Origin of the sequence: Bradyrhizobium sp. SZCCHNR2028, assembly GCF_032380995.1 — a bacterium.
Lineage (GTDB): Bacteria > Pseudomonadota > Alphaproteobacteria > Rhizobiales > Xanthobacteraceae > Bradyrhizobium.
In genome coordinates this window covers 56,395-168,310 of sequence record NZ_JAUHJF010000017.1, presented here as the reverse complement: position 1 = coordinate 168,310, position 111,916 = coordinate 56,395, and the positions used below count along the sequence as shown (strand labels likewise).

The window sequence follows — 111,916 nt, the reverse complement described above, 5'->3', positions numbered from 1 at the left end:
ATCTCGCGCCTTGCAGCGCCTGCGCGACGTTGCCGAGGCCGATTGCTCCTCGCCCTTGCGCCACGAGCGCCCAGACATAGATGGCAGCTACGTCTTCGTCCGGCCGCGCCAGAAATCTGCGCGGCGGATCATTCAAATTGAACTCATCCAGGAGCAACGCATCGAGGCCTGAGCAGTTGAGATAGAGGAAGGCTATGCCGCCGAGCAAGTTCCTGCCGCGGTAGAGCGCGAAGATCGAGTCCGGATCGTGCCGCAAGAACTCCGCAAGTTCGTGTTCCGAGGCACGAACGCCCGGTATTTCCCGGCGTGCGAGCGCCGCGAGCTCGCCGAGCCGATCGAGCGTGACCGCCTGAGCCGTGACCCGATCCGTCCGCGGCAGCGCGTCGAGCTGATGTCGCAGCGTGAATTCTGTGCTTCCGCGGTGCAGGTTCTGCATCTATGTTTCCAGCTTGGCTTTGATAACGTCATCATACTTGTCGGGGCTGGAGTGTATGCGGCAACATTTGCATCGGGGTGCTGCATCCACGCAGCACAGGAAGTCTGACGAAACGCTTAACCCTTCATGGGAGGATTTGAGAGCATTTCTGCTTTGTACACGTCACCGCAGCTTCCGAAACGCGGCGGATGTTCTCGGACTGACCGGCACAACCCTGATGCGCAAGATCGACCGGCTCGAGGACGAGCTCGGATTCAAGCTCTTCATCCGTGATCAATCCGGCCTGTCGCTCAGCGACGAGGGACGATCGTTGCTGTTCGACGTCGAGCAGATGGAGCGGCTGAGCTTCAACATCTTCCGGCGCGCCTCGCTGTCGACCGACACTCAGGGGTCGGTGCGCGTCGCCGTGACCGAAGGCCCCGGCAATTTCTGGATCCTGCCGCGACTGATCGATTTCCAGAAGACCTATCGCAGGATCACGGTCGATCTGAGCTGCGCGATGCAGCAGGCCGACGTGTCGCGGCTGGAGGCTGACATCTCGATTCAGTTCGAACGGCCGACCAACCCCGACGTGATCGTTGTGAAGCTCGGCCGTCTGCACATCTACGGCTTCGTGTCGGAAGCCTATCGCGACGCGCATGGATTGCCGACATCGCTGGCGGATCTCAAGAACCACCGCATCATCAAGCAGCACGGCGTGCAGCTCGACGAGACGGGCTATGCGCGCATCCTCGGCTTGGAGTCGCTCGAGGGCATCGTCGGCATCTCCACCAATTCCAGCGTTGCCGTGCTCTACGCGGTCGAGCGCGGCGCCGGCATCGGCTTCCTGCCGACATCGGCGGTCGCGCTCGGGGCGCCGCTCGTTCCGGTCGATCTCGGCATCAACTACCACATGGATCTGTGGCTGACCTATCACAAGGAGTTTCGCAACTCCGACCGGCACAAGGTCGTCATCGACTGGCTGAAGCGCATCTTCGATCCGAAGGTCCATGCCTGCTTCCGGGACGAGTTCATCCATCCGCTGGAGCTCGTGCCTCTGATGGCGTCCGCGCGGGATGTCGTCGGCTTCGGCGGCTACGTCGCGCCGAAACCGGTCTGACGACCTACCACTTCAACTCGACGCCGAGCGTCCCCTGATGCGACTGCAGCGCCGAACGCAGCTTCGCATCGTAGTTCAGATAGAGGCGTGACGTTCGGTTCAAGGATAGCGACAGTGCCGCGCCGGCGTCGGCGCCGTAACGGCCCTCGCCAAGGCCCTGCAGCGTGATGCTCTGCGGACCGAGGCTCACGGTCACCGCGCCGAGATTCTGGCTGAAATTGTCGACGAGCTTGCCATAGGCCGAGACGTCGAGGACCCTGCCGTCTACGATGAAGTAGCGGCCGAATTCGGCGCCGACGAGAACGCGGGCGCGCTCCAGCGAGGTGCCGCTGACCGACAGCGGATCGAGCCCGCCCGATTCCTGGAATGCCGCGGTCGTGGCGCGCGTGTATTCGAAGGCGAGCTTCGGAACGATCCGGCTCTCACCGATGCTCCAGTAGTAGTCGAGCTCGCTCAGCACGCCCGTGATGTGGGCGCCGTAGACCGACGTCGCCGCACCGAGGCTGGTGTCGCGCCGCGCACTGATCCCGCCGAAGCCATGGACGATCGCGATCGCCCAGGTCCAGGGTCCCTGGTCGACCGAGGCGTTGAACCCGAACTGTGTGAGATCGAGCGTCGCCGATTGCAGCGCCAGCGGCACATCGACCCTGGTCCGGCTCTGGTCAACGGATAGTCCGACGTTCACGCCCAGCACGAGGCGCATGCAGATACCGGCGACCCCGCCCCAAGTCGTCCTCTTGTCGCCGACGAAGTCGCCTTGCGCATTGCTGCGGACCGTCACGCCATACGTCTCGCCCCAAGTCCGGAACCGAGCCTGTTCCGAAGCCTCCGGCGCACCCCCGCCCCCCGGATTGCTCCGCTGCAGCCGGGTGACGCCCTGCGTGGCCTGGGTGCCGAGCCGTTCGAGGAAGCTCGAGCCGAGATCGAGCACGGTTTGGCCGGACGAGCGTTCGGAACTGATCGCGCCGGGTGCAGGACTGGGCAATGGGCTCGGCGTTGGTGTCGGGCTAGCGGCTATGCTCGGCAGGCTGGCCTGCGCGGCGCACGGCGAAGACGCGACGGCCATACCAAAGGCGACGATGGGCAGCAGCGCCGCCCCGGGTACACGGGTGCACTGTCGCCTGCCCCGCTTGGCCGGAGATGCCCCGCGCATCGATGCTCCGTTCGCCGCCCGCTCAAATTCGCTTCAATATTGCCGCGTCGATTTGTCCGCAGTTCCCGATCGCGGTCAATGAAATTGACCATGCCGCGGCTGCACCGCAAGGATTTGTGGTTCCAGCGCCACAAGCCACGCAGTGCAGCAGCAGCCGGTGACGTGACGTCGCGACGCGTTCTCATCGATCCGCCAAACTTGATATCGGCGGAAAATCGTGTTGCAATCTCCAGCACAATCGGATTGGCCGTTCGACTGTGCGTTTCGCGACTTCGGAAATTGAGCAGATCCCCGGAAGCCCGTTTGTGGCGTGGCACGCGTGAGCGTGGCCGCGTCTTTTTTTCGTCTAGACGAGGAGACAGCGATGCCGACCTACAAGGGCAGCGTGAAGTGGTTCAACCCGACCAAGGGATATGGCTTCATCAAACCGGCTGGCGGAGACAAGGACGTGTTCGTCCACATCTCGGCCGTGGAGCGTGCTGGACTGACCACGCTCAACGAGAACCAGACGATCGAATATGATCTGGTGGAGAGCCGCGGCAAGACGTCGGCAGAGAACCTGAAGCTCTCGTGAGCATCGTCCCGGCGGAGGGCGCCACAGCGCGCGTTCGCAAGCCAACTCACGGGTTCCGCGTCACGCTCGCTTGCCGCGGATGATCAGACTTCGTCAGCCTTGATGTGCCCCGGCCCCGCCGGGGATTTTTTTCGTCCGGCGCAAGCTAACGGACGACGGGCCAGATCAGCGCGTGATCGGCCTGCACCACGGACGACGTCCGGCAGAGATCGCCTTCGAGCCGCACCAGGCCCTTGGCCAGCAGCTTCAGCGCCTCGGGATAGATGCGATGCTCGACGCCAAGAATGCGCGTCGACAGCGTGTCCGGCGTATCGTCGTCCCTGACCACGACCGCGCCCTGCATCACGATCGGACCTGCATCCGTCTCCGGAATGACGAAATGCACGGTGGCGCCTGACAGCTTGACGCCGGCACGCAGCGCCTGGCCGTGCGGATCGAGGCCGGGGAATGATGGCAGCAGCGACGGATGAATGTTGAGCATCCTTCCGTACCAGCGCTGCACGAACTCCGCCGTGAACAGGCGCATGAAACCGGCCAGGCAGATGATCTCGATGCCGCGTGCATCGAGCGCCTGCTGCAGTCTGGCTTCGAACCCTGCGCGGTCCTTGCCGAACGGCTTGCTCTCGATGATTTCGATCGCGACGCCGCTCTCCTGCGCTTTCTGCAGTCCGGCCGCATCGGCTCGGTTGGAGATCACAATGGCGACCTCGGCCGGAAAATCCGGCTGCGCCGCCGCGTGGATCAGCGCGGCCATGTTCGACCCACGGCCCGAGATCAGGATGGCGACGCGGCGCTTCATCGGCTCACTCGTCTCACAGGGCCAGATCGAGGGCGCCGGTGTAAATCACGCGCTCATCGCCCGCGGCGGCAACGACCTCGCCGAGCCGGGCGACGTGCTCACCATTGGCGGTGAACACCTCGATGACGGCATCGACGGCCTCGGCCTTGACGATCGCGATCATGCCGATCCCGCAATTGAAGGTGCGCAAGAGCTCGCGCTCGGCAATGCCGCCCTGCTCCGCCAGCCATTTGAAGACCGGCAGCACCGGCAGGCCCGTCAGATCAATCGAGACGCCGAGATGCTTCGGCAGCACGCGCGGAATGTTGTCGGTGAAGCCGCCGCCCGTGATGTGCGCGAGCCCCTTGACCGCACCGGTCTCGCGGATGGCGCGAAGGCACGACTTCACATAGAGCCGGGTCGGCGTCAGCAGCGCCGCGCCGAGAGTCAGGACCGGCGCGAACGGTGCCGGCGCATCGAAGCCGAGGCCGGACTGGGCGACGATCTTGCGCACCAGGGAGTAGCCGTTGGAATGCACGCCGGATGAGGCGAGGCCGAGAACCACGTCGCCGGCCGCGATGTCCGGCGACGGCAGCAGCGTGCCGCGCTCGGCGGCGCCGACCGCGAAACCGGCAAGATCGTAGTCGCCGTCCTTGTAGAGGCCCGGCATTTCCGCGGTCTCACCGCCGATCAGCGCGCAGCCGGATTCCCGGCAACCTTCGGCGACGCCGGCGACGATCGAGGCCGTCGCCTCCGGGTCGAGCTTGCCGCAGGCAAAGTAGTCGAGGAAGAACAGCGGCTCGGCGCCCTGCACGACGAGATCGTTGACCGACATAGCGACCAGGTCGATGCCGATACCGCCATGCAGCCGGGTCTCGATCGCGATCTTCACCTTGGTGCCGACGCCGTCGGTCGCGGCGACCAGCACCGGATCCTTGAATCCGGCGGCCTTGAGGTCGAACAGGCCGCCAAAGCCACCGATCTCGGCATCCGCGCCGGCGCGGGCGGTTGCGCGCACCATGGGCTTGATCAGATCGACCAGACGGTTTCCGGCATCGATATCGACGCCCGAATCTGCATAAGTGAGCCCGTTCTTGCGCTCGGTCATGGTAAAAACCCCTAATCTGGCCGCTGGTTACGTCGGAATCCGGCCGCGCGCAATGGCTCGCAAGGGGCTCGTCCCCATACTATCTAGGAACCGTACCGGTTCGCCCTGTTTCGGAATCGGGTTGTCTTTTGATCGTTGTCGTCGGGACCCGCTGCGTGACCATTCCCCACAGTATCCCCAATCTGATCACGCTCGGTCGAATCCTGCTGGTTCCGATCGTCGTCTGGGCCATTGCGGCCGGCGAGATGGAGATCGCGTTTCTGGTCTTCGTGGTCGCGGGGGTGAGCGACGCCGTGGACGGCTTCCTGGCCAAGCGCTTCAACCTGCGGTCTGAACTGGGAGCACTGCTCGATCCCCTCGCCGACAAGGCGCTGCTGGTCTCGATCTTCGTCACGCTTGGCATCTGGGGCGCGATCCCGCGCTGGATCGTCATCCTGGTGGTCTCGCGCGACATCATGATCGTCTCGGCGGTGATCGTGTCCTGGCTGTTCGACCGGCCGGTCGCGATGAAGCCATTGATGGTGTCCAAGCTGAACACGGTCGCCCAGGTGGGATTCGCAGCGCTCGTGCTGGCCTCGCTCAGCTTCGGCTTCGAGCCCAAGCCCTACGATGTGGTGCTGATGGCGCTGGTCACGGTCTTTACCCTCGTGTCGGTCGGGCTGTATCTCGTCGACTGGGTGCGCCACATGAGCACCATCGAGGTCCGGTGATCCTCCGCTGAGGGCCCGTCCTGACCTCACGCACCCCACGATACGGAGCAATTCGACCTTGGCCGGCCATATCCCCCCTCGTCAGCTGGCCTTCGCACTGCCGCATGCGGAGAGCCTGACGCGGGACAATTTCTTCGAAGGTCCAGGCAACGCGGCCGGGCTCGCTCTGGTCGACGCCTGGCCGGAATGGCCGGCGCGGACCATGTTCCTGGTCGGCCCCGACGGCTCCGGCAAGAGCCACCTCGCCGCGATCTGGGCCGAGCAGGCTGGAGCCCGATCCCTGTCCGCGCATGCCCTCGAGGCGAGCGCGGTCCCTGGGGCGCTCGCCACCGGCGCGCTGGTGCTGGAGGATCTGACGGCAACCGATCTCGACGAGCGGGCGCTGTTTCACCTGCTGAACCTGGCCCGCCAGGACGAGGCTTTCGTGCTGATCACGGCGCGCGAGGCCCCGGCGGCCCTGCCCATCGCCCTGGCCGATCTGAGGTCGCGGCTGCGCGCCGTCCCGGTCGTCACGCTGCTGCCGCCCGACGACCAGCTGTTCCGCGCCTTGATCGTCAAGCTGGCCGCGGACCGGCAACTGGCGATCGACGAGACCGTGGTCAGCTATCTCGCAAGCCACATCGAGCGCTCCTATGCGGCGGCACGCCAGACCATCGCGCTGCTGGACAACGAGTCCCTACGGCTCGGACGGCCGGTCACCCGGGCGCTGGCGGCGGAGCTGCTCCGCCCGCTGTGACCGGCGGCCATCTTGACGGCGGTTGGTGACGGAACCTCAATGGTGCCGGCAACGTCATCCCCTGGTTACCCAGATTGGGCTACGGTCGACCATTCGCGACTGGATGGATATGGATCGAATTCCGATGGATACCGAGCAAGTTACTGAAATTTCAGAGAAAGAATCGGTCGCGGCGCCGTCCTTCGAGATTGCCTCGAGCCCCGAGCGATTCATCAACCGGGAACTGTCCTGGCTTCACTTCAACCGCCGCGTTCTGGAGGAATCGGTCAATCCGCGCCATCCCGCCCTGGAGCGGGTGCGCTTCCTGTCGATTTCCGCCAACAACCTTGATGAATTCTTCATGGTCCGCGTCGCCGGCATCCGCGCCCAGGTCCGCGAGGGCATCGCCGAGCGCAGCCCGGATGGGCTGACACCCACCGAGCAGTTGAAGCTGATCAACGAGACCGTCTCACAGCTCGCGATCGACCAGCAGGCGATCTGGCGCGACCTGCGCAAGTTTCTCGGCGAGCTCGGCATCGTGCTGGTCGACGGCCAGGACGTCACCAAGAGCGAGCGCGCCTGGATCGAGGACCACTTCCTCGCCAACATCTTCCCGCTGCTGACGCCACTGGCGATCGATCCGGCGCATCCGTTCCCGTTCATCCCGAGCCTCGGCTTCACGGTGGCGCTGCAGCTGATCCGCTCCGCCGACGGGCGTCCGATGAACGCCCTCATCCGAATGCCCGGCAAGATCGACCGCTTCATCCGCTTCCCCGGCTCCAAGGATGGCGTGATCCGCCTGATCACCCTCGAGCAGGCGACCGGCCTGTTCATCGGCCGGCTGTTTCCGGGCTACACCGTGAAGGGCCAGGGCGCCTTCCGGATCATCCGCGACAGCGAGATCGAGATCGAGGAAGAGGCCGAAGACCTGGTGCGGCTGTTCGAAACCGCGCTGAAGCGGCGCCGTCGCGGCTCGGTGATCCGGCTCGAGATCGAGGCCAACATGCCGGAGGAGCTGCGCCGCTTCGTGCAGAATGCGCTCTCGACCACCGATGACGAGGTGTTCCTGGTCGACGGCGTGCTGGCGATGAACGAGCTGTCGCAACTGACGCGGGTCGACCGGCCCGACCTCGAATTCGTGCCCTATGTGCCGCGCCATCCTGAGCGTGTCCGCGACCATGGCGGCGACATCTTCGCCGCCATCCGGCAGAAGGACCTGATCGTCCATCACCCTTATGAGTCGTTCGACGTCGTCGTGCAGTTCCTGCAGCAGGCGGCGCGCGACCCGGACGTCGTCGCAATCAAGCAGACGCTGTACCGCACCTCCAACAACTCTCCGATCGTGCGCACTTTGGTGGAAGCTGCCGAAGCCGGCAAGTCGGTGACGGCGCTGGTCGAGCTCAAGGCGCGTTTCGACGAGGAGGCCAACATCCGCTGGGCCCGCGATCTGGAGCGCGCCGGCGTGCAGGTGGTCTACGGCTTCCTGGAGCTGAAGACGCATGCCAAGCTGTCGATGGTCGTACGCCGCGAGGGCGGCAGCCTCACGACCTATGTCCACACCGGCACCGGCAACTATCACCCGGTGACGGCGCGCATCTACACCGACCTGTCCTACTTCACCTCCGACCCGGTGATCGGCCGCGACGTGACGCGGGTATTCAACTACATCACCGGCTATGCCGAGCCGATCGACATCGAGAAGATGGCGGTGTCGCCGCTCACGCTTCGCAAGCGCATGATCGAGCACATCCACGGCGAGACCAGCTTCGCCCGCCAGGGCAAGCCCGCCGTGATCTGGATGAAGATGAACTCGCTGGTCGATCCCGACATCATCGACGCGCTGTATGAGGCCTCGCAGGCCGGCGTGTCGATCGAGCTGATCGTGCGCGGCATCTGCTGCCTGCGTCCCGGCCTCCCCGGACTGTCGGAGAACATTCGCGTCAAATCGGTGATCGGCCGCTTCCTCGAGCATGGCCGCATCTACTGCTTTGGTATGGGTCAGGGCCTGCCGAGCGCCAAGGCCGCCGTCTACATCTCCTCGGCCGACATGATGCCGCGCAATCTCGACCGCCGCGTCGAGGTGCTGTGCCCGCTTCAGAACCCTACCGTACATCAGCAGGTTCTGGAACAGATCATGGTCGCGAACCTCAAGGACACCGAGCAGAGCTGGCAATTGTTGCCGGATGGGTCGTCAACGCGTATGAAGGCCGCGAAGGGCGAGGAGCCGTTCAACCTGCACAATTACTTCATGACGAATCCGAGTCTGTCCGGCCGTGGAAAGTCGCTCAAGGAATCATCACCGCGCCGGCTCACGCGCCGGAATGAACGCTCTCCTTCATAGGGGCTGTCTGCACCGGGGCCTTCTGCGCCGGGACATGCCGTGGTGAAGCGGCCCGGCACGAGGGCCGCGAGCGTCGGTGTCATCGACATCGGCTCGAACTCGGTCCGTCTCGTCGTCTACCAGGCGATGGAACGCAGTCTCGTCACCGTGTTCAACGAGAAGGCGCTGTGCGGGCTCGGTCGCGAGGTCCAAACCACCGGCCTGCTCGCGGCCGATGCCGTCGACAAGGCGCTGACCGCGCTGAAGCGCTTCCGCGCGTTGTGCAAGGTGCAGCGGGTGGGGCAAGTTCATGCCATCGCGACCGCCGCCTGCCGCGATGCTTCGAACGGCGCTGATTTCATCGCCAAGGCCGAGAAGATCTGCGGCGCCCCGATCCAGATCCTCACCGGCCCCGAAGAGGCGCGCTATTCGGCGCTCGGCGTCATCTCCGGCATCCACAAGCCCGACGGCATCGTCGGCGACCTCGGCGGCGGCTCACTTGAGCTGATCGACGTGCGCGGGCACCAGGTCCGCAGCGGCGTCACCCTGCCGCTCGGCAGCCTGGCGCTGCAGGATCTCGCCGAGAAATCGCTGAAGAAGGCGGAGCGGATCGCGCGCGAGGCGCTGACCGACCTGCCGCAACTGCTGGCCGGCCAGAACCGCACCTTCTATGCGGTCGGCGGCACCTGGCGCGCGCTGGCGCGCATCCACATCATCCAGAGCGGCTATCCGCTCGGGGTGATGCACGGCTATGCGATTCCGGCGGCCGATGCGCTGGCCTTCGTGCGCCGGCTGCGCCGTCTCGTCGCCGCCGACATGCTGGCCGACATCGAAGCGATCGCCGAGGCGCGGCGCCCGCTGCTCGCCTATGCCGCGCTGGTGCTCGAGCACATCATCCGCGTCGCCAGGCCGACGACGGTCGTGTTCTCGACCTTCGGCGTGCGCGAGGGCCTGCTCTACTCCAAGCTTCCCGACGCCGAGCGCGCCAAGGACGGGCTGCTCTGCGCGGCGCAGGGCCTCAACGAGCTGTTGTCGCGCTCGGCCCAGCATGCCCGCGAGCTGATCGACTGGACCGACCGCCTGTTCCGCGTGATGCACATGCGCGAGACCGAGGACGAGCGCCGGCTGCGGCACGCCGCCTGCCTGCTGTCCGACATCGGCTGGCGCATGCATCCGGACCATCGCGGCGAGCAGACCTACGGCATCGTTCTGAACGGCAATTTCGGCTCGATCAACCACGAGGGCCGCATCTTCGTCGCGCTGTCGGTGTTCTTCCGCTACGAGGGCCTGCGCGACGAGGCGGCGGCGCCTGCCCTCACCGAGCAGCTGAGCCCGGCCCAGATCGATCGTGCGCGCCTGCTCGGCACCGCGTTTCGGGTCGCGCATTTGATCTCCGCGGCGCGACCCGGCGTGCTGCCCGCAACGCACTTCCGCACCCAGGATCGCAAGCTGATGCTGGTGTTCGAGCACCAGATGGTCGACCTCGTCGCCGACCGTGTCGGCGGACGCTTCAAGCAGCTCGCGCGTCTCGTCGGCCGCTCGGGCTCGATCGTGCGCAGCTAGATCCGGATCAGGGCCGCCGAGCGCCGACCGAAATTGCGATCATCCGCTGGGCGATGATGCCGTAGACCTTGCGCCAGGCCTGCTCCACCTCATCATTCCAATGCGGACCAAGCCCCTTGGCGAGGCTCCACAGCAGCGCCTCCCCGACCACCGGATAGTACTCCGGCTTGACGCCGTAGCGCGCATGGTTGCGGCCGAGGATGTCGGTGCTCGACAGAAGTCCGGTCATCTGATCGAGGCTGCCGACGAGCACCGCGAGCGTCGCGATGAAATCGCGCTTCAACACGTCCATGTCGGCTGGAAACATCGCGCGGCATTCCGGCAAGAGCTCGAACCCCAGCGAGATCGTCTCGCCGTCGTCTACCGATTGAACAGCCGGAGCATGCGGGCGGCCGCTGATGCGGCCGTCCGCGTCAACCGACGCTTGGCTCACACCGCGAGGTTCATCCAGACGGACTTCGGCTCCGTGAAGTTGTCCAGCGCGGCCGTGCCGTGCTCGCGGCCCAGTCCGGAGTCGCGATCGCCACCCCAAGGCAGCCGCACATCGGTGTAGCCATAGGTGTTGATCCACACGGTGCCGGCGCGCAGGCGATTAGCGAAGCGATGGACGCGCCCCATGTCGCGGCTCCAAACGCCCGCGGCCAGGCTGTAAGCCGTGCCGTTCGCCATCCGCAGCGCCTCGGCCTCGTCCCTGAACTTGATCACGCTGACCACGGGTCCGAAGATCTCCTCCTGCGAGATCCGCATGTCGTGCGTGACGCCAGCGAAGACGGCGGGGCTGACGAAATAGCCGCGGGCGGCCGCGCGCTGGCCGCCGGTGACGAGCGTGGCGCCTTCGTTGCGTCCGATGTCGACATAGTCGAGGATCGTCTTCATCTGCCGTTCGGAGATGACCGGTCCGAGCGAGGTGGCGCGATCGAGCGGATCGCCGATCCGCAGCGCCCGTGCGCGCTCGGTCAGGCGCTCGACCACCTCGTCATACACGCGCTCGTGCACGAGCACCCGCGATCCGGCCGAGCACACCTGCCCGGTGTTGAAGAAGATGCCGCTGGCCGCAGCCTTCGCGGCGGCCTCGATGTTCGCATCGTCGAAGATGATGTTGGCCGACTTGCCGCCGAGCTCGAGCGAGACGCGTTTGAAGTTGCCGGCCGCCGCCTTCATGATACCGCGGCCGACGCCGGGCGAGCCGGTGAACGTGACCTTGTCGACATCGCGGTGGTTGACCAGCGCCTCGCCGACGGTGCGCCCAGGGCCGGTCACGATGTTGAGAACACCGGGCGGCAGTCCGGCTTCGAGCGCGAGCTCCCCGATCCGCAACGCCGACAGCGACGTCAGCTCGGCGGGCTTCATCACGACGGTGCAACCGCAGGCCAGCGCCGGCGCGAGCTTCCACATCCCGATCATCAGCGGGAAATTCCACGGCACGATCGCCGCGACCACGCCGACCGGCTCGCGCACCGTATAGGTCAGCGCATCATCGCGCGTAGAGACGACTTCACCGCTGATCTTGTCGGCCCATCCGGCGTAGTAGGTGAGCGTATCGATGGCGGCGGGAAGATCCTGGCGCAGGATCGCCGACACGGGCTTGCCGGCATCGAGGCTTTCGAGCTCGATGATCTCGTCGGCATGGTCGCGCAACAGCTGCGCCCATTTCAGCAGGATCGCGCCGCGCTCGGCCGCACGCATCGTTCGCCACGGCCCCTCGAAGGCCTTGCGGGCCGCGGCGACCGCGAGATCGACATCCTCGGCATTGCCCTCGGCGACCGTCGCAATCGCCTGCTCGGTCGCAGGATTGAGCGACGTGAAGGTGCGTCCCGAAACCGAGGGAACATGCCGGCCGCCGATCAGGAGCTGGAACGGCTTCGTCAGATAAGACGTCGTCCTCGAGCCGCGCTCGTAATCATATGCAATCGACATCATATTTCCTCCGTTTGTTGTATACCAATGAAGGTAAGAACAAATATCTGTTCGTAAATATGATATCTGTTGCCTATGGCCGGCGGTCATATGAAGCCGACTTCACAAGCGGGCCCTGATGTTGCGGATCGCGATCGAACCTGTCTGGCGTTTCTACAAGGACGACGGCCCGCAGAGCATCGTCGTGATGCTCCGCGTGCTCAGTGAAATCAGGAGGACGGGTAAGATCACCAGCGCGGCCAGTGACGCGCAGCTGTCCTATCGTCACGTCTGGAATCTGATCGAGCAGTGGTCTGAATTCTTCGGCGTGCCGCTGGTCGAGACCCAGCGCGGCAAGGGATCGAAGCTTACTACGTTCGGAGATAAGCTGGTGTGGGCCGGCGAGCGCATGCACGCCCGCCTCGGCCCGCAGCTCGACAATCTGGCGCAGGAGCTGGTGACCGAGATCAAGCCGTTCCTGCAGCCGCATCCCGGCGTGATCCGCGTTCACGCCAGCCACGGCTTTGCCGTCGCCAAGCTGCGCGAGCTGTTGGATCGCGAGCCAGGCGTCGGGGTCGATGTCCGCTATGTCAGCAGCCAGCATTCGCTGGCGTCGCTGGCGCAAGGCGAATGCGACCTGTCGGGACTGCATCTGCCGCGCGGCGAGCTGCGTGCCCAGAACATCCGGGCCTGCAGGGATTGGCTTGATCCCAAGCAGGACTGCGTCATCAGCTTCGTGACCCGTGAAATGGGGCTGATGGTCAAGCGCGGCAATCCGCTGTCCATCCGTTCATTGGCCGATCTTGCCGACGGCAGGGCGCGCTTCGTCAATCGCGATCATGATTCCGGCACCCGCCTGTTGTTCGATCAGTTGCTCGCGTCACAAGGCATCGACGAAGCGCGCATTAATGGCGCGCAGCAGATCGAGTTCACCCATGCAGCCGTCGCCGCCTATGTCGCGAGCGGCATGGCCGACGTCTGCTTCGGCGTCGAGGCCGCCGCGCGGCAGTTCGGACTCGACTTCATCCGTATCCTCACCGAGGACTATTTCTTCGCCTGCCATAAATCGTTTCTGGAGACCGACCCGATGCGGCGGGTGCTCGAGGTGATGAAGGGGGCGACGAATTCCATCGCGCCGTCGCCGCCCTGCCCGGCTACCAGCCAGCCGCCACGGGATCGGTCCACACCGTTCGCGAATTCCTCGATCGGCTGGATGCGGAGTCCTGACGCCGCCCGGTCGGACGCGACGCCTCCTGACGATCAGCTACGGCAGATCGACGCCGCGCGCCGGCACCAGCTCGCTCTCGGCCTGACGCTGCAGCGCGCGGCCGCGCCAGATCGAGCCGGCGATCAGCACCACACCGGCGCCGATCAGCGACATCAGCGTCTCCATGACATCGACGTGGCTCGCGAGATTGGTCTTGCCGGCGAACAGCGCCGAGGTCGCCTCGATGTTGATGACCACGGTGCCGTCGAGGAGATGGTGCAGCATCGGCTCGATCGCGGGATCGGTCGCGATCACCTCGCCGGCCACCCAGCCGAGCAACATCGCGCCGAGCCAGACCAGCAGCGGGACCCGATCGAGCACGAGCATGATCAGCGCGGCGCCCGCGATGATCAGCGGGATGCTCATGGCGAGGCCGATGATCAGCAGGGACGCCTGGCCGTTCGCGGCCGCAGCCACCGCGATCACGTTGTCGAGGCTCATCACGAGGTCGGCAAGCGCGACGATGCGGACCGCATGCCACAGCGTCGTGCCGGCTGCGATCTCGTCGTTCTCGTCCTCGGGCACCAGCAGCTTGGCGGCGATCACGATCAGCGCCAGCCCGCCGATCAGCTTCAGGTACGGCAGCGCCATCAGGGTGGCGACGATGCCGGTAAAGGCGATGCGCAGTGCGACGGCAATGCCGGAGCCGGCCACCATGCCCCAGACGCGATGCTTGCCGTGCAGGCCGCGGCAGGCGAGCGCGATGACCAGCGCATTGTCGCCCGACAACAGCACGTTGATCCAGACGATCTTGCCGAGCGCGAGCCAGAAGCCCGGGCTCTGCAGGTCGGCCTCGAATTGAGCGAGCAAATGGCCGAAAGTGGCGGGATCAGCGAGTTGCGACAGCCAGTTCACGGCCAAGCCTTTCAGATCGGTTCAACGAAGATTGAGCACGTCGGCATGCGGCGGAGCGAGGCTCCGCCGCAGCGATCATGGCTCAGCCGACGATCTCGTTGCCGGCGAAGAACTGCGCGATCTCGACCGCAGCCGTCTCGGCGGCATCCGAGCCATGCACCGAGTTCTCGCCGATCGACTTCGCATGCGATTTGCGGATGGTGCCGTCGGCGGCCTTCGACGGATCGGTCGCGCCCATCACGTCGCGGTACTTCAGGATAGCTCCTTCGCCTTCGAGGACCTGGACGACGACCGGGCCGGAGATCATGAAATCGACCAGCTCGCCGAAGAACGGCCGCGCCTTGTGCACGGCATAGAATGTCTCGGCCTGGTCGCGGGTCATGCGGATCCGCTTCTGAGCCACGATGCGCAGGCCGGCCTTCTCGATCAGCGCATTGATCGCGCCGGTGAGGTTACGCTCGGTCGCGTCGGGCTTGATAATCGAAAAGGTGCGCTCAATCGCCATGATGTCGTCCTTGGAGGTGCGGGATTTGGGTGGGTTGCGGGCTTATATCGACGCGATTGGTCGACGGCAAGCGACCGGGACCCAGCCCGGAGGCGCAACGCCTTACGACAATTTCACGTTTCTGAACATAGCCTGAAGGGTTCGTGCGACCATCATTCAGCTGTCATGTCTTAACGTGTTCGGTATCGGGCGAGGACGAGCCAGCAGCGTTCCGGTGGCCGCCCTCTCCCAGCCTCATCCGTCGGACAATTTCGGCGCCACCAACGCTGTCATCCAGGAGACGATCATGTTGCGCAAACTCTCCCTCATCGCGGCGGCCGCCGTTGCCCTCGGCGCAGCCGCCCTCGCCCCGACCGCCGCCTCGGCTCACTGGCACGGTGGCTGGCATGGCGGTGGTTGGCATGGAGGCGGCTGGCATGGCGGTTGGCACCGTCCGTTCTACGGTCCCCGCTTCTTCGTCGGCGGCCCGGCCTACAGCTACGGCTATGGCGGCTGCTATGTGCGCCGCGTGGTTCCGACCCCGTGGGGACCGCGCTGGCGCCTGATCAACCGCTGCTATTGATACGAGCCTCGGCGCGGCACCCGCCCCCCGCCGCACCGAACTCGCATCGCCCCGGCGTCTCCCCCACGCCGGGGCTTTTTTTGTGCAGTTTCAACCTCATTTCGGGGTATTCCGGTCAGGAGCCGGAAACAAATCGAGCGGCCACGACTTGTTACGGCATCGTCCTGCAACTGCTCGTGGAATTCCGTCATGTCTGGCCTCACCGCCAATTTCAGCGAGGCTCTCGATCGCAAGACCAGCCGATCGATCTGCGAGGCCGTCGGCGAGCGCCTGCAACGCAGCCTGCCGCCGGACGGCTCTCACCTGCCGGCCTCCCTTGCCGACCTGATGAACGAGTTGCGCAAGCGCGACGAGGCCGGGACGAGCCTATCCGGCCGCTGAGACCGCGACAAAGCGGTTGCCTTTGGCCGCGCGCGCGGTGACAAGGCGCGCATGCTTTCCATCACCGACATCTCCATCCGCCTCGCCGGACGGCTTCTCATCGACCAGAGCTCGGTGCAGATTCCGCCGGGCGCGCGCGTCGGGCTGGTCGGCCGCAACGGCACCGGCAAGTCCACCCTGTTCAAAGCGATCCGCGGCGAACTGTCGCTGGAGACCGGCAGCATCAGCGTGCCGCCGCGGTGGCGCATCGGCAGCCTGGCCCAGGAAGCCCCGAGCGGGCCCGAAAGCCTGATCGAGGTGGTTCTCCGGGCCGACCTCGAGCGGCACGCGCTGCTGCACGAGGCCGAGACCGCCCATGACGCAGACCGTATCGCCGAGATCCAGACCCGCCTCGTCGACATCGACGCGCATTCCGCCCCGGCGCGCGCGGCCGCGATTCTCAGCGGCCTCGGATTTTCCGCCGCGGATCAGGCGCGAGCCTGCGCCGAATTCTCCGGCGGCTGGCGCATGCGGGTCGCCCTCGCGGCCACGCTGTTCGCCGCACCCGACCTGCTCCTGCTGGACGAGCCGACCAACTATCTCGACCTCGAGGGCACGCTGTGGCTCGAGGATCACCTGGCGCACTATCCGCGCACGGTGATCGTGATCAGCCATGACCGCGATCTGCTGGAAACCTCCGTCGACCAGATCCTGCATCTCGACCGTTGCAAGCTCACGCTGTACCGGGGCAGCTACTCCTCCTACGAGGAGCAGCGCGCCACCCGCGAGATGCTCGATGCCAAGGCGGTCAAGCGCCAGGAAGCGGAACGCGCGCGGCTGCAGGCCTTCGTCGAGCGCTTCAAGGCCAAGGCCTCGAAGGCGCGCCAGGCGCAGTCCCGCGTCAAGATGCTGGAGCGGATGAAGCCGATCACCGCGCTCGTCACCCAGGACGTGCACGAGATCACGTTCCCCGCACCGGAGCGACTGTTGTCGCCGCCGATCATCGCGGTCGACAACGCCTCGGTCGGCTACGACCCCGCGCAACCGGTGCTCAACCGCGTCACCTTACGCATCGACAATGACGACCGCGTCGCATTGCTCGGCGCCAACGGCAATGGCAAGTCCACGCTGGTGAAGCTGCTGGCCGGCCGGCTCGCGCCGTTCTCCGGCAAGGTCACGCGCGCCGACAAGCTGTCGATCGCCTATTTCGCCCAGCACCAGCTCGATGAGCTGGACGAGACCGGATCGCCGTATAGTCACGTGCGCAAGCTGATGGGTGACGCGCCGGAGTCGAAAGTACGCGCGCGCGCCGGCGCGATCGGGTTTTCCGGCAAGGCCGCCGACACGCTGGTGAAGAGCCTGTCGGGCGGCGAGAAGGCGCGGCTGCTGCTCGGGCTCGCGACCTTCTTCGGCCCCAACATGATCATCCTGGACGAGCCGACCAACCATCTCGACATCGACAGCCGCGCCGCGCTCGCCGAAGCGATCAACGAATTTCCCGGCGCCGTGATCATGGTCTCGCACGACCGCTATCTGATCGAGGCCTGCGCCGACCGCCTCTGGGTCGTCGCCGACCGCACGGTGAAGACCTACGATGGCGATCTCGATGACTACCGGCGCATGGTCCTGTCGTCACGCAGCGGCGCCGGCACACGAGAGACCGAACGTCCGCAGGTGACCGAGAAAGCGGAGCGGCCGCGCGTCGACAACAGACGGAGCGGGCTGAAGCAGAAGATCACGGCGGTCGAAGCCGAGATCGCCCGCATCACCGGGATCATCGCCAAGATCGACGGCGCGCTGTCGCTGCCCGACATCTTCACACGCGACCCGAAACAGGCGGCGCAATTGTCGAAGGCACGGGCCAATGCCGCCGACGCGCTGGCGCGCGCCGAGGAGCAATGGCTGGAAGCGAGCACGTTGTATGACGAGGCAACCGGCTGATCGAGCAATCCGCGACGAACCAATGTTCGTCCGACGAACTACTCTCTCGGCAACTTCAGCGCACACTCAGGTCGCGCGCTTCTTCGCCTTCGGCTTGACCGTCTTCGGCGCGGGTCCCGGATCGGGCGCTCGCTCGACCGAGGTCAGGCGGCCGGAGCTGAACGTGTAGACGCCGGAGCGCGCGCCGCGCAGCCAGGTCACCGTGGCCACGCGCTCACCGCCATTGCTCGAGATGTTGACGTTGTCGGGTGCACCGATGCCGCGCACCACGTCGCATTCGGTATGGCCGAGTGCGACGGTGCCGCCGACGGCCGGCGTTGCGGCGGCGGGATCATTCGCCAGCGCGTTCGCGCCCGCAGCACCGGCCGCAGGCGCCATGCCCGGGCATGCGCCTTCGGCGCTCACAAGGTCCTCAGCCGTGACCGGCTTATCCGGCGTCAGCGGCGGCGCGTCGATCGAGATGTTCCTGATGAACAGGCGCTGCGGCCGGTTGAACCACTCGGCGTCCTTGGACAGGAAATCGGGCGTGCTCGAGCATCCGGCGACGACCGGGGCAAGCACAAGGAACGCCAGAGCGCGCGTCAGCTGTTTGTTGTGGTCTCGCACGATGAACCTTGCTGAATTGCAACCTGTGGACACTCTAACGTGTTGTCCCAACATCACTTTGCGGCACGTTCGTGACTTTGCCAACGCTCTGCCGGTAAATGAGCAGTTTATCATGAATCGCGCCGCGCTGCCATCATTGGCGCTTCACGGACTTCCGCATCATTGCCGGCGCTGCCAACGCCCCCGCTCATCCGCCTGCCAGTAGGTGACCTCGAATCCCCGCGATTTGCAATCGGTCCACGCCGATCTCGCAGCAGCGAGCGCGTCCGCATCATCGCCGTTGAACACGAGCACCATGCGCTCGTAGCTGTGCGAGTCCGATGGCAGCGGCGCGTTGTCCACCAGGAAACGGACGTTTGCGCCGTTGGGATTGCTCTCTTCCACCGCGAGCACGATCGGCTGGTCGGCCACATCGGCCACCCGCCAGGTGGCATGCGGCAGAAACGAATCGTCGCGATAGGTCCACAGATGCGCATCGAGCGCATCCGCGCGCTCCTCCGATGTCGACTGCACCACGACGCGCCAACCGCGCTCGAGCGACTTCTCGAGCAGCGGCGGCAGCACGCCTTCAATGGTCATGTTCTGCAGATGGTAGAACAGGACTTCTGTCATCGTCCCGCGTCACGCCTTGGCGCCGGACTTGGCTTCAGCTTTGGCGTCGGATTTGGATTCGTAGGAATCCCACACCAACCGGTCGAGCAGCCGGACGCCATAGCCCGATCCCCAGCTCTGGTTGATCTCCGATTTCGGCGCGCCCATCGCGGTGCCGGCGATGTCGAGATGCGCCCACGGCGTGTCGTTGACGAAGCGCTGCAGGAATTGCGCAGCAGTGATCGAGCCGCCATGGCGTCCGCCGGTATTCTTCATGTCCGCGAACTGCGAATCGATCAGCTTGTCGTATTCGTGGCCGAGCGGCATGCGCCAGACCTTCTCACCCGTCTCCTGCCCCGCCTTGAACAGCTTGTCGGCGAGATCATCATTGTTGGTGAAGAGGCCGGCATGATCGGTGCCGAGCGCGACCATGATCGCGCCGGTCAAGGTTGCCAGGTCGATCATGAACTTCGGCTTGAACTTGGTCGCGACGTACCAGAGCACGTCGGCGAGCACGAGCCGGCCCTCGGCATCGGTATTGATGATCTCGATGGTCTGGCCCGACATCGAGGTGACGATGTCGCCTGGACGCTGCGCATTGCCGTCCGGCATGTTCTCGACCAGGCCGATGGCACCGATCACGTTGGCCTTGGCCTTGCGCGCGGCGAGCGCATGCATCAGGCCGACCACGCAGGCCGCGCCGCCCATGTCGCCCTTCATGTCCTCCATCGAGCCGGCCGGCTTGATCGAGATGCCGCCGGTGTCGAAGCACACGCCCTTGCCGATGAAGGCGACCGGCTGCTCGCCGCGCTTGCCGCCATTATAGTGCATCACGACGGTGCGGCTCGGCCGTGCCGAGCCCTGGCCGACGCCGAGCAGCGCGCCCATGCCGAGCTTCTTCATCGCAGGCACGTCGAGGATCTCGACGGTGACGCCGAGCTTGCGCAAGGCGGCGGCGCGCTTGGCGAACTCCTCCGGGTAGAGCACGTTCGGCGGCTCGTTGACGAGATCGCGCGCCAGTATCACCCCGTCAGTGACGTGGGACCGCGGCGCGAACGCCTTCTTGGCCGCCGCGGCATCCGCCACGGCGATCGAGACATTGGCGCTGACGGCGCCCTCTTCGTCCTTCTTCTTGGTCTTGTAGCGATCGAACCGATAGGCCCGCAGCCGGATCCCGGCGGCCAGCGAGCTGACCTGATCCGGCAACAGCGGTCCCGAAGGCAACTCGGCCAGCACCGCGACCGCTTCAGTTCCGGAGTTCAACTTTCCGGCTAAAGTACCGCCGTATTTAAGAAAATCCTTGTCCTTGAGATCTGAGCCCTTGCCGGTGCCAATGACGATCAAGCGCTGAATCTTGATTCCCTCAGGAGCCAGCAGGTCCAGCACCGCGCCGTCCTTGCCCTTGAACCGGGCTGTGGCGGCCGCGCGCTTGATCAGGTCCGAGGCTCCCCCAAGGGCCTTCTCGGTCGCGACTCCGAGTCGCAGGGTGTCATCGCAGAACGCCACCACGATGCCGCGCGGGGCGGTCGACAGCGGGACGAAGCCGACCTTGACGGCGTCGGACATCAAGCAATCCTCCAAATTTCGACGTGATGAGCCGCCACGCCCGGCCGAAAACCTCAAGGACCAGACGCGGATGGCGGCAGTTCGGAACCCAACTTGGGAGCAGTATGACCTGCCCGGGCCGCGGCTGCCAAGCGCCGCGTGGCGGGCCAGTCACAATCATGAAATTTTGACCGTATTTTCGGGGCGCCACGCCACAGCCATTTTGTCGACGGATCAACGAGATGGTAATGATATTCACTGCTCTTGGAACGTCACGGCGACAGCGGCCTTGGGGGACCCGTTTCAAGGGGGGCTGCAGCGCTCGTTCCGGGACTGCTGATTGGGGATCGAGCGCAGACGATGGGGTCCATCGACAGGTACATCTTTCGCACGACGCTGGCGTCGTTCGCGTTGGTCCTGATCAGCCTCACCGGCGTGATCTGGATTACGCAGGCGCTGCGCGGCATCGACCTGATGACCAGCCAGGGCCAGACGATCCTGACCTTCCTCGGCATCACCGGGCTCGTGATTCCTTCCCTGCTCGGCGTCATCGCGCCAATTGCGCTGATGATCGCGGTCTCGCACACGCTGAACAAGCTCGCGACCGATTCGGAGATCATCGTCATGAACGCGGCCGGCATGTCGCCGATCCGGCTGTTCGTGCCGTTCGCCTATGCCACCTGCGCGGTGGCCGTGCTGGTGACGGTGATCGCCGCCTTCTTCGCCCCCGACGGCCTGCGCCGGATCAAGCAGTGGGATGCCGAGATCACCGCCGACGTGCTCGCCAACATCCTGCAGCCCGGACGGTTCGCGCAGCTCGACCAGAACCTGACCATCCGGATCCGCGAGCGCCAACCCGGCGGCGAGCTGTCCGGCATCCTGATCGACGACCGCCGCGACCCCAAGGAGCGAATCACGATCATCGCCGAGAAGGGCACCGTCGTGAAGAATGCCGACGGCTCGTTCCTGGTGCTCGAGGACGGCAATCTGGAACGCTTCGAGCTCGGCAAGCGCGAGCCGGCGATGGTCGCGTTCGCCCGCTACGCCTTCGACATGTCGAAGTTTTCGAATCAGGGCCGCGACGTCACGCTCGGCATCCGCGAGCGCTATCTCTGGGAGCTAATGGCCCCCGCCGAGAACGATCCGATCTACAAGCAGATCCCGGGACAATTCCGGCAGGAATTGCACGACCGCTTCCTGGCGCCGATCTATCCGTTCGCCTTCGCAGCCCTCACCTTCGCATTCCTGGGCGCGCCGCGGACGACACGCCAGAGCCGCAACTTCTCGTTCGGCAGCGCCATCCTCGCCGTGTTCGGCGTCCGCATGGCGGGCTTCGCCTGCTCGGTCATGACCGTGAAGACGCCGATGGCAGCACTGGTGCAGTACCTCATGCTGTTCGGCGTGCTCGGCCTCAGCATCTGGATCATCATCGGCGGCGTGGTGGTCGAGCCGCCGGCGCGGCTGATGGAAGCCATCAACCGCTCGAACGCGCGGATCGCACGCCTGTTCGGAAGGCCGGCCACCGCATGAGCATGGTCACCAACACGCTCGGGCGCTATTTCGCCGGCCGCTTCCTGGTCTCGGCGGTCGGCGTGTTCGCGAGCATCTTCATCCTGCTCGTGCTCGTCGACTACATCGAGATGGTGCGCAAGACCTCCGGGCTCGCCTCGGCCTCGGCGCTGATGGTGGCGGAGACGTCGCTGTTCCGGGTGCCGCAATTGCTCGAGAAGATGATGCCGTTCTGCGTCCTGATCGGCGCCATGACCTGCTATCTCGCACTGTCGCGCCGGCTCGAACTCGTGGTGGCGCGCGCAGCAGGGGTCTCCGCCTGGCAGTTCATCGCGCCGGCGCTGGCAAGCGCCATCGTGCTCGGGCTGATGGCCACGACCCTCTACAACCCGATGTCGGCCAATCTGCGCGAGCTCTCCAAGCGCATGGAGGCCGAGCTGTTCGGCGCGGCCCCCGGCGGCGGCGTGCAGGATGCGGCCGGCTTCTGGCTCAACCAGATCAACCCGGACGGCTCCGTGATCATCAATGCCGCCCGCAGCGAGCAGCAGGGCGTCCGCCTGACCGGACTGACCCTGTTCCGTTTTGATACGGACAAGCACTTCAAGGAGCGAATCGAAGCCCGCGAGGCGACCCTCGAAGAAGGCCGGTGGGTCTTCCGCTCGGTGCGCCGATTCTCCCTCGATGCGCCCCCTGTCGACGAACCGACGTTCATTCTTCCGACCAGCCTGACGCCGGCGCAGGTCCGAAACAGCTTCTCCACCCCCGAAACTGTGTCGTTTTGGCAACTGCCGACATACATCCGTTCGTCGGAGAGCTCAGGCTTCGCGACCGCGGGGTACCGACTGCAGTATCATAGGCTGATCGCGCAGCCGTTTTTGCTGGCTGCGATGGTCATGCTCGCTGCGTCCGTGTCGCTCAGGTTCTTCCGAATGGGTGGCGTACAGAAAATGGTTTTGAGTGGCGTGGGCGCCGGGTTTCTGCTCTACGTTCTGTCGAAAGTAACTGAAGATTTGAGCAAGGCTGAGTTGATGAATCCGATCGCTGCGGCGTGGCTGCCGGTGTTCGTCGGCGGCCTCACCGGTTTCATGGCTTTGCTCTACCAGGAGGACGGCTAGTGTCGTTCGTTGCCGTCCGTCAGACAGCGCTCGCCGCGCTTCGGCAGCATGCCGTTGCGCGCCGCGGTTGCGTGCGCGTGCGTCGCGCCGGGTCTGGCGTGCTTGGATTCGTTTTGGCCTGCGGGCTCGGCCTGATGGTTGCGGCTGCGACCGGGGTCGTGGCGCCGAGTCCTGCCGCCGCGCAGGGCTTCACCTACAATCCGCGCCCGCCCAAGGCGCCGCCGCCGCGCGTCGCCAACGACAACCAGATGCTGGTGCAGGCGACCGAGGTCGATTACGACTACAACAACTCGCGCGTGTCGGCGGTCGGCAACGTGCAGCTGTTCTACAATGGCACCTCGGTCGAGGCCGACCGGGTGATCTACGACCAGAAGACCAAGCGTCTGCATGCGGAAGGCAACATCCGCATGACCGACGCCGACGGCAAGATCACCTACGCCAACAGCCTCGACCTGTCCGACGATTATCGTGACGGCTTCGTCGATTCGCTGCGCGTCGAGACCGAGGACCAGACGCGGATGGCGGCGACCCGCGCCGACCGCTCCAAGGGGAATTACACCGTCTTCGAGAACGGCGTGTACACCGCCTGCGCGCCTTGCAAGGACGATCCGAAGAAGCCGCCGCTGTGGCAGGTCAAGGGTGCGCGCATCATCCACGACCAGACCGAGAAGATGCTGTATTTCGAGAACGCCCAGCTCGAGTTCTTCGGCGTTCCCCTGGCCTACATCCCCTACTTCTCGACGCCCGATCCGACCGTGAAGCGCAAGAGCGGCTTCCTGATGCCCGGCGTCACCCAGACCGGCGGCTACGGCTTCGGCGTCGACATCCCCTATTACTGGGCGATCGCGCCGGATTACGACGCGACCTTCACGCCGCGCATCACCTCCAAGCAGGGCGTGCTGCTGCAGACCGAGTTCCGCCAGCGCCTCAGCAATGGCGGCTATCAGGTGCGCCTGTACGGGATCGATCAGCTCGACCGCAACGCCTTCGCCGGCCAGCCGGGCGATCGCCAGTTCCGCGGCGGCGTCGACACCAAGGGCCAGTTCGCGCTCAACGACAAGTGGGTCTGGGGCTGGGACGGCATCCTGCTGTCCGACTACATGTTCCTGTCGGATTACCGGCTGGCGCAGTACCGCGACCCGTTCAACTCGTTCATGAGCCTGCCGACCGAGGCGATCTCGCAGCTGTATTTGACCGGCGTCGGCAGCCGCAGCTTCTTCGACGTCCGGGCGATCCACTATCTGAGCTTCTCAGGCAACCAGCAGACCGTGCCGGTGGTCTATCCGGTGCTGGATTACTCGAACGTGCTGAACTACCCCGTGTTCGGCGGCGAGTTCAGCTACAAGACCAATTTCGTCAATCTGAGCCGCCAGACGGCGGTGTTCGACCCGATCACGACCACGGCCAACACCAATGGCCTGTGCGCCATCAATTCCGCCGATCCGGCGACGCGCGCGCGATGCCTGCTGCGCGCCACGCCCGGCACCTACACCCGCCTGACTGCGCAGGCGGAGTGGCGGCGGTCGTTCACCGATCCCTACGGCCAGATCTGGACGCCGTTCGCGATCCTGCGCGCGGATGCGATCAACGCCAACGTCTCGAACCAGCCGGGCGTCGGTAATTTCCTGCAGACCGGCGACACCCAGGCGCTGCGGCTGATGCCGACGGTCGGCCTCGAATATCGCTACCCGTTCATCAACGTGCAGCCATGGGGCACGACGACGATCGAGCCGATCGCGCAAGTGATCATCCGGCCGAACGAGACCTACGCCGGCCGGCTGCCGAACGAGGACGCCCAGAGCATGGTGTTCGACGCCAGCAACCTGTTCAGCGTCGACAAGTTCTCCGGCTACGACCGCGTCGAAGGCGGCGGCCGCGCCAATGTCGGCGTCCAGGCGACGACGCAGTTCGACCGCGGCGGCACCATCAACGTGCTGTTCGGCCAGTCCTACCATTTGTTCGGGATGAACTCGTTCGCGGTGCAGGATGCCAACAACACCGCCATCGGCTCCGGCCTGGACAAGAACGTCTCGGACTACGTGGCGCGTGTCGATTACTCGCCGAACCGCACCTACACGTTCAGCATGCGCAGCCGGTTCGACCAGCAGACCCTGAACATCCAGCGCTTCGAGGCGGAAGCCAAGGCGAACTTCGACCGCTGGTCGGTGGCCCTGACCTACGGCAACTATGCCGCCGATCCGGCGCTCGGCTATCTCGACCGGCGCGAGGGCATCCTGGGCAGCGGCTCGGTCAAGGTAGCGCCGAACTGGGTCGTCACGGGTGCGGCGCGCTGGGATCTGGCAGCCAACAAGATCAACCAGTATGTGATCGGCGCCGGCTATGTGGATGATTGTTTCGTGCTGGCTGCCAACTATGTAACGTCGTATAACTATACGGCAGGCACCACTCCCCCCGTTCTGAGCCATGCCTATATGCTCCAGATCGGACTCCGGACGCTGGCCAATTCCTCGTCCACGGGAACCGGGGCTGGGGGCCTTCAGTAGCGCGCGCCAGTCTCCGACGGGCCGCTCCGTGGGGTTCGAAAGTCCCTCGTCGGGAGCCGTGGCGCGGTTTCCAGTTGGATCAATAGCGACAGCGAAGCTTGGTCATGACGATCGCGTTCTCTCCTCGCCTTCGGGCCCTGGCCATCTGCACTCTTGCCGCACTCGTCTGCGGCATCGGAACGATGTCAGCTCGCGCCCAGAGCATCGTCGTCATGGTCAATGGCGATCCCATCACCGACTATGACATCGAGCAGCGCACCAAGCTGAACTTCCTGAGCACTCGCAAGCATCAGTCCCGCCAGGAGATCATCGACGAGCTGATCGACGACAAGGTGAAGATCAAGGAGGGCAAGAAGTACGGCGTCGAGCCGACTGCCTCCGACGTCGACCAGTCGTTTGCCGGCATGGGCTCTCGCATGCGGCTCAACCCGGAACAGTTGACCAAATCGCTGGAGAGCCAGGGCGTGCGGCCGGAGACGCTGAAGGCCCGCATCAAGGCCGAGATCGTCTGGAGCAGCCTGGTGCGCGGCCGCTACAAGGAGCGGCTGCTCGTCTCCGACAAGGACGTCGCCGCGGCTGTCGCCGCCGCAGGCGGCGACGGTGATCAGCAGGGCCAAGCGTTCGAGTACAAGATGCAGCCAATCGTGTTGATCGTGTCGAACTCCTCGAACCAGGGCTTGATGGAGGCACGTCACAAGGAGGCGGAGGCGCTGCGCTCACGGGTGCAGACCTGCGCCGAAGCCAACAACATCTTCAAGACGACGGCGAATGCGGTCATCAAGGAGATCGTCGTCAAGACGTCCGCCGACATTCCGCCGAATCTGCGCAAGCTGCTCGATGACACGCCGATCGGCCACCTGACTCCGCCGGAAGCGACACGGCAGGGCATTCAGATGGTGGCGCTCTGCTCGCGGACTCCGACCACGATCGACACGCCGAAGAAGCGCGAGATCAAGGAGCAGATGTATACCAAGAAATACGAGGCCACCTCCAAGGCCTATCTGCAGGAAGTCCGCAAGGCGGCGATGATCGAATATCGCTGATGACGAAGCCGCTCGCGCTGACCCTGGGGGAACCGGCAGGCATCGGCCCCGACATCACCCTGCAAGCGTGGCTGCGCCGCACCGAGCTCGGACTCCCCGCCTTCTACGTGCGCGGTGATCCGGCCTTCCTGGCTCAGCGCGCCAAGCTGCTCGACCTCCCCGTCACTGTGGACGAGGTTCGTCCCGAACAAGCGGCGCAGGCGTTTGCGACCGCGCTGCCCGTGGTCTCCACCGGGCACGCCGTGACGGCCCTGCCGGGCCGCCCGGACATGACGAGTGCCGAGGCGGCCATCGGCTCGATCCGGGAGGCCGTGGCCGACGTGAGGGCCGGACGCGCCAGCGCCGTCGTGACCAACCCGATCGCCAAGGCCGTCCTCTACCGCGCCGGCTTCTCGCATCCCGGCCATACCGAATTTCTCGCCGAGCTCGCCGCCGATGGCGGAGCCACGCCACAGCCGGTCATGATGCTGTGGTCGCCTGTTCTCGCCGTGGTGCCGGTGACGATCCACGTCGCGTTGCGCGATGCGATCGAACAGCTGACGAGCCCGCTGATCACGTCGACGACGCGAATCGTCGCGGCGAGCCTGCGTCGCTATTTCGGCGTGGCGCGGCCCCGCATCGCCATGTCGGGACTCAATCCGCATGCGGGCGAGGACGGCACGCTCGGCACCGAAGAGGACACGATCATCGCCCCGGCGATCGCGACGTTGCGCAACGCCGGGCTCGACGTGAAGGGACCGCTGCCGGCAGACACGATGTTTCATGAAGCTGCGCGCAAGACCTATGACTGCGCCATCTGCATGTACCACGATCAGGCACTGATCCCGATCAAGACTCTGGCGTTCGACGAGGGCGTCAACGTGACGCTCGGCCTGCCCTTCATCCGCACCTCGCCCGACCACGGCACGGCCTTCGACATTGCCGGCAAGGGCACCGCCAATCCGGCGAGCCTGATCGCGGCGCTCGAGCTCGCGGCGCGCATGGCCAGCCAGTCGTCATGAGCGCGATCGACGACCTCCCGCCGCTGCGCGAGGTCATTCGCGACCATCAGCTGTCGGCGCGCAAGGCGCTCGGTCAGAACTTCCTGCTCGATCTCAATCTCACCGCCCGCATCGCGCGGGCCGCGGGTCCCCTGGAGGACGCCACCGTGGTGGAGATCGGCCCCGGCCCGGGAGGCCTGACGCGGGCGCTGCTCGCGCTCGGCGCGCGCCACGTGATCGCGGTCGAGCACGACGAGCGCGCGATCCCGGCGCTGCAGGCGATCGCCGACCGTTACCCCGGCCGGCTCGAAATCGTCTGCACCGACGCCCGCACCTTCGACGTCCGGCCCTACCTCGGCAGCACCAAGGCGAAGATCGTTGCCAACCTGCCCTACAACATCGCCACGCATCTCTTGATCGGCTGGCTTTCCGTAGAGCCGTGGCCGCCCTGGTACGACATGATGGTGCTGATGTTTCAGCGCGAGGTCGCCGAGCGGATCGTCGCGCGTGAGAACGAGGACGCCTATGGCCGGCTCGGCGTGCTCGCCAACTGGCGCTGCGAGACCAAGATCCTGTTCGACATCTCGCCGTCGGCCTTCGTGCCGCCGCCGAAGGTCACCTCGTCGGTGGTGCGGCTGGTGCCGCGCCCTTCGCCCGAACCATGCGACCGCCGCGCGCTCGAGCAGGTCGCGGCCGCCGCCTTCGGCCAGCGCCGCAAGATGCTGCGGCAGAGCCTGAAGTCGCTGCCGGCGGATCCCGCGCGGCTCGCGGCCGCCGCCGGCGTCGATCCCACCCGCCGCGCCGAGACCATTCCGGTGTCGGGCTTTGTTGCCATGGCCCGCGAATTGACCAATAGTCGCAACGAGAACAAGTCTTAATCAACAAGCATTTCAGGGAGTTTCATCATGGCGTTGATGCGCCGTCAGTCGCTCGTCAAGTTCGACGCACCGCTGTGCGAAACCATCGTCGAGACGCCGAAGCCGCAAGGCCGGGAAGTTCTGGTTCGCATCGAGCGCTGCGGCCTGTGCCACTCCGACCTGCATATCCAGGACGGCTATGCCGATCTCGGCGGCGGCAAGCGCCTGGACACCACGCGCGGCATGACCCTGCCCTTCACGCTCGGACACGAGATTGCCGGAGTCGTCGACGAGGTCGGACCCGACGTGCCGAAGGAACTGATCGGCGCGCGCCGCGCAGTGTTTCCGTGGATCGGCTGCGGCCAATGCCGCGACTGCGCCAATGGCGACGAGAATTTGTGCGCCAAGCAGCGCTTCCTCGGCGTCTCGATCGACGGCGGCTTCGCCACCCACGTGCTGGTGCCCGACGCGAAATATCTGCTGGAATACGATCCGCTGCCGGTCAACCAGGCCGCGACGCTGATGTGCTCCGGCGTAACGGCCTATGGCGCGCTCAAGCGCCTCGTGGATCGGCCGCGCCAGCGCAATTTGCTGCTGATCGGACTCGGCGGCGTCGGCATGATGGGCCTGTCGTTCGCGCAGGCGATGTTCAAGCAACCGATCTCGATGGCCGACCTCTCGGCGGCTGCGCGCGAGACCGCGCTGAAGAATGGCGCCGCGACGGCCTACGATCCGGCCGAGCCGGATGTGATCAAGCGCATCCTCAAGGAGACCGAGGGCGGCTTCGACGAGGTCGTCGATTTCGCCGGCAACGAGAAGTCGATGGCCTTTGCGGTGTCCGTCGTTGCACGCGGCGGCAAGATCGTCGTCTCCGGACTGATGGGCGGCCAGTTCACCCTGCCGATGGTTCAATGGGTGTACAAGCGCATGACCATCGAGGGCTTCATGGTTGGCACGCTGACTGAGGCGCACGAGTTGATGGCGCTCGCGCGCGCCGGCAAGATCAAGCCGCCGCCGATGCGCGAGGAGCCGATGGCTGACGTACAGAAGTGGATCGATGCGCTGCGCGCCGGCCATGTGGTCGGACGTGTGGTGCTGACGAACTGATCCGTCGCCTGTTGCGACATCGGACGCGGCGGCGGTGCTGCACCGCTGCCGCTGCTGCCAATCATTTGTCCACAAACGCAGAGGTTGTCGGTGTGACGCCCTTGATCTCTGAGGGTGAAAAACCGGGTCCATCTTCACCGATGTGACCGATTTGGCGCGATAGCGCGGCCAAAATCGCGGCGCGATGCAAATCCTCTTGTGGGAAAAAAGCCGCACTCGGACACGAAAGGATCGAGACAGAATTAATCCGGAATTGCGGCTCATTGCCACCCAACTTGTCTCCGAGAACGCGCCGTTGCGTAAGCGTATCCGGAGTCTTCAATGGCAAGCCGAACGGCAGGAGTTGCATTTGCCATTGCTGCCGGAATCGCTGGCAGCGTCGTGCTCGTGCTGCCGCGCGTCGTCTTGGCGGCGGAGGAATGTCTGACCGAGCCGACGGGAGAGAAGTCCGACGCGCAACGCTGGTACTATCGTTTCGATCGTGGCACCAATCGGCGTTGCTGGTATCTGAAAGACGCCAACGGCAACCCCCGTGACGCCGCCGCGGCACCGATACGGGCGACGCAGCAGCCGGCTCCCTGGGACTTCGCACAGCCCGCTCCACCCAAACTGACGCCAAGACGCACCGATGGCCCGGTCGTTCGCACCAGCGACGCCCTCGCAGAAGCGCCGCAGCCGCGGCTGCGTACCGATCTCGCCGTGCGAGGCACGCCGAAGCCGCAGACCCTCGCCACACGGACGACGCTGACGGCGTCGGACGCCAGCCTGCCGCGCAGCCTCGATAGCTCGCCCTGGCCCTCTGCCCCGCCGCAACAGGCTGACCCGATTGCAGCCGATGCGCCGCCGCCGGCGATGGCCGACGACGGCAATGTGGAGCCGGACGCGAATGCGGCGCCGGCTGCCGACGGGCCGATCATCGCACCCAAGCCGAGCAAGCCCGAAGCGCCCATCCACGTGCTCATGCTCGTGGTCATCGGCGCACTCGCGATTTCAGGACTGCTGGCGAGCGCGCTCTATCGGCTCAGCCGGATGGGACGGCGGCAACGGCGCAACGGCAGCTGGCACGCGGACGCAGTACGGATGCGCCGTGGTCGCATGAAGCCACGGTCCAAGGCGCCGCAGGGCGGGATGCGTGCGAACCGCGGCAGCATGCCGGCGGCACCATCCCATCCAGGCGGCAGCCGCGGCTCTCAGCCGGCTTCGGCGCTCGACCTCGCCAGCGCGCGGCTGTCCGCTTCAACGGACCAGATCGACCCCCGTGCACAGCGACCGGCGCCGTCTCCCCAGCATCAGGATCACCCGGCCGTGGCCGCTCGCCGACGCGACCGGGACGCGGCTGCGGAGATGCAACGGTCGCAGTCCACCGACGCAGTGTGGCAGGCGGTCGATGAGCTGGTGGATCGCGCAGCGGTGCGCCGGGCTGAGCCTTCCGGGGCACAGGCGGCTGCGGCCAACGTGCAGCCATCGCCGGCTGCCGCAATTGCTCCATCGCCTGCTGCTCCGGCGCAAGCACAACTGACGGCTGCCCAGATGGCCGCGGCGCAGGCCGCTGCCACCAAGATTGCAGCAGCCCAGGCGAGCGCCGCTGCCGCAGCCGCCTCGCAACGCTCGCCGACCTATGCGGCGCCGACCGCACCCGCCGAGCCCTGGCCGGCTGCGCAGCGAGTTGAACCTGCGAATCCCATCCGCGTCCAGGCGGCCGCACCGATGCCGCCACCCGCACCGCCACCGACGCAGGCTGGCACGAGCGCCGCCCCACCCGCCCCTGTCGACGTCAGCGAAATCGTGTCGGCGCTGCGCAAGGCCCGCAGCAGCGAAGCCGCGTCCCCCTCTGCCGGCGCCCCGATCGACGCCGCCAAGGTGATTGCCGCGTTGCTGGTATCGCGCGCGGCCAAGCGGCGTACCACGCAACCCGGCGAGGCTGGCGATGCTCCGGCTGCAGCGGTCCTCGCTGAGACGGCTCCGCCAGCGCGTGAGGACGCGGCCCCCCAGACCACGCCGGCGTCGCAACATCTGACGGATCGTCTGCGTGGCGGCCAGCCGGCCGCTCAGCCCGTTCCCGCGATGCCCGATCAACCCACGCGCGCGCCGTCGACAGCACCAGCCGATCCAGCGGCCGCACTGATCGAGACGCTTCGCGCGCACGCGGCACGACAACCGGCCCCTCAGCCTGACGATGACATCGCCGTGGCCGGACCCGCGATGATGTCGGAGGCCCCTGCCGCCGAAGACGATGAGTTCGACGATCCCGCGGCGGCGCTGATCAACCTTCTGCAGTCGCGCTTTTCATTGCCCGAAGACGAGCTGGAGGCAGAGCCGCAGCAGGAGGAGCACGAGGAGTTCTCCGTCGAGGCTCAGCAGAACGTCGCGCACATGCATGATGATCCCGCGGCCCGACTGATGAGTCTCCTGGAATCGCGGTCGTCGATCCCCGCCGCGCTCCCCATCGACAGACCGCAGGCGCAGCGGGCGCAGCAGCAGCGCCCCCTGTTCGTGCCGACGCCGTTCGAGGACCCGGCGACCCCGCCGCTCGACTTCATTCCGCGGCCGCCGGCGCTGCGGCCGCGGCCGCGCAACATTCAGCAGGATGAGTCGCTCGACGGCATCCAGGACATCCTGGCGCGCCTCGGCCGACGGGCGTGACAGGCGCCTCAGCTTTCGAGCTGGCGCTGCAACTCGCGGACGAAGGTCGTCAATCCGGTCCGGCGCTCGCGCTTCAGGCGCTCTGCCTTGAGGATCGACTGCACCTCGGCAAACGCATCGTCGACGTTGCGGTTGATGACGATATAGTCGTACTCCGCCCAATGGCTCATCTCGTGACTGGCGCGGCTCATGCGCCCGCGTATGACCTCATCGGAGTCCTGCGCACGCGTATGCAGCCGCTTCTCGAGATCGGCGGCGGACGGCGGCAGGATGAACACGCTGACGACGTCCTGCCGCGCCTTCTCGCGCAGTTGCTGCGTGCCCTGCCAGTCGATGTCGAACAGCACATCCTGGCCGCCGGAGAGCGCCGCTTCGACCGGCGCGCGTGGCGTGCCATAGCGGTTGTCGAACACGGTCGCCCATTCGAGCAGCTCGTTGCGCTTGGCCATGTCCTCGAAGCGCGCCCGGTCGACGAAGTGATAGTCGCGGCCGTCGATCTCACCGGGGCGCATCGGACGCGTCGTCGCCGATACCGACATCCGCAAGCCCGGCATGCGCTCGATCAGCAGGCGCGACAGCGTCGTCTTGCCCGCCCCCGAAGGCGATGACAGCACGAACATCAGGCCGCGCCGCTCGACCCCATCGAAGCTTCCGTCGTGAGCCACCATGGATCACTCCAGATTCTGAACCTGTTCGCGGAACTGCTCGACCACGGTCTTCATCTCGAGGCCGATGTTCGTCAGCTCGATATCGTTCGACTTCGAGCAGGTGGTGTTGACCTCGCGATGGAATTCCTGGGCGAGGAAGTCGAGCCGGCGGCCAACAGGCCCGCCCTTGCCGAGCATCTCGCGCGCCTGCGCGATGTGCGAGGCAATGCGATCGAGCTCCTCGCGCACGTCGGCCTTGGCCGCGATCAGCAGCGCCTCCTGCGCCAGGCGATCGGGATCGAAACGATCGGAGGTCTCGAGTAAGGCTGCCACCTGCTCGGCCAGCCGCGCCTTGATCGCCTCGGGCTTGCGGCCCGGCGATGCCTCCGCCTTTTTCGCCAGCGCCTCGATCTCGTCGACGCGCTGATTGAGGATTTGTCCGAGTGTGTCGCCCTCGCGCCGGCGCATCTCGACGAGATGCTTCAGCGCGGTCTCGAACGCCGCGATCGCCGCCTCCTTGGCGGCCTTGTCCTCGGCCTCGTCACTCTCCGGCTCCGCCACCTCGATCACGCCCTTGATCGACAACAGCCCATCGATGCTCGGTGCGACCGCGTCGATCCGGCCCGCAAGCGAGCTCGCCATCTTCACCACCGCAGCCAGCACGTCCTCGTTGATTCGCACCGTCGACCCGGTCTCGGTGCGCTTGACGGTGAGATTCGCATAGACGGTGCCGCGCGACAGGACTTCCGTTGCGCGCTTCTTGGCGAAGGCCTCGACCTCGTCCCAGCCCTGCGGCAACCGCACCCGGATGTCCAATCCCTTGGCGTTGACCGACTTCAACTCCCACTCGAACGAGTAGGGACCGCTTGCTCCGTGGCTACGGGCAAAGCCGGTCATGCTCGACAGCGCCATTTCGTCCATGTCTCCGGCACATTGGGAACGAGGACAGACTCAGCCCCCGCCAAAAGTGCGCGAACCTTACGGCCTTTTGGGCAAATGTTAAGCCCGGTTCTGCGCGGCCGACATGCGTGGGAAATTATTGCTGAACGACCGGCGGGCTCGGCTGCGCCGCCCCCTGACGGGCGCCATTGCCAGGTGCGGCCCCCGGCGCAACTCCGCCGGTGGCGCGGTTGGCCGGCGGCTTCTTTGCCGCTGCGGGAACCCGTGGGGCCGCCGCTCCGGCCGCCGGATCGGCCGTGCCGCCCGCGACGGCAGGCGGCGCCTCGTCGGGCTCGACCGTGTCGTTCTGGGTCTGCCGCTCCATCGCCCTGAGCTTGGCGACGTTCTTCTGGTGCAGGTCGTAGGTTTCAGTGAACGCATGGCCGCCGGTGCCGTCGGCGACGAAATAGAGATCGCGCGTGCGCGCCGGATTGGCCGTCGCTTCCAGCGAGGCGCGGCCGGGGTTGGAGATCGGTCCCGGCGGCAGGCCCTCGATCACATAAGTGTTGTAGGGCGACGGCTGGGTGATCTCGCTGCGCTTGATCGGACGGCCCAGCGTGCCCTTGCCGCCAACCAGACCATAGATGATGGTCGGATCGGACTGCAGCTTGATCCTCTGCTTCAGCCGGTTGACGAATACGGCGGCCACCCGGCTGCGCTCGTCGGGCTTGCCGGTCTCCTTTTCGACGATCGAAGCCAGCGTCACCAGCTGCTCCGGCGTCCTGACCGGCAGATCCGGACTACGCCGTTCCCAGATCTCGGCCAACACCCGCTTCTGCGCCTGCTGCATGCGTTGCACGACCTGGTCGCGGCTGGTGCCGCGCGGGAACTTGTAGGTCTCCGGCAACAACGTGCCTTCGCGCGGAATCTCGCGGACGCTGCCGGTGAAGATCTCGTTTTCGGACAGGCGGGCCACGATCTGCTCTGACGTCAGGCCCTCGGGCACGGTCACCGAATGCTGCACGACCTTGCCTTCGACGATGACGCCGATCACGTCGCGCAACGACGCATTCTTCTGGAACGCATACTCGCCCGGCTTGAGGTCGGAACTGGCCTTCAGGGCATAGACCCCACCAATGAAGATCCACGGATTGACGTCGATCACGCCTTCACGCGCGAGTACGTCGGCAATATCGCGTTTACCCGCGCGCTGCGGGATGTTGACGATCTTGTCCTCCTGCAGCGGTCCTGCCGCTTCGAGGATCTGCCGTCCATAATAGTAGGCCGCGCCCACGCCGAGCATGGCCAGGATGAGCAAGGTGATGATCGCATTGCCGACCACCACGAACGGATTGCGGGCGCGGTCGGAGCGGCGCGGCGGCGGCGGCACGCGTTCCGGCTCCAGCGCTGCGCGCGGGCTGCGGGGTGAGATGGGCGGCCGTTCACTCATCGATGCAACCTTCAGTCCTGTCGCTCTCGTCGTGGCCGTGCGCTCCCCAACGCAAGCGACCTGAAGTCCACGCCCAATTTAACGATTCGTCATGTCGTCATCGAATACGGCGAAAAGGTGTTTTCGCCGGGCCTCACCGCCATGCGCATCCACTTACCGCATCGGCGCCGAAGGCCGACCTGCGAAGGACACGCGAAGTCTTGGGTTCTAGTGTGGCTGCAGTCGGATATCCACGTGACCAAGCGACAATCGGCCCGAGCGGCATCCGTCCTTCCGCACTAGTTCGCCACGCGCCGCAAAACCACCGACGCGTTGGTGCCGCCGAAACCAAACGAGTTCGACAGCGCCACGTTGATCTCGCGTTTGCGAGGCGCATGCGGCACGAGGTCGATCGCGGTCTCCACCGACGGGTTCTCCAGGTTGATCGTCGGCGGAGCGATGTTATCCCGAATCGCGAGAATGCTGAAGATCGCTTCGACGGCGCCCGCAGCTCCCAGGAGATGACCGATCGACGATTTGGTCGAGGACATCGAGATCTTCGACGCGGAATTGCCGAGCAGACGCTCGACGGCGCCGAGCTCGATCTCGTCGCCGACCTGCGTCGAGGTGCCGTGGGCGTTGATGTAGTCGAGATCGGCTGCCGTGATGCCGGCACGCTTCAAGGCGGCACTCATGCTGCGAAAGCCGCCGTCGCCGTCCGGAGATGGCGAGGTGATGTGATAGGCATCTCCGGATAGTCCGTAGCCGGAGACTTCGGCGTAGATCCGCGCGCCGCGTGCCTTGGCGTGCTCATACTCCTCGAGCACGACCACACCGGCGCCCTCGCCCATCACGAAGCCGTCGCGGTCCTTGTCGTAAGGGCGCGATGCCCGCTCGGGCGTCTCGTTGAATCCGGTCGACAGCGTGCGCGCCGCGCAGAACCCGGCCATGCCGATTCGGCAAATCGGCGATTCGGTGCCGCCGGCGACCATGACATCGGCATCGCCGAGCGCGATCAGGCGGCTGGCGTCGCCGATCGCATGCGCGCCGGTCGAGCAGGCGGTGACCACCGAATGATTGGGGCCCTTGAGCCCGTGCTCGATCGAGACATAGCCCGAGGCGAGGTTGATCAGACGTCCGGGAATGAAGAAGGGCGACACCTTGCGCGGACCGCGTTCCTTCAGGAGGATCGCAGTGTCGGCAATGCCCGAGAGGCCACCGATGCCGGACCCGATCAACGTGCCGGTGGCGCAGCGGTCCTCTTCCGTTGCCGGATGCCAGTTGGCGTCATCGAGCGCCTGACGCGCCGCAGCCATCGCGAAAATGATGAAATCGTCGACCTTGCGCTGGTCCTTCGGCTCCATCCACTGGTCGGCATTGAAGGTGCCGTCGGAACCATCGCCGCGCGGCACCTGACAGGCCACCTTGGCGGGAAGATCGGAGACGTCGAACGACTCGATCAAGCGCGCACCGCTCTTGCCCTGAAGGATGCGCTGCCAGGTCGTTTCCACACCACAGCCAAGCGGCGAAACCATACCAAGGCCAGTGACGACAACCCGCCTCATGTTCGCTTCTCCAGACCCGACCTTGAGCGCTTGTGGATCGGCTGACTGCCGTCGCCGCACCTCGGGTCAATTGTTCGAGTAACACGTTCTGGCCAGGCAGCGCGTCCGAATCGTCCGTCGCCGGCCGCCAGATGACGGCTCATCGCGACGCCGCCAACAGCAAGAAACCGGTCGACCGCACAAGACGGATCGGCCGGTTTCGCGCAACTTCGCTAGAGCGTCAGCTCTTGGCGTTCTTCTCGAGGAACTTGGTGGCGTCGCCGACAGTCAGGATCGTCTCCGCGGCGTCGTCCGGAATCTCGCAACCGAACTCCTCCTCGAAGGCCATGACGAGCTCGACCGTGTCGAGGCTGTCAGCACCGAGGTCGTCAATGAAGCTCGCGTTGTCGACCACTTTCTCGGGCTCGACACCAAGGTGTTCGACCACGATCTTCTTAACCCGCTCGCCAATCTCACTCATCGTTCAACCTCGTGCTTGTTCCTTTAAGACCCGACCCCCGGATGATCCGCATCACCCCGGCCGCTAAACTTCCTTCGCGATCGCGCAAAACCAGATTTGCCCCGCAGCGCCCCTTTACCGAAATTTGGCGGACGACTTGCGGTCCGAAAACTTCGGAAACGGGGCCACTCACAAACTCCAATCCACACTCTCCATGAGGCCGGTACGCCTCCGATCCAGAGCGCTCAAACAGAAACCCGGATCAGCAGCACCAGTCGACGGAGGCCCGGCGAACGATGGTAGCTCGCCCCGCCAATATACAGGGTTTGGAAATCCTGCAATGGCGTTCTTCGTGCCCCCATCAGCCGCCCGGTTACCATACACGCGAATCATTGACCACACGGCCCGGTATGGTGGTCGCGACGTCTTTTCGCCGCATTCCGAGCCGCGGCAGAGCCTAGATCATGGCCATGCCGCCATTGACGTGGATGGTCTGGCCCGTGACATAGGCCGCCTCGTTTGAGGCGAGGTACACCGCAGCTGCAGCAATGTCCTCGGGCGTGCCCAACCGCGCCGCCGGCACCTTGGCGAGGATCGACTCGCGCTGCTTCTCGTTCAACGCGTCGGTCATCGGTGTCTTGATGAAGCCCGGGGCGATGCAGTTGGCGGTCACGCCGCGCTTGGCATATTCGGCACCGAGCGTCTTGATCATGCCGATGATGCCGGCCTTGGACGCCGTGTAATTGCCCTGCCCCGGATTGCCGGTGACGCCGACGATCGAGGTGATCGCGATGATGCGGCCGAAGCGCTTGCGCATCATCAGCTTGGTGGCGGCACGCGAGAGGCGGAATGTCGCGGTCAGGTTGACCTTGATCACTTCGTCCCAATCCTCGTCGCGCAGCTGCACGAACAGGTTGTCGCGGGTGATGCCGGCGTTGGCGACGAGAATGTCGACCTGCCCCATGGCCTGTTCGGCGGCCGGTACCAGCGCCTCGACCTCGGCCGTATCCGACAGATTGCAGGGCAGCACGTGCACGCGGCTGCCCAGCTCGCCCGCGAGGGTCTCGAGCACCTCGCGCCGGGTGCCGGAAACGGCCACGGTCGCTCCCTGGGCATGCAATGCCTTGGCGATCGCATTGCCGATGCCGCCGGTCGCGCCGGTGACCAGCGCGGTCCTGCCACTCAGATCGAACATCAAACTCTCCTCAATGCCGCTGCACGCAGCCCCTTACGACGTTTTGGCCGCCGCCAAGGCATCCTTGGCGGCCGCAATGTCCGCCGGTCCGCCGACGGCGACACCGACCGCACCGTCCGCGATCCGCTTGACCAGGCCGCTCAGCACCTTGCCGGCGCCGATTTCGAAAAACCGCGTCACGCCCTGGCTCGCCATATAGGCGATCGATTCGCGCCAGCGCACCGTACCCGTGACCTGCTCGACCAGGCGACGGCGAATCTCGTCGGGATCACTGATCGGCGCCGCGAGCACGTTCGAGACCAGCGGCGCGGCCGGCGCCTTGATGGTGACCCTGGACAGCGCCTCCGCCATGACGTCCGCCGCCGGCTGCATGAGCTTGCAATGGAACGGCGCGGAGACCGGCAGCAGCATGGCGCGCTTGGCGCCCTTGCCGCGCGCGATCTCGACCGCGCGGTCGACGGCGGCCTTGTTGCCGGACACCACCACTTGCCCTCCGCCATTGTCGTTGGCGGCCTGGCAGACCTCGCCCTGGGCCGCCTCGTCGGCGACAGCCACGGCGGCTTCGTAATCCATCCCGAGCAGCGCGGCCATGGCGCCGACGCCCACCGGAACGGCCTTCTGCATGGCGAGACCGCGCGTCCGCAGCAGGCGGGCGGTGTCGGCGATGGTCAGGCTGCCGGCAGCCGCGAGTGCCGAATATTCGCCGAGGGAGTGGCCGGCGACGAAGGCCGCATCACGCCCGACCGAGAACCCCGCCTCGGCCTCCAGCACCCGCAAGGTTGCCATCGAAACCGCCATCAGGGCGGGCTGGGCGTTCTCGGTCAATTGCAGGGTTTCGGCCGGGCCTTCCCAGATGAGGGCGGTCAGCTTCTCGCCGAGGGCGGCGTCGACCTCCTCGAACACGGAGCGGGCGACCGGGAAGGCGTCCGCGAGCGCCTTGCCCATGCCGACGGCCTGGGACCCCTGCCCCGGAAAAGTGAATGCTGCCGTCATGGCCGACCCCTGAACGTTCCAAAATCCCTGGAATTGAGTAGCTTTGGCCGGAAAGACACTGGCAAAGGCCGGGATGTCAAGCGCGTGACGGGCGCAATTCGACCACTTTCCCTTGCCTTGGCGCCGAAAATCGGTATAAGGCCCGCCATCCGTGGATCCCGAGCCGGGAGCTGAACGGACGGTCCCAGCAAATTAACCTTGCTCGATCCTGGGGATGTATCTCCTCCAGGATGTCCAGGCGACTTTGATGGGGCAGGGCCAGTCGGCCCGTCGTCCCGTGTTCCCGCCTTCTGAGCTGACGTCTGCGAGTCCTTTCCACAAGGGCTCGAAGGGCTTGACGCCGAGATCTGCGCCAACATGGAAAGGACAGCCATGCCTCTTTATGAGCATGTTTTTCTCGCGCGTCAGGACGCGAGCACCCAGCAGGTGGAAGAACTGACAGCCCAGATGACCGGCATCGTCGAAGGTCTCGGCGGCAAGATCACCAAGACCGAGAATTGGGGCGTTCGCTCCCTCACCTACCGCATGAACAAGAACCGCAAGGCGCACTTCGTGCTGCTCAACATCGACGCGCCTTCGGCGGCGATCGCCGAGATCGAGCGTCAGGAGCGGATCAGCGAGGACGTGATCCGTTACCTGAGCGTCCGCGTCGACGAGCTCGAGGAAGGTCCGTCGGCGATGATGCGCAAGGCCGATCGCGACCGTGAGCGCGACGACCGTGGCGGCGGCTTTCGCGGTGAGCGCGATGGCGGCGGTTTCCGCGGTGATCGTGGCGACCGTGGTGATCGCGGTCCCCCGCGCCGTCCCCGTGACGAAGAAACTGCGGACGAGGAGTAAGATCAATGGCTGAAGCCCCCGCACGTCGCCCGTTCTTCCGCCGCCGCAAGACCTGCCCGTTCTCCGGGCCGAACGCGCCGAAGATCGACTACAAGGACTCCAAGCTGCTGATGCGCTACGTGTCCGAGCGCGGCAAGATCGTGCCGAGCCGCATTACGGCCGTCTCGGCAAAGAAGCAGCGCGAGCTCGCGCGCGCCATCAAGCGCGCCCGCTTCCTCGGCCTGCTGCCCTACGTCATCCGCTGATTGCGGACCTCGGACCGGCGGCCCCGCGCCGCCGGCTCCTCTCGTTGAATTCTCATAAGGCTTCCGGGTCGTCCGGTCGCCGATGGTTGGGGCCATCACGCCTCTAACCGCTCGAAGGGAGCGGGACAGCTGATGATCGGAACGCTTCTCATCGCGCTCGCGGCAGGCGCTGCCTCCGCGGTCATGTTCGCCTCGACCGGGTCGGGCGTGATGACGGCGCTCGTGCTTGCGCTGCTCGCGCCCGTGCCGCTGCTGGTCGCCGCAATCGCCTGGGGCCGGATTTGCGCTGTCATCGGCGGTCTCGTAGCAACCGCTTGCGTGCTGGCCATCTTCGGCTTCGATCGCGCTCTCGCCTTTGCCGTCTCCGTGACGCTGCCGGCCTGGTGGCTCGGCCACCTCGTCCTGCTCGGCCGTCCGACGACCAGCCCGTCCGGCCAGGATGGCATCGAATGGTATCCGCCCGGCCATATCCTGCTGTGGATCGCGGTGATCGCGGCGCTGATCGCCGCGTTCTCCTTCGGCACCGACATGACGGCCACCAATCAGGGTCTCAGGCGGCTGCTGTCGCGCGTGCTCGGCAATACCGTCACGTCGACCGACGCGGTCGACATTCCCCGGCTGATCGAGCTCTTGGTCTTCATGGCGCCGCCCATGGCCGCGGTGATCATGACCACGATCCTGTCGCTCAACGTTCTGGCAGCCGCAAAGATCACGGCGATCTCCGGCCGGCTGATGCGCCCATGGCCTCGCCTGCGTGACACCAAGCTGCCGCTGATGACGCTTCCGGCGCTGTTTGCGATCATCGCCTTCTGCTTCCCAGGCGGACTGATCGGCATGTTGGCGCGGATCGCCGCCGCAGCGCTGCTGACCGCCTATGCGCTGACCGGCTTCGCGGTCCTGCATACGCTGACCTTGCCACTGCGCACCCGGCCGCTCTGGCTCGGCCTCGCCTACGCGCTGATGCTGACCTTCATCTGGCCGATCCCCATGCTGGCGATGATCGTCCTCGGCCTCGCCGACGCCGCCTTCGACCTCCGCCACCGTTTCGGCCCGCGGCAGCCGCCGCCTTTGCCGGTGCCGTAAAGGCTCAACCTCACACCAACCGCTTCCGAACATCACAAGGAGAACATCGATGGAAGTCATTCTGCTGGAACGTGTCGCCAAGCTCGGCCAGATGGGCGAGATCGTGAAGGTCAAGGACGGGTTCGCCCGCAACTTCCTGCTGAAGCGCAAGAAGGCGCTGCGGGCGACGGCCGAGAACAAGGCCAAGTACGAGGGCATGAAGGCCGATCTCGAGGCCAACAATATCAAGGCCAAGGGCGAGGCGGCCAAGGTCGCCGAGAAGATCGACGGCCGCGACATCGTCATCATCCGCCAGGCCTCCGAATCCGGCCAGCTGTTCGGCTCGGTCTCGGTGCGTGACATCGTCGCCGCGCTCGCCGCCGACGGCATCACCGTCAGCCGGCCGCAGGTCTGGCTCGACGCCCCGATCAAGACGATCGGCAAGCAAACGATCACCATCGCGATCCACCCGGAGGTCGAGACCTCGGTGACCGTGACGGTCGCCCGCAGCGCCGACGAGGCCGAGCGCATCAAGCGCGGCGAGGACATCTCGACCCGCCAGGAGGACCGCGACGCCGCCGCCGAAGCGATTGCCGCCGCCGGCGAGTTCTTCGATCCGGAGGCCCAGGACGAGGGCGCTGCCGGCGAGCCCGCGCAGCAGTAAGCGCGCTCAGCCCATTTGCGGAAAAGCCCGGCTCAACGAGCCGGGCTTTTTCATTTTTTCATTGTCGTCTCACCGCGAGGGCGAGGACGGAACCGAGGGATCCGACGGCACCGACTGGGTCGTGGCCGGCGCCGGCGTCACCGGTGGGACCGGATCGGCCCGCAGCGCCGGGGCGGCGTCGCTCGATCTCGCCGGCTCGACCCGCGGCGGCTCGGAGCCGGCGGCGCTGTCCTCGCGCGACGGCGACGGCCGGGTCGCACCGGTCGGCTCGCCGCGCGTCTCCTCCGCAGCCGAGCCCTCCTGGGCCGGCTTCTTGCGCTTGCCGAGCCTGCCCTTCTTCGCGGGCGCGCTGCCCTCGCCGTCGGCCGGCGCAGCGGTTGGATCCGCTGCCGCGTCGGGCTTCGCCTCGGCCGGCGCGGAGCGCTTGGAGTGATGACCCGAACGGCGGCGCGGCTCGCCTGGGCTGGCAGCAGCATCCGCGGCGGCTGGCTTCGCCTCCGACGGCTCGGTGGCGGCCGACCGGGCGCGGCGCTCGGACCGCGTCTCCTTGCCGTCCTTGGCCGAATGGCCCGTGTAGCGCGCATCCGCAGCGCCGTTCGCAATCAGGTAGTTGGCGAGCACGCCGGCCATCTCGGGGCTCGTCGTATAATGCTGGCGCAGAAACCCGGGCAGCGAGCCGGCCGAGGTGTTCTTGACCAGGCCGCGCGGCGACTTGTGGCAGACCACGCAGGTCCCGTTGTAGATCTGCGCAGGACTCTTGCCCGCATCGAGATTTTCCTGCGCAACGGCGGCCCCCGCAAAGCCCATGCAGAACACCGCCACCACCGTCGCCAAATTGAGCGCTCGGCCCACCATTCTCATTCTCCAGCTATGGTTTCGCCCACACGGCGCCGCCCCCGCGCGACATCCGCTGCCGTGTTTCCTCTCGCTATCAGCCGAACGTGACAGCGGACGTTGCGGTCGCTCCACGCCCTCGATGGCGATTCCTTCGGACCTCGTCCGGCGGTCAGATGCCGGACACCGGCCAAAAGGCCGGCGGCCGCGGCCTTTTTAACGGATTGCGGAGCGAATGAAAGCGCACAGATGTTCCTGCGCTGAGATGTCCATCGATCAATGACATGACGGAATATCGGCGTTGTGTTCATGGCAGTGGCGTCGGCTTGTGCCCGCTGAGTAACATAACAAGGTGATGACAGGGAACCAATCGGTTCTCGATGCGTCGAGTGCGACGGCCGGGAAAGTCAACAACTCACGGGATGGCTCGTTGGGTGGTGTGGATGGACCGTTTGCTGCGAAGTCTGTTGAGTAGCTTCATTTGCCGTGGGTCGATCAGCTTTACGACCGCCAGCGGCACGACGTTCAGCTGCGGGGATGGAACCGGTGTTCCCGTGGCGGCACGATTTCTGACCCATGAAGCCGAGCGCCGGCTTCTGGCCAATCCCGAGCTCGCGCTCGGCGAGATCTATATGGACGGCTCGTTCGTGGTCGAACGGGGATCGATCGCGGATCTGCTGTCGATCGTGATGAGCCAGCCGGCCGTGGTGCCCGACTGGGCAAAACCGCAATGGTGGCTGCGCTACCTGGCCCGCCATCTGCGCCAGCTCAACGTCAGGGGACGCGCGCGCCGCAACGTCGCCCATCATTACGATCTCGACGGCCGGCTGTATTCGCTGTTCCTCGATGCCGACCGGCAATATTCCTGCGCCTATTTCGAGACGCCGGACGCGACGCTGGACGAGGCCCAGCTCGCCAAGAAACGTCATCTGGCGGCCAAGCTGCTGATCGGCCGCCGCCATCGCATCCTCGACATCGGCTGCGGCTGGGGCGGGCTTGGACTTTACCTGGCTGAGATGTGTGATGCCGACGTGACCGGCGTGACCTTGTCGGCCGAGCAGTTGCAGGTCGCCGAGGCCCGCGCGGCCGAACGTAACCTCTCCGCCTCCGCCCGCTTCCTGCTGCAGGACTATCGCGACGTGCCCGGCACCTTCGACCGCATCGTCTCGGTCGGCATGTTCGAGCATGTCGGGGTCGCCTTCTACGACACCTTCTTTCGCCGCTGCGCCGAGCTGCTCGCGGACGACGGCGTCATGCTGCTGCATTCGATCGGACGCTCCGGGGGGCCGGATGCGACCAATCCATGGATCGCCAAATACATCTTCCCCGGCGGTTACATCCCAGCCCTCTCGGAGGTGCTGCCGGCGATCGAGCGCGCCGGGCTGCTCGTCTGCGACATCGAGATCCTGCGGCTGCACTACGCGGAGACCCTGAAGGCGTGGCGCGAACGCTTCATGGCCCGGCGCGACGAGGCCGTGCAGCTCTATGACGAGCGCTTCGCGCGAATGTGGGAGTTCTACCTGGCGATATCGGAGATGGCGTTCCGCAAGCAGAACCTGATGAATGTCCAGATCCAGCTGACGAAGCGCCAGGGCGTCGTGCCGATGACGCGCGACTACATCCCCCGTGAGGAGACGCGGCTGCGGGCGCGCGAGCGCGGCAGCCGTCCGGCGCTGCGGATGGCGGGGGAGTAGCGCGCGCGGCCCGGGACGACAGCGGAGGGCGGCGTCAGTGCGATGGTCTTGCAGAGACGGATGCCCGCATTCGCTCGGCAGCGCCCCGCCGGGCTCGGGTTCAATTTTGAGACGCGCGGTGGACAGGTTGCGTCTCGCGCGCGAGATCATGCCCATCCGACTCAAATTTTCAAACAAATCGTGCGGTCTGTGAACTGGCTCACAGACCCCGGGAAAGCCTGGCCGTAGTGTCCCCGCATGTCCCAGAGCCCCGCCAGAGCCATGTTGGAACCGCAGACCGACTTCAGCACCGACTACGCGCTGATTGCCGCCGGCGTGGGTGCCTCCCTCCTCGCCCTCCTCTATCTGCTGCTGGTCTGACGTCCCGCGCGGATCCGCTTGCGGCCGTGGCGCGCCTGGGCGTGCCGGCTCCCGTTCCCATATCGCAGAACTGTCGAACGATCGCGTTCCCTGATTGCAGCGGCGCGTCGCTCCCGCCTGCGCGGCGTTGAGTCCCCCCGGTTCCGTCAAGCGCGACATCTGGCGAGTCCGGATTCATCCACCAGATTTACCGGACGGTGAATAGCGCTCAGCTTTCGCTTCCGCTTCGCGCGCGACTGGCGCTTTATCCCCTCCCCTTCAAAGCTGCTAAACACGCGGTCATGGCACTCACCGATTCGAACGTTCACAAGCTGGCGCCGGCTGACGCAGCAACGCCGGCCTATCGCAGCGCTCCTCACAACATCGAGGCGGAACAGGGTCTGCTCGGCGCGATCCTGGTCAACAACGACGCGTTCTATCGCGTGTCCGACTTCCTCGAGCCGAAGCATTTCTTCGAGCCGCTGCACCAGACCGTGTTCGAGACCGCGTCCAGCCTGATCCGGATGGGCAAGGTCGCGACGCCCGTGACCTTGAAGACGTTCCTGCCCGCCGACGTCGACATCGGCGGCATGACCGTCGGGCAGTATCTGGCGCGGCTCGCGGCCGAAGCGACCACGATCATCAACGCCCAGGACTATGGCCGCACCATCTACGACCTGTCGTTGCGCCGCGACCTGATCGGCATCGGCGAGGACATGGTCAACGTCGCCTATGACGCGCCGGTGGACTTCGCGCCGCGCAACCAGATCGAGGACGCCGAGCGCAGGCTGTACGAGCTCGCGGAGTCCGGACGCTACGACGGCGGGTTCCAGAAATTCTCGCAAGCCCTGACGACCGCGCTCGACATGGCCGCCAAGGCGTTCCAGCGCGACGGCAAGCTGTCCGGCATCTCGACGGGCCTGCGCGATCTCGACGCCAAGATGGGCGGCCTGCAGCACTCCGACTTGATCATCCTCGCCGGCCGTCCCGGCATGGGCAAGACCTCGCTCGCGACCAACATCGCCTACAACGTCGCCCAGGCCTATGTTCCCGAATTGCAGCCCGACGGCACCTATCGGGCCGCCCAGGGCGGCGTGGTCGGGTTCTTTTCCTGCGAAATGAGCGGCGAGCAGCTCGCCACCCGTATCATCGCCGAGCGCAGCGGCATTCCGTCGAGCCACATCCGCCGCGGCGGCATCACCGAGGCCGATTTCGAGAAGCTGCGCGAATGCTCGATCGAGCTGCAGTCGCTGCCGTTCTATGTCGACGAGACCGGCGGCATCTCGATCGCCCAGGTGATGGCGCGCGCCCGCCGTCTGAAGCGCCAGAAGGGCCTCGACCTCCTGGTGATCGACTACATCCAGCTGCTGTCGGGCTCGGGCAAACGCGGCAACGACAACCGCGTGCAGGAAATCACCGAGATCACCACCAGCCTGAAGGCGCTGGCCAAGGAGCTCAGCGTTCCCATCATCGCGCTGTCGCAGCTGTCGCGTCAGGTCGAGAATCGCGAGGACAAGCGGCCGCAGCTGTCGGACCTGCGTGAATCCGGCTCGATCGAGCAGGACGCCGACGTGGTGCTGTTCGTGTATCGCGGCGAGTACTACCTCGCCGCCAAGGAGCCGCGCCCCGGCACCGAGGAGCATCAGAAGTGGCAGATGGAAATGGATCTGGCGCTCGGCAAGGCCGAGGTGATCATCGGCAAGCAGCGCCACGGTCCGACCGGCACGGTTGAATTGCACTTCGACGCCTCGGTCACGCGCTTCGGCGACCTCGCCCATGACGGCCTGCCGCCGCAGCATCACGACTATTGACCGTGTGCTGTTGAACCGGGACGCTGCACCGCGTAAAAGCGCGACATGAGCGTTCCCGATCTGAAACCCGCCGCTGATCAGCCCGCCCCCGGTCCTGAGGAGGTCCAGGTGCCCGCCAGCGCCACCGGCGTGCTGACGATCGATCTCGACGCGCTCGCCGCCAATTGGCGCAAGCTGGAAAAGACCGCGGTGCCGGCCGAATGCGCCGGCGTGATCAAGGCCGACGCCTATGGCTGCGGCATCCCGCAGGTGGCGCGCACGCTCGCGGCCGCCGGCTGCAAGACCTTCTTCGTCGCGACGCTCGCCGAGGCCAAGGTCGCCCGCGCGGCCCTGCCCGACACGGCCGCGCTCTACGTGCTTGACGGCTTCTTCCAGAACACCGGCGACGACTACGCTGCGATCAACTGCCGCCCGGTCATCGGCGAGCTCAACGAGCTCGCCGAATGGGACATCTTCTGCCGCCGCACCGGCTGGAAGGGCGGCGCCGCCGTTCATGTCGACACCGGCATGAACCGGCTCGGCCTCACCCCGATCGATGCGCAGGGCATGATCCCGCGCATCCAGAGCGGCGACCACGGCATCACGCTGGTGATGAGCCATCTGGCCTCGGCCGAGCAGATCAACAGCCCCTCGAACGCGCGCCAGCTCGCGACATTCCGCGAGGTCGCCAGCGTCTTCACCGGCGTGCCCGCCGCGCTTGCCGCCTCCTCCGGCATCTTCCTCGGCGCCTCGTTCCAGTTCGACATGGTCCGCCCGGGTGCAGCGCTCTACGGCGTCAACCCGACGCCGGAGGCCGACAATCCGATGCAGCCGGTGGCCGAGATCAAGGCGCGCATCGTACAGTTGCGCGACCTCGCCCGTGGCGACACGGTCGGCTATGGCGGCACCTGGACGGCGCGCCGCCCGACAAAGATCGCGATCCTCTCCGCCGGCTATGCCGACGGCTATTTCCGCGCGGCGAGCTCCAACGACGGCACCCGCGGCGCTGACGTCATCATTGCCGGCCAACGCTGCCCGATCGCAGGGCGCATCTCGATGGACCTGATCGCGGTGGATGTCACCGACCTGCCGCCGAAGGCCGCCCGCCGCGGTCACTTCGCCACGCTGCTCGGCGAGGGCATCACGGTCGACGAGCTCGCGCATCATTTCGGCACCATCGGCTACGAAGTCCTGACCAATCTCGGCCGGCGCTATCATCGCATCTACAAGGGCGGCGCGGCGACAGCGGAAAGCTGATCGCGCGCAGCAACGCTCTCTGTCTGACGTGCACACAGCTGCTGCCACATCGTCATTGCGAGCGCAGCGAAGCAATCCAGAGTCCCGCACACCACCCTGGATTGCTTCGCTGCGCTCGCAATGACGGTGAACTGACATGAGCCATCGTTCTCGCGGCATGTAACGCCCGAGGCTTGCATCTCATTTCACCCTCTTCGAAAGACGAGGGCGCAGGGAATGCCGGGTGCTGGCCGATCGGGATAGGGGGGAGTCTCGCGACTCCACCCCTCCCACACCACCGTACATACGGATCACGTATACGGCGGTTCGGCGGATTAAGCGGCTTTGCGGGCTGCGAGGAAAGGCAGGCCGAGTGAGGCGAACAAGGACCTTGGCAGAGCGTTGGCCAGTGCGGCGCTGTTGGCGAGCCGCCAGGGACCACGTGGGTTGCCGGCGGTTTTAAGCGCCGTCTCCCGGTCGACGCCGCGGCGTCGCAGCTCGTCGAAGCGAGTAGGACCGCACTTCCATTGGGTCCAGACGACGGCGCGCAACCGCCGCCTGATCCACTCATCGAGCTTGCGCAACACCGACGGCGTCTCGCAGAACCCGAAGTAGCCGCGCCATCCCTTCAGATACAGCGCCAGCTTCTCGATGATCTGCTCCAGGCTTCGGCCAGACTGTCGCCCCGTCAGCTCCCGAACTCTCGCCTTGCAACGGGCAATGGCCTCAGGCGCGATGCGCCGGCGCGGCTTCTTCCCCTGCGTAAAGCTGAAGCCCAGGAACTTGCGGTGGCTCGGTCTGGCGACCGCGCTCTTGGCCCTGTTCACCTTGAGCTCGAGGCGCCGTTCCAGGAATCTCTCGATGCTCGCCATCACCCGCTCGCCCGCCTTCCGACTGCGCACATAGATGTTGCAGTCGTCGGCATAGCGCACGAAGCGATGACCTCGCCTCTCCAGCTCCTTGTCCAGCACGTCCAGCATCAGGTTCGACAGCAGCGGCGAGAGCGGCCCGCCTTGCGGCGTTCCTTCCTCCGTCGGGCTGACCAGCCCTCCCTCCAGCACGCCCGCAGTCAGGAAGCCGCGGATCAGCTTCAGGAGTCGCTTGTCGGCAACCCGCTTGGCGACCAGCCCCATCAGGATGTCGTGATTGACCCGGTCGAAGAACTTCTCCAGATCGATATCCACCACGACCGCGTGCCGGGACGCAATGTAGGTCTGCGCCTTCGCCACCGCCTGATGCGCCGAGCGGCCCGGCCGGAAGCCGAAGCTCGTCTCGGAGAACGTCCGATCCCATTCGCTTTGCAGCACCTGCAGAACCGCCTGCTGGATGAAGCGGTCGAGCACCGTCGGGATGCCGAGCAGCCTGACGCCGCCCGATGCCTTCGGAATCTCGACACGCCGCACCGGCTGCGGCTTGTAGGTGCCGTCGAGCAGTTGGGCGCGGATCGCGAGCCAGTTCACCTTCAGGTAGGCCGGCAGATCATCCACGGTCATCCCGTCGACCCCCGCCGCGCCCTTGTTGCGCTTCACTCGGTCCAATGCCTTCTTCAGGTTCTCACGTGCGACGATCCTTTCCATCGACGGTCCCGCGACCGCCGTCTGATCGAGACAGGCTTTCGCCGCGCGAGCTTCGGCCGCCCCGGCGCCGGCCCGCGGGGCTTCACCCCTCGGTCCGGGGCGAGGGTTCAGATTGCTCTGAGCTTCCTGCCGCATTGGGTCGTGCGAGATCACCGCTCCACCAGAACTTCCATCGTTCGGGCCTTCGGCGGTACGCTGCCGCCTACTATGCCCTCTGCTGACTTCTGCGTCGCGTTCAGATCGCCTTGCAACGACCTCAGTCCCGTTGCCGGGACACGACGCAGATCTCCCGAGGTAAGACCGACCGCCTTCACCGCATGCCCGTCGGATCTACCACCCCGCCCCTTGATGACCGTGGACTTCGCGATTGGTGGCTCGCTCGTCCGGCCGGGTAGGCCTCACATCCGATGTTTGTTCATCGGGCCGCGGCTTTGCTCCACGCTGTCTTCAGACCCCACCTCGCGATGACGCCCTTGCGCTTCGCTAATCCTTCGCCGCCATCAGGCTGGATAGAGGACTTCCACCTCCAAGCTGTCGTTCATACTCGGCACACCCCCCATGGCCCGCCTGCAGAAAAAAATGCAGGCGGCAGGAACCACAGGTTCAGCCGGTCAACCGGCATTCCCTGCGCGATGGCTTTACGCCTTATGCGTACTCTCCCCGGGGACCGGGCTGTCTTGCCCCCGTGACCGGCGGATCATCATCACCACCGGCGTAGCATCAGCGTCGGGATGCCAGGACCATACGTTTTCAACGTGCGCCTTAAGCCGTTCGTCCGCACAGCATCAGCCATGCTGCGACCCAAAGCGCCCACCGCATCCCACCCCGCGTGCCGTGACGATCGCGATACGCCCCTCGTGCCGAGGCGGGACGGAGAGAGTGAAACATGATTTTCTGATAAACGGAAGTCGAATATTTTTCGCGGCAGGACTGGACAGGGCGAGTCGCGTTGAGATTGCTGGAGAAAATCGTGCTTTGGCGGAGGTGATTCTAGTCCGGCCAATCGCTCCTGCGCCTCGCCGAATGGAGGGTACAGCAAGACGCGAGCCAAGTCCTATGATCGCCCCTCGTCACGGATGTCGTTCGTCCGCTTCATCTCTCGCGCCAGATCGTCAACAACCTGTGCCAGCGAGCGTCCATCGCTAGTGGTCAGCGATTTCCGGAGCTGCCGTGAGCTCCATAGAATCGCGGCAATGAACATGATAAAGGGAAGCCAGGAGACGATCAGGCTTACATACCAAGGCACATCATTAGCCATACCCGAGCTCTTCCCTACGATTGCCTTCGATATCAATCAGTCTGGCTCAGATGATCCGCGCGGCGGGCTACCATCTTCTATCATTCACGCGCTTCATCTCCTCCGCCACATCACCGACGACCTGCACCAGCGAGCGACCGTCGTCGGTCATCAGAGATGTCCGAAGCCGGCGCGTGCTCCATACAACGGCTGAGACGAACATGATCAATGGCAACCAGGCTATGATGAGACTTACGTACCAAGGCACATCGTCACTCATGCCTAACCTCCACGCATGATCGCCGCCTGAGGACCAGGATCATCGATATGATCCAATCATTAAGAAATCAGCTGGAACGCAGCGGCAACGTCCCCGCAATGAGCGGGTGGATGGGTATTAAGGTGACAGTGCTAAACTGTATAAAACTCACAACGAGCGACCAAGTGGTCTGCAACGTTTAATGCAGCGTCACCGCCCCACAGAACGCGGAGGTTGCGGACCGCAAGCCCTAGTCTAGCGGCTTTGCGGTGCTCGGCTGGGCGCACGGGGGGCTGGCGGCATAGCCGCCGACCGCACACCCACTGGGGCGGGTGGCCGCCCGGGACTTGGGCGCGGTCTACCGACCAACGCGGGGGGACTAACGCTCAAGCCAATCCATAACGCTCTATGACTCTCACGAGGGGTCGCTAGCGTTCCCCCGGCACTCGCGTGGTGAGTTCTATTTTATCTGGACTCTTCCAGATTTTCGGCCAAGTTTCTCCCGGTTTGAAACACCACACGATCTTGAGTCGTCGAGGGCACCCATATGCAACGAAAATTGCCATGGCCCGCGGAAGGCTCGAAAGTATGGAGGTCATTAGCTGGGTTTGAAGCCATCCTCGCCACTGGTCTCTATTGGATCTGGCCTTTGTCCCTTTCTTTCTATCTTCAGAAAATACCCGTTGCTCGCCGACGCCCCGATATTGCGATCGAGATCTATGTATCAATTTGCTTGGGACTGACGATTTGGTTCTGGCTTAGACCGATTGAGCTAGTGATCCCATTCTGGCTTACGCCGAGAGAATGGGCAGGCGCCCTTTGCGCTTATTTTTCGACAAGCTCGGTTGTCGCATTGTTGGACGTGGTCTTTCTCTCAAAAGTCTTGGGGAGCGTCGAATCTACGGAGCGATCACTTATCCTATTTATCTGTAACGTCGCTCAGATCGTTTTTATGTTTGCTATTTGGTATCAAATTGTCGGAACCAACGTACGCAAGGAAGACGCCCTGTTTTCGTCGATTACGGTTCTTGGCACGCTCGGCTATCCGCCCGGTGCAAACACGGTCGTAGGTCTGCAAATTGCTACGGATCTGCTCCTATTCGCGATCTTCTTATCACACCTCGTTGGACGAGTAGGAATACCGCCCCGAACCAACTCATAGTTTGTCCCAGCACAGTTTGGGACGCCGCCTGTACTGAATTTGCGGCGTCCCTTTCAAGGCTCGAAACAGCAAGCGTAGCCCGGATGAGCGTAGCGACATCCGGGATCACGAGACCGTTGCGGATGTGCCGCGCCATGGGTCCCGCATGTCGCTACGCTCATGTGGGCTACGCATTGTGCCCCCACCCGCGCGGATCGGTCTTCAGCAACGCATACAGCATGTCATCGCGCCATTCGCCGCCGACGCGCAGGTGGTCGCGCAGCCGGCCCTCGCAGCGGAAGCCGAGCTTCTCGGCCAGTTTGCGCGACGCGGCGTTGTCGGGATGGATCAGCGCCTGCGCGCGGTGCAGGCCGAGCTCGCCGAAGCAGAAATCGAGCATCGCACCGACCGCCTCGGTGGCGATGCCATCGCGCTGCCGGGCAGGATCGACGATGTAGCCGATCGTGACGCGCTTCGCACGCATGTGACCGTCGTGATAGTTCACCATGCCGATGCAGCGGTCGGTCTCGGCTTCTGCCACCGCCCAGAACCGGTAGTAGGACGGCGTACAATCGATGAACCGGCGGACGGCACGTTCGCTCTCGATCCGTTTGGTGTGAACCGGATGATTCCAGAAGCGCATCGCATCCGGATCGCTGAAGCACCGGTGCATTGCTTCGGTGTCATCGGGATCGAACTGTCGCAGTCGCAGGCGGGCGGTCGAGAGGATCGGGTGCGGGATGGGCTGTTTTGCCATGGCGGGCTCATGCAGGGATGAACCAGACTAGCAGCGATGACGGCAGGAGCGCTACGTTCAGTCGCCTCGCGCCCGAAGGCCCCAATCTCCGCGTCGCCGTCATTGCGGGGCGCGCGGACGACACAGTGCCGGCGTCGTGCCGATCGCATGAGGCCGGTGGCAGTGCACAAGACTCGCGCGACCCTGCGCTTGGCTCGTGCACTTCCCACGTTCGCGGCCGCCGCTCACGCCTTGAAGTAACCCGGCTGGCCGATGTCGGCGATCAGGCCGATCCCGTCCGGTCTCCAGCCCAGGCGCTGCTGTGTCAGGGCGCTGGAGGCCGGCATGTGCAGGCCCGCGAACATCGCCAGTGGTCCATAGTAGTCGCCCGCCTCCTCCTTACCTATCGAAACGACCGGCACGTTCAGCGCGCGACCGATCACCTCGATGACCTCACGCATCGCGACGCCTTCCTCGCCGACGGCGTGGTAGATCGCGTCTGCCACGCCCTTCTCAAGGGCCAGCCGGTAGAGGCGGGCGACGTCCGATCGATGCGCCGCCGCCCAGCGCTCGGTGCCTTCGCCGACATAGGCGGCGCGGCCCTTCTGCCGCGCGAGCTCCACCAGATAGGAGATCAGCCCGGCCCTTCCGGGCGCGCCGTGCACCTGCGGCAGGCGGATCGCCATCGCGCGCACGCCACGCGATGCATAGGCCAGGCCGGCCTGCTCGGACACGCGCGGGACATGCGCTGACGACTCGCGCCGCATGTCTTCGGTGACCACCACGTTGGCCGCAACGAGCCCCGTTCCAGAGGTGACGATGAACGGCTTGTTCGTGCCCACCAGCACATCGCCCATGGCTTCGATGGCGGCCTTGTCGATGGCGCCGTTCTCCGCGAATTTCGCGAAGTCGTGGATGAAGGCGAGATGGATCACGCCGTCGGCATCCCTCGCGCCGCGCTTCAGGCTGTCGAGGTCCTGCAGCGAGCCGCGATGAACCTGCGCGCCCAGTTGCTCGAGCGTGCGGACGTTCTCGGCGGAGCGCGCGAGGCCGATGACCTGATGCCCGGCGGCGATCAGCTCCCTGGTGGTTTCGGAGCCGATGAATCCGGCGGCGCCGGTGACGAATACGCGCATGAGACACACTCCCTGTTCAGACCGCCGGAATATTGCTAGGCTGCTCATGCGGGTAAAGTCGTGACTTTATACGGGTATAATCGCTAACAGGATGACGGACGCTAACCCTCTCGGGACCTATCTCAGGGATCGCCGCGCCAAGCTCGATCCGACCGCCTTCGGCCTGCCGCTGCAGCGGCGGCGAACGCCGGGGCTTCGGCGCGAAGAGGTGGCGCAACGCGCCAATGTGAGCGCCACCTGGTACACTTGGCTCGAGCAAGGGCGCGGCGGCGCGCCCTCCGCCGACGTGCTTGACCGCATCGCTCGCGCCATGATGCTGACCGACGCCGAGCGCGAGCATCTGTTCCTGCTCGGTCTCGGCCGGCCACCCGAAGCCCGCTATCACGCGATCGACGGCATCTCACCCCGTCTCCAACGCGTGCTCGACACGCTGGAATACAGTCCCGCCTTCGTTCGCACGGCGACATGGGACATCCTCGCCTGGAACAGGGCGGCTGCGGCTGTCCTCACCGACTACAGCACCCTGCCGGAGGACCAGCGCAATGTTCTGCGCATGATGTTCCACGACAGCCGTGTCCGCGCAGCACAGCCCAACTGGCAGGCCGTGGCGCGCTATGTGGTCGCGTCCTTCCGCGCCGACGTGGCGCGCGCCGGTGCGGCCCGCAATGTCCAGTCGCTGGTCGATGAGCTCTGCGCGACGAGCCCGGAATTTGCGGCGATGTGGCGCGACAACGACGTGCAGGGACGGCATGGCGATGGCGTGAAGGTCCTGCAGCATCCCATCGCCGGATCGCTCTCGCTGGAATTTTCGGGCTTCGCCGTCGATGGCCGGCCCGACCTCACCATGGTGATCTACAATCCCGCGACGCCGGCGGATGCGGACAAGATCCGCGCGCTCGTGACGTCACGACCGAAATAGCCACACAACCGCACTCGGCTCGCGCGCCTCGCTCGCCAGCGTCGGCCGGGGGATGCGCGGAAGCGCGACGTCCCCGCGGCTAGTCCTTCTTCGCGGCGTCGAGCACCTTCTTGCAGGCGTCGGCGAGCTGGGCATAGTTGCGCGTCAGGCAGGCGATGATGCGGCCGCCGCCGGGGAGCACATCGCTGCAGAACCTCGCGTAGTCGACCTGACACGCGGCGCGCTGCTCGTCGGTCGGCAGCAGCTGCGCGCGGGCCGCATCCGCAAGGCCCAGCAACAGCGTGAACAAAATGGCGATTGCGAGCTTGGACATCAGGCCTTCCCCTCAATGCAACGGGCATCATGAAGATCGCGACCTTCAACATCAACAATGTCCGGCGGCGTCTCCCCAACCTGCTGCGCTGGCTGGGCGCGGCCAGGCCCGACGTCGTCTGCCTGCAGGAGCTGAAATGCACCCAGGCCGATTTCCCCGTCGATGAGATCGCCAAGGCCGGCTACAGCGCGGTGTGGCAGGGGCAGAAGACCTGGAACGGGGTCGCGATTCTCGCGCGCAAGGCAGAGCCGGTGTTGACGCGCACCGCCCTGCCCGGCGATATCAGGGATCGCGAGGCGCGCTACATCGAGGCCGCGGTGCGCGGCATCGTCATCGGCTGCCTGTATCTGCCGAACGGCAATCCGCAGCCGGGGCCGAAATTCGACCACAAGCTCGCCTGGTTCAAGCGGCTGCACAAGCACGCGGCTGATTTCATCAAGGACGACCTGCCGGTCGTGCTCGCCGGCGACTACAATGTCGCGCCTGATGCACTCGACATCTATCCGACGAAGTCCTGGGACAAGGACGCGCTGGTCCAGCCGAAGAGCCGCGCCGCCTACAAGGCGCTGGTCGATCAAGGCTGGTGCGATGCGATCCGCACGCTGCATCCGGACGCGCCGATGTTCACCTTCTGGGACTACAAGCGCAACCGCTGGCCGCGCGATGCCGGCCTGCGGCTCGACCACCTGCTGCTGAGCCCGCAACTCGCGCCGCGCCTTAGCAAGGCCGGCGTCGACCGCTTCATCCGCGGCGAGGACGGCGCCAGCGATCACGCGCCGGCCTGGATCGTGCTGAAATAGTCCGAAGGTCGAGAAGGATGCCCCGCGAGCTGCGTTCATCGGAGATCACTCTGGCCGATCGCGCCTCCCGGTGAATGTGACGTCGAATGGGAGCGTTACGCCGCGCACCGTCAGTCCCGTCCCGCATCCATGATCGCGTGCGCGAGCCGCGCCGGATCGGAGAAGCACAGCTCATGGGCTTCGGCGTCGGCCCGCGCGACTGGCGGGCGGAGACCGCGCGTCACTCCGGCTAACCACCGCCTGCGGTCAGCGCGGACTCCGTTCGCGGGCCGCGCCCCACAACCAGATTGCCGCCAGCAGGACGAGCGAGCCGACGAACGCCGCGACGACGTCGCGCAGCGAAATGACGATGCTGCCCATGCCTGGAAACAGCCCAAACAGGTTGAACAGGACACCACCAATGAGGGCGCCGACGCATCCCAATCCGATGTTGGTCAGAAGCCCGAAACCTGCTCGGCGGCGCTTCACCAGGATTCCGGCAAGGCCGCCACCAATCAAGCCAACGACGAGCCAAGTCCCTGCATGTACCAGTGTGAACATTCTTCACTCCGTCGGTCTGCCGTCACCCCTCGGTTGGAGCATTACGGCCAGAATCGTGCACTTGCAGGTTACATCGATTTCGCTGCCATCAACTGAACTCTGCAGCTCGGATGAGTTCGTGACCCAATCGCAAACTGGTCGATGCTCAGGCCGGCGTCCACCGAAATGATAGTCATTCGAATCTAATCGTCTCGAACACGCGCAGCTCATGCGAACGCTTCGCACGCAAAGGGCTACGTAGTTCCCCCGAGTTCATACAATCCTCGGAATCGGGAAGAATGCGGTTCCCGCAGAGCGTGCAAAGGTGAATGCATGTGCATCGCATGCAACTGGGCAAGATTCCATGGTTTGCTCAAGCTTGATTTTGACTCCGTCAACGAGGCCGAGCCGTCACGACGCCAGCTCCTGCAGACAGGCGCGGCGTTCGCTGCGGCCGGCGTTGCCTCGGTGTCCGCTCCGACGAACGCCGAGGCGCGAACCGGCGGCGGCAAGGCCGACATCGTGTTTCGCAACGGCCCGGTCTACACCGTGAACGGCGGCCGGGAATGGGCCCGCGCGGTCGCCGTCAAGCAAAAACACATCGTCTATGTCGGCGATGACGCGGGCGTCCGGTCCTTCATTGGCCCAAAGACCCGCGTCGTCGATCTCGCCGGCAGGATGCTGCTGCCCGGTTTCGTGGAAGGACACATCCATCCGATAGCGGGCGCAGTCGTGACTCGGGGTGTCGATCTTCAATACGACACAAGGGAGGAGATGCTCGACGCCCTGAAGGCCTATCGCGCCAAGCTGGGCCAGGCCGGCATCGTCCGCGGCTTCGGCTGGCGCTATAACGCCTTTCCGCCGACCGGCCCGCGCAAGGAGGATCTCGATCAGATCTGGCCGGACACGCCCGTCTTTCTCGTCGGGATCGATGGCCATTCAGCCTGGGTCAATTCCAAGACGCTGGCGATTGCCAAGGTGACCAAGGCGACCAAGGATCCGTTGCCCGGCTACAGCTACTTCGAGCGGGACCCGGCCTCGGGAGAGCCGACCGGCTATCTGGTCGAGCCACCGGCGATGTTTCCGGTCCTCAACGCGGTCTCGCCGTTCACGACCGGCTATATTGCGGACTCGCTCGCACAGTGGCTGCCGAAGGCGTCGGCGGCCGGCATCACCAGCGTGTTCGATGCCGGACTGCTCGTTCTCCCCGAGGAGACCGGCTACGAGCTCTATCAGGACCTGGAGCGCAAAGGGAAACTGCCGTTCCGTGTGGTCGGATCGACCTACCACAACAACCCGGCGATCGACCCCGTGCCGATCGCGAAGGCCCTGCGCCGACGCTTCAATTCCGAACTGGTGCAGGCCCCCGTTCTCAAGCTCAACATCGACGGCGGCGAAGCCCAACGGACCGCCGCATTGCTGGCCCCCTATAGCGACGATCCGAGCACGAGCGGCGAGACGCTGGTCCCGCCGGACCAGTTCAAGGACATCATCCGCCGCGCCGACAGGGCCGGCCTCAACATTCACATCCATTCCTACGGTGATCGCGCCAACCGCCTGTCGCTGGACGCGTTCGAAGCCGCGATCAAGGTCAATCCGCCGCGCGATCGCCGGCACACGCTGGCGCATCTCATATTTGTTTCACCTGACGATCTGCCGCGCTTCGCCAAGCTCGGCGTCACCGCGCAGTTCTCCGCCCAATGGTCGGTGGCGGACGCCTATTGGCAGGGCGTGATGCGGCCGCGCGTCGGCGCCCGCGCCGAGCAGGCGTTTCGCACCGGCTCGATCCTGCGTCATGGCGCCAACATCTCGCTCGGCACCGATTGGCCGGCCGCCGGCTATTACAGCACCTACAAGCCGCTGGATGCGATCGAGATCGCGACCACGCGGCGGGAGTTGAACAAGCCGGATCAGCCGGCCTTGGTGCCGCTCGACGAGCGGATCAGCCTCGAAGAGGCGATCCGCGCCGCCACCATGGGCCCGGCCTATCAGCTCGGGCTCGACCAGAAGGTCGGTTCGATCGAGGTCGGCAAGCTCGCCGATCTGATCGTGCTTGAAAGAAACCTGTTCGAAGTCGCCCCGCACGACATCCACAACACAAAGGTGCTGATGACCGTCATGAACGGTCAGGTCAGGCATGAACAGCGAAGCTGAATCCAGCGACGTCTCGGACCGTCACCTTCAGGGCCACATCGACAAACTCAGACCGATTCCCGGAAATACGGAGGCGTATATGATTGACAGAAGAACGCTCATCAAAGGCGCGGGAGCGGCGTTGGTCGCGTCCGGACTCGATTTGCCGGCCGCGCGCGCCGAGTCCGCCGATCCGCTCTTCTATGCGTCGGTCGCCGACCTCATCGCCATGTTCCGGGCCCGCAAGGCGTCGCCCGTTGATCTCTTGAAGGCGCAGATCAAGCGGATCGAAGCCTACAACACGAAGGTCAACTGCATCACCTACGAGCATTTCGATCAGGCGCTCAAGGAGGCCAAGCTATCCGAGGACCGCTATCGGCGTGGCACCGCAAGGCCGCTCGAAGGGATCACGGTGGCCATCAAGGACGAATTCTCCAGGCCGGGCTGGCGGACGACGCAGGGCTCGCTCCTCTTCAAGGACTCGCCGCCCGCAACGGAAAACTCGGCCATCACCGACTCGCTCGAGGCCGCCGGCGCCGTCATGCCGTTCCAGACGACCGTGCCGGAATTCTACCTCTTCCTCGGCGCGTCCACCCGCGCCTGGGGCACGACACGCAATCCGTGGAATCTCGAATACTCTCCGGGCGGGTCGTCGGCGGGATCGGGCGCGGCGCTGGCCGCAGGCTTCACGACGCTCGCCATGGGCTCGGACATGGGCGGCTCGATCCGAATTCCCGCCTCACAATGTGGTCTCTATGGCTTCAGGCCGCCGTTCGGACGCGTGGCTGGTGGGGAAATCCCGTTCTCGACCTCGGGCCCGATGGCGCGGCGCTTCGACGACCTCGTCCGCCTCCAGAACGCGATCGTCGGTCCGTCCGAGCGGGTGATGGCCGCGATGCGCCCTCGCCTCGACTACCCCACCCGTTATCCGCGCCTTTCCGGGTGGCGCATCGCCGTGGATTGGGGCGCCGGCATTGCGGACGTCATACCGTCCGTGAAGGCTGCGATGCTGAGAGGAATCGAGGCGCTGCGCGCCGCGGGGTGCACTGTGGACGAGGTCGACTGCGGCTTCACGAAGGCCCACAAGATGGTCTTCATCCGTGGGCTGATGTCGACGTCCATCGGCACTGCGATCGAGATCTCGAATGCGCATCGCGATCAGCTCTCGCCCTACATGACCGAAATGCTCGACCAGGTCGGCGCGGTCGGACCGCGCCAGGCCGAAGAAGCCGAAGAGCTGCTGCAGCGGCTGCACCGCCAGGTGCAGCAGCGCGTGTTCGGCAAGGGCTACCGCATCCTGCTCATGCCGACCATGGCAACGCCTCTGGTCGGGGCCGACATGTTCAAGAGCAAGGAAAACAAGGTCGACCCGTGGGTGGGCACCGGTCTGGGCCTGGCGCTGACGTGGCACTGGAATCTGCTCAACCGCTATCCGGTCGTCGATGTCCCGCTCGGCGTGGTCGAGGACCGCATGCCCTCGGGCATGCAGGTGATCGGCCAGACCTACACCGATCTCGACACGTTCCAGTTCGCGTCGAACTGGTCTCGCCTGCGGCCGTCACTGTTCGCCGGCGGGCAATTTCCGACCTTCGCCTGACTCCATAGCGGCCGGAACGGTGCAGATGCGAGACAACGGATGCGAGAGCAGCGCTTCGACAGTGAGGTCGGCCATGACTCCGAGAATTTTTCGACGAGCGGTTCTCCTGTTCCTGATCTCAGCGCTGTACCCAGGCGCCGGCGCCTCGGCACAGCAGAGGACGCCATCGCTCGAAGATCTCGCCAAGGCGGCGCAAAACCCGATCGCGGATACGATCAGCGTCGGGCTGGAGAATATCGCCATGCCGAACACGGGTGCGTACCGGCAGACGGCTGACGTTCCGGTCGGCGCGGGAATAGGCAAGCTCTTCATGGTCGACAAGCAGCCGGTCAATGCCGAGATCGGTGTCTACTACAATGTGCTGAGGCCGGACCTGGCATCGCGGTGGCAGTTTCGCGCCAGCCTGGCTTTCCTGTTCCCGAAGTGACGGTGCTCGGGACCAGGCATCGGTGGGATCGATGACCTCCACGGCATGAATGACACCCTCGCGCTCGGGCGACGCATAGACGATGAGTCGTTGCGGCGGTCCTCCTTTTCTCTGTCTGAAAGCATTCGATTTGAAGTTTATCCATCAACAGGAAACGAAGACTTCAGTATGCGTGCTGGCGCTCGACGCCGCCGAGATTGACTTGATCGTTGTCAATCTTGGCGGGTGCTGAGTGAAGTAGTTTCAGCGTCTGATTCGGCAATCGTGCAGCTCACCCGGAGCGCGGAATTTTCGGAGCAGGACTTCGGAGCAGGACAATGTGCATTGCATGCGGTTCCGCCATCGGTTCGCTGTTTGCGGCATCGAAGTCGGAGCGCGGCGGACTGACCCGTCGCCAGATGGTCGCGACCTCGGCTGCGGCCGCAGCGTTCGCCGCTGCCTCGGCTCCGGCCTGGGCCGCCTCCAGCAGCACGACCATCTTTCGCGGCGGGCGCGTCTACACGGTGGACGACTCCCTGCCCTGGGCCCAGGCCGTCGTCGTCAAGGGAGACACGATCGTCTACGTCGGCGACGACGCAGGCGCGATGAAATTTGCCGGACGCGGGGCTGACGTCATCGACCTCAAGGGGCGCATGCTGATGCCGGGCTTCGTCGAGGCGCATTGGCATCTTTGCACGCTGGCCTTCGCCCGCGGCGCCTGGGTCAACGAGGAAGATCCCGAGCGCATCTACGCGATCCTGCGCGACTACGCGAAGACGCACTCCGACGAAAAGTTCATTCTGGGCTTCGGCTGGATCGCTGGCGCGTTTCCCGCCTCGGGTCCGCGCAAGGAGCCGCTGGACGAGATCTTCCCTGATCGGCCGGTCCTGCTCGTCAGTTGCGATCTGCACGCCTACTGGGTCAATTCCAAGCTGCTGGAGATGGCCGGCATCACGAAGGACACCCCACGCGACGTCGTGCCCGGCTCCTCCTGGTACGAAAAGGATCCCAATGGCGAGCCGACTGGCTTCATTTCGGAAGTACCCGCGCTGTTCGCGGTACTCAAGACGCTCGAAAAACACGGCATCGAACCGTTCGGCCTCAAGTCGGCCGCCACCGCCATCGAGGAATGGCAGCCCAAGCTCGCAGCCGCCGGCATCACCACCCTCTTCGATGCCGGCTTCAGCGCCTGGCCGACCGAGCAGCATCACGGTTTCGACATGCTGGTCGACCTCGAGAACCGTGGCAAGCTGCTGCAACGCGTGATCGGCAGCCTCTATCACAACGACCCCAACGTCGATCCGCTGCCGATCATTCGGGCCTACCGGAAGCGCTATCGCACTCCGCTGGTCAAGGCCGAGGTGCTCAAGCTGATCGTCGATGGCACCGAGCTGAGCCGCACCGCCTATCTGCTGGATCCCTATGCCGGAAGCCAGGATTGGCGCGGCGAACCATTGTTGCCATCGCCCGTGTTGAATCGGATCCTGCGCGAAGCCCATGCGGAGGGAATCGATACGCACCTTCACGCCGTCGGCGACGCCGCAGTTCGTATGAGCCTGGATGGATACGAAGCCGCGTTCGGCAGGCAGGGCCCCGGCAACCGTCGCCATACCATCTGCCACGCGTTCCTCACCGCGCCCTCGGACATTGCGCGCTTCAGAAAGCTCGGCGTGATTGCGAATACGCAGATCCAATGGGGCGTGCCGGATACGAGCCAGCGCCGCGTCCGCGAGATCTACGGCGACGAGCGCTGGAGCCGCATGTACACCTTCAAGACGTTCATCGACGAAGGCGTCACGGTGTCGTTCGGCATGGATGCGCTGGCGACCGGCTCGAAGGTCGTCGTCAAGCCACTCGAGGCGTTGCAGGCCGGCCATACACGTCAGGAGCCGGGCAAGCCCGACGGCCTGGTCCATCCGCCCGCGACCGAACGCCTGGGCCTGCCGGACCTTATCCGAGGCTACACCATCAACGGAGCCTACCAGCTTCGCATGGAGGACAAGATCGGCTCCATCAAGGTCGGCAAGCTGGCCGATCTGATCGTGCTCGAGAACAATCTGTTCGATGTCGGGCCACACGACATCGGCAAGGTCAATATTCAGCTGACGATGATGAACGGCCGGATCACGCATCGTCGTGGAATCTGAGCGGGAGCGGTGAACGTGCTGGAGACGACGAGCGCGCCGAATGAACCACGGCTTGCGCAAGCGAGCGCGCCAATGTCGAAACGCAATCGCTGGATGGTTCTCCTGACCGTCTCCAGCGCGCTCGCGCTCGTCGTGATCGACATGACGGTGCTCTATACGGCGCTGCCCAGCCTGACCCATGAGCTCGGCGCAACCGCCTCGGAGAAATTGTGGATCGTCATGGCCTACGGGCTCGTCGTCGCCGGCCTGCTTCCCGGCTTCGGCTCGCTCGGCGATCGCGTCGGGCACAAGAGGACGTTCATAGCCGGCCTCATCGTCTTCGGACTAGCCTCGGTCGTCGCCGCCTATTCGCCGACCGCCATGGTCCTGATCGGCGGGCGCGTCCTGCTCGCAATCGGCGCTGCACTGATGATGCCGGCGACGCTGTCGATCATTCGCGTCACCTTCTCCGATGATCACGAACGGGCACTGGCCATCGCCATCTGGGGCGCGGTCGCATCCAGCGGAGCGGCGGTCGGGCCCTTGGTCGGCGGTGTCCTGTTGGAATACTTCTGGTGGGGCTCGGTCTTCCTCATCAACGTGCCCCTGGTCGTGCTGGCGCTGGTCGCCGGCCTGCTGCTGATTCCTGCCCCGGCCGATCGTGCTGAGCGCGACTGGGACCTTCTCGGTTCAGTGCAGGTGATGGCTGGGCTGATCGGGTTCGCCTATGTCGTCGAGGAGCTCGGCAGTCGGCAGTCTTCCTATGTCGTCCTCGCCGGCGCGGCTGTCGCGACGGCCATCATGTTGACGGTCTTCGTGCGTCGCCAATTGCGGGTCAAGGATCCTTTGCTGGACTTCACCCTGTTCCGGAATGTCGAGTTCACGCTCAGCGTGATCACCGCGATCGTGGCTTCACTCGCCATCGCGGGCACCGAGCTGGCGATCAGCCAGCGCCTGCAGCTCGTCCTCGGCTATTCGCCGCTGCAGGCGGCATTGTACATCCTTCCGGCCCCGCTCGGTGCCTTCATCGGCGGGCCGCTCGCGAGCCTGATGCTCCGTCGCGTCCGAGCCGCCACCACGATGTCCGGCGCGCTGTTGATCGCAGGCATCGGCGCGGCCGGCTACCTGCTCTGCTACAACGCCAGCCTGGCGCTGCAACTGATCTGCATCGCGGTCAATGGTCTAGGGCTAGGAGCATCCATCGCCGCCGCCTCCAACGCTGTGATGAATCACGCACCTGAAGGCCGCGAAGGCATGGCCGCGTCGATCGAGGAGGTGTCGTTCGAGCTCGGCGGCACAATCGGCATCAGCATTTTCGGAAGCATTCTATCCGGAGTCTATACGGCGTTCATGGTTCTGCCCGACGGCCTCGGCATTCCCGCCGTTGCGCGCGACAGCATCGACGAGGCGCTGATCGCCGCCGAGCGGCTGCCGACCGAGCTCGCTGCCCTCGTCACCTCGCACGCTCATCGCGCCTTCGATCAGGCGTTCCTGACTGTCGTCTGCGTTGCGATGGTCGTCCTGCTCTGCACCGCCTTCCTGGTCCGGCCCCGAGCAGAGCGAACGACCTCGAACGCGGCTCGTCAGCAAGTCCACTAGGCCGGCGACGAAGACCCCTCATGCGCGTCGGCATTGGCGGCGATCACCACGCTCGCCAACGCGATGTCGCCGTCCGATACGTAGTGATTGACCCGCTCGGGCAGACTCCGGCCGGCCTTATAGAGCTCGACGGTCTCGATCGATCGTGTTCTGATCAATTCGGCCATGATGTAGTCCCGCTCCGCATTCGCATCCGGATCGGTGGCGTGCGTGATCTGAAAGGTCAGTCGGGTGAGCGACAGGCCCGTATCCTTCGTGCCGGCACCGACCCAGAGGACGGACTCATCGGCCGCAGGCGTGTCGGTCGTTAACCAGAAATCGCCAGCGTTCCAGCTCTTCTCGGCGTGGGCGAGGTCAACGGCCCAGAACCGGACGTGATGACGCTTTCGCGGACTATTGCCGATGGCTTTCTGAAAGCCGATATCCTGGCCGCGACCGAACAGATAGAGGGTGCTGAAAGGAGCAGTGGGGTACGGCCTGGCGAGGACGAAGGCGCGGACCATGGCGCACGAGCTTGCCAGCCCCAATCGGTCCGCCTCGCACCAACCGATCGCAGCAAAGCTCGCGCGGAGCTGTCGAAGCGTGCCGATCAGGGCGAGATTGACGGGGTCACCGGGCAATCCATCGCCGGTGATCGTGTAGCTGGGCACCCTCCGACTCTGAAGGATCCTGAGACTCAATCGGATCACGCGTGGCAGAACGACATAGGCCGCGATTGCGTAGCTGACGCCGACGGCGGCAATCCAGGGCAGCCTGCGGTCCGCCGTCTCGAACACCACGAACACGATCAGCCAGACCGTGAAGATCCCGAGCCCGGCGACCAGCACGCGTTGCATGAGGCGTAAGAGCAGTCGCACTGGATCGGTCCGGTGAAAACGAGGTGATCAGCAATCGCGTTTTCGGTAGGGTGTCCGATCTTCTCTTCGTTGGCAACACCGCACGTGAAGGCACGAGGCGGCCCGGTCGCCGGCGCTATGACGAGGTTGTCCGCCCTGGGTTGCTCGACATTCGTCTGCGGCGGCACGCAGCCCCGAGCCAGCCCAAAGACAGCCGGACTGCGCGTGCTTACGCCGACAGCCGCTCGGCGTTGGCCGCGACATAATCCCGATAGAGATCGACGACCGCGGCCGGGCTCGCGCCGGCCATCAGCTTCGCCGTCGCCTCCAGGGCTGCAGCGATCTTTTCGCTGACCATCAGCTCCGCCTCCTCGCCCGCATCGGCTTCGCCGCGCGCGATCTTTTCCAGCCGGAGCCGGATGACCTCGCCGGCTTCCATGGCCAGCATCGCGGCCGTGAACCAGGGGAACTCCGCATCGGCGGTTGCCGTCAGGGACGGCCGCATCTGCAAAGACATCGGGGTTTTGCTCATCGTCATCGTCCGAGAACATCAGCGGACGTGCGAGGAATACGCTTCAACTTTTAATGATGCGGACGCACAATCATCGACGATTTCGAGTCGACACGAACCGCCGATTAACCACACGGCGCAGCTTCTCCCCGTCATTTGCGCGCGGAGCGAAACAATCCAGAATCCCTCCGTGGAGACAGTCTGGATGGCTTCGCTCCGCCGCTCCGCTCGCTATGACGTGGGGATAGAGCTCGTCTGCTGGAGGCGACAATCTTGGGCTTCCTGTTCGTGCTCGCGATAGGCCTCGTTGCCGGCACCTTGTCCGGCATCGTCGGCACCGGCTCGTCGATCATGCTGATGCCGGTGCTGGCGTACGAGTACGGCCCGAAGGAGGCCGTGCCGATCATGGCGGTGGCCGCCGTCATGGCCAACCTGTCGCGCATCCTGGCATGGTGGCGCGAGGTCGACTGGCGCGCCTGCGCAGCCTATTCGGTCACCGGCATTCCGGCCGCCGCACTCGGCGCGCGCACCTTGCTGATCCTGCCGTCGCAGGCGGTCGATATCACGATCGGCCTGTTCCTGATGGCGATGGTGCCGGTACGGCATTGGCTGACGCGGCACGACCTCAAGGCCAACCTCTGGCACCTCGCGCTCGGCGGTGCGGTGATCGGATTTCTGACCGGCATCGTGGTCTCGACCGGGCCGCTCAGCGTGCCGCTGTTCCTGTTCTATGGGCTGTCGAAGGGCGCCTTCCTCGCCACCGAGGCTGCGAGCTCGCTCGGGCTCTATGTCTCGAAATCCATCACCTTCCAGCGCTTCGGCGCGTTGACGCCGGACATTCTGCTCAAGGGCCTGATCGCCGGCGGCTCGCTGATGGCTGGCGCCTTCGTCGCCAAACGCTTCGTGCTGCACATGAAGCCCGATGTGTTCCGCGTGGTGATGGATGGCATCATGCTGGCCGCGGGCCTAAGTATGTTATGGAACGCCACCCACTCCTGACGGCACCGATTCTCACCTCATGGCCAAGACCACGCTCTCCTTCGTCTGCCAGAACTGCGGCGCGGCCTATTCGCGCTGGCAGGGCAAATGCGAGGCCTGCGGCGAGTGGAACACGCTGGCGGAGGAAGACACGACGGGCGCGACCTCCGCGCCGGTGTCGCTGCGCTCCAAGCGCAAGGGCCGCACGTTCCAGCTGGAATCGCTCACCGGCAAGAGCATCGACGCGCCGCGGCTGTCGTCGGGCATGACCGAGCTCGACCGCGTCACCGGCGGCGGCTTCGTGCGCGGCTCGGTGCTGCTGGTCGGCGGCGATCCCGGCATCGGCAAATCGACGCTTCTGACCCAGGCGACCTCGATGCTGGCGCGCGCCGGCCATCGCGCGGTCTACATTTCCGGCGAGGAAGCTGTCGCCCAGGTGCGGCTGCGCGCCGAGCGCCTCGGGCTTGCGGATGCGCCGGTACAACTGGCGGCTGAGACCTCGGTCGAGGACATCATCGCGACCCTGTCGGAAGGCGGCGTGCCGCGACTGATCGTGATCGATTCGATCCAGACGATGTGGACCGACACCGTCGAATCGGCGCCGGGCACGGTTACCCAGGTGCGCGCCTCGGCGCAGAAGCTCATTCGCTTCGCCAAGAAATCCGGCGCCGCCATCATCCTGGTCGGCCACGTCACCAAGGACGGCCAGATCGCCGGCCCCCGCGTCGTCGAGCACATGGTGGACGCGGTGCTGTCGTTCGAGGGCGAGGGCTCGCAGCAGTTCCGCATCCTGCGCGCCGTCAAGAACCGGTTCGGCCCGACCGACGAGATCGGCGTGTTCGAAATGACCGGATTGGGTCTGCGCGAGGTCACCAACCCCTCCGAGCTGTTTCTGTCCGAGCGCGATCTCGGCAGCCCCGGCACGGCGGTCTTTGCCGGGATCGAGGGCACCCGCCCCGTGCTGGTCGAAATCCAGGCCCTGGTGGCGCCGACCTCGCTCGGCACGCCGCGCCGCGCCGTCGTTGGCTGGGATCCGAGCCGGCTGTCAATGGTGCTGGCCGTGCTGGAGGCGCATTGCGGCGTCAAGCTGTCGGGCCACGACGTCTATCTCAACGTCGCCGGCGGCCTGCGCATCAACGAGCCGGCGGCGGATCTCGCCGCGGCCGCAGCTCTGGTCTCCTCGCTGGTCAACGCGCCGCTGCCGCCCGATGCGGTCTATTTCGGCGAGATTTCGCTGTCGGGCGCGGTCCGCCCGGTGGCGCAGACCTCGGCGCGGCTGAAGGAGGCCGCCAAGCTCGGCTTCGGCCGCGTCGTGCTGCCGGAGCGCGCCCGCGGCGAGGCCGGCGGCGATGCCGGGCTCAGCCTCAATACCGTCGGCGGATTGACCAGCCTGGTCGCCGACATCGCCGCGCGAGGCACGCCCCGCGCCCGCCACGACGGCAGCCGGGACGAGGGTGAGCAGGGCCGCCGTGGCCCCAGCCATGCCGAAAAAAATGCCACACCAGCGAGATTCCGCCGCCAGGACGGCTAGCCGGACCGTGACGTTCGCGTGACTCGCCGCTATACAACGCCGCAACCGGGCGCCCACGCGGGATGGTGCAGCGTCCGGACTTGCCGGGGAACCCTGCTCTCCTCCGCCTGGAGGGGCGGTCCTCCGTCAATTCGAAGCGAACCTTGGACCTGACAAGCGGACCTGAGCAGCCGATGCCGATAACGATCCTCGATCTCATCCTGCTCGGCGTGATGCTGGTGTCGGGGCTGCTCGCGATGGTCCGCGGCTTCATGCGCGAGATCCTGTCGATCGCCGCGTGGGGCGCGGCGGCCCTGGTCACGCTTTATTCATTCTCGAAGCTGCTGCCGACCGCCAAGACCTATTTCAACAACGATACCGTCGCCAGCGTCGTGGTCGTTGCCGGTACTTTCGTGGGCACCCTGCTCATCGTCTCGGTGATCACGGTCAAGATCTCCGACATGATCCTCGATTCGCGCATCGGCGCGCTCGACCGCACCCTGGGATTCCTGTTCGGACTGGGCCGTGGCCTCCTGATCGTGGTCGTCGCCTTCCTGTTCTTCAGCTGGCTGGTGCCGGACAAGCAGCGTCCGGACTGGGTCACCGGGGCCAAGTCCCGCGTGGTCCTGCAGGGAACCGGGGATTGGCTGATGTCGCTCTTGCCTGATGATCCCGAGAACACCATTTTAAAGAAATTCAAGAAGAACAAGCCGGACGACGACCAGACTGACACCGAGTCGCCCGGAGTGGGCGGCGATGGGTACAGCAAGCCTGCCCGCGACAGCTTGAAGAAGCTGATCGAGAAACCCGCGGCCAAGTGAGCCTAGCCCAGAAGAGAGGCGCGATGGACCAGCACCACGATTCTTCCGGCGAAGCCCAAATGGACTCCCACGCGGATCTGGACTTCGGACCTCAAGCCTACCTCAGAGACCCAGACCTTGACGGAGACACGCTGCGCGAAGAGTGCGGCGTGTTCGGCATTTATGGGCACAATGACGCCGCCGCGATCACCGCGCTCGGCCTGCATGCGCTCCAGCATCGCGGCCAGGAGGCAGCCGGCATCGTCTCCTACGATGGCGCGCGCTTCCACAGCGAGCGCCGCCTGGGTCTCGTCGGCGACACCTTCTCCCGCCGCGAGGTGATCGAGCGCCTGCCCGGCAATGCCGCGATCGGCCACGTTCGCTACGCCACGACCGGCGCGACCATCCTGCGCAACGTGCAGCCGCTGTTCGCCGAGCTCAATGCCGGCGGCTTCGCGGTCGGCCACAACGGCAACCTCACCAACGGTCTCACCCTGCGCCGCGAGCTGGTGCGCGCCGGCGCCATCATGCAGTCGACCACCGACACCGAGGTGATCCTGCATCTCGTCGCGCATTCCCGCCGCACCAACTTCATCGATCGCTTCATCGAGGCGCTACGCGCACTCGAAGGCGCCTACTCGCTGGTCTGCATGACCAACAAGAAGCTGATCGGCGCCCGCGATCCCCTCGGCATCCGCCCGCTGGTCTATGGCGAGCTCGAAGGCTGCCCGATCCTGGCGTCGGAGACTTGCGCGCTCGACATGATCGGCGCGCGCTACATCCGCGACATCGAGCCGGGCGAGGTCGTGATCTTCGACGAGACCGGCGCGCACAGCCACAAGCCGTTCCCGCCGAAGCCGGCGCGTCCGTGCGTGTTCGAATACATCTATTTCGCGCGGCCCGATTCCGTGGTCGGCGGCCGCTCGGTCTACGAGGTACGCAAGGCGTTCGGCGCGCAGCTCGCGCGCGAGAGCCATCCCGACGTCGACGTCGTGGTGCCGGTGCCGGACTCCGGCGTGCCGGCGGCGATCGGCTACAGCCAGCATTCCGGCGTGCCGTTCGAGCTCGGCATCATCCGCAATCACTATGTCGGCCGCACCTTCATCCAGCCGACCCAGGCGATCCGCGAATCCGGCGTGCGCATGAAGCACTCGGCCAACCGCGCCGCGATCGAGGGCAAGCGCATCATCCTGATCGACGACTCGCTGGTGCGCGGCACCACTTCGCGCAAGATCGTACGCATGATGCGCGACGCCGGTGCCACGGAGGTGCATTTCCGCCTCGCCTCGCCGCCGATCCTCTATCCCGACTATTACGGCATCGACCTGCCGGACCGTGGCGGCCTCTTGGCGGCGACGCATTCGCTCGAGGAGATGCGCGAGCTGATCGGCGCGGATTCGCTGGCGTTCCTGTCGATCGACGGCATGTACCGCGCCATGGGCGAGCCGGCCCGTGATCCGGCCGCACCGAAATACTCCGACCACTGCTTCACCGGCAGCTATCCCACCCACCTCACGGACCAGGCGATGGTCGAGTCGACCCAGCATCAGCTGTCGCTGTTGGCCGAGGCGAGCTGAGGTTCTTTCCACACGCAGTCATTCCGGGGCGATGCGCAGCATCGAACCCGGAATCCCGAGCTTGCTGATCCCCGTATCATCTCCAGATTCCGGGTTCGAGGCCTGCGGCCTCGCCCCGGAATGACGATGCGTCGTGAGCTGTCGTCCCGGCCAAAACCGGGACCCATCATCGCCAGCCGTCCTTGGCGGGCAGGACTAGCCACAGACAGCCAACTCCCTCATAACCGCCGCGGAGTATGGGTCCCGGCTTTCGCCGGGACGACGACGTCAGAGATTTGCGACCATGACCCTTCCCCTCGCCAATCGTATTGCCCTCGTCACCGGCGCCTCGCGCGGCATCGGCCATGCGACCGCCCGCGCGCTCGCCCGCGCCGGTGCGCATGTCATCGCCGTTGCCCGCACCCAGGGCGGGCTGGAGGAGCTCGACGACGAGATCCGGAAAGACACCGGCAACGGCGCCACCTTGGTGCCGCTGAGCATGACCGACAGCGACGGCATCGCCCGGCTCGGCGCCGCGCTGCACGCGCGCCACGGCAAGCTCGACATTCTCGTCGGCAATGCCGCCGTGCCCGGCCCGTCGTCGCCGCTCGGCCATATCGACCTGAAGCCCTGGAACGACGTCGTCGCCGTCAACCTCTCCGCCAACTTCCAGCTGATCCGCTGCATGGAGCCGCTGCTGAAGGCCTCCGACGCCGGCCGCGCGGTGTTTCTCACGTCAGGCGCCGCCCACAAGGCCCAGGCCTATCTCGGCCCCTACGCGGTCACCAAGGCCGCGCTGGAGACGCTGGCACGGGTGTGGGCGCACGAGACCGAGCGGACGCGGCTGCGCGTGAACCTGTTCAGCCCAGGCCCGATCCGGACCCGCATGCGCGCCACGGTGTTCCCCGGCGAAGATCCGATGACGCTCGAAACGCCCGATCAGGTCGCCGAGTTCATCGTGCCGATGTGCCTGCCGTCGTGGACCGAGACCGGCAAGCTCTACGAGTACAAGACGCGCACCCTGAAGAGCTTCCAGCCGCCGGCGTAGCCCTGCGCAACCACCGTCATTCCGGGGCAAGGCCGCAGGCCTTGAGTCCGGAATCTCGTTGTTATCTTGCGGTCGGATTGGCGGCAGCCGAGTTCGCCGCGGAAGGCTTGGCCGCCGCAGCCTTGTCCGCAGACGCCTTCGCCGCAGCCGGCGCCTGGCGATCGCGCACTGCCGTCAGCTCCTTGCGCAGCTTCTCCTGCTGCTCCGGCGTCAGCACCGGGCGCTGGTCGTCATGCGGCACGTCGTTCACCGGGAGATAGTTGTACGTATTGCCGTACTGCGCCGTGTCGGACGATGGCGTCGTGCCCGAGGTCGCGCAGCCGCCGAGCAGCACGGACGTCAACAGCGCCGCGCTCCCCAGCGCTGAACGCAAGGTCACGTGCCACGTCAATCGCAAGCAGGCCCGGCGGAAGTTCATCGGGCGGCCGCCGCCATCGTGCGCGTGGCCCCCTGCGCCGTGATGCCGTGCTCGTTGGACTGCAGCCCCGGCAGGCTCTTCACCCAGGGATAGCCGCGCTGGCCCATGTCGTGGCCGCGATCGAACAGCGCGGTCATGTAGGTGCGATCGAACGGGCCGTCGGCCTTGACCTGGAAATCGGCCGGCACGCTGGCGAGGTTGAAGTCGATGCCGTTGAACTTCGCCACCGAGTAGATGCGGTAGATGTCGCCGATGCCCTGGTTCTTGATCAGGGTCGACAGCGAGCGCTGCGTCACCGAGAGCACGTCGGCGCCGACGCTGTCCCATTGCGGATCGATGCGGGCGTTACGAATGACGTAGAGATGTGCGCCGCTCACGCTCCTGCGCGGGCCGCGGCCGGAGACGAGGCGCAGCACCGAAGGTCCGATGAAGACCTGCCGGGTGACGCCGCCGTCGACATGCAGCTCGTCGTAGTCCTTGTCGCCGATCCGCACCTTGATGCGAACCGGGGCGAAGGCGCCCGGCACGGTCGCGGAGGCCAGCAGCACCTGACGGAACAGGGCGATCGCCTCGGGCGTATCGGCTGCTGCGATGCGGCCCATGTCCCACAGCACCGGACGCTGCGCATCGAGATTGGTGGTGCCAACCAGCAGCACCCGGCCCTTGCTGCTCTCGCGCGCAACGTCGCGGAGAAACTCGCGATCGACATATTTCTCGATCAGCCGCGACAGCGGCGTGTTGTCGGCCAGCGCCGAGCCCTGGAGCAGGCCGGGAACGTTGACCGTGAAAATGTCTTTGCGCTCATAGGCGGTGAAGATCTCGCGCAGCTTGTCGTCGTGCTCGCGCCCCAGGAAGACGAACGGCGCGATCAGCGCGCCGGAGCTGACGCCCGTCACCATGTCGAACGACGGCCGGTTCCCGGCCTCGCCCCAGCCGGCCAGAAGCCCGGCGCCGAACGCACCGTTCTCGGCACCACCGGAGATCGCGAGGAAATTCAGCGGACGCGAGATCGGGATTTCGGCCGACGCGCGCGACATCGCGGCCTCGGCAAAGCGCGGCGCCGGCTCATCACCCCAGTAGCGGACGTTGCGGAAGCCGACCGGGTCGGCGCTGACGGCAGCCGCTTCCGGCAGCGCGTTGCGCGGCATGATGGCTGCGCAGGCCGCCAGCAACAGCGACGCGGCGAACGCGAGCAGGATACGCGGGACAAGCGCGCGGAACGAGGCGGCAGACTTCATCGCGACGCTTGCTGCTCCACGCTTGCGATCTCCGGCGACGGCTGCCGCGCGTCGGGCCTGGCCTCGTCGGCGCCCTTGTCAGTCCAGCCCGGCGGCAGGCCCAGGCCGGCACCGACAAAGCCCTTCAGGCCGGGGAAGCGTCCGTACTGCTCACATGCGGCATATTTGGGAGCGCCACCCAGCTTGGCCGGCACGCTCGACACCGAAGGCAGCGAGGCCAGCGACGGGACGCCTGAGAACGGCGACTCGCCGGTCGACACCAACTTGGCGAAGTCGGCGCCGAACTCGGAAGCGAGGTCGTAGGCGTCGCCGTCATTGGCCATCCGCGCATTGGAGACCGAGTTGGCGCCGCGCGCCCACACCATCGCGGCCTTCTGGAAGCCGGCAAAGTCGCGCGCCTCGGCCTCGACGGACAGCGTGCCGAGCCCGACCGGCAGCCGGGGCACCGGCACGGGAACGCCCGGCAGCGCGACGCTCTTGGCGATGGACGCCGCCTGCGAGGCTGCCGATGCGGTCGCGTTGGTCGCCGTGGCATGGGTGACGGTCGCCTTGACCGTCAGATCCGCCTCCTCGCGGGGTCCGACGATCTGGAATCGCTCGCTGAGACGCAGGCACATTTCGCGGCTGATGACGTTGGCCACCAGCTTGCGCTCGTTCTCGTCGAGGGCGATGTCGGGACGCGGCGGAAACGCGGTCGGCTCGATCCGGATCGTCTTGGCCTCGAGCAGCTCCTTCTTGTTGGCCTTGATCTGCGCGCGCGTCACCAGGCCGTTGGCATCGGCGAGGCGATCGTAATTCTTGAGCGAGCCGGCCCGCTCGAGCGGAGCAGTGGCGCAGCCGGCCGTTGCCAGCGCCAGGGAAATCAGGGCCGTCGACTTCAGCGGAGCGAGACGCATCGTAGCGGGGAGACCCATTGATAGATAGCTCACTCTAATTAAGTCTCACAAGCAGCAGCGCTTGTCCAACTAAACTAGATCCAATTCTCTAGATTAGAGCGGCGAGAAATATTATTTTATATTACAAGCAGTTGGCGGAAACGACGAATGTGGCGAGAGTTGGCCCGACGGGACGCGCGATGAGAAAGGTCGATCCGGTCAAGCACGAGCAGAAGCGCCAGGGGATTCTCCAGGCCGCCCTGTCGTGCTTCGTCAGGAACGGATTCCACGGCGCCAGCACCACCGACATCTGCGCTGCGGCGAAGATCAGCCCGGGCCACCTCTATCATTACTTTCCCAGCAAGGAGGCGATGATCCAGGCGCTGGTCGAGCAGAATCTGAGCCACGCTGCATCGCGCCTCCAGGCAATCCTGGCCTCGCCCGACGTGATCGACGCCCTGGTGCAAGAGCTCGAGAGCGCCAGCATTCACCAGCCGCAGGCCCAGGTCCTCAGCGCCGAGGCCTTGGCCGAGGCCTGTCGCAATGCCGACTTTGCCGCCATCGTCCACGCGCATGCGCGCGCGATGCGGGCGCTGCTGGTCGACTTCCTCACCAAGGCACAGGGCCGCGGCGAGGTCGATCCCCGCCTCGATCCGGAGGCGACCGCGAACATCCTGTTCGTGATCGTCGACGGCGCACGTGCGCTGCCGATCCGCAATCCGGCGGTCGATATCAAGCAGAGCAGTGAGCATCTGCGGCTCATGCTGACGCGCTTTTTGCGGCCGCCCAAGTTGCGGACGCCGCCGAAAAAGGAAGCGGTGGAGCAGGCGCCGGTCTGAGCCTGCCGATCGGCGTCCCCCCGCGCGATTGACACTCCGCCATGCTCGCGATTGACTGCGCTCATAAGCGGATGACCGCAGCACATATCGGGGAGGACGGTATGACGCGAGCACGACGCGGACGCGCGACAAGGCCTGCCCTGGTCATTCTGCTGTTCGCCGTTGCGGCCGGCAACGTCCTCTTCTCTCGCGGCACCAGCGCCGCAGCGGAGGTGCCCGCGTTCGCGGTCGAGCCGTCCTGGCCGAAGCAGCTCCCCAACAACTGGATCCTCGGCCAGGTCGGCGGCATCACGGTTGATCACCAGGGCCACATCTGGGTCATTCACCGGCCGCGCTCGCTGACCGACGACGAGAAAGGCGCCACGCTCAATCCGCCGCGATCGAAATGCTGCATGCCGGCGCCCCCGGTGCTCGAATTCGATACCGACGGCAATCTCTTGCGCGCCTGGGGCGGCCCGGGCCCGGGCTATGAATGGGTCGGCCGCGAGCATGGCATCGAGGTCGACGAACGCGGCTTCGTCTGGATCGGCGGCAATGCCGACAATGACAACGCCATCCTGAAGTTCACGCTCGATGGCAAGTTCGTCGCTCAGATCGGAACGATGGCGCCGAGCAAGGGCTCCAACGACACCACCCAGCTCGGCAAGCCCGCGGAGACAGCGATCGACAAGGAGGCGAACGAGATCTACGTCGCCGACGGCTACGGCAACCGCCGCGTCATCGTGTTCGATGCCACCACCCTCGCCTACAAGCGGCATTGGGGAGCCTACGGCCATGTCCCTGATGATGCCAAGCAGCCACCGTATGATCCCAAGGCACCGGTCGCCCAGCAATTCGGCAATCCCGTACACTGCGTGAAGATCGCCGATGACGGTCTCGTCTATGTCTGCGACCGCATCAACGACCGCATCCAGGTGTTCAGGAAGGACGGGACATTCGTGACCGAATGGTTCTTCGAAAAGAACACGCTCGGCAATGGCGCGGTGTGGGACATCGCGATCTGGCCGGATCCGAAGCAGACCTACCTGCTGTCTGCCGATGGCGAGAACAACGAGATCCGCATCATCAGGCGGGATGACGGCAGCGTGGTTGGCAGCTTCGGCCACAATGGCCGCAATGCCGGCCAATTCCATTGGGTGCACGCGATGGCTGTCGACCGGCAGGGCAACGTTTATACCGCCGAGGTCGACACCGGTAAGCGCATCCAGAAATTCCGGCTGACCTCGGACGCCCTGCGTTAACGCTCAAGCGAAACGCACAAACCTTGCGCGCGTCTCGCGCCTTTTGGCGCATTGCCGCAACTCACAAGACCGGCTATCCAGGGAGACCGACGGCAAAGGGCGCCCAAGAAGCCCCGCCGTGACACGACACCAGGGAGGACTTCGATGACAACGTCTCATACGCGGCGGATGGCCGCGTTGCTTGCTGCCACCACGCTCAGCTTTGCCGGCTCCGCCTTCGCCGACGACAAGGTCGTCAAGATTGGCGTGCTCAACGACATGTCCAGCCTGTATGCCGACATCGGCGGGCCCAACTCGGTCGCAGCCGTCAACATGGCGGTCGAGGATTCAGGCCTGAAGGCCAAGGGCTGGACCATCGAGGTCATCAGCGGCGACCACCAGAACAAGCCCGACGTCGGCGTCAACATCGGCCGGCAGTGGATCGACACCCAGAAGGTCGACGTGATCATGGACACGCCGAACTCCGGCGTGGCGCTGGCCGTCTCCAATCTGGTCAAGGAGAAGAACTCGATCCTCCTGAACTCCGGCGCGGCCACTGCCGACCTCACCGGCAAGGCCTGCAACGCCAACACCATCTCCTTCACCTACGACACCTACATGCTCGCCAATGGCACCGGCAAGGCGCTGACCAAGGCCGGCGGCGACACCTGGTTCTTCCTCACCGCCGACTACGCCTTCGGCCATGCGCTGGAGCGCGACACCTCCGCAGTCGTGACCAGCAGTGGCGGCAAGGTGCTCGGTTCGGTCAAGCATCCGCTCAATACCGCGGACTTCTCGTCCTTCCTGCTGCAGGCGCAATCGTCGAAGGCCAAGGTCATCGGCCTTGCCAACGCCGGCGGCGACACCACCAACTCGATCAAGCAGGCTTCCGAATTCGGCATCGTCCAGGGCGGCCAGAAGCTCGCCGCGCTGTTGTTGTTCGTCAACGACGTGCATGCGCTCGGGCTCAAGGTCGCGCAGGGCCTGACCTTCACCGAGTCGTTCTACTGGGACCTGAACGAGCAGACCCGCGCCTGGTCCAACCGCTTCCAGAAGCTGTCACCGAAGGGCACGATGCCGTCGATGACGGTGGCCGGCGTCTACGCCGGCGCGCTGCACTACCTGAAGACGCTCGAGGCACTCGGCGGCAATCCGCATGACGGCGCCAAGGTCGTGGCCAAGATGAAGGAGATTCCGACCGACGATCCGCTGTTCGGCAAGGGCCCGCTGCGCGCCGACGGCCGCCGCCTGATCCCGGCCTATCTGTTCGAGGTCAAGAAGCCCGAAGAGTCCAAATATCCGTGGGACTACTACAAGCTGATCGCCAAGATCGCGCCTGAGGATGCCGCCAAGCCGCTCGAGGCCAGCGAGTGCCCGCTGGTGAAGAAGTAAGCCGATAGCTCCGATGCGGGATGCGGTGGATTAGCATCGCGTCCCGCCAGTGCCGCTGCGCAGACGATACGACATTCGCTGCGCAGAATCACGTCATCGTCAGCGCAGCAGACTCGCGAGGCGGCCGATGCCTTCCTCGATCACGGCCTCCTCGGGCAGCGAATAGGACAGGCGGATCGTGTTGGTGCCGCTGCCGTCGTGGAAGAAGGCTGCCCCGGGAACGAACGCCACCTGGGCCTGATTCATGGCCCGGTCGAGCAAGGCGGCACCGGACACGCCGTCCGGCAGGGTGAGCCAGACGAAGAACCCGCCGTCGGGGCGCGTCCACCTCGCTTCTGACGGCATCTGTGCCTCGAGTGCCCTCAGCATCGCATCGCGCTTGAGCCGATAATGCGCGCGCGCCCGTGCGATCAGCCCGGCATGCCCTCCGTCTTTCACGAGCCTGTGCATCACGATCTGATTGATCGCTGACACGTTGAGGTCGCTCGCCTGCTTGATGAGGACGAGACGGCTGATGATGGCGCGCGATGCACAAACCCAGCCGATGCGCAGGCCCGGCGCGACCGTCTTCGAGAACGTTCCGAGATGGATGACGCGGGAAGCATCGAGCGAGCCGCGGCGACGGACGTCCAACGACTGCAGCGACGGCATCTCGTCGCCGTCGAAACGCAAGGCAGAATAGGCGCTGTCCTCCAACACCGGCACGTCCAGCTCGCCGGCGAGATCCAGGACATCGGCGCGCGCCGAACGCGACAACGTCTCACCGGTCGGATTGGCAAAGTCCGGCACGACATAGACGAACTTCACGCGCGCCCCCGCAGCTTCTTTCGCGGCTTCGTCCGCGTAGGAGGCCGGGGGGCGGTTCGCAGCGCGTGGACCGATCGAATCGTAACGCGGCTCGTAGGCCGAAAAGGCCTGCAGCGCGCCAAGATAGGTGGGAACGGTGACGAGCGCCGTATCCGCGGGCGTGAGCAGCAGCTTGCCGAGAAAATCGAGCGCCTGTTGCGATCCCGCGGTGACGAGGATGTTGTCTGGCGAGGCCGCTATGCCCTGCGTGGTCATGTGCTCGGCGATCCACTGGCGAAGCGGACCGTAGCCCTCGCTGACGGCATATTGCAGAGCAGCGGAAGCCACGTCGGGCGACGCCAGCGCAGCGGCATAGACCTGCGCCGCCGCTGCTACAGGAAACAGCGCGGGATCGGGGATGCCGCCGGCGAACGAAATCATGCCGGACCGCTCCAGCACCTTGAGCAGCTCGCGGATCTCCGATGCCTTCATGCGATCCGCGCGGCGCGCGTAGACGGGCTTCCAGCTCACCAATATTCCTCCCGTGATCCGGCTATTTATGTCAGCACTATTGACCTATTTTGAAGCGTGCGCAATCCCCGTCCCGCGAGAGCGCGAGAGCTGCATCGGTGGGGTCAGGGGATGAGAACCTTCAGGCCGGCGCGCTACTCTAGCTGCTCTTTGCCGAGGACAGCGTCCGCACCGCAATCAGGAGAGCGACGATCAGCAACGCCGACGCCAGCAGGAACGGCGCGCCGGGTAGATGCGCCGGCGCGGCCGCTCCGATGAAATAGGCAAAGGTCAGCGTGAACAGGAAGGGACCTGCGAGCTGGGCCACGCTCTGCACGCTCGACGTCGCGCCCTGTAGCTGGCCCTGCCTGTCCGGTGGGACGAGGCGGGTCATCAAAGCCTGCATGGCCGCGCCCGAGACGCCCCACAGCGCCATCACGGGAATGCCGAGCCAGCTCAACGGCCCGGTCGGCGCAAGGCCGAAGATCAGGAAGCCCACCGTCCCCGCGGACAGGCCGAGCATCAGCGCGCCGCGCTCGCCGAGCAGGCGGACGATCAGCCCCACCGCCCCGCCCTGCACCACCATGGCGCAGATGCCGACCATCGCCAGCGTCAGCCCGACCGTGCGCGTATCCCAGCCATAGCGATAGGTCGCGTAGAGCACGAAGGTCGACGGCAGCACGACATGAGCGAGCTGGGTGATGAAGTTGACGACCGACAGTCCGCCGAGGATGCGATCCGAGCGCAGCAATTGCAGCGCGCCGAGCGGGCTCGCGGCTCGCCATCGGAACGGACTGCGCCGCTTTGACGGCAGCGATTCCGGTAGCACCAGAAGTCCGTACAGCGCGTTGGCGAAGCTGAGCGCGGCTGCAGCCCAGAACGGCAGCCGCGGGTCGATGTCGCCGAGCAGGCCGCCGGTGGCAGGACCGAGCACGAAGCCCGCGCCGAACGCCGCGCCGATGCGCCCGAAGATCGCCGCACGCCGGTCGGGCGGCGTCAGGTCAGAGATGTAGGCGAAAGCCGTCGAGATGCTGGCCGAGGTGACTCCGGAGATCAGGCGCCCCACGAACAGCCACGCGAGCGACGGCGCCAGCGCCATCAGCACGTAGTCCGCGGCCAAGCCGAAGTTCGACAGCAGGATCACCGGCCGCCGGCCGAAGCGGTCGGACAGGCTGCCGAGCACCGGCGAGAACACGAACTGCATCAGCGCCCAGGCGGTGCCGAACAGGCCGAAGATGCGCGCCGCCTGCGCAGTGTCGTTGCCCACGAAGCTCTCGATCAGCTTCGGCAGGATCGGCATGATCAGCCCGAGCGCGAGCATGTCGAGCAGGATGGTGACGAAGATGAAGGCGACGGCGCCGCGGCGTGGGGCCGGCGCATCTTCTGTCGCGATGCTCGGCGGGCTTGCTTCCATGGCCGGACCGCTTCCGCTGACGCAACTGATCAGTTCGGCCGCTTGCGCTTGTGCGCGAACGGGTTGGCCTTCTCGCGCAGGGTGATGCGCACCGGCGTGCCCGGCAGCTCGAAGGTCTCGCGCATCGAGTTGGTGAGATAGCGCAGGTACGATTGCGGGATCGCGTCGGCCCGCGAGCAGAACAGCACGAAACTCGGCGGTCGCGCCTTGGTCTGGGTGATGTAGTTCAGCTTGAGCCGGCGGCCCGACACCGCCGGCGGCGGGTTGTCGGCGATCGCCTGCTCGAACCAGCGGTTCAGCGCCGCGGTCGGCACGCGCCGGTTCCAGATCGCGTAGGCTTCGACGATCGCCTGCATCAGCCGGTCGATGCCCTCGCCCATCAGGCCCGACACCGCCACGATCGGCGCGCCCGCGACCTGCGGCAGCCAGTGGTCGGCATCGCGGCGCAGCATCGAGATCTGGCCGGGGTTGCCGTCCATCAGGTCCCATTTGTTGACGGCGATGACCAGCGCACGCCCCTCGCGCTCGATCAGATCGGCGATGCGCAGATCCTGCTCCTCGAAGCGGTTCTGCGCATCCATCATCAGCACGACCACCTCGGCGAAGCGCACCGCACGCAGCGCATCGGCCACCGACAGCTTCTCCAGCTTCTCCTCGATGCGCGAGCGCCGGCGCAGACCTGCGGTGTCGAAGATGCGGAAGCCGCGGCCCTTCCACTCGATTTCGACCGCGATCGAATCGCGCGTCGTACCGGCCTCGGGACTCGTGAGCAGCCGCTCCTCGCCGAGCAGATGGTTGATCAGGGTCGACTTGCCGGCGTTGGGACGGCCGACGATCGCGACCCGGATCGGCCTGTTGGCGCGTTCCTCGTCGGTCTCCTCGTGCTCGTCCTCCTCATCGTCCGTGGGCGGCACGAGCTTGCTGACGGCGTCATAGAGCTCGCCCATGCCCTCGCCGTGCTCGGCCGAGATCTGGATGGGATCACCGAGGCCGAGCGCGTAAGATTCCATGGCGCCGAGCTCGCCATGCTTGCCCTCGCTCTTGTTGGCGAGCAACAGCACCGGCTTGTCGGCGCGGCGGGCGAAATCGGCGAAGGCGCGGTCGGCGGGCGTCAGGCCGATGCGGGCATCGATCACGAAGAACAGCGCGTCGGCGAGCGCGATCGCGGTCTCCGTCTGCTCCTGCATGCGCGCGGTCAGCGAGCCCTTCGGCCCCTCGTCGAGGCCGGCGGTGTCGATGATCGTGAAGTTGAGATCGAACAGCTTAGCTTCGCCCTCGCGGCGGTCGCGCGTGACGCCCGGCATGTCGTCGACGAGCGCCAGCTTCTGCCCGACCAGACGGTTGAACAGGGTCGACTTGCCGACATTGGGCCGGCCGATGATGGCGATGGTGAAGGGCATGATGATCCGTGCGCGTGAGCGCGCAGCTTTAGCGCATTCGGCCGCAAAACCGAACGGGCGATCCGCCGATTCGCAGGTGAGATTAACGGCTGAAGGAGCCGCTCGGCATCGGCGCCGGGAAGCCGCCGCCGGATCGCTGGGCCGCCGGCTGCTGCGCCGGGGCAGCATCATCCGGCGGTGGTGCCGTGGTGCGGCGGCGCACGATCTTCTTGGGCTTCGGTGCCGGCGGAACGGCGGCAGCGCCCTCCTCGACCGCGGCAGCCTCGCCATCCTGCGGATCGGCCGTCGTCGGGTTGTTCACGGCCGCCTGCCGCCGGCCTTTTCTGCCCTTGGGCTCCTCCACCGGAGGCGCCGGCGGCGTAGCCGCCTGAGCGCCCGGGTCGGTCATCGGCTGCTGCTGCGCACCCTTGTAGAGTTCCTTCGGCACGCCCTGCTCGAGACCCGGCACGCCCTCCGGGAACACCGGCTTGCGGTCGCCCGGCAGCTTCTTCTTGGTGTCCAGGAAGTCGAGCATGTCCGAGGGGTCGAAACTTCCCCCGCTCGCGCAGCCGCCCAGCACGCCGGAAAGCGCAATGAGGACCGTCAGGGCAATGGCACGTTGGGGGCGGCGCATGATCGTCGTTCCAATCAACTCGGTTTCGCCATCGCGAGGTCCGCGATCAGCTCTTGGCGACTGCAGGCAACAGCGCCTGCAGCGCTTCGGCGCGCGAGCGCAGGCCCGGCGGGGTCTCACCATCCAGCGCAATCATGTCGAGCCATTGACGGGCCGCCGCGGCATCATTGGCCTTCCACGCCGACAGCGCCAGCAATTCGCGGGCGGCGTGGCGGAACGGCGCGCCGGGCGCCGTTTCGCCTTCGAGGCGCTGCTTGAGGTCGGCGTAAGGCGCCGTGTCGGCCAGCAGGCCGGCCGCGCGCAGCCGCGCCATCGACTGCTGCTCGGCCCCGATGCTGCGGTCGGCGGCGAGTTCGTCATAGAGCTTCACGGCAGCCGCCTTGTCGCGCATCGCGGCCTCGGCGGCCTGGTGGAAGCGGGCCAGCATGCGGTATCCCGATGGGGCCGTGGCCGCGACATCCGCAAAGGCCTTCTCCGCCTCGGCATGCTTGTTCTGCTCGGAGAGTTCGAGGGCCTTGTTGAAGGCCGAGCCGGCTTCGGCCGCCTTCTGACCCTCGAGATACTGGTAGCCGCGCCAGCCGCCGACGCCGGCGATGATCAGCACGGCAATGGCGATGATCAAGATCGAGTAGCGGTCCCACAGCTTCTTGAGCTGTTCCCGACGGACCTCCTCGTCTACTTCATCAATGAATTCAGACACCTAAGGACATCCCGTCAGGTTCGCTGCGAGCGCGCGCGCATGGGTTTGAAGTGCCGCGCGAGCGGCCCGTTGCCCGCGCGCCGGCGCCGATACCGCATCGGCATGGCGGTGGCAAGGCGAGTCCAGCCGAATCAAGGCGTTACTCCCCGGTTCTGCCACAAGGTCCGAACGCGGCTATCACGCCGTCAAGGCCTCGCGCAACTGCCGTTTCATCACCTTGCCGTTGGCGTTGCGCGGCAAAGGGTCCACGGTCACGGTCAGGGTTTCCGGGACCTTGTAATCCGAGACCCGCTCGGCGCACCAGCTGCGCAGGGCTTCGGCGCTCATCGGCTCGCGGGTCACGACCACCGCGTGCACCCGCTCGCCGAGCACCGGACATGGCCGGGCGATGATCGCGCTCTCGACCACCGCCGGGTGGCTCGCCAGCACCGATTCGACCTCGGCCGAGTAGATCTTCAGCCCGCCGCGATTGATCATGTCCTTCTGCCGGTCGAACACCCGGACGAAATTGTCGGCATCGATCGAGCCGAGGTCGCCGGAGTGCCAATAGCCGGCAGTGAAGCTCTCGGCAGTGGCCCTGGGATTGTTCCAGTAACCCTTGATGACCTGGCCGCCGCCGATCCAGATCTCGCCGATCTCGCCACGTGGCAGCTCTCGCCCCTGCCCGTCCATCACCAGGATGCTGGCGCCCGGACACGGCAGCCCGACGCTGTCGATCTGACGGGCGGTGAGATCAGGCGGCATCAGGGTCGCCGGCGAGGTGGTCTCGGTCGAGCCATAGGCGTTGACCAGCCGCAGGCCGGGAACCTTGGCTGCGAGCTTCTCGATGGTCGCGACCGGCATCGGCGCGCCGCCGAAGCCGCCGATGCGCCACGACGACAGGTCATGACTGTCGAAGTCGCGCTGCAGCAGGCAGAGATTGTACATCGCCGGGACCATGACCGTGTAGGTCACGCGCTCGCGCGCCGCGAGCTTCAGATACTCGCCGGCCTTGAACTCCGGCATGATGATCAAGGTGCCGGCGCAGCGTGCCATGCTGGTGATGTTGGCGACGACGCCGGTGACATGGCCGAGCGGCACGGCGGCGATCGAGCGGTCGGCGGGCGTCAGCCCCAGGCACGCCTCGTAGATCATCGAGGAGTGCACGATGTTGCAATGGGCGAGCATCGCGCCTTTCGGCCGGCCAGTGGTGCCGGAGGTGTAGAGGATCATCGCAGTGTCCTCTTCAGTCACCTCGACGTGATTTTCGTGCGCAGCATGATCGGCCAGCGCTGCAAAATCCGACCGCGCCGGACGATCATCGACGGCAATGCGCCCCGCCAGCTCCGGCGTTTCCGCAGCGGCCGGCAACCGGTCCGCCAACGCCGCCTCGTGCAGCAGCAGCCGGGCGCCGCAATCGTTCAGCACATAGGCGATTTCCGGCGTCTGCTGCCGGGTCGACAGCAGCACCGTGATCAGCCCGAGCTTGGCCGCAGCAAACAGCGTGAGCACGAATTCCATGCGATTGCCGAGCAGCACCGCGAGCCGGTCGCCCTTCTGCAATCCCCTCGCCTGCAGCCCGCCGGCGATCCGCGCGGCGGTCTCGGCGACCTCGCGCCACGACAGCCGCACGGCCCCGTAGACCAGCGCCTCGCCGTCGCCGTTGCGCTCCACCGCTTCTTCGACCATGGCCCAGATGTTCGCGGGCCGCTCCGTGAACAACGGAACCACGCGATCGCCGAAACGGGCTTCGCGCCGCATCGGCGGCGTTACATAGGTCGACCAGTCCATGGAGTTTCCCCGAGCTTGGCTTCTTGTCGTTGTTCGCCGCGATGCGGACCAGCCTGAAACATAGCCAAGGGATGACGCGCTTGGCTATCTCCGCCAGCGCCGGCGATTCATCCCGTGACGCCGCGCGCACCACCGCGCCAACGGGACGACCAAGCGAGAGGCGCCCATCAGGTCTTTGACCTCATTCCGTAGACATGTTCCGCCGCCGGAAACGCACGGGTACGCACGTCGGCCGCGTAGCGTTCGATCGCCTCGTCGATCGCCGGACCGAGATTGCCGTAGCGGCGGACGAATTTCGGCGCCCGCGGCGACAGGCCGAGCATGTCCTCCAAAACCAGCACCTGGCCGTCGCAGGCGACGCTGGCGCCGATGCCGATGGTGGGGATCGCGATCTGCTGCGTGATCTTGCGCGCCAGCGGCTCGGCCACGGCCTCGATCACCACCGAGAACGCGCCAGCCTGTGCGATCGCCGCAGCGTCGTTCTCGATCGCAGCCCAATCCGCCTCGTCGCGGCCCTGGGCCCGGAACGAGCCGAGCGTATTGATCGATTGCGGCGTCAGGCCGACATGGCCCATCACCGGAATGCCGCGCTCGCTGAGGAAGGCCACCGTCTCGGCCATCCGCGCCCCGCCCTCGAGCTTGACCGCGCCGCATTGCGTCTCCTTCAGGATCCGCACCGCCGCATGAAATGCCTGCTCCTTCGTGGCCTCGTAGGAGCCGAACGGCATGTCGACCACCACCAGCGCCTGGCGCGAGCCGCGCATCACGGCGCAGCCCTGCAGGATCATCATTTCCAGCGTCACCGGCACGGTGGTCTCGAAGCCGTGCATCACATTCCCGAGGGAATCGCCGACCAGGATCACATCGCAATGGCGATCCACCAGCGCCGCGGTATGGGCGTGGTAGGACGTCAGCATCACGATCGGCTCGCCGCCCTTGCGGGCGCGGATCTCGGGAGCCGTCTTGCGGCGGACGGTCGACTGCACCGACATCGCTAACCTCCGATGACAGGAATGCCGAGCACGACAGGATGGAACGCGAAGGCCAGCGCGGCATAGACGATGATGCCGACCACCACCGCGATGACGTCGTTGCCGACGCCGCCGACCGGAATCGGCGGCCCGCCGGCATCGGCGCGACGCTTCAGCGAGATGCGGTCGAACACCGCCCAGGCCAGGATCGAGCCGAACAGGATGATGCCGCCAAGGTCGCCATTGCTGAGCAGGTGGCCGAACGCCCACAGCTTCACGCCCGCCAGCATCGGGTGCTTCAGCACGGTGTAGATGCGGCCGCGGATATGGGCGGCGACGATCATGATCACCGCCGGCAGCATCAGGGCGAGATTGATGTGCTTGAGCGCCTTCGGCGGCGTCCACACCTGGATCCAGCCGCCGCCATGGCGGTACTCGGCAAAGCCCCAGACAATCAGGGCGAGGCCGGCGAGCGCCACCACGGTGTAGACGAGCTTGTAGGTGCTCTCGCCCAGCCGTGCGATGACCTGCGCGCGCGCCCCGCGCCGGGTCGTGAACACATGGGCGCCGAGAAACAGCACCAGCCCCACCACCATCACCAGAAGTCCCACGGCGTCCCCCTTCGCATGCACACGACCTGTACGTGGGCATCGGTATCATTTCCGGGGGCGGCCTCGCAACGTGGCGCGGAGACCGTCTGCAAGCCGCACGCTGCCGATTCGCCATCACACATCGTCATTCCGGGGCGACGCGTCAGCATCGAACCCGGAATCCCGAGATTGGTTTGCGTTCTTCGCAACCATATCGAGATTCCCCGCTGCGCAATCGCCCAGCTGAGGTTCGCACGCGTTGCGTCCGTCCCGAATGATCGGTGGGTGGGGTTCGCGCCGTGCGAGACGGCGCGGCAGGGCGCTATTGCCGCTCCGACGTGTTCTTCAAATCCCGGTTGTCGACATAGCGGATCGCGATCGGCCGCCCCGCCAGCGCGCCGCCGAGGCCTTTTGTGAACTTCAGCGGCAGGCAGCCGTCGAGCGAGGCATTGATCGCCTTCAGATAGGTCGCGCGCGCGTCGGCCGGCGCGCCTGAGGTCACGAAGGTCACGCGCGGCGGCGAGATCATCTCGCCGGTCCGCTTGAAGCTGAAGCGCACCGTCATCTGCATCCCCGCGCGGGCGCTGTCCTCCGGCGGCGGCGTCCAGCACGCGCGCAGCGCCGCGAACAGATCGCCGATCGTGTCGAGATCGTGATCCGGCTTCTGATATTTGGCTTCCTGATCCTTGGCGGGCCGGCTCTCGATCGTGAGTTGCAGGTTCTGGCCATAGGGATAGTTCATCTCGGGAATACAGGGCCACGGCCCGAAGACGCTGCAGAACGACGGCGTGCACGGCTGCTCGTCGAGCACGCTGCACGGCGTGTGCGCGAACGGCACCGGATTGATCTGCTGGCGGCGCGCGTCGGCGGCGGCCGGAGCGGCCACCATCAGCAGGAGGAGCACGACGACACGGAGCATGGGACTCTCGGAGTGGGATGAAATCCAAGTTGGATCCCGATCGCAGAACTCGCAAGCTCAATCCCGTTCACGTCTGCGCGTTCCCGCATCGCGAACGGCCCTCGACCGTAACAGCGGAACTCGGCTAGAACACGGCAGGATGCGACAACAAACGGACGCGACGATGAGCCACAGCGAGACCGTGATCAACGTCATCAACCCGAACATGACGGTGACGATGACCGAATTGATCGCCAAAGCGGCCCAGGCCAGCGCAAGCCCGTCGACGCGGATCGTCGGCCGCACCGCGCGGTTCGGCGCCGCCTCGATCGAAGGCCATTACGACGAGGCGATTGCCGCGGTCGGCATGCTCAAGGAGGTCGAGGCCGGAGACGCAGAAGGTTGCCACGCCCATGTAATCGCCTGCTTCGGTGATCCCGGCCTGCTTGCCGCGCGCGAATTATCGGCTGTGCCGGTGCTCGGCATCGCTGAAGCGGCGATGCATGCGGCGAGCTTCGTCGCCACCCATTTCAGCATCGTGACCACGCTGTCGCGCACCAAGGTGATCGCCGAGCACCTCGTGCGCAATTACGGCATGGAGCAGCATTGCCGCAGGGTGCGCGCGGTCGACGTTGCCGTGCTCGATCTCGACAAGCCCGAGGCCAATGTCCGCGGCACGCTGCTCGGCGAATGCCGGGCGGCGCTGCGCGAGGACGGTATCGGCGCCATCGTGCTCGGCTGCGCCGGCATGGCCGATCTCGCGCACGACCTCTCCACCGAGCTCGGCATTCCCGTGATCGACGGCGTCGCCGCCGCGGTGCGCTTTGCCGAGGCGCTGGTCGGGCTCGGGCTGAAGACCTCGAAGCACGGCGATCTCGCCTTCCCACTGCCGAAGGTGCGGACGACGCTCTGAAGCCGGTCGACTACCTGATCGGGTAGTTTCGAAACCGCTTCGGAGACGCCAAATTGGGACCAGACCCATTCTGGAGCGTCCCATGTCCGATCCGTCCGCCCTCGTCTCGCTATCGTCGGCATTGACGACCGCCGTCGCGCAAGCCGCGCCTGTGGTCCTCACCGTCTCCTCGCACCGCAGCCGCGCCACGGGCTTCGTCTGGAAGCCGGGCCTTGTCGTCACCGCCGACGAGGCGCTGGCGGACGAAGGCGAAATCGTGCTCGTCTTTGCCGATGGCACGCAAAGGCCGGCCACGGTGGCGGGCCGCGACCACACCACCGACATCGCCCTGCTCCGCTTCGATGGCGGCACTGCGGGACCGGCCCAACTCTCCGGCGAGATGCCCGCGCTCGGCTCGCTCGCGGTCATCGCCGCTGCCGAGCACGGCACGCCAACGGCCGCGCTCGCGATGGTGTCGAAATCCGCCGGTCCCTGGCGCAGCCTGCGCGGCGGCGACATCGATGCGCGCATCGAGCTCGACACCAGGCTGCGGCACAGCGCCGAAGGCGGCCTGGTGCTCAACGCCGACGGTCATGCGATCGGCATGGCGGTGCGCGGCCCGCGCCGCACGCTCGTCATTCCCGCGGCCACGATCGAACGGGTCGCCAGCAAGCTCGAGACGCATGGTCGCATCGCTCGCGGCTATCTCGGCGCCGGCCTGCAGCCGGTCCGGCTCGACGATGGACTCGGTGCGATGATCATGAGCCTCGACAAGAGCGGCCCGGCCACGGCCGCCGGCCTGCGCCAGGGTGACGTCATCACCGCTATCAACAAGGAGCCGTTCAGGGGCATGCGCGCGATGATGCGCGAACTCGGTCCGGACAGCGTCGGCGCCGTTGTCGAGGTCGCAGCGCTGCGTGCCGGCGAGCCGGTGCAGTTCGCCCTGACCATCGGCGAGAGGCCGGCGTGAGCGAGGAGGCGCGCGCGCCGATCAGGATCGCGATCGCGGTCGACGATGCCGAACTGGCCGACCGGCTGGCGGCGCTGCTCGGCGATGTCACGGGCCTGACGCTGGTCGCGCCCGGCGAGAGCGCCGACGTCGCCGTCGCGCCGTTGCATGGCAGTGATGAGGCGCGCAGCGGCGACGACAGGATCGACGGCCAGGCAATCGATGATTTTCAGCTCACCGCGCGCGAGCGCGACGTGCTGGCGCTGATGGCCGAGGGCTGCTCCAACAAGGAGATCGCGCGCAGCCTCGGCATCTCCGTGCACACTGCCAAATTCCACGTCGGCTCGCTGCTCGACAAGCTCGACGCCACCGGCCGCACCGATGCGGTCGCGCATGCCGCGCGGCGCGGAATCATCGAGCTGTGATGCCGGCGGATTGGCGCAAGAAGTTCCGCGTTCGCCGCCGCCGAACTACTTGCGCAAGCCGCTCATCACCCGCGGCAACAGCGCCGCAGCCAGCATGCGATAGCCGTCCGGCGTGAGGTGCTGGCCATCGACCTGATGCGGCAGGCCACGGAACATGCCGTTCTCGACCATCACGACCTTGATGCGGCGCTGCGCGGCCTTGGCCATGATGGCGCTGATGCTGCTGGCGCGCTGGTCGCCGACCCCTTTGCGGGCGTCGTTGCCGCCGGGCTGCAGCACCAGGACGCGGGTTGATCCATCGACCGCGCTGTCGAAGCGGGACAGCATCCCGGCGGTCGTATCACCGTTGATGCCGGCGTTGGCGACGCTCACCCGAACGCCCTTGCCGTGGAGCATGGCCTCGAGCTGGGCCGGAAAGTCCTCGCCGCGATTGACGCCCTTGCCGTAGGTGTTGCTGGCGCCGAGCGCGACGACCTCGGCCGCATCAGCCGTTGCGATCGTCGCCGACGCAAGTCCACACACAGCGAACAGTGCAATCATCTGCCGCCGCACAAGACGGCCAATCGATCCCGCCGGCATTTCCTTCTCCCTCGCCTGTTTATGAGAGGAAGACTAGCGCGCCGATGACCTGACGAAAAGTGCGCGGCGTTACCGGGTATCATCCCACAGCAACGGCGAGGCTCGCGGTGAGGGAGCGCATGTCTTTTCGTCATTCCTGGCGCCCGCAGGGCGAGCCGAGATTCCATCGGGCGGCGGAACAAGAGGCGAAATGGATTGCGGACTCATCGCTGCGCGATGCCCCGGAATGACGAGAGAGTGTCGGGCGGCTACGCCTTCTTCTTCACGTCCTTGACGTTGGAGAACACGATGCCTTCGGCGCGCTCCTTGGTGTAGCCGAGATAGAACTCGTTCTTGGCCAGGAACACCGGATCGCCGTCGACGTCGTCGGCGACGCCGGAATTGTTGGCGGCGATGAACGCCTCCAGCTTCTTCTTGTCGTCGCAGGAGATCCAGCGCGCCAGCGAGAACTCGGAGATTTCGAATTCGACGGGCAGCGAATACTCGGCATCGAGCCGCGCCTTGAGCACGTCGAGCTGCAGCGGGCCGACCACGCCGACCAGCGCCGGCGCACCGTCGCGCGGACGGAACACCTGCACGACGCCCTCCTCCGACATCTGCTGCAACGCTTCCTTCAACTTCTTCGCTTTCATCGCATCGGTGAGGCGGACGCGACGAACGATTTCCGGGGCGAAGCTCGGCACGCCGACGAAGGTGAGATCCTCGCCCTCGGTCAGGGTGTCGCCGATGCGCAAGCTGCCATGGTTGGGAATGCCGACGACGTCGCCGGCGAAAGCTTCGTCCGCGACCGAGCGGTCCTGGGCGAAGAAGAATTGCGGGCTCGACAGCGGCATGGTCTTGCCGGTGCGTACCAGCTTCGCCTTCATGCCGCGGTTGAGCTTGCCCGAGCACAGCCGCGCAAACGCGATGCGGTCGCGGTGGTTGGGGTCCATGTTCGCCTGGATCTTGAACACGAAGGCGCTCATGCGCGGCTCGGCGGCGTCGACCTTGCGCAGGTTCGACTCCTGCGCGCGCGGCGACGGCGCGTAGCGGCCAAGGCCTTCGAGCAGATCGCCGACGCCGAAATTGCGCAGCGCGCTGCCGAAATAGACCGGCGTCAGGTGGCCCTCGCGAAATGCCTCGAGGTCGAACGGCTTGCAGGCTTCCTTGACCAGCTCCAGCTCGTCGGTGATCTGACTCATGTCGAGATTGGCGTTGATCTTGCCGAGCTCGGCGATGTCGATCTGCTGCGCCGCGCCGGTCTTGGCACCGCCGCCTTCGAGCAGGCGCACGCCGCCGTCGCGGATGTCATAGGTGCCGATGAAGTCGCGGCCGCGGCCGACCGGCCAAGTCATCGGCGTGGTGTCGAGCGCCAGCGTCTTCTCGATCTCGTCCAGGAGATCGAAGGTGTCGCGACTCTCGCGGTCCATCTTGTTGATGAAGGTGATGATCGGGATGTCGCGCAGGCGGCAGACCTCGAACAGCTTGCGCGTGCGCGCCTCGATGCCCTTGGCGGCGTCGATCACCATCACGGCCGAGTCGACCGCGGTCAGCGTGCGATAGGTGTCTTCGGAAAAGTCCTCGTGGCCCGGCGTGTCCAGCAGGTTGAAGACGAGCCCTTCGAACTCGAAGGTCATCACCGAGGTCACGACGGAGATGCCGCGCTCGCGCTCGATCTTCATCCAGTCCGAGCGGGTGTTACGGCGCTCGCCCTTGGCCTTGACCTGGCCCGCGAGATTGATGGCGCCACCAAACAGCAGCAACTTTTCCGTCAGCGTCGTCTTGCCGGCGTCCGGATGCGAGATGATGGCAAAGGTGCGCCGGCGCGCCACCTCGTCGGACAAGGCGGTGCGGGCGGGCTGTTCGGTCGTGACGGCAGTATCGGACATGAGGCGGCAGGCGTCGTTTCAGGCCAGAGAGCGGGCGATTTACGGGAAAGGCGCGGGATCTCGGCCGCCGCGCGCCCTCCATATAGGCGTTTTGCACCGCAACTCCAACCGGCGAGTTGAGCCCGGCCGGGCCGATCCGGATCAGTGCCGGAGCACCGACACCAGCCAGAACGTCAGCGCCGCGACGATCGCCGCGGCCGGAATCGTGAAGACCCAGGCATAGACGATCGATCCGGCCACGTTCCAGCGCACCGCGGAGGCGCGGCGGGCGGCGCCGACGCCGACGATGGCCCCGGTGATCGTGTGGGTGGTCGAGACGGGCACGCCGAGGAAGGTCGCCAGGAACAGCGTGATCGCGCCGCCGGTCTCGGCGCAGAAACCCTGCATCGGGTTCAGCTTGGTGATGCGCAGGCCCATGGTGCGGACGATGCGCCAGCCGCCCATCAGGGTGCCCAGCGCCATCGCCGCCTGGCACGACAGCACGACCCAGAACGGCACCGTGAACTCGTTGCCGAGATGGCCCTGCGAATACAGCAGCACGGCGATGATGCCCATCGTCTTCTGCGCGTCGTTGCCGCCATGGCCGAGCGAATACAGCGAGGCCGAGGCGAATTGCAGGATGCGGAAGGCGCGGTCGACCGCGAACGGCGTCGAGCGCACCGAGGCCCAGGACACGATCGCGACCAGGACCATCGCCAGCACCAGCCCGACCAGCGGCGACAGCACGATCGCGAGCACGGTCTTCGACAGGCCGCTCCAGACGGCGGCCGAGATGCCGGCCTTGGCGACCCCTGCCCCGACCAGGCCGCCGATCAGCGCGTGTGAGCTCGACGAGGGAATGCCGGCCGCCCAGGTGACGAGGTTCCAGACGATGGCGCCGACCAGGGCGGCGAAGATCACCTGGGCGTCGACGATGGCGGGATCGATGATCCCTGTACCGATGGTCTGCGCGACGTGGAGGCCGAACACCGCGAACGCGACGAAATTAAAGAATGCGGCCCAGAACACCGCATATTGCGGCCGGAGCACGCGGGTCGAAACGATGGTCGCGATCGAGTTGGCGGCGTCGTGCAGGCCGTTCAGGAAATCGAAGGCGAGCGCAACGGCGATGAGGCCGACCAGGATCGGAAGGCCGAGTTGAGCGTCCACGGCGCGGCCCTACCCTAGACCTGTTCGATCATGATCGAATTGATCTCGTTGGCGACGTCGTCGAAGCGGTCGGCGACCTTCTCCAGATGGTCGTAGATCTCGGCGCCGACGATGAAGTCCATGGTATTGGCCTTGCGGTGCTTGAGGAACAGCTCCTTCAGCCCGATGTCGTGGAGGTCGTCGACCCGGCCCTCGAGCTTGGTCATCTCCTCGGTGATCGCGGTGATCATCGGCACGTTCTGGCCGATCGCCTGCAGCAACGGCAACGCGCGGCCGATCAGATTGGCGCAATCGACCAGCAAGGTGCCCATCTCGCGCATGGTCGGCTCGAACTCTTTGACCTCGAACAGCACCACGGCCTTGGCGGTCTGCTGCATCTGATCGATGGCATCGTCCATCGAGGTGATCAGGTTCTTGATGTCGCCGCGGTCGAACGGGGTGATGAAGGTGCGGCGGACCGCGGTCAGCACTTCGCGGGTGATGTTGTCGGCCTCGTTCTCGAACTGGCTGACGCGCTGGCAGTGGGCGAGGATGTCGTCACCGCCCTGCAGCATGTCCTGCAGCGCATGGGCGCCCTGAATCACCACCTTGTTGTGGCGGGCGAACAAATCGAAAAACCGCTCCTCCCGCGGGAGGACGGCGCGAAACCAGTGCAGCATGGGACGAGATCCATCCATTCCGAAACGGGCCAGGGCCGGCCCGTCACAGAACTGTCATACTCCGGATCGCGCACCAGCAGAAGCGGTGGCCGGTTCATCCACCGCTTTCTGCCCTTTCGACGATCTCTTTTCAGATCAACGGCTTAAAGGGACCGTTTGAACAGATGGGCGATTTCGCCGACCACGCCGCGGCGGAAGGTGAGCACGCAGGCGACGAAGATCACGCCCTGGATCACCGTCACCCACTGGCCGAAGCCGGACAGATATTGCTGCATGCCGACGATCACGAACGCGCCGACGACGGGGCCGAACACGGTGCCGAGCCCTCCGACCAGGGTCATGAGCACGATCTGCCCCGACATCGCCACCTCGACGTCGGTCAGCGAGGCGTTCTGGGCGACGAACACCTTCAACGCGCCAGCCAAGCCGGCCAGCGTCCCGGATAGAATGAAGGCGAGCAGCTTGTAATGGTCGGTCTTGTAGCCCAGCGAGATCGCCCGCTGCTCGTTCTCGCGGATTGATTTCAGCACTTCGCCGAACGGCGAGTTGATGGTGCGGAAGATCAGCAGGAAGCCGGCGAGGAAGCCGACCAGCACGACGTAATAGAGCACCGTCGGCCTGGACAGGTCGAGGATGCCGAACATCCGCCCCTGGGGAATGCCCTGGATGCCGTCCTCGCCATGGGTGAACGGCGCCTGCAGATAGATGAAATACAGCAGCTGCGACAGCGCCAGCGTGATCATCGCGAAATAGATGCCCTGGCGGCGGATCGAGATGTAGCCGGTGATCACCGACAGGACGAACGATCCGGCGACGCCTGTGAGGATGCCGAGCTCGGGCGGCAGCCCCCACACCTTCAGCGCGTGGGCGCTGCAGTAGCCGGCCGTTCCCAGGAACATCGCGTGGCCGAACGACAGCAGGCCGCCATAGCCGATCAGGAGGTTGAAGGCGCAGGCGAGCAGCGCGAAGCACAGCGCCTGCATGACGAAGAACGGGTACAGCCCGGTCCACGGTACGATCGCCAGCAGCGCCGCCATGATGACGAACACGATCATCTCGTCGCGCATCGCGCGCGGGGTGATCGGCAGGGTCGTGTCGGTGATGGATGTCATGTCAGGCCGCCCGTCCGGTCAGACCCGTCGGCTTCACCAGCAGCACCAGGACCATCAGAACGAAGACCACGGTGTTGGAAGCCTCGGGATAGAAATATTTGGTCAGTCCCTCGATCACACCGAGCAGGAAGCCGGTGATGATCGAGCCCATGATCGAGCCCATGCCGCCGATCACGACCACCGCGAACACCACGATGATGATGTGCTCGCCCATCAGGGGCCGCACCTGGTTGATCGGCGCCGACAGCACGCCGGCGAGGGCCGCGAGCCCGACGCCGAGGCCGTAGGTCAGCGTGATCATGCGCGGCACGTTGATGCCGAACGCCCGCACCAATGTCGGATTCTCGGTGGCGGCGCGCAGGTAGGCGCCGAGCCGGGTGCGCTCGATCAGGAACCAGGTCGCCAGACAGACGACCAGGGAGAATATGACGACCCAGCCGCGATAGACCGGCAGATACATGAAGCCGAGATTCATGCCGCCACGGAGCTGATCCGGGATCGCATAAGGCAGGCCGGACGAGCCGAAGAAGTTCTGGAACACGCCCTGGATGATCAGCGCCAGTCCGAACGTCAGAAGCAGTCCGTAGAGATGGTCGAGCCCGGCGATCCATTGCAGCATGGTGCGCTCGAGGATCATGCCGAAGACGCCGACGATGATCGGCGCCAGCAGCAGCGCCCACCAGTAATTGATGCCGCCGAGGTTGAGCAGGAAATAGGCGCAGAACGCGCCCATCATGTAGAGCGCGCCATGGGCGAAATTGATGATGTTGAGCATGCCGAAGATGACGGCAAGCCCGAGACTGAGCAGCGCGTAGAACGAGCCGTTGATCAGTCCGACCAGGAGCTGTGCGTAGAGGGCCTGCATCGTCTTGTTCTGTTTTCTCTCGGCGTTTCCCAGAAGATGGCGGCCCCGGCGACGTCAGCCGCCGGAGCCACAGCGGTTCATTTCTTCAACAAGGCGCACGCGCTCTTGTCGAGCGGCGTGAAGGCCTGGTCGCCCGGTACCGAGCCGACCAGCTTGTAGAGATCCCACGGGCCCTTGGACTCCGAGGGCTTCTTGACCTCGAACAGATAGGCGGTGTGGATGGTGCGGCCGTTGGGCTGGATCTCGCCCTTGCCGAACAGCGTATCCTCGGTCGGGATCGACTTCATCTTGTCGACGATCTTGGTGCCGTCGTGCGGGTTCTCGCCCAGCGCGTCCAGCGCCTTGAAGTAATGCGCGAGACCGGCATAGACGCCGGCCTGGACCATGGTCGGCGGCGCGCCGTTCTTCATCCGCTTGGCGAACCGCTCGGAGAAGGCGCGGGTCTGGTCGTTCATGTCCCAGTAGAAAGTCTCGGTGAAGTTGAGGCCCTGCGCGATGTCGAGCCCGATCGACTTGACGTCGGTCAGGAACAGCAACAGCGCGGCAAGCTTCTGGCCGCCCTTATTGATGCCGAACTCGGCCGCCTGCTTGATCGTATTGGTGGTATCGCCGCCGGCATTGGCGAGGCCGATGACCTTGGCGTTCGACGACTGGGCCTGCAGCAGGAAGGACGAGAAGTCGGAGGTGTTGAGCGGATGCTTGACGCCGCCGATCACCTTGCCGCCATTGGCGGTGACGACCGCCGTGGTATCGCGTTCCAGCGCGGCGCCGAAGGCGTAGTCGGCCGTCAGGAAGAACCAGGTCGAGCCGCCCGCCTTGACCAGCGCCTGGCCGGTGGTGTGCGCCAGCATGTAGGTGTCGTAGGTCCAGTGCACCGTGTTCGGCGAGCACTGCGCATTGGTGAGATCCGAGGTCGCAGCGCCCGAGTTGATGTAGACGCCGTTCTTCTCCTTGACGACGTTGTTGACGGCCAGCGCGACGCCGGAATTCGGCACGTCGACGATGACGTCGACCTTCTCGACATCGAACCACTGCCGCGCGATCGCGGTGCCGATATCCGGCTTGTTCTGGTGATCGCCGGAGATCACGTCGATCTTCCAACCCTTGGCGGCGAGGCCGGAATCCTCGATCGCCATCTGCGCGGCGAGCGTCGAGCCGGGGCCGCCGAGATCGGCATAAAGACCCGACTGATCGGACAGCGCGCCGATCTTGACGGTCTTGTCGCCGGCCGAAGCGACGCTGCCAGCGGCGAGAGTGAGCGCCGTTCCCAGCAGCAATGACGCGATGAATTTGCTCTTCATTTCCAACTTCCAGAACTTTCCAACAAAACTGCCAAGAAGACCATAGAGAAGACCGTAGAGAAAACCGCGGGAGGAAACCGCCAAGTCAACGTCGCCGGCGCCGGTCAGACGCCGAGATAAGTATGCAGCTTATCCATGTTGGCCGACAGATCGGCATTGGCGAAACCGTCGATGACCTTGCCGTGCTCGACCACGTAGTAGCGGTCGGCGACAGTCGAGGCGAAACGGAAGTTCTGCTCGACCAGGAGGATCGTGAAGCCTTCCTTCTTCAGCCGCGCGATGGTGTGGCCGATCTGCTGGATGATGACTGGCGCGAGACCCTCGGTCGGCTCGTCCAGCATCAGGAAGCTGGCGCCGGTGCGCAGAATGCGCGCGATCGCCAGCATCTGCTGCTCGCCGCCCGACAGCTTGGTGCCCTGGCTCTTCAGCCGCTCCTTCAGGTTCGGGAACAGCTCGAAGATCTGGTCGAGCATGAGCCCGCCCGGCCGCACCACCGGCGGCAGCAGCAGGTTCTCGCGCACGTCCAGGCTGGCGAAGATGCCGCGCTCCTCCGGACACAGCGCGATGCCGAGCCGCGCGATCTTGTCGGAGGTCATGCGGATCAGCTCGCGCCCGTTGAACTGGACCGAGCCGGTGCGCTTGCCGATGATTCCCATGATCGACTTCAGGGTCGTGGTCTTGCCGGCACCGTTGCGCCCGAGCAGGGTGACGACCTCGCCGGCATTCACGTTGAAGTTCATGCCGTGGAGAATGTGGGATTCGCCGTACCAGCTCTCGAGATTCTTGACATCGAGAATAGTGCTGGTCACAGCGCCAGCGGTGGGCGTCTTGGCCGTCATCACCTCAGGCATGTCCGGCCCCCAGATAGGCTTCCTTGACGCGCTCGTCCTTGGCGAGCTCCGAATACGGCCCTTCCGTCAGCACCTGGCCGCGCGTCAGCACGGTGATGGTGTCGGAGAGGTTGGCGACGACGCTGAGATTATGCTCGACCATCAGGATCGTGTATTTGGCGGAGATGCGCTTGATCAGCGCGGCGATCTTGTCGATGTCCTCGTGGCCCATGCCGGCCATCGGCTCGTCCAGCAGCATCATCTCCGGATCGAGCGCCAGCGTGGTCGCGATCTCCAACGCACGCTTGCGCCCATACGGCATTTCGACCGCCGGAATGTTGGCGAATTCGCTGAGGCCCACGTCGTTGAGAAGCTCCAGCGCCCGGTTGTTGAAGCGGTTCAGAACGCTCTTGGAGCGCCAGAAATCGAACGACGAGCCATGCTGGCGCTGCAGGGCGACGCGGACGTTCTCCAGCGCCGTCATATGCGGAAACACCGCCGAGATCTGGAACGAGCGGACCAGGCCAAGACGCGCCACGTCGGCCGGCGCCGTCGCCGTAATATCCTGACCCTTATAGAGAATCTTGCCGGCCGACGGCCGCAGGAACTTGGTCAGAAGGTTGAAGCACGTCGTCTTGCCGGCCCCGTTCGGGCCAATCAGCGCATGAATGGTGCCCCGGCGGATCTTGAGCGAAACATCGCGAACGGCAAAAAATCCCGCGAATTCCTTCGTCAATCCGTGGGTCTCGAGAATGAACTCGTCAGCCAAAGATTCCCCCCAAGCCGGCGCCTTCAGCGCCTGGCCCTCGCTTCTTCCTGTACGGCGGCTCTGCCGGACGACTGGACGATTCCTCGCCGCCACCCGCGACCGCTTCGCGCCGGAATATGCCGTCAATCGAGGGAGTTAGGCAAGGCGGAAAGCTGGGCAACGACGTCGCAAGGCGGCCGACGCACCTTGCGTTGAAATCACCTGCGATTTCCCGCTGACATAGAAAATCATACCGCCGGCATTTTCCTGCACGCGCGCGCGCTGCAAAGGCGGCGGGCGCGGCCCGCGAGACGGCGCAGCGATGATCGTCTCCAACTACTTCGCGGCCTTCACGTCCTTTGCGTAGAGATCCGGCTTGAAGCCCACCACGCGGCGGCCGCCGAGATCGAGCACCGGGCGTTTGATCATCGAAGGCTGCGCCAGCATGAGCGCGATCGCCTTGCTCTCGGTGAGTCCGTCCTTGTCCGCGTCGGGCAATTTCTTGAACGTCGTGCCGGCGCGATTGAGCAGCACCTCCCAGCCGAGCTCGTCGCTCCATGCCTTGAGTTTAGCCTTGTCGATTCCGGCGGTCTTGTAGTCGTGGAATTGGTAAGCGACGCCGTGATCGTCGAGCCAGGCGCGCGCCTTCTTCATCGTGTCGCAGTTCTTGATTCCGTAGATCGTGATGCTCATGCCACGCGTCCTCAAACAATCGTGTCCGACCGCGGCGGATGTCCCACGTTGCGACAATCGGCCGTGCATTTTGCCGTGCGATTCACCCGCTTTTGATGCGGCGGACGCCACTCGTTCCGCGGTCGGAATTCACTCCGACCTTTGCCACGAAACTGTCGGCTGAGCATTACATTTTCTTCGCATCCCCGGCGTATCTGGCCCACGAACAGGAGACCGCGAATGGGCAAGATCATGGTACGTTGTCCGCAGACCGGCCGCAGCATCGAGACAGGGATGGAAATGGACGCCGCGCGCTTTCAGTGCATGCCCGTGTTCTTCTCGCGTGCCTACTGCCCGCACTGCCGCATCTACCATGAATGGTTCGCCGCCCATGCCTGGGTCGAGGAGACGCGCGAGCGTATCGCGCTGGCTTGACCGCACTCAAGTTGACGGATGCTGGCCGCCACGCATCTCCACCCGACATCAAGACAGCAGAGCAGCGATATCCTCCTCCGTCAGCGCCTTGCCGATATTGCCCTCGCGATCGAACAGTGAATCAGCCAGCGCCTGCTTGCGCAGCTTGAGCTCACCGATCTTCTCCTCGATCGTCCCGGCCGTCACCAGGCGATAGACGAAGACCTTCTTGTCCTGGCCGATGCGATGCGCCCGGTCGATCGCCTGCGCCTCGACGGCAGGATTCCACCAGGGATCGTAGATGATGACGGTATCGGCTGCCGTCAGGTTGAGGCCGACTCCGCCGGCCTTCAGGCTGATCAGGAACACCGGGCTGTCTCCCCTCTGAAACGCCTCGATCGGCCGCTTGCGATCGCGGGTGTCGCCCGTGAGCAGCTCGTAGGCGATGTCAGCCGCCTCGAAACGCTCCTCGATCAGGGAGAGCATCGAGGTGAACTGCGAGAAGATGATGATCTTGCGCCCCTCGCTGAGCAGTTCCTCGACCATCTCAATCAGCCGGTCCAACTTGGCCGAGGGGCGCTCGACCTTGTCGTCGAGCTTCACCAGCCGCGGGTCGCAGCAGACCTGGCGCAGCCGCAGCAGCGCTTCGAGCACGACGATGTGGCTGCGCGCGAGACCACGTTCGTCAAGGGCTTTGCGCACCTTCTTCGCCATCGCCGCGCGGATCGAATCATAGAGATCGCGCTGCTTGCCGTCGATCGCGACGGTCTCCACGATGTCGACCTTGGCCGGCAGCTCGGACGCAACCTCCTCCTTGGTCCGCCGCAGCAGGAACGGCTTGACGCGGCGGGTCAGCGCCGCCGCCCGCATCGCATTGCCTTCTTTCTCGATGGGCGTGCGCCAGTTGCGCGTGAACGCGGTCTTGTCGCCGAGATAGCCGGGGTTGACGAAGCTCATGATCGACCAGAGCTCGCCGAGATGGTTCTCCATCGGAGTGCCCGTCAGGCAGAAGCGGTGGCTGGCCTTGATCGCATTGAGCCAGCGCGTCGTGGCGGCATTGGGATTCTTGATGGTCTGCGCCTCGTCGAGAATGGCCATGTGCCAGTCCCGTCCCAGGATGAGCTCATGGTCGCGCGCGATCAGCGGATAGGTGGTGAGCACGACGTCGTGCTCCGAAATCTGCGCGATCAGCTCCTTGCGAGCGGCGCCGTGGAACACCAGGACCTTCAGGTCAGGAACGAACTTGCTTGCCTCGTTGAACCAGTTCGTCATCAGGCTGGTCGGCGCGACGATGAGCACGGGCCTCGCCAGCGCGCCGCGCGCCTTCTCGAGCGCGAGCAGGGCCAGCACCTGGACGGTCTTGCCGAGGCCCATGTCATCGGCCAGCACGCCGCCGAGGTTGGCCTGCCGCAGGAGATCGAGCCAGGCGACGCCCTGCCGCTGATAGGGGCGCAACGTGGCGGTGAAGCCGGCCGGCAGCTTCAATTCATCCGGCCGATGCTGCCGCACCAGATCCGCGAGCCGGCGCAGATCATCGGGGCCCTTGAATGCGCCCGGATCGTGCGCCAGCAGCGGCACGAGCTGCGCACGAGACAGCTTGAGCTTGCCCGACGCATCCAAGCCGCCGCCGCTCAGCCGCATCGTCTGCAGCGCCAGCAGAACCGGCAGGAAGCGGCCGGCCGCCAGCGCCAGGTGCCGTCCGTCGGGCAGCGGCACATACATGTGCTTGGCTTCGGCATCGGCTTCGGACAGCGCATCGAGAATGCCGGGCTGCGCGAGCAGCCGCGCCAGCAGCTCGGCCAAGTCATGCGGCCGGCCATCGATGTCGATCTTGAAGCCAAACTCGAACCAGTCGATTCCGGAGCCCTCGATCTCCATGTCGACGAGACCGGAGGACTCCGCCAGCCGGTACGGAAAGTCGTCATCGATGCGGATCTCGAACCCCTGCTCGCGCAACGCATCGAGCTCGAGATGCACGAATTGCAGCCAGCGGCCTTCGTCCTCGAAGGTCAGATCGTCCGCGTGACCGCCGAAGCTGTAGGTCTGGACCTTTCTGAGTGGAACCAGGCCGAGCTCGCTCAGCCGTTTGGACGACTTTCGTTCGTCCGCCTTGGCGCGGGTGACGAGATGCACCCGGCCGTCTTGGAACGCCTCCACCTCGTTGCCACCGTTGTCGGGCTCGATCTCGATCGGACCGTAACGGAAGCCCGCGCGGACCACGCCGAGTGGAAGCCCGCTGGTGTGGACGCCGCGAAAGCCATAGCCCGGATAGGGTCCGCGGCGCAGATGCAGGATGGGCGTCGGCTTGGCCTCGATCTCGACGACCTCGGTCGGCCGCGACGGCAGAAGGGCGCGATCCAGCGAGGGCAGCCGCTGGCTGAGATGTCGGGAGACCTCGCCGATCAGCGCCTTCGGCAACGTCGGCGCGCTCAGCAGGTGATGCGCGGTTCGCGGATCTATACCGGGATCGGCCTCGCCGACGACGCCGCTGTTCTCGTCGGCATAGATGGGCGGCTCGGCATGCAGGGCCGTCAGACCATCGACCACGAGCCTTGCGCCGATGCCTCGCAGGCCGACCGGCTGCCATTCGATGCGGCCGCCGCGGATGTCGCCCCAGCGCAGCAGCGGCCCGGTATGATCGCGCCAATACGCCCGGCCGGTCTCGACGATGCGCTTCAGCAGCGCGGCAGAGCCGATCCGGAACGCCCATTGTCCGTCGAGATAGACTTGATGTCCAAGCCACGCCGCGATCGCGATGTCGATGTCGCGATAGAACGCCGGCGCATGCGCGGCACTTGTCCGCAGTTGATCGACCTTCGCGAACGCGGAGGCAAAGCTATCGTCCTTGCCCAGCCGGACCGACCACAGACGGACGACCGGAAAAGGTGCACCTCCCGGCTCGGAATGGGGCTGCACGCCATAGATCAACCTCTGCCTCACCGCGGGAGGATAGCTATCGCCACGGCTGACCGCGCCGATCTTGTTGAGCCACGCGCTGATCTCTGGCGGCAGCACCACTGTGCCCGCCTGCCCTGCTGTCTTTCCCGCCGCCCTTGGCGGAGTCCCCTGATCCAGGTCGTTCTCCGACGGCTCGATGGCTTCGAGCAGAACCGCCGCAACGTGCTTGCAATTGTGCTGCATCGGGCACGTGCATGTGCCGGATACGTCCAAGCGCCCGTGCTGGTCCCGCTCCAGCCTGATCTCGACCTCATAGGGCCAGGATTGCGATCCCTGCACCGAGGCCGCCAGTTCCCGGCCGTCATCGCTGATGTCGAGATCGAGAACCCCTCCGCGAAGCTGAATATGCTCGGCCTTCTGAAAGGCGGCATGGCCGAAGAAGGACCGGATGGCCTGGGGCCTTTTGAAAGGAAGCGGCATGCATTGTAATCCGGCGAACGCGATCGCGCGTTCGACAGACCCATTTACCACGATCCGGGCGGCAGCATCGCGCCGCACCCTCTTCCCTGGGGATAATATCTCCGGCTTGGTGGTTCACCCGTCGTTCGGATCGCTCTTCAGCGGCTTGTCGGAATCCCCCGGCATCAGGCAGGGATAGAGCTCGCTGAACGTGAATTCCGCCCCGCCGTCGGCGCGATCGAAACGCAGCACCACATCGAAGCGTTTGCCGGACCAGTGGGTCGGCAACTGGCTTTCATTGCTCACCGGCAGCCGCGGCAGGATGTCGGAGATGATCGCCTTGTGCTCCCACGCCACCAGCACGGTGCCGGACAGCGATAGCAGGGCTTCGACCAGCGCCGCCTCCTGCCCCTTCGCAAAGGACGTGTTCGGCTTGTCGAGGCCGACGCGCGCAGACAAATCGAGCACCGTCTCATAGGGCCGGCGGCTCGGGTCGGAGCCGTCCTCGGCGCTGTCGGGATCGGCGGCATAGACCGCCTGCGGTGTCGGGTAATCCGCGCCGCCCAGTCCGCTGCCGAACAGCGCCGTCCAGGCCCCTGCCCGCTCCCAGCCGAAGATCACCAGCGACTTCGAGTCCGGCTGGCCCTCGTGGGTCAGGCCCGGGCCTGTCGCGTCGCCGTCCGGCTTCTCTGCATGGCGGATGATCAGCAGCGTCAGCGCGTTCATCGGCAAACCTCTCAGGTGGCATCATACATCCATCACACGCAATTGCTACTTGAGATTGCAAGCGCGAGACCGCATCATGGCGCTTTTCCAACCAGGATTCATTTCAGATGAGCATGGGATTGCGACAGACCCGCCGGACATTCCTGGCGACGGCCGCGATGGCCGCAGCCTCCACCGTCATCTCGCCGAGGCCGAGCCGCGCCGCCGCGAAATATCGCCGCCACAACGTCACCAGCGCGGAAGGCCAGAAGATGCTGGCGAGCTACGCCAAAGGCGTCGCCGCCATGCTGCAGCTTCCCGCAAACCATCCGCAGAACTGGTTCCGCAACGCGTTCATCCACCTGATGGACTGCCCGCACGGCAATTGGTGGTTCTACGTCTGGCATCGCGGCTATCTCGGCTATTTCGAGCAATCGATCCGCGCCCTCAGCGGCGACGACGATTTCGCGCTGCCCTATTGGGACTGGACCGAACTGCCGGAGATTCCCGCCGGCATGTTCGACGCCGTACTGACACCGACCGACCGCGCGTATCAGCCGTTCACCGGGAATCTCGCGGTCTTCACCTCGTTCATCAAGCCGGCGCTGACGGATTACTGGAACAGCCTGTCGAAGGATCAGCGCGGCCAGCTCGAGATCCGCGGCTACAAGTCGATCGACGATCTCTGGAACGACGTCACCGGCTTCTCGCCGTCCGCCAATGCCGGCATCTCCGGCAATGAGGCCTTCGCCACCACCTGCGCCTCACGCTATCTGTCACGCGACAATCCGAAGCTCGACGCCAAGACCACCTACGACGTCTCGCCCTTCGTGATCATGGCGGGCCTGCTGCCGACCGACTTCTACAACCCCGACAACTATCTGAGCTTCACCAGCTCGAAGACCACCTCGCACAACACCCAGCCGAATGGCGCGACCAAGTTCTCGACCCTGGAAGGCCTACCGCACAACAAGGTCCACAACTACATCGGCGGCGTCGGCCCGCTCGATCCCGGCCCCTACGGCAACATGACCAACTTCCTGTCGCCGGTCGATCCGATCTTCTTCCTGCACCATTCGAACATGGACCGGCTCTGGGATGTCTGGACGCGCAAGCAGCAGCGGCTCAAGCTTCCCTACCTGCCGCAGGGCGCCGACCTGAAGACGTTCTCCGACGAGCCCTTCCTGTTCTATGCCGACGGCAAGGGCGGCTATGTCGGCCCCAGCAAGGCCGGCGACTACATCTCGACCGATCGCTTCGACTACGACTATGCGCCGGGCTTCGGTGAGGACATCGTCAATCCGCCCGCGGTCGCCTCGGCGCCGCAGGCCAAGCCGCAGCAGGGCTCGGTCAAGGCCAATGTGGGCACGGTGAGGATCCCCGGCGATGCGCTCGAAGCGCATCTGGCGGCAGCGCGGCCGCAGCCGCTGATGGCGCAGATCACGCTGCCCCGCCCGAGCGGCTATTCGACTGTGCGCGAGTTCGACGTCCTGGTCAACGCGCCCGCCAACGTCACCAAGGTCACGGCTGACAGCCCATATTATGCAGGCACCATCGCCTTCTTCGGGTCGATGATGCCGGGCATGGCCATGACCATGGATGCGACCTTCGCGGTGCCGCTGCCGACGAAGCGGGAGGCCTTCTCCGCCCTGCGGGCCGCGCCCAACCAGCCCCTGAGCATCCGCGTCGTGCCCTCGGGCGGCGTCGGCACTGCGCCGACGCTGAAAGCGCTCTCGGTCGGACCGCTGCGCCCATGAACGGGAGGCGCGCCGCGCTGCGGGCCTGCGCCGTGCTGCTATGTGCCGTGCTGCGGCCGGCCTCGTCCTTGGCGGCGGAGCCGTTCAGAGCCATCGACTTGGTCCTGCCGCGGCCATTGGATGCGAGCGACGCTCCGGTCGTCGAGATCAGCCTGGGCGCACTGGGGCGAGGCCAGGAGGTGACGGTGACGACGGCGTCCGGGATGCCGCTCGGGACCATCTCGCCATTCGGCCTTCGCACTGGAGCGGAGGCCGGCACCTACGCGCTTCCGGTGCCGAAGGACGCGATCAAGAGTGGACGGCTGTCGATCCGTCTCAGCATCAGCCAACCCGGCGGCAGCCGCGCGCCGACGCCGCAGGAGGTTCGCGGCATCACGCTCAAGCTCGCTCCACGGCCATGATCCGTCGTCTGCGCCGCAAGCGCGCCGGGCTCAGACCGTCCCGCTCCGCGCACGTTCTGCACGCTGTTCGAACGGGCTGCCCATGCTGGGCTGTCCGATCCAGACGCGGTTGAGCAGCCGCGTGAACGGCGGACACGTCGTCCCCTCGATGCGCGCCATCGCCTCCTGATAAGGGCCGACGGTGCGCAATCTCTCCGGCAGCACCGCATAGGCGCGCGGCAACCAGACTCGAGCTCGCGCCGCGCTGCGGCGTTCGCGCTCGCCATAAGGCAGCCCGAACGCAAGCCGCAGCCGCTCCGGCAACATCTCGGCCGTCAGCGCCGTGAACCAACGCGGCGGTGCGATCCAGGTCGCCTCGCCCGAGAAGATGCGCTGCGCGATGTCGCGCGCGGCCGTGCTGACCGTCAGCGTCTCCGATTCCATCATGTCGGCCGCATAGGCCTTGAAAGCCCCCCAGTCCGGCGGCAGCACCTCATGCGGAATCCCGAACAGACCGGCGAAGCGCATCGCCTCACGCCAATATTGCTCGCGCTCGTCATCGCCGAGCGGCGGACACAACAGGCCGTAGGACATCATCGCAGTCTCGACCAGGGTGGCATGGACCCAGCGCAGCGCGTCGACGTCGTTGGCGCGATAGTGCGAGCCGGCGGCGAAGGGTCCGACCGTCTCAGGCATGACGCCGTCGACCGCGGCGTGACGCCGATACAACCGCCGCGCCACGGCAACCGCCTGCGCGCGCGTGCCGAACACCATGGTGTAGACGATGCCGAAGGTGCGGTGGAAACGGCCGAGCGGATCGGCGAACACCTTCGACTGCTCGGCAACGCCCGCCGCCACCCAGGGATGGGCGAGCTGCAACAGCAGCGCGCGGCCTGCGCCGAGAAACAGCGCGGCCTCGCGATGCACGCGCCACATCACGCTGTCGGACGGCAGCACGGCGTCGCCCGGCGTGGCCGGCGCGGACAGCAGCTCGGCCATGCAACGTTCGAAATCGGCCTCGCTGACGATCACGGCCGCTGCGGGATCTCCAGCCCGCGCTGTACCGCCGGCCGCGCCAGCCCGCGCTCGAGCCAGGCCGGAACATGCGCGAGCTCATCGAAGGCTGTGAGCTCGCGCGCGCCGTAGAAGCCGATCAGGTTGCGCACCCAGCCGAGCGTCGCGATGTCGGCGATGGTGTAGTCGGCGTCCATGATCCACTGCCGGCCATCGAGCCTGTCGTCGAGTACGCCGAGCAGCCGCCTGCTCTCCGCGACATAGCGCTGCAACGGCCGCTTGTCCTCGTACTCACGGCCGGCGAATTTGTGGAAGAAGCCGAGCTGCCCGAACATCGGGCCGATGCCGCCCATCTGGAAATGCACCCACTGGATGGTCTGCCAGCGCCGCGCCGGATCGTTCGGCAGGAATTGTCCGGTCTTCTCGGCAAGGTACTGCAGGATCGCGCCGGATTCGAACAGGCCGAGCGGCTGGCCGCCGGGACCGTCGGGATCGATGATCGCGGGAATCTTGCCGTTCGGATTGAGCGAGAGGAATTCCGGGGTCTTCTGGTCGTCCTTGCCGAAATCGATCGTGTGCGGCTCGTAGGCCAGGCCGGTCTCCTCCAGCATGATCGAGACCTTGACGCCGTTCGGGGTCGGCAGCGAATAGAGCTGGATGCGGTCGGGATGCTGCGCCGGCCAGCGCGTGGTGATCGGGAAGCTGGAGAGATCGGACATCGTGGCTCTTGCTCGCTTTGTCGCTGAGGCCTCAATCTAAGCCCGTGAGCCGCCGCTGCAAGGTTCGATGCGGAACCGCATGCGGCCGACGGTCTTATGTTGCTGCATCGTGCAGAAAGCCAGCATGCCGAGCCCGACCTACCAGTTGATCATGCAGGCGATGATCACACGCCAGCAGGTGCTGTGCATGTATGGCGGCTTCGCCCGCGCGATCTGCCCGATCATCCTCGGCCACACCGCCGGCCGCGAGCGCGTGCTGGCGTTCCAGTTCGCGGGCGGCGCGAGCAGCGGCCTGCCGCCGGGCGGCCAATGGAAGTGCTTCGATGTCGCTGACATCAGCGAGGTCGAGCTGCGCCAGGGGCGCTGGCATTCGGGGCGCAGCCATCGCCAGCCGCAATACTGCGTCGCCGACGTCGAGCTCGACGTCAATCCGAACAGCCCCTACGATCCGAAACGACCGATCGCGACGCCGCAGAGCGGTAAGCTTCGGCGGAAGCGCTGACGCTACTGCGGCTCGCGCAGACGCACGCGCAGCAGCGCCGGCAGCTTCGAGGTGGCGTCATGCTGCGCGAGCTTCGCCGCGACCCGGCGCATCAGCGACGACGCGCCCTGCTTGGCAAACACCTTCATGCCGCGATAGCTGAAATCGACCACGACCTCATGATGGCGCATGCCCTTGCCGCCCTTGACCAGGCCAAGGTCGCGCACCAGGCAATAATGCCCGTCGCTCATGCGTGCCAATCGGGTGTTCTCGAACATGCAGCGAAGCAATGCACCGAGTCGCAAATCCGTCAAGATTGACAGGAACGACTCATGAACTCAGCACATCGGCAACGCGTCGCCGCGGCGAGAAGGGCAGCGCCGGCCCGTAGCCGAAGCGCAGCACGAGATCCGGCCTCCGTGTCGTTCCGACCACGCGCGCCAGCTCTGGCCGCAACGCGGCCACTTCGACCGGCTGGTTGATGAAGGCAAGCTTCAGACCCAGCCGCGTCGCTTCGAGCGCGAAGCGCTGGCACGCCTGCCCGGCCCTGATCCAATGCGAGGCATCGGCCTGCTCGGCGGTGAATACGGCGACACCGGCCGATGAGCGAATCTGCCGCGCGTATCTGTCGTTCTCCGACGCGGCATTGAAGAGCCGATCGAAGGCGAGGCCACCGAGCGCGGTCGGCAATGACGGGTTGCCGCTGGCAGCCGCGAACAGCCCGTCGCCGGTCTCGATCGCGCTGCGCGGATTGAACCGCAGCCAGCTCTTCAGTTCGCGCATGAACGCCGCATCGCGCATCTGCGCATCATTGCCGGCGACGACGAGATCGCGGATGGCGGCGATCGCGGCGGGAGCCGTGATGATCGCGAGATCGACGCCTGGCATGGTTGACGCGGCCTGCAGCGCGGCGAGATCGCCTGACGGCACCGGTCGTCCGTCATACTCCGCGCGCGTCGACTGCCTGCGGACGATTGCCGCAAGCCGCGCATCGTCATGCGCCGTGCCGTTCGTGAAGCTGTACCGCACCGTCCGGCCGTCGCTGCTGAGCTCGCCCGGACGGCCGCTCGCATCCGCGGCGATCGCGAGATTGGCGGCCGCGCAGCCCAGGCTGACGAACAGATGATGGTCGTCCGGATCGACCACCGGCGTGCGGCGTGACGGATCGGGCATGATCTCGATCGCATCCTGCGCTACGCGAAAGCGCCAGGGCTGCGTGTTGTGGCTGTTGGCTGCAAGCGTCGCGTAGCGGATCACCGAAGTGATATCGGGCGACAGCGGCGCGCGCAGTCGGGCGCTATACGTCTCATAGTCGTGCATCGTCCCCGTGATCGCGCGCCAGGATGCAGCGCCGAGCGAGGCGGCAGCAATCGCGCTCCCCGTTCCTAACAATACCGTCCGCCGGTTCATAGCAAACACGCCTGCATTTTCCGCTGCAATCGAGCCAAGGACAACAATACGCCGGCATCGCATCGGCGCGTTGTTGCAGATCAAGGCCGCCGCAGCCGGCAAAAAAGTTCGAAGACACGCCGTTGACAGCCCCAACAAAGCGGCGTATGTCCCGCGGCCTCGCGAGCGACTGTGCCCGCGACAAACATGAGCGAGACGATGTCCTTCGGCTACGAACACTTCATCCGCACGTCCAACGGCGTCATGCCGGTGGATGGCGCACGCCATGCTCGGGGGAGCGGTCTTGCTTGAGGCAAGATCAACAGTCCGCATCACACGGACCCTCCCGAGCCAGCCGCTCCGGAGGGTTTTTTGTTGCCCTCACGCGAGCGGCCTGCACGGCGAAACCAACGGAAGTCCCGGCTGTCAGCCGGAACGGGAGACCCGGATCCCGGGGCTCGCGCAGGTGATGCGCGTGCCCGAGCGCGCGGGGCCTGTCGGAGGGAACGAGGCGGCAACGCCGGACACCGATGGCAGAGCGAGCTTCCTTGGAGCTCGCAACATGCGGCGCCAACGCGCGCCGCAGATAAGCTATTTGAATTCCCGGTCGTTCGCGGCCGGGAGCTGCTGGTGGTGAAGATCGCGGGTCCTTCGCGCCAATGCGGCCACGCGCCGCCTTCGATCGATCGTACCGTGGAATCCGTCTAGCGAGATGGGTGAGTCGCGGGTTGCGGTGAGGCTGATGCCAAGCCTGCGTTTCGATCGTCGTATCTCCGTGATCGGCCGTTCCCCAGCATGCCATCCATCGTCGCCCGGCAACCGCCGGGCGGCCAAGGCGGTGGTGAAGATGTCTGTTACTTCGTTGAAACCGAGCGCCCAAGCGGGCAGCAACAGCATCGCCCCTTCCCCGCCGAACGTATCCACGAGCCGTGGTGAAGACGACTGTTACTTCGCCTTGCACGCCAGAGGTCGCGGGTTCGACTCCCGCCCGGCGCCATGCCGGTAGCTCAGAGGTCAGAGCGCTGTCCGGTCCATCGGCGACCGGGTCTCAGTCGTCGCCTGTTCCCGGCTCGTGATCCATCTCAACTGATCGTCTTCGAACAGGCGGTCAGATCGTTGCGGCGCAGACGTCTGCTGCGCCACCTTCTTCCACGTGCCGTGGTGAAGAGTGCTGATACTTCGATTGCGGATCGAGAGGTCGTGGGTTCGAATCCCATCCGGCGTTCCATGCGCCGGTAGCTCAGCGGCAGAGCACTATCCGCTCCACGCCGGTGGAGCGGAGCTCAGCATTCGCCCGTTCCCGGCGCGTGGTCATCTGTGACGCGTGGTCTCCGCACGAGATCACGCGTGACGTCCCTTCCACCCGTCATCAACCAAGATCACCCCAGAGAGGAGGCCATCATGGTCAGGCTCAACAAGTTCCTGCGCGCCTTCACCCATGAGGGTGCGCCGTCCCGGCAGCTCGCGCCCGAGCAGGCACTGCAGCGTACGCTGCTGAGCTGCCTGCTGTGGGAGGACCAGTTCTACGAGGACGGTGTGTCGGTCGCCGAGCGCATCAAGGCGCTGGTGCCGCAGGTCGCGCCGCGCGAGGCGGCGCAGCTCGCGGTGCGCGCGCGCGAGGAGATGAAGCTGCGGCACGCGCCGCTGCTCGTCGCCCGCGAGATGGCGCGGCTGCCGGAGCACCGTGCGCTGGTCGCCGAGACGCTGGCGCGCATCATCCAGCGGCCGGACGAGATGACCGAGCTGCTCGCGATCTACTGGGCGGACTCGCTGGGTCCGCAGCAGCAGCGCAGGCGGCAGCCGGTGTCGGCGCAGGTCAAGAAGGGGCTGGCGAAGGCGTTCACGAAGTTCGACGCCTATCAGCTCGCGAAGTATGACCGCGAAGGACCGGTGCGGCTCCGCGACGTCCTGTTCCTGGTGCACGCCAAGCCCAGGGATGCCGCCCAGGAGGCGGTGTGGAAGCAGCTCGCCGCAAGCGAGCTGCCCTCGCCCGACACCTGGGAGGTCGCGCTGTCGAAGGGCGCGGACAAGCGCGCAAGCTTCGAGCGGCTGCTCGCCGAGAAGCGGCTCGGAGCGCTGGCGCTGTTGCG

Annotated in this window: 103 protein-coding genes, 2 tRNA genes and 1 pseudogene (1 of these 106 cut by a window edge); 50 read left to right on the top strand and 56 right to left on the bottom strand. The window is 65.6% G+C overall.

Annotated features, from left to right (window positions below; all coding sequences use genetic code 11):
- The coding region (locus tag QX121_RS24390) for a hypothetical protein (RefSeq protein ID WP_315813240.1) at nucleotides 1-436 on the bottom strand (436 nt) is incomplete at its 3' end.
- A 55-nt stretch (nucleotides 437-491) separates the two neighbouring features.
- Between QX121_RS24390 and QX121_RS24385 the strand changes: the two genes are divergently transcribed.
- Nucleotides 492-1,535 carry a LysR family transcriptional regulator gene (locus QX121_RS24385; protein WP_315739428.1) on the top strand — a complete coding sequence of 348 codons (1,044 nt, stop codon included), beginning with the start codon at nucleotides 492-494 and terminating at the stop codon, nucleotides 1,533-1,535.
- A gap of 4 nt (nucleotides 1,536-1,539) precedes the next feature.
- Here QX121_RS24385 and QX121_RS24380 read toward each other — a convergent pair whose 3' ends face one another.
- On the bottom strand, nucleotides 1,540-2,688 hold the full coding sequence (locus tag QX121_RS24380) for an autotransporter outer membrane beta-barrel domain-containing protein (RefSeq protein ID WP_315813239.1): 1,149 nt from the start codon (nucleotides 2,686-2,688) through the stop codon (nucleotides 1,540-1,542).
- Nucleotides 2,689-3,052: 364 nt separating this feature from the next.
- Between QX121_RS24380 and QX121_RS24375 the strand changes: the two genes are divergently transcribed.
- Nucleotides 3,053-3,262, top strand: a complete 210-nt coding sequence (locus QX121_RS24375) for a cold-shock protein (RefSeq protein ID WP_315712366.1) — start codon at nucleotides 3,053-3,055, stop codon at nucleotides 3,260-3,262.
- Nucleotides 3,263-3,407: 145 nt separating this feature from the next.
- Here QX121_RS24375 and purN read toward each other — a convergent pair whose 3' ends face one another.
- Together purN and purM are read right to left on the bottom strand one after the other, a co-directional pair.
- The gene (gene purN, locus QX121_RS24370; protein ID WP_315798811.1) at nucleotides 3,408-4,061 is read right to left on the bottom strand and encodes a phosphoribosylglycinamide formyltransferase; all 654 of its coding nucleotides are present in this window, start codon (nucleotides 4,059-4,061) and stop codon (nucleotides 3,408-3,410) included.
- A 13-nt stretch (nucleotides 4,062-4,074) separates the two neighbouring features.
- Nucleotides 4,075-5,148, bottom strand: a complete 1,074-nt coding sequence (purM, locus tag QX121_RS24365; RefSeq protein WP_315813238.1) for a phosphoribosylformylglycinamidine cyclo-ligase — start codon at nucleotides 5,146-5,148, stop codon at nucleotides 4,075-4,077.
- Between the two features lie 155 nt (nucleotides 5,149-5,303).
- Between purM and QX121_RS24360 the strand changes: the two genes are divergently transcribed.
- The 4 genes from QX121_RS24360 to ppx all read left to right on the top strand — a co-directional run bounded on the left by QX121_RS24360 (nucleotide 5,304) and on the right by ppx (nucleotide 10,456).
- Nucleotides 5,304-5,858 carry a CDP-alcohol phosphatidyltransferase family protein gene (locus tag QX121_RS24360; protein ID WP_315739423.1) on the top strand — a complete coding sequence of 185 codons (555 nt, stop codon included), beginning with the start codon at nucleotides 5,304-5,306 and terminating at the stop codon, nucleotides 5,856-5,858.
- A 58-nt stretch (nucleotides 5,859-5,916) separates the two neighbouring features.
- A complete protein-coding gene (locus tag QX121_RS24355; RefSeq protein ID WP_315739421.1) occupies nucleotides 5,917-6,594 on the top strand; it encodes a DnaA ATPase domain-containing protein in 678 nt (225 codons plus the stop codon).
- Nucleotides 6,595-6,718: 124 nt separating this feature from the next.
- Nucleotides 6,719-8,914, top strand: a complete 2,196-nt coding sequence (locus QX121_RS24350; protein WP_315813237.1) for an RNA degradosome polyphosphate kinase — start codon at nucleotides 6,719-6,721, stop codon at nucleotides 8,912-8,914.
- Nucleotides 8,915-8,956: 42 nt separating this feature from the next.
- Nucleotides 8,957-10,456, top strand: coding sequence for an exopolyphosphatase (ppx, locus tag QX121_RS24345; RefSeq protein ID WP_315739460.1), 1,500 nt, complete (start codon nucleotides 8,957-8,959; stop codon nucleotides 10,454-10,456).
- A gap of 7 nt (nucleotides 10,457-10,463) precedes the next feature.
- Here ppx and QX121_RS24340 read toward each other — a convergent pair whose 3' ends face one another.
- Both QX121_RS24340 and QX121_RS24335 read right to left on the bottom strand, forming a co-directional pair.
- Complete coding sequence (locus tag QX121_RS24340) at nucleotides 10,464-10,763, bottom strand: globin domain-containing protein (RefSeq protein ID WP_315798809.1); 300 nt, start codon at nucleotides 10,761-10,763, stop codon at nucleotides 10,464-10,466.
- 122 nt (nucleotides 10,764-10,885) lie between these two features.
- Nucleotides 10,886-12,373 carry an aldehyde dehydrogenase family protein gene (locus tag QX121_RS24335; protein ID WP_315813236.1) on the bottom strand — a complete coding sequence of 496 codons (1,488 nt, stop codon included), beginning with the start codon at nucleotides 12,371-12,373 and terminating at the stop codon, nucleotides 10,886-10,888.
- A 118-nt stretch (nucleotides 12,374-12,491) separates the two neighbouring features.
- Between QX121_RS24335 and QX121_RS24330 the strand changes: the two are divergent.
- Nucleotides 12,492-13,579 (top strand): annotated as a pseudogene (locus tag QX121_RS24330) (substrate-binding domain-containing protein).
- Between the two features lie 37 nt (nucleotides 13,580-13,616).
- On the opposite strand, the gene QX121_RS24325 reads toward QX121_RS24330, so the two are convergent.
- Nucleotides 13,617-14,474: a TerC family protein gene (locus tag QX121_RS24325; protein ID WP_315780470.1), complete on the bottom strand. Its 858-nt coding sequence runs from the start codon at nucleotides 14,472-14,474 to the stop codon at nucleotides 13,617-13,619.
- Between the two features lie 82 nt (nucleotides 14,475-14,556).
- Nucleotides 14,557-14,979 (bottom strand): nucleoside-diphosphate kinase, encoded by a 423-nt coding sequence (gene ndk, locus QX121_RS24320; protein WP_315739416.1) that lies wholly within the window; start codon nucleotides 14,977-14,979, stop codon nucleotides 14,557-14,559.
- A gap of 286 nt (nucleotides 14,980-15,265) precedes the next feature.
- On the opposite strand from ndk, the gene QX121_RS24315 reads away from it, so the two are divergent.
- The 3 genes from QX121_RS24315 (at nucleotide 15,266) to QX121_RS24305 (ending at nucleotide 17,842) form a co-directional block, all read left to right on the top strand.
- On the top strand, nucleotides 15,266-15,541 hold the full coding sequence (locus tag QX121_RS24315; protein WP_315739457.1) for a sulfur globule protein precursor: 276 nt from the start codon (nucleotides 15,266-15,268) through the stop codon (nucleotides 15,539-15,541).
- Between the two features lie 189 nt (nucleotides 15,542-15,730).
- Entirely contained in the window at nucleotides 15,731-15,922 is a 192-nt protein-coding gene (locus QX121_RS24310; RefSeq protein ID WP_315813235.1) for a hypothetical protein, read from the top strand.
- 51 nt (nucleotides 15,923-15,973) lie between these two features.
- Nucleotides 15,974-17,842 carry an ABC-F family ATP-binding cassette domain-containing protein gene (locus QX121_RS24305; RefSeq protein ID WP_315813234.1) on the top strand — a complete coding sequence of 623 codons (1,869 nt, stop codon included), beginning with the start codon at nucleotides 15,974-15,976 and terminating at the stop codon, nucleotides 17,840-17,842.
- Between the two features lie 66 nt (nucleotides 17,843-17,908).
- On the opposite strand, the gene QX121_RS24300 is transcribed toward QX121_RS24305, so the two are convergent.
- The 3 genes from QX121_RS24300 to QX121_RS24290 form a co-directional block, all read right to left on the bottom strand.
- Complete coding sequence (locus QX121_RS24300; protein WP_315739456.1) at nucleotides 17,909-18,403, bottom strand: hypothetical protein; 495 nt, start codon at nucleotides 18,401-18,403, stop codon at nucleotides 17,909-17,911.
- 204 nt (nucleotides 18,404-18,607) lie between these two features.
- Nucleotides 18,608-19,060, bottom strand: a complete 453-nt coding sequence (locus QX121_RS24295; protein WP_315739413.1) for a DNA polymerase III subunit chi — start codon at nucleotides 19,058-19,060, stop codon at nucleotides 18,608-18,610.
- Nucleotides 19,061-19,069: 9 nt separating this feature from the next.
- Nucleotides 19,070-20,605 (bottom strand): leucyl aminopeptidase, encoded by a 1,536-nt coding sequence (locus tag QX121_RS24290; RefSeq protein WP_315813233.1) that lies wholly within the window; start codon nucleotides 20,603-20,605, stop codon nucleotides 19,070-19,072.
- 339 nt (nucleotides 20,606-20,944) lie between these two features.
- On the opposite strand from QX121_RS24290, the gene lptF reads away from it, so the two are divergent.
- The 8 genes from lptF (at nucleotide 20,945) to QX121_RS24250 (ending at nucleotide 32,342) form a co-directional block, all read left to right on the top strand.
- The gene (gene lptF, locus QX121_RS24285) at nucleotides 20,945-22,114 is read left to right on the top strand and encodes an LPS export ABC transporter permease LptF (RefSeq protein WP_315739411.1); all 1,170 of its coding nucleotides are present in this window, start codon (nucleotides 20,945-20,947) and stop codon (nucleotides 22,112-22,114) included.
- Nucleotides 22,111-23,208 (top strand): LPS export ABC transporter permease LptG, encoded by a 1,098-nt coding sequence (gene lptG, locus QX121_RS24280; RefSeq protein WP_315813232.1) that lies wholly within the window; start codon nucleotides 22,111-22,113, stop codon nucleotides 23,206-23,208. Before lptF ends, lptG begins: the two co-directional genes overlap by 4 nt.
- Complete coding sequence (locus QX121_RS24275; protein ID WP_315813231.1) at nucleotides 23,208-25,712, top strand: LPS-assembly protein LptD; 2,505 nt, start codon at nucleotides 23,208-23,210, stop codon at nucleotides 25,710-25,712. Before lptG ends, QX121_RS24275 begins: the two co-directional genes overlap by 1 nt.
- A 104-nt stretch (nucleotides 25,713-25,816) precedes the next feature.
- The gene (locus tag QX121_RS24270; protein ID WP_315739408.1) at nucleotides 25,817-26,755 is read left to right on the top strand and encodes a SurA N-terminal domain-containing protein; all 939 of its coding nucleotides are present in this window, start codon (nucleotides 25,817-25,819) and stop codon (nucleotides 26,753-26,755) included.
- A complete protein-coding gene (gene pdxA / locus QX121_RS24265) occupies nucleotides 26,755-27,756 on the top strand; it encodes a 4-hydroxythreonine-4-phosphate dehydrogenase PdxA (RefSeq protein WP_315813230.1) in 1,002 nt (333 codons plus the stop codon). Before QX121_RS24270 ends, pdxA begins: the two co-directional genes overlap by 1 nt.
- Nucleotides 27,753-28,613, top strand: a complete 861-nt coding sequence (gene rsmA, locus QX121_RS24260) for a 16S rRNA (adenine(1518)-N(6)/adenine(1519)-N(6))-dimethyltransferase RsmA (protein WP_315813229.1) — start codon at nucleotides 27,753-27,755, stop codon at nucleotides 28,611-28,613. Before pdxA ends, rsmA begins: the two co-directional genes overlap by 4 nt.
- Nucleotides 28,614-28,640: 27 nt before the next feature.
- Entirely contained in the window at nucleotides 28,641-29,699 is a 1,059-nt protein-coding gene (locus QX121_RS24255; protein WP_315813228.1) for an alcohol dehydrogenase, read from the top strand.
- A gap of 321 nt (nucleotides 29,700-30,020) precedes the next feature.
- The gene (locus tag QX121_RS24250; RefSeq protein ID WP_315813227.1) at nucleotides 30,021-32,342 is read left to right on the top strand and encodes a hypothetical protein; all 2,322 of its coding nucleotides are present in this window, start codon (nucleotides 30,021-30,023) and stop codon (nucleotides 32,340-32,342) included.
- Nucleotides 32,343-32,350: 8 nt separating this feature from the next.
- On the opposite strand, the gene gmk is transcribed toward QX121_RS24250, so the two are convergent.
- The 7 genes from gmk to fabD all read right to left on the bottom strand — a co-directional run bounded on the left by gmk (nucleotide 32,351) and on the right by fabD (nucleotide 39,489).
- Nucleotides 32,351-33,010: a guanylate kinase gene (gene gmk, locus QX121_RS24245; RefSeq protein WP_315755742.1), complete on the bottom strand. Its 660-nt coding sequence runs from the start codon at nucleotides 33,008-33,010 to the stop codon at nucleotides 32,351-32,353.
- 3 nt (nucleotides 33,011-33,013) lie between these two features.
- Nucleotides 33,014-33,901 (bottom strand): YicC/YloC family endoribonuclease, encoded by an 888-nt coding sequence (locus QX121_RS24240; RefSeq protein ID WP_315755823.1) that lies wholly within the window; start codon nucleotides 33,899-33,901, stop codon nucleotides 33,014-33,016.
- A 124-nt stretch (nucleotides 33,902-34,025) separates the two neighbouring features.
- Complete coding sequence (gene mltG, locus QX121_RS24235; protein ID WP_315813226.1) at nucleotides 34,026-35,318, bottom strand: endolytic transglycosylase MltG; 1,293 nt, start codon at nucleotides 35,316-35,318, stop codon at nucleotides 34,026-34,028.
- 278 nt (nucleotides 35,319-35,596) lie between these two features.
- Nucleotides 35,597-36,862 (bottom strand): beta-ketoacyl-ACP synthase II, encoded by a 1,266-nt coding sequence (gene fabF, locus QX121_RS24230; RefSeq protein WP_315739400.1) that lies wholly within the window; start codon nucleotides 36,860-36,862, stop codon nucleotides 35,597-35,599.
- Nucleotides 36,863-37,082: 220 nt separating this feature from the next.
- Nucleotides 37,083-37,322: an acyl carrier protein gene (locus QX121_RS24225; RefSeq protein WP_006610957.1), complete on the bottom strand. Its 240-nt coding sequence runs from the start codon at nucleotides 37,320-37,322 to the stop codon at nucleotides 37,083-37,085.
- Nucleotides 37,323-37,758: 436 nt separating this feature from the next.
- Nucleotides 37,759-38,496 carry a 3-oxoacyl-[acyl-carrier-protein] reductase gene (fabG, locus tag QX121_RS24220; RefSeq protein WP_315739398.1) on the bottom strand — a complete coding sequence of 246 codons (738 nt, stop codon included), beginning with the start codon at nucleotides 38,494-38,496 and terminating at the stop codon, nucleotides 37,759-37,761.
- Nucleotides 38,497-38,529: 33 nt separating this feature from the next.
- A complete protein-coding gene (fabD, locus tag QX121_RS24215) occupies nucleotides 38,530-39,489 on the bottom strand; it encodes an ACP S-malonyltransferase (protein WP_315777482.1) in 960 nt (319 codons plus the stop codon).
- 372 nt (nucleotides 39,490-39,861) lie between these two features.
- Here fabD and rpsF point away from each other — a divergent pair, with 372 nt between their 5' ends.
- From rpsF to rplI, 4 genes are all read left to right on the top strand, one after another.
- Nucleotides 39,862-40,326 carry a 30S ribosomal protein S6 gene (gene rpsF / locus QX121_RS24210; protein ID WP_315739396.1) on the top strand — a complete coding sequence of 155 codons (465 nt, stop codon included), beginning with the start codon at nucleotides 39,862-39,864 and terminating at the stop codon, nucleotides 40,324-40,326.
- A gap of 5 nt (nucleotides 40,327-40,331) precedes the next feature.
- Nucleotides 40,332-40,571 carry a 30S ribosomal protein S18 gene (gene rpsR, locus QX121_RS24205; protein ID WP_008963441.1) on the top strand — a complete coding sequence of 80 codons (240 nt, stop codon included), beginning with the start codon at nucleotides 40,332-40,334 and terminating at the stop codon, nucleotides 40,569-40,571.
- Nucleotides 40,572-40,703: 132 nt separating this feature from the next.
- Nucleotides 40,704-41,654 carry a hypothetical protein gene (locus QX121_RS24200; RefSeq protein ID WP_315813225.1) on the top strand — a complete coding sequence of 317 codons (951 nt, stop codon included), beginning with the start codon at nucleotides 40,704-40,706 and terminating at the stop codon, nucleotides 41,652-41,654.
- Nucleotides 41,655-41,703: 49 nt separating this feature from the next.
- On the top strand, nucleotides 41,704-42,297 hold the full coding sequence (gene rplI / locus QX121_RS24195) for a 50S ribosomal protein L9 (protein WP_315739393.1): 594 nt from the start codon (nucleotides 41,704-41,706) through the stop codon (nucleotides 42,295-42,297).
- 69 nt (nucleotides 42,298-42,366) lie between these two features.
- On the opposite strand, the gene QX121_RS24190 is transcribed toward rplI, so the two are convergent.
- The gene (locus QX121_RS24190) at nucleotides 42,367-43,152 is read right to left on the bottom strand and encodes a hypothetical protein (protein WP_315739392.1); all 786 of its coding nucleotides are present in this window, start codon (nucleotides 43,150-43,152) and stop codon (nucleotides 42,367-42,369) included.
- 422 nt (nucleotides 43,153-43,574) lie between these two features.
- On the opposite strand from QX121_RS24190, the gene QX121_RS24185 reads away from it, so the two are divergent.
- The 3 genes from QX121_RS24185 to alr all read left to right on the top strand — a co-directional run bounded on the left by QX121_RS24185 (nucleotide 43,575) and on the right by alr (nucleotide 48,211).
- On the top strand, nucleotides 43,575-44,825 hold the full coding sequence (locus QX121_RS24185) for a cyclopropane-fatty-acyl-phospholipid synthase family protein (RefSeq protein WP_315777480.1): 1,251 nt from the start codon (nucleotides 43,575-43,577) through the stop codon (nucleotides 44,823-44,825).
- Nucleotides 44,826-45,466: 641 nt separating this feature from the next.
- Entirely contained in the window at nucleotides 45,467-46,975 is a 1,509-nt protein-coding gene (locus tag QX121_RS24180) for a replicative DNA helicase (protein ID WP_315755750.1), read from the top strand.
- 45 nt (nucleotides 46,976-47,020) lie between these two features.
- A complete protein-coding gene (gene alr, locus QX121_RS24175) occupies nucleotides 47,021-48,211 on the top strand; it encodes an alanine racemase (protein WP_315813224.1) in 1,191 nt (396 codons plus the stop codon).
- Between the two features lie 314 nt (nucleotides 48,212-48,525).
- Here alr and ltrA read toward each other — a convergent pair whose 3' ends face one another.
- The 4 genes from ltrA to QX121_RS24155 all read right to left on the bottom strand — a co-directional run bounded on the left by ltrA (nucleotide 48,526) and on the right by QX121_RS24155 (nucleotide 54,276).
- On the bottom strand, nucleotides 48,526-49,902 hold the full coding sequence (gene ltrA / locus QX121_RS24170) for a group II intron reverse transcriptase/maturase (protein ID WP_409997696.1): 1,377 nt from the start codon (nucleotides 49,900-49,902) through the stop codon (nucleotides 48,526-48,528).
- Between the two features lie 1,190 nt (nucleotides 49,903-51,092).
- A complete protein-coding gene (locus QX121_RS24165) occupies nucleotides 51,093-51,284 on the bottom strand; it encodes a hypothetical protein (protein ID WP_315780451.1) in 192 nt (63 codons plus the stop codon).
- Between the two features lie 1,307 nt (nucleotides 51,285-52,591).
- Nucleotides 52,592-53,161 carry a GNAT family protein gene (locus tag QX121_RS24160; RefSeq protein WP_315780450.1) on the bottom strand — a complete coding sequence of 190 codons (570 nt, stop codon included), beginning with the start codon at nucleotides 53,159-53,161 and terminating at the stop codon, nucleotides 52,592-52,594.
- A 224-nt stretch (nucleotides 53,162-53,385) separates the two neighbouring features.
- Entirely contained in the window at nucleotides 53,386-54,276 is an 891-nt protein-coding gene (locus QX121_RS24155) for an SDR family oxidoreductase (RefSeq protein WP_315780448.1), read from the bottom strand.
- A gap of 91 nt (nucleotides 54,277-54,367) precedes the next feature.
- Here QX121_RS24155 and QX121_RS24150 point away from each other — a divergent pair, with 91 nt between their 5' ends.
- Entirely contained in the window at nucleotides 54,368-55,195 is an 828-nt protein-coding gene (locus QX121_RS24150; RefSeq protein ID WP_315780445.1) for a helix-turn-helix transcriptional regulator, read from the top strand.
- Between the two features lie 79 nt (nucleotides 55,196-55,274).
- Here QX121_RS24150 and QX121_RS24145 read toward each other — a convergent pair whose 3' ends face one another.
- Nucleotides 55,275-55,508, bottom strand: a complete 234-nt coding sequence (locus tag QX121_RS24145) for a cysteine rich repeat-containing protein (protein ID WP_315798791.1) — start codon at nucleotides 55,506-55,508, stop codon at nucleotides 55,275-55,277.
- A gap of 29 nt (nucleotides 55,509-55,537) precedes the next feature.
- Between QX121_RS24145 and xth the strand changes: the two genes are divergently transcribed.
- Nucleotides 55,538-56,308, top strand: coding sequence for an exodeoxyribonuclease III (xth, locus tag QX121_RS24140; RefSeq protein ID WP_315813223.1), 771 nt, complete (start codon nucleotides 55,538-55,540; stop codon nucleotides 56,306-56,308).
- A gap of 246 nt (nucleotides 56,309-56,554) precedes the next feature.
- Here xth and QX121_RS24135 read toward each other — a convergent pair whose 3' ends face one another.
- The gene (locus QX121_RS24135) at nucleotides 56,555-56,848 is read right to left on the bottom strand and encodes a GlsB/YeaQ/YmgE family stress response membrane protein (protein ID WP_315739380.1); all 294 of its coding nucleotides are present in this window, start codon (nucleotides 56,846-56,848) and stop codon (nucleotides 56,555-56,557) included.
- Nucleotides 56,849-57,196: 348 nt separating this feature from the next.
- Here QX121_RS24135 and QX121_RS24130 point away from each other — a divergent pair, with 348 nt between their 5' ends.
- The 5 genes from QX121_RS24130 to QX121_RS24110 all read left to right on the top strand — a co-directional run bounded on the left by QX121_RS24130 (nucleotide 57,197) and on the right by QX121_RS24110 (nucleotide 64,688).
- The gene (locus QX121_RS24130; protein WP_315813222.1) at nucleotides 57,197-58,981 is read left to right on the top strand and encodes an amidohydrolase; all 1,785 of its coding nucleotides are present in this window, start codon (nucleotides 57,197-57,199) and stop codon (nucleotides 58,979-58,981) included.
- Nucleotides 58,982-59,060: 79 nt separating this feature from the next.
- Nucleotides 59,061-60,557: an amidase gene (locus QX121_RS24125; RefSeq protein WP_315813221.1), complete on the top strand. Its 1,497-nt coding sequence runs from the start codon at nucleotides 59,061-59,063 to the stop codon at nucleotides 60,555-60,557.
- A 73-nt stretch (nucleotides 60,558-60,630) separates the two neighbouring features.
- Nucleotides 60,631-60,984: a hypothetical protein gene (locus QX121_RS24120; RefSeq protein WP_315739377.1), complete on the top strand. Its 354-nt coding sequence runs from the start codon at nucleotides 60,631-60,633 to the stop codon at nucleotides 60,982-60,984.
- A 317-nt stretch (nucleotides 60,985-61,301) separates the two neighbouring features.
- Nucleotides 61,302-63,110 (top strand): amidohydrolase, encoded by a 1,809-nt coding sequence (locus QX121_RS24115; protein ID WP_315813220.1) that lies wholly within the window; start codon nucleotides 61,302-61,304, stop codon nucleotides 63,108-63,110.
- A gap of 72 nt (nucleotides 63,111-63,182) precedes the next feature.
- On the top strand, nucleotides 63,183-64,688 hold the full coding sequence (locus QX121_RS24110; protein WP_315813219.1) for an MFS transporter: 1,506 nt from the start codon (nucleotides 63,183-63,185) through the stop codon (nucleotides 64,686-64,688).
- On the opposite strand, the gene QX121_RS24105 is transcribed toward QX121_RS24110, so the two are convergent.
- Both QX121_RS24105 and QX121_RS24100 read right to left on the bottom strand, forming a co-directional pair.
- Nucleotides 64,685-65,524 carry an LssY C-terminal domain-containing protein gene (locus tag QX121_RS24105; protein WP_409999368.1) on the bottom strand — a complete coding sequence of 280 codons (840 nt, stop codon included), beginning with the start codon at nucleotides 65,522-65,524 and terminating at the stop codon, nucleotides 64,685-64,687. The two genes, QX121_RS24110 and QX121_RS24105, sit on opposite strands and share 4 nt — an antisense overlap.
- Nucleotides 65,525-65,753: 229 nt before the next feature.
- A complete protein-coding gene (locus tag QX121_RS24100; RefSeq protein WP_315777467.1) occupies nucleotides 65,754-66,056 on the bottom strand; it encodes a hypothetical protein in 303 nt (100 codons plus the stop codon).
- 252 nt (nucleotides 66,057-66,308) lie between these two features.
- Here QX121_RS24100 and QX121_RS24095 point away from each other — a divergent pair, with 252 nt between their 5' ends.
- From QX121_RS24095 to QX121_RS24075, 5 genes are all read left to right on the top strand, one after another.
- On the top strand, nucleotides 66,309-67,034 hold the full coding sequence (locus QX121_RS24095; protein ID WP_315777466.1) for a sulfite exporter TauE/SafE family protein: 726 nt from the start codon (nucleotides 66,309-66,311) through the stop codon (nucleotides 67,032-67,034).
- A gap of 19 nt (nucleotides 67,035-67,053) precedes the next feature.
- Complete coding sequence (gene radA, locus QX121_RS24090) at nucleotides 67,054-68,544, top strand: DNA repair protein RadA (protein WP_315777465.1); 1,491 nt, start codon at nucleotides 67,054-67,056, stop codon at nucleotides 68,542-68,544.
- Nucleotides 68,545-68,717: 173 nt separating this feature from the next.
- On the top strand, nucleotides 68,718-69,344 hold the full coding sequence (locus tag QX121_RS24085; RefSeq protein ID WP_315739453.1) for a CvpA family protein: 627 nt from the start codon (nucleotides 68,718-68,720) through the stop codon (nucleotides 69,342-69,344).
- 59 nt (nucleotides 69,345-69,403) lie between these two features.
- Complete coding sequence (gene purF / locus QX121_RS24080; protein ID WP_315739370.1) at nucleotides 69,404-70,900, top strand: amidophosphoribosyltransferase; 1,497 nt, start codon at nucleotides 69,404-69,406, stop codon at nucleotides 70,898-70,900.
- Nucleotides 70,901-71,183: 283 nt separating this feature from the next.
- Entirely contained in the window at nucleotides 71,184-71,927 is a 744-nt protein-coding gene (locus QX121_RS24075) for an SDR family NAD(P)-dependent oxidoreductase (protein ID WP_315813218.1), read from the top strand.
- Nucleotides 71,928-71,988: 61 nt separating this feature from the next.
- Here the strand turns inward: QX121_RS24075 and QX121_RS24070 are convergent, their stop codons facing one another.
- The 3 genes from QX121_RS24070 to QX121_RS24060 are packed head-to-tail and all read right to left on the bottom strand — an operon-like array spanning nucleotide 71,989 to nucleotide 74,497.
- Nucleotides 71,989-72,306, bottom strand: a complete 318-nt coding sequence (locus QX121_RS24070; RefSeq protein ID WP_315739368.1) for a hypothetical protein — start codon at nucleotides 72,304-72,306, stop codon at nucleotides 71,989-71,991.
- A 35-nt stretch (nucleotides 72,307-72,341) separates the two neighbouring features.
- The gene (locus tag QX121_RS24065) at nucleotides 72,342-73,583 is read right to left on the bottom strand and encodes a patatin-like phospholipase family protein (RefSeq protein ID WP_315777463.1); all 1,242 of its coding nucleotides are present in this window, start codon (nucleotides 73,581-73,583) and stop codon (nucleotides 72,342-72,344) included.
- Nucleotides 73,580-74,497, bottom strand: a complete 918-nt coding sequence (locus tag QX121_RS24060) for a DUF3313 family protein (RefSeq protein ID WP_315813217.1) — start codon at nucleotides 74,495-74,497, stop codon at nucleotides 73,580-73,582. The genes QX121_RS24065 and QX121_RS24060 overlap by 4 nt, the downstream gene beginning before the upstream one ends.
- Before the next feature lie 161 nt (nucleotides 74,498-74,658).
- On the opposite strand from QX121_RS24060, the gene QX121_RS24055 reads away from it, so the two are divergent.
- From QX121_RS24055 to QX121_RS24045, 3 genes are all read left to right on the top strand, one after another.
- A complete protein-coding gene (locus tag QX121_RS24055; RefSeq protein ID WP_315813216.1) occupies nucleotides 74,659-75,297 on the top strand; it encodes a TetR/AcrR family transcriptional regulator in 639 nt (212 codons plus the stop codon).
- Nucleotides 75,298-75,398: 101 nt separating this feature from the next.
- A complete protein-coding gene (locus QX121_RS24050) occupies nucleotides 75,399-76,538 on the top strand; it encodes a hypothetical protein (RefSeq protein WP_315777461.1) in 1,140 nt (379 codons plus the stop codon).
- Between the two features lie 144 nt (nucleotides 76,539-76,682).
- Nucleotides 76,683-77,909: an ABC transporter substrate-binding protein gene (locus tag QX121_RS24045; RefSeq protein ID WP_315777460.1), complete on the top strand. Its 1,227-nt coding sequence runs from the start codon at nucleotides 76,683-76,685 to the stop codon at nucleotides 77,907-77,909.
- Nucleotides 77,910-78,008: 99 nt separating this feature from the next.
- On the opposite strand, the gene QX121_RS24040 is transcribed toward QX121_RS24045, so the two are convergent.
- The 9 genes from QX121_RS24040 to QX121_RS24000 form a co-directional block, all read right to left on the bottom strand.
- Nucleotides 78,009-79,229, bottom strand: coding sequence for a PLP-dependent aminotransferase family protein (locus tag QX121_RS24040; protein ID WP_315813215.1), 1,221 nt, complete (start codon nucleotides 79,227-79,229; stop codon nucleotides 78,009-78,011).
- 136 nt (nucleotides 79,230-79,365) lie between these two features.
- Complete coding sequence (locus QX121_RS24035) at nucleotides 79,366-80,619, bottom strand: TCR/Tet family MFS transporter (protein WP_315813214.1); 1,254 nt, start codon at nucleotides 80,617-80,619, stop codon at nucleotides 79,366-79,368.
- 29 nt (nucleotides 80,620-80,648) lie between these two features.
- Nucleotides 80,649-82,019, bottom strand: a complete 1,371-nt coding sequence (gene der / locus QX121_RS24030) for a ribosome biogenesis GTPase Der (RefSeq protein WP_315739359.1) — start codon at nucleotides 82,017-82,019, stop codon at nucleotides 80,649-80,651.
- Between the two features lie 82 nt (nucleotides 82,020-82,101).
- Nucleotides 82,102-82,632, bottom strand: a complete 531-nt coding sequence (locus QX121_RS24025) for a hypothetical protein (RefSeq protein ID WP_315813213.1) — start codon at nucleotides 82,630-82,632, stop codon at nucleotides 82,102-82,104.
- A 46-nt stretch (nucleotides 82,633-82,678) separates the two neighbouring features.
- Complete coding sequence (locus QX121_RS24020; protein ID WP_315739356.1) at nucleotides 82,679-83,332, bottom strand: tetratricopeptide repeat protein; 654 nt, start codon at nucleotides 83,330-83,332, stop codon at nucleotides 82,679-82,681.
- Between the two features lie 177 nt (nucleotides 83,333-83,509).
- On the bottom strand, nucleotides 83,510-85,102 hold the full coding sequence (locus QX121_RS24015) for a class I adenylate-forming enzyme family protein (RefSeq protein WP_315813212.1): 1,593 nt from the start codon (nucleotides 85,100-85,102) through the stop codon (nucleotides 83,510-83,512).
- A gap of 167 nt (nucleotides 85,103-85,269) precedes the next feature.
- Nucleotides 85,270-86,094 carry a 3-methyl-2-oxobutanoate hydroxymethyltransferase gene (panB, locus tag QX121_RS24010; protein ID WP_315813211.1) on the bottom strand — a complete coding sequence of 275 codons (825 nt, stop codon included), beginning with the start codon at nucleotides 86,092-86,094 and terminating at the stop codon, nucleotides 85,270-85,272.
- A 2-nt stretch (nucleotides 86,095-86,096) separates the two neighbouring features.
- Complete coding sequence (locus tag QX121_RS24005) at nucleotides 86,097-86,684, bottom strand: NnrU family protein (protein ID WP_315813210.1); 588 nt, start codon at nucleotides 86,682-86,684, stop codon at nucleotides 86,097-86,099.
- Nucleotides 86,685-86,985: 301 nt separating this feature from the next.
- Nucleotides 86,986-87,582 (bottom strand): hypothetical protein, encoded by a 597-nt coding sequence (locus tag QX121_RS24000; protein WP_315813209.1) that lies wholly within the window; start codon nucleotides 87,580-87,582, stop codon nucleotides 86,986-86,988.
- A 163-nt stretch (nucleotides 87,583-87,745) separates the two neighbouring features.
- On the opposite strand from QX121_RS24000, the gene QX121_RS23995 reads away from it, so the two are divergent.
- The 3 genes from QX121_RS23995 (at nucleotide 87,746) to QX121_RS23985 (ending at nucleotide 89,827) form a co-directional block, all read left to right on the top strand.
- Nucleotides 87,746-88,474 carry an aspartate/glutamate racemase family protein gene (locus QX121_RS23995; protein ID WP_315780409.1) on the top strand — a complete coding sequence of 243 codons (729 nt, stop codon included), beginning with the start codon at nucleotides 87,746-87,748 and terminating at the stop codon, nucleotides 88,472-88,474.
- Between the two features lie 82 nt (nucleotides 88,475-88,556).
- The gene (locus tag QX121_RS23990) at nucleotides 88,557-89,423 is read left to right on the top strand and encodes a S1C family serine protease (protein WP_315813208.1); all 867 of its coding nucleotides are present in this window, start codon (nucleotides 88,557-88,559) and stop codon (nucleotides 89,421-89,423) included.
- Complete coding sequence (locus QX121_RS23985) at nucleotides 89,420-89,827, top strand: helix-turn-helix transcriptional regulator (RefSeq protein ID WP_315813207.1); 408 nt, start codon at nucleotides 89,420-89,422, stop codon at nucleotides 89,825-89,827. The genes QX121_RS23990 and QX121_RS23985 overlap by 4 nt, the downstream gene beginning before the upstream one ends.
- Before the next feature lie 45 nt (nucleotides 89,828-89,872).
- Here the strand turns inward: QX121_RS23985 and QX121_RS23980 are convergent, their stop codons facing one another.
- The 10 genes from QX121_RS23980 to QX121_RS23935 all read right to left on the bottom strand — a co-directional run bounded on the left by QX121_RS23980 (nucleotide 89,873) and on the right by QX121_RS23935 (nucleotide 99,631).
- The gene (locus QX121_RS23980) at nucleotides 89,873-90,406 is read right to left on the bottom strand and encodes a GDSL-type esterase/lipase family protein (protein WP_315813206.1); all 534 of its coding nucleotides are present in this window, start codon (nucleotides 90,404-90,406) and stop codon (nucleotides 89,873-89,875) included.
- A 248-nt stretch (nucleotides 90,407-90,654) separates the two neighbouring features.
- Complete coding sequence (locus QX121_RS23975) at nucleotides 90,655-92,274, bottom strand: peptide chain release factor 3 (protein ID WP_315813205.1); 1,620 nt, start codon at nucleotides 92,272-92,274, stop codon at nucleotides 90,655-90,657.
- Between the two features lie 141 nt (nucleotides 92,275-92,415).
- Complete coding sequence (locus tag QX121_RS23970) at nucleotides 92,416-93,423, bottom strand: anion permease (protein ID WP_315813204.1); 1,008 nt, start codon at nucleotides 93,421-93,423, stop codon at nucleotides 92,416-92,418.
- A 14-nt stretch (nucleotides 93,424-93,437) separates the two neighbouring features.
- Nucleotides 93,438-94,082, bottom strand: coding sequence for a DUF47 domain-containing protein (locus tag QX121_RS23965; protein ID WP_315739342.1), 645 nt, complete (start codon nucleotides 94,080-94,082; stop codon nucleotides 93,438-93,440).
- A 143-nt stretch (nucleotides 94,083-94,225) separates the two neighbouring features.
- On the bottom strand, nucleotides 94,226-95,194 hold the full coding sequence (locus QX121_RS23960; protein WP_315739341.1) for a branched-chain amino acid ABC transporter permease: 969 nt from the start codon (nucleotides 95,192-95,194) through the stop codon (nucleotides 94,226-94,228).
- A gap of 1 nt (nucleotide 95,195) precedes the next feature.
- Nucleotides 95,196-96,059: a branched-chain amino acid ABC transporter permease gene (locus tag QX121_RS23955; RefSeq protein WP_315739340.1), complete on the bottom strand. Its 864-nt coding sequence runs from the start codon at nucleotides 96,057-96,059 to the stop codon at nucleotides 95,196-95,198.
- Between the two features lie 77 nt (nucleotides 96,060-96,136).
- Complete coding sequence (locus tag QX121_RS23950; protein ID WP_315780400.1) at nucleotides 96,137-97,360, bottom strand: ABC transporter substrate-binding protein; 1,224 nt, start codon at nucleotides 97,358-97,360, stop codon at nucleotides 96,137-96,139.
- 104 nt (nucleotides 97,361-97,464) lie between these two features.
- Nucleotides 97,465-98,211: an ABC transporter ATP-binding protein gene (locus QX121_RS23945; RefSeq protein WP_315739337.1), complete on the bottom strand. Its 747-nt coding sequence runs from the start codon at nucleotides 98,209-98,211 to the stop codon at nucleotides 97,465-97,467.
- The gene (locus QX121_RS23940) at nucleotides 98,204-98,959 is read right to left on the bottom strand and encodes an ABC transporter ATP-binding protein (protein ID WP_315739336.1); all 756 of its coding nucleotides are present in this window, start codon (nucleotides 98,957-98,959) and stop codon (nucleotides 98,204-98,206) included. The genes QX121_RS23945 and QX121_RS23940 overlap by 8 nt, the downstream gene beginning before the upstream one ends.
- Nucleotides 98,960-99,274: 315 nt before the next feature.
- Complete coding sequence (locus QX121_RS23935; protein ID WP_315777446.1) at nucleotides 99,275-99,631, bottom strand: ArsC family reductase; 357 nt, start codon at nucleotides 99,629-99,631, stop codon at nucleotides 99,275-99,277.
- 219 nt (nucleotides 99,632-99,850) lie between these two features.
- Between QX121_RS23935 and QX121_RS23930 the strand changes: the two genes are divergently transcribed.
- Nucleotides 99,851-100,045 carry a hypothetical protein gene (locus tag QX121_RS23930; RefSeq protein ID WP_315813203.1) on the top strand — a complete coding sequence of 65 codons (195 nt, stop codon included), beginning with the start codon at nucleotides 99,851-99,853 and terminating at the stop codon, nucleotides 100,043-100,045.
- A gap of 48 nt (nucleotides 100,046-100,093) precedes the next feature.
- Here the strand turns inward: QX121_RS23930 and QX121_RS23925 are convergent, their stop codons facing one another.
- Nucleotides 100,094-103,402 (bottom strand): DEAD/DEAH box helicase, encoded by a 3,309-nt coding sequence (locus QX121_RS23925; protein ID WP_315813202.1) that lies wholly within the window; start codon nucleotides 103,400-103,402, stop codon nucleotides 100,094-100,096.
- A 114-nt stretch (nucleotides 103,403-103,516) separates the two neighbouring features.
- On the bottom strand, nucleotides 103,517-104,107 hold the full coding sequence (locus tag QX121_RS23920; protein ID WP_315813201.1) for a histidine phosphatase family protein: 591 nt from the start codon (nucleotides 104,105-104,107) through the stop codon (nucleotides 103,517-103,519).
- Between the two features lie 107 nt (nucleotides 104,108-104,214).
- On the opposite strand from QX121_RS23920, the gene QX121_RS23915 reads away from it, so the two are divergent.
- Both QX121_RS23915 and QX121_RS23910 read left to right on the top strand, forming a co-directional pair.
- Entirely contained in the window at nucleotides 104,215-105,843 is a 1,629-nt protein-coding gene (locus QX121_RS23915) for a tyrosinase family protein (protein ID WP_315813200.1), read from the top strand.
- Nucleotides 105,840-106,244: a hypothetical protein gene (locus tag QX121_RS23910; RefSeq protein WP_315813199.1), complete on the top strand. Its 405-nt coding sequence runs from the start codon at nucleotides 105,840-105,842 to the stop codon at nucleotides 106,242-106,244. The genes QX121_RS23915 and QX121_RS23910 overlap by 4 nt, the downstream gene beginning before the upstream one ends.
- Nucleotides 106,245-106,274: 30 nt before the next feature.
- Here the strand turns inward: QX121_RS23910 and QX121_RS23905 are convergent, their stop codons facing one another.
- Complete coding sequence (locus tag QX121_RS23905) at nucleotides 106,275-107,255, bottom strand: oxygenase MpaB family protein (RefSeq protein ID WP_315813198.1); 981 nt, start codon at nucleotides 107,253-107,255, stop codon at nucleotides 106,275-106,277.
- Nucleotides 107,252-107,956 carry a glutathione S-transferase N-terminal domain-containing protein gene (locus QX121_RS23900; RefSeq protein ID WP_315813197.1) on the bottom strand — a complete coding sequence of 235 codons (705 nt, stop codon included), beginning with the start codon at nucleotides 107,954-107,956 and terminating at the stop codon, nucleotides 107,252-107,254. Before QX121_RS23900 ends, QX121_RS23905 begins: the two co-directional genes overlap by 4 nt.
- Before the next feature lie 124 nt (nucleotides 107,957-108,080).
- Here QX121_RS23900 and QX121_RS23895 point away from each other — a divergent pair, with 124 nt between their 5' ends.
- Nucleotides 108,081-108,458, top strand: coding sequence for a hypothetical protein (locus QX121_RS23895; RefSeq protein ID WP_315813196.1), 378 nt, complete (start codon nucleotides 108,081-108,083; stop codon nucleotides 108,456-108,458).
- 2 nt (nucleotides 108,459-108,460) lie between these two features.
- On the opposite strand, the gene QX121_RS23890 is transcribed toward QX121_RS23895, so the two are convergent.
- From QX121_RS23890 to QX121_RS23880, 3 genes are all read right to left on the bottom strand, one after another.
- The gene (locus tag QX121_RS23890) at nucleotides 108,461-108,688 is read right to left on the bottom strand and encodes a hypothetical protein (protein WP_315739326.1); all 228 of its coding nucleotides are present in this window, start codon (nucleotides 108,686-108,688) and stop codon (nucleotides 108,461-108,463) included.
- A 79-nt stretch (nucleotides 108,689-108,767) separates the two neighbouring features.
- A complete protein-coding gene (locus QX121_RS23885; RefSeq protein ID WP_315813195.1) occupies nucleotides 108,768-109,847 on the bottom strand; it encodes an Acg family FMN-binding oxidoreductase in 1,080 nt (359 codons plus the stop codon).
- 570 nt (nucleotides 109,848-110,417) lie between these two features.
- On the bottom strand, nucleotides 110,418-110,723 hold the full coding sequence (locus tag QX121_RS23880) for a hypothetical protein (protein WP_315813194.1): 306 nt from the start codon (nucleotides 110,721-110,723) through the stop codon (nucleotides 110,418-110,420).
- A gap of 254 nt (nucleotides 110,724-110,977) precedes the next feature.
- Between QX121_RS23880 and QX121_RS23875 the strand changes: the two genes are divergently transcribed.
- The 3 genes from QX121_RS23875 to QX121_RS23865 all read left to right on the top strand — a co-directional run.
- A tRNA-Arg gene (locus QX121_RS23875) sits at nucleotides 110,978-111,054 on the top strand.
- A gap of 1 nt (nucleotide 111,055) precedes the next feature.
- Nucleotides 111,056-111,134, top strand: a tRNA-Trp gene (locus QX121_RS23870).
- Between the two features lie 93 nt (nucleotides 111,135-111,227).
- Nucleotides 111,228-111,916: the 5' portion of a TROVE domain-containing protein gene (locus tag QX121_RS23865; RefSeq protein WP_315739323.1), read on the top strand. The gene runs 652 nt beyond the window's last position; 689 of the gene's 1,341 nt are visible here — the first part of the coding sequence; its start codon is at nucleotides 111,228-111,230; its stop codon lies off the right edge, out of view.

Bases quoted from the DNA above. Each gene is read 5' to 3' on its own strand.
- QX121_RS24385 (WP_315739428.1), top strand. From the start codon at position 492: ATGCGGCAACATTTGCATCGGGGTGCTGCATCCACGCAGCACAGGAAG.
- QX121_RS24380 (WP_315813239.1), bottom strand. From the start codon at position 2,688: ATGCGCGGGGCATCTCCGGCCAAGCGGGGCAGGCGACAGTGCACCCGT.
- QX121_RS24375 (WP_315712366.1), top strand. From the start codon at position 3,053: ATGCCGACCTACAAGGGCAGCGTGAAGTGGTTCAACCCGACCAAGGGA.
- purN (WP_315798811.1), bottom strand. From the start codon at position 4,061: ATGAAGCGCCGCGTCGCCATCCTGATCTCGGGCCGTGGGTCGAACATG.
- purM (WP_315813238.1), bottom strand. From the start codon at position 5,148: ATGACCGAGCGCAAGAACGGGCTCACTTATGCAGATTCGGGCGTCGAT.
- QX121_RS24350 (WP_315813237.1), top strand. From the start codon at position 6,719: ATGGATACCGAGCAAGTTACTGAAATTTCAGAGAAAGAATCGGTCGCG.
- QX121_RS24340 (WP_315798809.1), bottom strand. From the start codon at position 10,763: ATGTTTCCAGCCGACATGGACGTGTTGAAGCGCGATTTCATCGCGACG.
- QX121_RS24335 (WP_315813236.1), bottom strand. From the start codon at position 12,373: ATGTCGATTGCATATGATTACGAGCGCGGCTCGAGGACGACGTCTTAT.
- ndk (WP_315739416.1), bottom strand. From the start codon at position 14,979: ATGGCGATTGAGCGCACCTTTTCGATTATCAAGCCCGACGCGACCGAG.
- QX121_RS24315 (WP_315739457.1), top strand. From the start codon at position 15,266: ATGTTGCGCAAACTCTCCCTCATCGCGGCGGCCGCCGTTGCCCTCGGC.
- QX121_RS24310 (WP_315813235.1), top strand. From the start codon at position 15,731: ATGTCTGGCCTCACCGCCAATTTCAGCGAGGCTCTCGATCGCAAGACC.
- QX121_RS24305 (WP_315813234.1), top strand. From the start codon at position 15,974: ATGCTTTCCATCACCGACATCTCCATCCGCCTCGCCGGACGGCTTCTC.
- QX121_RS24295 (WP_315739413.1), bottom strand. From the start codon at position 19,060: ATGACAGAAGTCCTGTTCTACCATCTGCAGAACATGACCATTGAAGGC.
- QX121_RS24290 (WP_315813233.1), bottom strand. From the start codon at position 20,605: ATGTCCGACGCCGTCAAGGTCGGCTTCGTCCCGCTGTCGACCGCCCCG.
- lptF (WP_315739411.1), top strand. From the start codon at position 20,945: ATGGGGTCCATCGACAGGTACATCTTTCGCACGACGCTGGCGTCGTTC.
- lptG (WP_315813232.1), top strand. From the start codon at position 22,111: ATGAGCATGGTCACCAACACGCTCGGGCGCTATTTCGCCGGCCGCTTC.
- QX121_RS24270 (WP_315739408.1), top strand. From the start codon at position 25,817: ATGACGATCGCGTTCTCTCCTCGCCTTCGGGCCCTGGCCATCTGCACT.
- pdxA (WP_315813230.1), top strand. From the start codon at position 26,755: ATGACGAAGCCGCTCGCGCTGACCCTGGGGGAACCGGCAGGCATCGGC.
- rsmA (WP_315813229.1), top strand. From the start codon at position 27,753: ATGAGCGCGATCGACGACCTCCCGCCGCTGCGCGAGGTCATTCGCGAC.
- QX121_RS24255 (WP_315813228.1), top strand. From the start codon at position 28,641: ATGGCGTTGATGCGCCGTCAGTCGCTCGTCAAGTTCGACGCACCGCTG.
- QX121_RS24250 (WP_315813227.1), top strand. From the start codon at position 30,021: ATGGCAAGCCGAACGGCAGGAGTTGCATTTGCCATTGCTGCCGGAATC.
- gmk (WP_315755742.1), bottom strand. From the start codon at position 33,010: ATGGTGGCTCACGACGGAAGCTTCGATGGGGTCGAGCGGCGCGGCCTG.
- QX121_RS24240 (WP_315755823.1), bottom strand. From the start codon at position 33,901: ATGGCGCTGTCGAGCATGACCGGCTTTGCCCGTAGCCACGGAGCAAGC.
- mltG (WP_315813226.1), bottom strand. From the start codon at position 35,318: ATGAGTGAACGGCCGCCCATCTCACCCCGCAGCCCGCGCGCAGCGCTG.
- fabF (WP_315739400.1), bottom strand. From the start codon at position 36,862: ATGAGGCGGGTTGTCGTCACTGGCCTTGGTATGGTTTCGCCGCTTGGC.
- QX121_RS24225 (WP_006610957.1), bottom strand. From the start codon at position 37,322: ATGAGTGAGATTGGCGAGCGGGTTAAGAAGATCGTGGTCGAACACCTT.
- fabG (WP_315739398.1), bottom strand. From the start codon at position 38,496: ATGTTCGATCTGAGTGGCAGGACCGCGCTGGTCACCGGCGCGACCGGC.
- fabD (WP_315777482.1), bottom strand. From the start codon at position 39,489: ATGACGGCAGCATTCACTTTTCCGGGGCAGGGGTCCCAGGCCGTCGGC.
- rpsF (WP_315739396.1), top strand. From the start codon at position 39,862: ATGCCTCTTTATGAGCATGTTTTTCTCGCGCGTCAGGACGCGAGCACC.
- rpsR (WP_008963441.1), top strand. From the start codon at position 40,332: ATGGCTGAAGCCCCCGCACGTCGCCCGTTCTTCCGCCGCCGCAAGACC.
- QX121_RS24200 (WP_315813225.1), top strand. From the start codon at position 40,704: ATGATCGGAACGCTTCTCATCGCGCTCGCGGCAGGCGCTGCCTCCGCG.
- rplI (WP_315739393.1), top strand. From the start codon at position 41,704: ATGGAAGTCATTCTGCTGGAACGTGTCGCCAAGCTCGGCCAGATGGGC.
- QX121_RS24190 (WP_315739392.1), bottom strand. From the start codon at position 43,152: ATGGTGGGCCGAGCGCTCAATTTGGCGACGGTGGTGGCGGTGTTCTGC.
- QX121_RS24185 (WP_315777480.1), top strand. From the start codon at position 43,575: ATGGACCGTTTGCTGCGAAGTCTGTTGAGTAGCTTCATTTGCCGTGGG.
- QX121_RS24180 (WP_315755750.1), top strand. From the start codon at position 45,467: ATGGCACTCACCGATTCGAACGTTCACAAGCTGGCGCCGGCTGACGCA.
- alr (WP_315813224.1), top strand. From the start codon at position 47,021: ATGAGCGTTCCCGATCTGAAACCCGCCGCTGATCAGCCCGCCCCCGGT.
- ltrA (WP_409997696.1), bottom strand. From the start codon at position 49,902: ATGCGGCAGGAAGCTCAGAGCAATCTGAACCCTCGCCCCGGACCGAGG.
- QX121_RS24165 (WP_315780451.1), bottom strand. From the start codon at position 51,284: ATGAGTGACGATGTGCCTTGGTACGTAAGTCTCATCATAGCCTGGTTG.
- QX121_RS24160 (WP_315780450.1), bottom strand. From the start codon at position 53,161: ATGGCAAAACAGCCCATCCCGCACCCGATCCTCTCGACCGCCCGCCTG.
- QX121_RS24155 (WP_315780448.1), bottom strand. From the start codon at position 54,276: ATGCGCGTATTCGTCACCGGCGCCGCCGGATTCATCGGCTCCGAAACC.
- QX121_RS24150 (WP_315780445.1), top strand. From the start codon at position 54,368: ATGACGGACGCTAACCCTCTCGGGACCTATCTCAGGGATCGCCGCGCC.
- QX121_RS24145 (WP_315798791.1), bottom strand. From the start codon at position 55,508: ATGTCCAAGCTCGCAATCGCCATTTTGTTCACGCTGTTGCTGGGCCTT.
- xth (WP_315813223.1), top strand. From the start codon at position 55,538: ATGAAGATCGCGACCTTCAACATCAACAATGTCCGGCGGCGTCTCCCC.
- QX121_RS24135 (WP_315739380.1), bottom strand. From the start codon at position 56,848: ATGTTCACACTGGTACATGCAGGGACTTGGCTCGTCGTTGGCTTGATT.
- QX121_RS24125 (WP_315813221.1), top strand. From the start codon at position 59,061: ATGATTGACAGAAGAACGCTCATCAAAGGCGCGGGAGCGGCGTTGGTC.
- QX121_RS24120 (WP_315739377.1), top strand. From the start codon at position 60,631: ATGACTCCGAGAATTTTTCGACGAGCGGTTCTCCTGTTCCTGATCTCA.
- QX121_RS24115 (WP_315813220.1), top strand. From the start codon at position 61,302: ATGTGCATTGCATGCGGTTCCGCCATCGGTTCGCTGTTTGCGGCATCG.
- QX121_RS24110 (WP_315813219.1), top strand. From the start codon at position 63,183: ATGTCGAAACGCAATCGCTGGATGGTTCTCCTGACCGTCTCCAGCGCG.
- QX121_RS24105 (WP_409999368.1), bottom strand. From the start codon at position 65,524: ATGCAACGCGTGCTGGTCGCCGGGCTCGGGATCTTCACGGTCTGGCTG.
- QX121_RS24100 (WP_315777467.1), bottom strand. From the start codon at position 66,056: ATGAGCAAAACCCCGATGTCTTTGCAGATGCGGCCGTCCCTGACGGCA.
- radA (WP_315777465.1), top strand. From the start codon at position 67,054: ATGGCCAAGACCACGCTCTCCTTCGTCTGCCAGAACTGCGGCGCGGCC.
- QX121_RS24085 (WP_315739453.1), top strand. From the start codon at position 68,718: ATGCCGATAACGATCCTCGATCTCATCCTGCTCGGCGTGATGCTGGTG.
- purF (WP_315739370.1), top strand. From the start codon at position 69,404: ATGGACTCCCACGCGGATCTGGACTTCGGACCTCAAGCCTACCTCAGA.
- QX121_RS24075 (WP_315813218.1), top strand. From the start codon at position 71,184: ATGACCCTTCCCCTCGCCAATCGTATTGCCCTCGTCACCGGCGCCTCG.
- QX121_RS24065 (WP_315777463.1), bottom strand. From the start codon at position 73,583: ATGAAGTCTGCCGCCTCGTTCCGCGCGCTTGTCCCGCGTATCCTGCTC.
- QX121_RS24060 (WP_315813217.1), bottom strand. From the start codon at position 74,497: ATGGGTCTCCCCGCTACGATGCGTCTCGCTCCGCTGAAGTCGACGGCC.
- QX121_RS24055 (WP_315813216.1), top strand. From the start codon at position 74,659: ATGAGAAAGGTCGATCCGGTCAAGCACGAGCAGAAGCGCCAGGGGATT.
- QX121_RS24050 (WP_315777461.1), top strand. From the start codon at position 75,399: ATGACGCGAGCACGACGCGGACGCGCGACAAGGCCTGCCCTGGTCATT.
- QX121_RS24045 (WP_315777460.1), top strand. From the start codon at position 76,683: ATGACAACGTCTCATACGCGGCGGATGGCCGCGTTGCTTGCTGCCACC.
- QX121_RS24035 (WP_315813214.1), bottom strand. From the start codon at position 80,619: ATGGAAGCAAGCCCGCCGAGCATCGCGACAGAAGATGCGCCGGCCCCA.
- der (WP_315739359.1), bottom strand. From the start codon at position 82,019: ATGCCCTTCACCATCGCCATCATCGGCCGGCCCAATGTCGGCAAGTCG.
- QX121_RS24025 (WP_315813213.1), bottom strand. From the start codon at position 82,632: ATGCGCCGCCCCCAACGTGCCATTGCCCTGACGGTCCTCATTGCGCTT.
- QX121_RS24015 (WP_315813212.1), bottom strand. From the start codon at position 85,102: ATGGACTGGTCGACCTATGTAACGCCGCCGATGCGGCGCGAAGCCCGT.
- panB (WP_315813211.1), bottom strand. From the start codon at position 86,094: ATGTCGGTGCAGTCGACCGTCCGCCGCAAGACGGCTCCCGAGATCCGC.
- QX121_RS24000 (WP_315813209.1), bottom strand. From the start codon at position 87,582: ATGCTCCGTGTCGTCGTGCTCCTCCTGCTGATGGTGGCCGCTCCGGCC.
- QX121_RS23995 (WP_315780409.1), top strand. From the start codon at position 87,746: ATGAGCCACAGCGAGACCGTGATCAACGTCATCAACCCGAACATGACG.
- QX121_RS23990 (WP_315813208.1), top strand. From the start codon at position 88,557: ATGTCCGATCCGTCCGCCCTCGTCTCGCTATCGTCGGCATTGACGACC.
- QX121_RS23980 (WP_315813206.1), bottom strand. From the start codon at position 90,406: ATGCCGGCGGGATCGATTGGCCGTCTTGTGCGGCGGCAGATGATTGCA.
- QX121_RS23975 (WP_315813205.1), bottom strand. From the start codon at position 92,274: ATGTCCGATACTGCCGTCACGACCGAACAGCCCGCCCGCACCGCCTTG.
- QX121_RS23965 (WP_315739342.1), bottom strand. From the start codon at position 94,082: ATGCTGCACTGGTTTCGCGCCGTCCTCCCGCGGGAGGAGCGGTTTTTC.
- QX121_RS23960 (WP_315739341.1), bottom strand. From the start codon at position 95,194: ATGACATCCATCACCGACACGACCCTGCCGATCACCCCGCGCGCGATG.
- QX121_RS23955 (WP_315739340.1), bottom strand. From the start codon at position 96,059: ATGCAGGCCCTCTACGCACAGCTCCTGGTCGGACTGATCAACGGCTCG.
- QX121_RS23950 (WP_315780400.1), bottom strand. From the start codon at position 97,360: ATGAAGAGCAAATTCATCGCGTCATTGCTGCTGGGAACGGCGCTCACT.
- QX121_RS23945 (WP_315739337.1), bottom strand. From the start codon at position 98,211: ATGCCTGAGGTGATGACGGCCAAGACGCCCACCGCTGGCGCTGTGACC.
- QX121_RS23935 (WP_315777446.1), bottom strand. From the start codon at position 99,631: ATGAGCATCACGATCTACGGAATCAAGAACTGCGACACGATGAAGAAG.
- QX121_RS23930 (WP_315813203.1), top strand. From the start codon at position 99,851: ATGGGCAAGATCATGGTACGTTGTCCGCAGACCGGCCGCAGCATCGAG.
- QX121_RS23925 (WP_315813202.1), bottom strand. From the start codon at position 103,402: ATGCCGCTTCCTTTCAAAAGGCCCCAGGCCATCCGGTCCTTCTTCGGC.
- QX121_RS23920 (WP_315813201.1), bottom strand. From the start codon at position 104,107: ATGAACGCGCTGACGCTGCTGATCATCCGCCATGCAGAGAAGCCGGAC.
- QX121_RS23915 (WP_315813200.1), top strand. From the start codon at position 104,215: ATGAGCATGGGATTGCGACAGACCCGCCGGACATTCCTGGCGACGGCC.
- QX121_RS23910 (WP_315813199.1), top strand. From the start codon at position 105,840: ATGAACGGGAGGCGCGCCGCGCTGCGGGCCTGCGCCGTGCTGCTATGT.
- QX121_RS23900 (WP_315813197.1), bottom strand. From the start codon at position 107,956: ATGTCCGATCTCTCCAGCTTCCCGATCACCACGCGCTGGCCGGCGCAG.
- QX121_RS23895 (WP_315813196.1), top strand. From the start codon at position 108,081: ATGCCGAGCCCGACCTACCAGTTGATCATGCAGGCGATGATCACACGC.
- QX121_RS23890 (WP_315739326.1), bottom strand. From the start codon at position 108,688: ATGAGCGACGGGCATTATTGCCTGGTGCGCGACCTTGGCCTGGTCAAG.
- QX121_RS23885 (WP_315813195.1), bottom strand. From the start codon at position 109,847: ATGAACCGGCGGACGGTATTGTTAGGAACGGGGAGCGCGATTGCTGCC.
- QX121_RS23880 (WP_315813194.1), bottom strand. From the start codon at position 110,723: ATGCTGTTGCTGCCCGCTTGGGCGCTCGGTTTCAACGAAGTAACAGAC.